At 69.8% G+C, this 115,044-nt stretch carries 99 protein-coding genes and 3 tRNA genes; 37 read left to right on the forward strand and 65 right to left on the reverse strand.

All coding sequences use genetic code 11. From position 1 onward, the window contains the following. Positions 1–224: 224 nt before the first annotated feature. The 6 genes from IG98_RS0118495 to IG98_RS0118520 form a co-directional block, all read right to left on the reverse strand. A complete protein-coding gene (locus IG98_RS0118495; protein ID WP_030913425.1) occupies positions 225–1,058 on the reverse strand; it encodes an MOSC domain-containing protein in 834 nt (277 codons plus the stop codon). Positions 1,059–1,241: 183 nt separating this feature from the next. After that, positions 1,242–2,174: a carbohydrate ABC transporter permease gene (locus IG98_RS0118500; RefSeq protein WP_051752407.1), complete on the reverse strand. Its 933-nt coding sequence runs from the start codon at positions 2,172–2,174 to the stop codon at positions 1,242–1,244. 151 nt (positions 2,175–2,325) lie between these two features. Further along, positions 2,326–3,213 (reverse strand): carbohydrate ABC transporter permease, encoded by an 888-nt coding sequence (locus tag IG98_RS0118505; protein WP_030913431.1) that lies wholly within the window; start codon positions 3,211–3,213, stop codon positions 2,326–2,328. Between the two features lie 63 nt (positions 3,214–3,276). After that, positions 3,277–4,569: an ABC transporter substrate-binding protein gene (locus tag IG98_RS0118510; RefSeq protein WP_211264020.1), complete on the reverse strand. Its 1,293-nt coding sequence runs from the start codon at positions 4,567–4,569 to the stop codon at positions 3,277–3,279. 407 nt (positions 4,570–4,976) lie between these two features. Then, positions 4,977–5,753: an AMP-binding protein gene (locus tag IG98_RS47015; protein ID WP_030913436.1), complete on the reverse strand. Its 777-nt coding sequence runs from the start codon at positions 5,751–5,753 to the stop codon at positions 4,977–4,979. 726 nt (positions 5,754–6,479) lie between these two features. Further along, on the reverse strand, positions 6,480–8,873 hold the full coding sequence (locus tag IG98_RS0118520) for an ATP-binding protein (RefSeq protein WP_157594402.1): 2,394 nt from the start codon (positions 8,871–8,873) through the stop codon (positions 6,480–6,482). Positions 8,874–9,294: 421 nt separating this feature from the next. Here IG98_RS0118520 and IG98_RS0118530 point away from each other — a divergent pair, with 421 nt between their 5' ends. Both IG98_RS0118530 and IG98_RS0118535 read left to right on the forward strand, forming a co-directional pair. Then, entirely contained in the window at positions 9,295–10,371 is a 1,077-nt protein-coding gene (locus tag IG98_RS0118530; protein ID WP_030913440.1) for an RNA-guided endonuclease InsQ/TnpB family protein, read from the forward strand. Between the two features lie 80 nt (positions 10,372–10,451). Further along, positions 10,452–11,147, forward strand: a complete 696-nt coding sequence (locus tag IG98_RS0118535; RefSeq protein WP_425428059.1) for an ABC transporter ATP-binding protein — start codon at positions 10,452–10,454, stop codon at positions 11,145–11,147. Between the two features lie 44 nt (positions 11,148–11,191). On the opposite strand, the gene IG98_RS0118540 is transcribed toward IG98_RS0118535, so the two are convergent. Then, complete coding sequence (locus tag IG98_RS0118540) at positions 11,192–12,658, reverse strand: peptidoglycan D,D-transpeptidase FtsI family protein (RefSeq protein ID WP_051752412.1); 1,467 nt, start codon at positions 12,656–12,658, stop codon at positions 11,192–11,194. Between the two features lie 322 nt (positions 12,659–12,980). Further along, a complete protein-coding gene (locus tag IG98_RS0118545; protein ID WP_342666827.1) occupies positions 12,981–13,343 on the reverse strand; it encodes a MerR family transcriptional regulator in 363 nt (120 codons plus the stop codon). A 103-nt stretch (positions 13,344–13,446) separates the two neighbouring features. Here IG98_RS0118545 and IG98_RS0118550 point away from each other — a divergent pair, with 103 nt between their 5' ends. Further along, positions 13,447–14,385, forward strand: coding sequence for an aldo/keto reductase (locus IG98_RS0118550; protein WP_030913449.1), 939 nt, complete (start codon positions 13,447–13,449; stop codon positions 14,383–14,385). Positions 14,386–14,502: 117 nt separating this feature from the next. On the opposite strand, the gene IG98_RS0118555 is transcribed toward IG98_RS0118550, so the two are convergent. Further along, positions 14,503–15,159, reverse strand: a complete 657-nt coding sequence (locus IG98_RS0118555) for a TetR/AcrR family transcriptional regulator (RefSeq protein ID WP_030913451.1) — start codon at positions 15,157–15,159, stop codon at positions 14,503–14,505. A gap of 69 nt (positions 15,160–15,228) precedes the next feature. Here IG98_RS0118555 and IG98_RS0118560 point away from each other — a divergent pair, with 69 nt between their 5' ends. Then, positions 15,229–16,530: a GH1 family beta-glucosidase gene (locus IG98_RS0118560; RefSeq protein WP_030913453.1), complete on the forward strand. Its 1,302-nt coding sequence runs from the start codon at positions 15,229–15,231 to the stop codon at positions 16,528–16,530. A gap of 340 nt (positions 16,531–16,870) precedes the next feature. Further along, on the forward strand, positions 16,871–17,701 hold the full coding sequence (erm, locus tag IG98_RS0118565; RefSeq protein WP_030913456.1) for an ErmE/ErmH/ErmO/ErmR family 23S rRNA (adenine(2058)-N(6))-methyltransferase: 831 nt from the start codon (positions 16,871–16,873) through the stop codon (positions 17,699–17,701). Positions 17,702–17,747: 46 nt separating this feature from the next. Here the strand turns inward: erm and IG98_RS0118570 are convergent, their stop codons facing one another. Beyond that, the gene (locus tag IG98_RS0118570; protein ID WP_211264021.1) at positions 17,748–18,569 is read right to left on the reverse strand and encodes a helix-turn-helix transcriptional regulator; all 822 of its coding nucleotides are present in this window, start codon (positions 18,567–18,569) and stop codon (positions 17,748–17,750) included. Between the two features lie 118 nt (positions 18,570–18,687). On the opposite strand from IG98_RS0118570, the gene IG98_RS0118575 reads away from it, so the two are divergent. Genes IG98_RS0118575 through IG98_RS0118595 form a run of 5 tightly spaced genes read left to right on the forward strand, consistent with a single transcriptional unit; the run spans position 18,688 to position 23,269 of the window. Further along, positions 18,688–19,689: an ABC transporter substrate-binding protein gene (locus IG98_RS0118575; RefSeq protein WP_030913460.1), complete on the forward strand. Its 1,002-nt coding sequence runs from the start codon at positions 18,688–18,690 to the stop codon at positions 19,687–19,689. Further along, positions 19,686–20,501, forward strand: a complete 816-nt coding sequence (locus tag IG98_RS0118580; RefSeq protein WP_030913462.1) for a siderophore-interacting protein — start codon at positions 19,686–19,688, stop codon at positions 20,499–20,501. Before IG98_RS0118575 ends, IG98_RS0118580 begins: the two co-directional genes overlap by 4 nt. Beyond that, complete coding sequence (locus IG98_RS52570) at positions 20,491–21,480, forward strand: FecCD family ABC transporter permease (protein ID WP_030913464.1); 990 nt, start codon at positions 20,491–20,493, stop codon at positions 21,478–21,480. Before IG98_RS0118580 ends, IG98_RS52570 begins: the two co-directional genes overlap by 11 nt. After that, complete coding sequence (locus tag IG98_RS0118590; RefSeq protein ID WP_211264023.1) at positions 21,477–22,508, forward strand: FecCD family ABC transporter permease; 1,032 nt, start codon at positions 21,477–21,479, stop codon at positions 22,506–22,508. The genes IG98_RS52570 and IG98_RS0118590 overlap by 4 nt, the downstream gene beginning before the upstream one ends. Next, a complete protein-coding gene (locus IG98_RS0118595; protein WP_030913467.1) occupies positions 22,493–23,269 on the forward strand; it encodes an ABC transporter ATP-binding protein in 777 nt (258 codons plus the stop codon). The genes IG98_RS0118590 and IG98_RS0118595 overlap by 16 nt, the downstream gene beginning before the upstream one ends. A 50-nt stretch (positions 23,270–23,319) precedes the next feature. Here IG98_RS0118595 and IG98_RS0118600 read toward each other — a convergent pair whose 3' ends face one another. Genes IG98_RS0118600 through IG98_RS54870 form a run of 3 tightly spaced genes read right to left on the reverse strand, consistent with a single transcriptional unit; the run spans position 23,320 to position 25,334 of the window. Beyond that, positions 23,320–24,441 carry a beta-propeller domain-containing protein gene (locus tag IG98_RS0118600; protein ID WP_030913469.1) on the reverse strand — a complete coding sequence of 374 codons (1,122 nt, stop codon included), beginning with the start codon at positions 24,439–24,441 and terminating at the stop codon, positions 23,320–23,322. Then, entirely contained in the window at positions 24,438–24,977 is a 540-nt protein-coding gene (locus IG98_RS0118605) for a sigma-70 family RNA polymerase sigma factor (protein WP_084195469.1), read from the reverse strand. Before IG98_RS0118605 ends, IG98_RS0118600 begins: the two co-directional genes overlap by 4 nt. Positions 24,978–24,980: 3 nt before the next feature. Beyond that, positions 24,981–25,334 carry a hypothetical protein gene (locus IG98_RS54870; protein ID WP_425428060.1) on the reverse strand — a complete coding sequence of 118 codons (354 nt, stop codon included), beginning with the start codon at positions 25,332–25,334 and terminating at the stop codon, positions 24,981–24,983. A gap of 935 nt (positions 25,335–26,269) precedes the next feature. On the opposite strand from IG98_RS54870, the gene IG98_RS0118615 reads away from it, so the two are divergent. The 3 genes from IG98_RS0118615 to IG98_RS0118625 all read left to right on the forward strand — a co-directional run bounded on the left by IG98_RS0118615 (position 26,270) and on the right by IG98_RS0118625 (position 34,074). After that, positions 26,270–28,471 carry a DNRLRE domain-containing protein gene (locus tag IG98_RS0118615; RefSeq protein WP_030913474.1) on the forward strand — a complete coding sequence of 734 codons (2,202 nt, stop codon included), beginning with the start codon at positions 26,270–26,272 and terminating at the stop codon, positions 28,469–28,471. Between the two features lie 121 nt (positions 28,472–28,592). After that, positions 28,593–32,558, forward strand: a complete 3,966-nt coding sequence (locus IG98_RS0118620; protein ID WP_169750141.1) for a NucA/NucB deoxyribonuclease domain-containing protein — start codon at positions 28,593–28,595, stop codon at positions 32,556–32,558. Positions 32,559–33,012: 454 nt separating this feature from the next. Then, complete coding sequence (locus tag IG98_RS0118625; protein ID WP_030913478.1) at positions 33,013–34,074, forward strand: DUF6461 domain-containing protein; 1,062 nt, start codon at positions 33,013–33,015, stop codon at positions 34,072–34,074. Between the two features lie 214 nt (positions 34,075–34,288). On the opposite strand, the gene IG98_RS0118630 is transcribed toward IG98_RS0118625, so the two are convergent. The 3 genes from IG98_RS0118630 to IG98_RS45030 all read right to left on the reverse strand — a co-directional run bounded on the left by IG98_RS0118630 (position 34,289) and on the right by IG98_RS45030 (position 37,003). Continuing rightward, a complete protein-coding gene (locus IG98_RS0118630) occupies positions 34,289–35,023 on the reverse strand; it encodes a hypothetical protein (protein WP_030913480.1) in 735 nt (244 codons plus the stop codon). A 181-nt stretch (positions 35,024–35,204) separates the two neighbouring features. Continuing rightward, the gene (locus IG98_RS0118635; RefSeq protein WP_030913482.1) at positions 35,205–35,846 is read right to left on the reverse strand and encodes a response regulator; all 642 of its coding nucleotides are present in this window, start codon (positions 35,844–35,846) and stop codon (positions 35,205–35,207) included. Then, the gene (locus IG98_RS45030; protein ID WP_051752416.1) at positions 35,843–37,003 is read right to left on the reverse strand and encodes a sensor histidine kinase; all 1,161 of its coding nucleotides are present in this window, start codon (positions 37,001–37,003) and stop codon (positions 35,843–35,845) included. The genes IG98_RS0118635 and IG98_RS45030 overlap by 4 nt, the downstream gene beginning before the upstream one ends. Before the next feature lie 130 nt (positions 37,004–37,133). Between IG98_RS45030 and IG98_RS50605 the strand changes: the two genes are divergently transcribed. Beyond that, positions 37,134–37,301 carry a hypothetical protein gene (locus IG98_RS50605; protein ID WP_157594404.1) on the forward strand — a complete coding sequence of 56 codons (168 nt, stop codon included), beginning with the start codon at positions 37,134–37,136 and terminating at the stop codon, positions 37,299–37,301. A 5-nt stretch (positions 37,302–37,306) separates the two neighbouring features. Here IG98_RS50605 and IG98_RS0118650 read toward each other — a convergent pair whose 3' ends face one another. After that, on the reverse strand, positions 37,307–38,176 hold the full coding sequence (locus IG98_RS0118650) for an NAD-dependent epimerase/dehydratase family protein (RefSeq protein ID WP_245651632.1): 870 nt from the start codon (positions 38,174–38,176) through the stop codon (positions 37,307–37,309). Between IG98_RS0118650 and IG98_RS53375 the strand changes: the two genes are divergently transcribed. After that, positions 38,066–38,296 (forward strand): hypothetical protein, encoded by a 231-nt coding sequence (locus IG98_RS53375; RefSeq protein WP_245651636.1) that lies wholly within the window; start codon positions 38,066–38,068, stop codon positions 38,294–38,296. The two genes, IG98_RS0118650 and IG98_RS53375, sit on opposite strands and share 111 nt — an antisense overlap. An 87-nt stretch (positions 38,297–38,383) precedes the next feature. Here IG98_RS53375 and IG98_RS0118655 read toward each other — a convergent pair whose 3' ends face one another. Then, complete coding sequence (locus IG98_RS0118655) at positions 38,384–38,593, reverse strand: hypothetical protein (RefSeq protein WP_030913487.1); 210 nt, start codon at positions 38,591–38,593, stop codon at positions 38,384–38,386. 41 nt (positions 38,594–38,634) lie between these two features. Continuing rightward, on the reverse strand, positions 38,635–39,264 hold the full coding sequence (locus IG98_RS0118660; protein WP_030913489.1) for a hypothetical protein: 630 nt from the start codon (positions 39,262–39,264) through the stop codon (positions 38,635–38,637). 364 nt (positions 39,265–39,628) lie between these two features. On the opposite strand from IG98_RS0118660, the gene IG98_RS0118665 reads away from it, so the two are divergent. Further along, positions 39,629–39,991, forward strand: coding sequence for a nuclear transport factor 2 family protein (locus IG98_RS0118665; RefSeq protein WP_030913491.1), 363 nt, complete (start codon positions 39,629–39,631; stop codon positions 39,989–39,991). A 63-nt stretch (positions 39,992–40,054) separates the two neighbouring features. Here IG98_RS0118665 and IG98_RS0118670 read toward each other — a convergent pair whose 3' ends face one another. Next, complete coding sequence (locus IG98_RS0118670) at positions 40,055–40,582, reverse strand: hypothetical protein (protein ID WP_211264024.1); 528 nt, start codon at positions 40,580–40,582, stop codon at positions 40,055–40,057. 565 nt (positions 40,583–41,147) lie between these two features. Here IG98_RS0118670 and IG98_RS0118675 point away from each other — a divergent pair. Further along, complete coding sequence (locus IG98_RS0118675; protein WP_051752499.1) at positions 41,148–41,753, forward strand: DUF1707 SHOCT-like domain-containing protein; 606 nt, start codon at positions 41,148–41,150, stop codon at positions 41,751–41,753. Positions 41,754–41,932: 179 nt separating this feature from the next. On the opposite strand, the gene IG98_RS0118680 is transcribed toward IG98_RS0118675, so the two are convergent. After that, entirely contained in the window at positions 41,933–43,417 is a 1,485-nt protein-coding gene (locus IG98_RS0118680; RefSeq protein ID WP_245651619.1) for an MDR family MFS transporter, read from the reverse strand. A gap of 9 nt (positions 43,418–43,426) precedes the next feature. On the opposite strand from IG98_RS0118680, the gene IG98_RS0118685 reads away from it, so the two are divergent. Further along, positions 43,427–44,224, forward strand: a complete 798-nt coding sequence (locus IG98_RS0118685) for a serine hydrolase domain-containing protein (RefSeq protein WP_157594405.1) — start codon at positions 43,427–43,429, stop codon at positions 44,222–44,224. Between the two features lie 426 nt (positions 44,225–44,650). On the opposite strand, the gene prfH is transcribed toward IG98_RS0118685, so the two are convergent. Together prfH and IG98_RS0118695 are read right to left on the reverse strand one after the other, a co-directional pair. Next, positions 44,651–45,310, reverse strand: coding sequence for a peptide chain release factor H (prfH, locus tag IG98_RS0118690; protein ID WP_030913501.1), 660 nt, complete (start codon positions 45,308–45,310; stop codon positions 44,651–44,653). Beyond that, entirely contained in the window at positions 45,307–46,497 is a 1,191-nt protein-coding gene (locus IG98_RS0118695) for an RNA ligase RtcB family protein (RefSeq protein ID WP_030913503.1), read from the reverse strand. The genes prfH and IG98_RS0118695 overlap by 4 nt, the downstream gene beginning before the upstream one ends. Before the next feature lie 356 nt (positions 46,498–46,853). Between IG98_RS0118695 and IG98_RS0118700 the strand changes: the two genes are divergently transcribed. Next, on the forward strand, positions 46,854–47,708 hold the full coding sequence (locus IG98_RS0118700; protein ID WP_030913505.1) for a hypothetical protein: 855 nt from the start codon (positions 46,854–46,856) through the stop codon (positions 47,706–47,708). 184 nt (positions 47,709–47,892) lie between these two features. Here the strand turns inward: IG98_RS0118700 and IG98_RS0118705 are convergent, their stop codons facing one another. Further along, positions 47,893–48,804, reverse strand: coding sequence for a coiled-coil domain-containing protein (locus IG98_RS0118705; protein ID WP_030913507.1), 912 nt, complete (start codon positions 48,802–48,804; stop codon positions 47,893–47,895). Positions 48,805–49,174: 370 nt separating this feature from the next. On the opposite strand from IG98_RS0118705, the gene IG98_RS0118710 reads away from it, so the two are divergent. Beyond that, complete coding sequence (locus tag IG98_RS0118710; RefSeq protein WP_030913508.1) at positions 49,175–50,608, forward strand: aldehyde dehydrogenase; 1,434 nt, start codon at positions 49,175–49,177, stop codon at positions 50,606–50,608. A gap of 176 nt (positions 50,609–50,784) precedes the next feature. Here IG98_RS0118710 and IG98_RS0118715 read toward each other — a convergent pair whose 3' ends face one another. Genes IG98_RS0118715 through IG98_RS0118725 form a run of 3 tightly spaced genes read right to left on the reverse strand, consistent with a single transcriptional unit; the run spans position 50,785 to position 54,789 of the window. Further along, positions 50,785–51,921, reverse strand: coding sequence for an acetate kinase (locus IG98_RS0118715; protein ID WP_030913510.1), 1,137 nt, complete (start codon positions 51,919–51,921; stop codon positions 50,785–50,787). After that, complete coding sequence (pta, locus tag IG98_RS0118720; RefSeq protein WP_030913513.1) at positions 51,918–53,963, reverse strand: phosphate acetyltransferase; 2,046 nt, start codon at positions 53,961–53,963, stop codon at positions 51,918–51,920. Before pta ends, IG98_RS0118715 begins: the two co-directional genes overlap by 4 nt. Positions 53,964–53,991: 28 nt before the next feature. Continuing rightward, positions 53,992–54,789 (reverse strand): alpha/beta hydrolase, encoded by a 798-nt coding sequence (locus tag IG98_RS0118725; RefSeq protein WP_245651620.1) that lies wholly within the window; start codon positions 54,787–54,789, stop codon positions 53,992–53,994. A gap of 173 nt (positions 54,790–54,962) precedes the next feature. Between IG98_RS0118725 and typA the strand changes: the two genes are divergently transcribed. Next, entirely contained in the window at positions 54,963–56,816 is a 1,854-nt protein-coding gene (typA, locus tag IG98_RS0118730) for a translational GTPase TypA (RefSeq protein ID WP_030913517.1), read from the forward strand. 66 nt (positions 56,817–56,882) lie between these two features. Here typA and IG98_RS0118735 read toward each other — a convergent pair whose 3' ends face one another. Continuing rightward, on the reverse strand, positions 56,883–59,537 hold the full coding sequence (locus IG98_RS0118735; protein WP_030913519.1) for a helix-turn-helix transcriptional regulator: 2,655 nt from the start codon (positions 59,535–59,537) through the stop codon (positions 56,883–56,885). Between the two features lie 226 nt (positions 59,538–59,763). Here IG98_RS0118735 and IG98_RS0118740 point away from each other — a divergent pair, with 226 nt between their 5' ends. Continuing rightward, positions 59,764–62,598 (forward strand): LuxR C-terminal-related transcriptional regulator, encoded by a 2,835-nt coding sequence (locus IG98_RS0118740; RefSeq protein WP_030913521.1) that lies wholly within the window; start codon positions 59,764–59,766, stop codon positions 62,596–62,598. 157 nt (positions 62,599–62,755) lie between these two features. On the opposite strand, the gene IG98_RS0118745 is transcribed toward IG98_RS0118740, so the two are convergent. The 5 genes from IG98_RS0118745 to IG98_RS47025 all read right to left on the reverse strand — a co-directional run bounded on the left by IG98_RS0118745 (position 62,756) and on the right by IG98_RS47025 (position 69,149). After that, positions 62,756–63,736: a TolB family protein gene (locus IG98_RS0118745; protein WP_030913523.1), complete on the reverse strand. Its 981-nt coding sequence runs from the start codon at positions 63,734–63,736 to the stop codon at positions 62,756–62,758. Then, the gene (locus IG98_RS0118750; protein ID WP_030913525.1) at positions 63,733–64,950 is read right to left on the reverse strand and encodes an MFS transporter; all 1,218 of its coding nucleotides are present in this window, start codon (positions 64,948–64,950) and stop codon (positions 63,733–63,735) included. Before IG98_RS0118750 ends, IG98_RS0118745 begins: the two co-directional genes overlap by 4 nt. Before the next feature lie 90 nt (positions 64,951–65,040). After that, a complete protein-coding gene (locus IG98_RS0118755) occupies positions 65,041–66,396 on the reverse strand; it encodes a discoidin domain-containing protein (protein ID WP_169750142.1) in 1,356 nt (451 codons plus the stop codon). 110 nt (positions 66,397–66,506) lie between these two features. Beyond that, positions 66,507–67,838 carry a discoidin domain-containing protein gene (locus IG98_RS47020; protein ID WP_084195475.1) on the reverse strand — a complete coding sequence of 444 codons (1,332 nt, stop codon included), beginning with the start codon at positions 67,836–67,838 and terminating at the stop codon, positions 66,507–66,509. A gap of 93 nt (positions 67,839–67,931) precedes the next feature. Continuing rightward, entirely contained in the window at positions 67,932–69,149 is a 1,218-nt protein-coding gene (locus IG98_RS47025; RefSeq protein WP_051752424.1) for a heparin lyase I family protein, read from the reverse strand. Positions 69,150–69,428: 279 nt separating this feature from the next. On the opposite strand from IG98_RS47025, the gene IG98_RS0118770 reads away from it, so the two are divergent. Then, complete coding sequence (locus tag IG98_RS0118770; RefSeq protein WP_051752426.1) at positions 69,429–70,049, forward strand: superoxide dismutase family protein; 621 nt, start codon at positions 69,429–69,431, stop codon at positions 70,047–70,049. Between the two features lie 241 nt (positions 70,050–70,290). Here the strand turns inward: IG98_RS0118770 and IG98_RS0118780 are convergent, their stop codons facing one another. Together IG98_RS0118780 and IG98_RS0118785 are read right to left on the reverse strand one after the other, a co-directional pair. Then, positions 70,291–71,439 (reverse strand): sensor histidine kinase, encoded by a 1,149-nt coding sequence (locus tag IG98_RS0118780; protein WP_211264026.1) that lies wholly within the window; start codon positions 71,437–71,439, stop codon positions 70,291–70,293. Between the two features lie 55 nt (positions 71,440–71,494). Beyond that, entirely contained in the window at positions 71,495–72,151 is a 657-nt protein-coding gene (locus IG98_RS0118785; protein ID WP_030913532.1) for a response regulator transcription factor, read from the reverse strand. A gap of 153 nt (positions 72,152–72,304) precedes the next feature. On the opposite strand from IG98_RS0118785, the gene IG98_RS0118790 reads away from it, so the two are divergent. Next, entirely contained in the window at positions 72,305–73,720 is a 1,416-nt protein-coding gene (locus tag IG98_RS0118790; RefSeq protein ID WP_063766240.1) for a phospholipid carrier-dependent glycosyltransferase, read from the forward strand. A gap of 144 nt (positions 73,721–73,864) precedes the next feature. Here the strand turns inward: IG98_RS0118790 and IG98_RS0118795 are convergent, their stop codons facing one another. Further along, positions 73,865–74,878 carry a polysaccharide deacetylase family protein gene (locus IG98_RS0118795; RefSeq protein ID WP_245651621.1) on the reverse strand — a complete coding sequence of 338 codons (1,014 nt, stop codon included), beginning with the start codon at positions 74,876–74,878 and terminating at the stop codon, positions 73,865–73,867. 163 nt (positions 74,879–75,041) lie between these two features. Next, positions 75,042–75,617, reverse strand: coding sequence for a helix-turn-helix domain-containing protein (locus IG98_RS0118800; RefSeq protein ID WP_030913538.1), 576 nt, complete (start codon positions 75,615–75,617; stop codon positions 75,042–75,044). A gap of 85 nt (positions 75,618–75,702) precedes the next feature. Between IG98_RS0118800 and IG98_RS0118805 the strand changes: the two genes are divergently transcribed. Continuing rightward, positions 75,703–76,539 (forward strand): EamA family transporter, encoded by an 837-nt coding sequence (locus IG98_RS0118805; RefSeq protein ID WP_030913540.1) that lies wholly within the window; start codon positions 75,703–75,705, stop codon positions 76,537–76,539. Positions 76,540–76,689: 150 nt separating this feature from the next. On the opposite strand, the gene IG98_RS0118810 is transcribed toward IG98_RS0118805, so the two are convergent. Then, on the reverse strand, positions 76,690–77,289 hold the full coding sequence (locus tag IG98_RS0118810; protein ID WP_037970749.1) for a sigma-70 family RNA polymerase sigma factor: 600 nt from the start codon (positions 77,287–77,289) through the stop codon (positions 76,690–76,692). A gap of 636 nt (positions 77,290–77,925) precedes the next feature. After that, the gene (locus IG98_RS0118815; protein WP_030913544.1) at positions 77,926–78,942 is read right to left on the reverse strand and encodes an ABC transporter substrate-binding protein; all 1,017 of its coding nucleotides are present in this window, start codon (positions 78,940–78,942) and stop codon (positions 77,926–77,928) included. 101 nt (positions 78,943–79,043) lie between these two features. Between IG98_RS0118815 and IG98_RS0118820 the strand changes: the two genes are divergently transcribed. The 3 genes from IG98_RS0118820 to IG98_RS0118830 are packed head-to-tail and all read left to right on the forward strand — an operon-like array spanning position 79,044 to position 81,963. After that, positions 79,044–80,096, forward strand: coding sequence for a FecCD family ABC transporter permease (locus IG98_RS0118820; RefSeq protein ID WP_157594407.1), 1,053 nt, complete (start codon positions 79,044–79,046; stop codon positions 80,094–80,096). After that, entirely contained in the window at positions 80,093–81,172 is a 1,080-nt protein-coding gene (locus tag IG98_RS0118825; protein WP_030913548.1) for a FecCD family ABC transporter permease, read from the forward strand. The genes IG98_RS0118820 and IG98_RS0118825 overlap by 4 nt, the downstream gene beginning before the upstream one ends. Beyond that, the gene (locus tag IG98_RS0118830) at positions 81,169–81,963 is read left to right on the forward strand and encodes an ABC transporter ATP-binding protein (RefSeq protein ID WP_037970750.1); all 795 of its coding nucleotides are present in this window, start codon (positions 81,169–81,171) and stop codon (positions 81,961–81,963) included. Before IG98_RS0118825 ends, IG98_RS0118830 begins: the two co-directional genes overlap by 4 nt. 80 nt (positions 81,964–82,043) lie before the next feature. Here IG98_RS0118830 and ftsY read toward each other — a convergent pair whose 3' ends face one another. After that, a complete protein-coding gene (gene ftsY, locus IG98_RS0118835; protein WP_030913551.1) occupies positions 82,044–83,225 on the reverse strand; it encodes a signal recognition particle-docking protein FtsY in 1,182 nt (393 codons plus the stop codon). A gap of 232 nt (positions 83,226–83,457) precedes the next feature. Continuing rightward, on the reverse strand, positions 83,458–87,144 hold the full coding sequence (gene smc / locus IG98_RS0118840) for a chromosome segregation protein SMC (protein WP_030913554.1): 3,687 nt from the start codon (positions 87,142–87,144) through the stop codon (positions 83,458–83,460). A 163-nt stretch (positions 87,145–87,307) separates the two neighbouring features. Here smc and IG98_RS0118845 point away from each other — a divergent pair, with 163 nt between their 5' ends. Further along, positions 87,308–88,102 (forward strand): alpha/beta hydrolase-fold protein, encoded by a 795-nt coding sequence (locus tag IG98_RS0118845; protein ID WP_169750144.1) that lies wholly within the window; start codon positions 87,308–87,310, stop codon positions 88,100–88,102. A gap of 89 nt (positions 88,103–88,191) precedes the next feature. On the opposite strand, the gene IG98_RS48800 is transcribed toward IG98_RS0118845, so the two are convergent. The 10 genes from IG98_RS48800 to IG98_RS0118900 form a co-directional block, all read right to left on the reverse strand. Beyond that, positions 88,192–88,386 carry a hypothetical protein gene (locus IG98_RS48800; RefSeq protein WP_084195478.1) on the reverse strand — a complete coding sequence of 65 codons (195 nt, stop codon included), beginning with the start codon at positions 88,384–88,386 and terminating at the stop codon, positions 88,192–88,194. Between the two features lie 191 nt (positions 88,387–88,577). Beyond that, a complete protein-coding gene (locus tag IG98_RS0118855) occupies positions 88,578–88,853 on the reverse strand; it encodes an acylphosphatase (protein WP_030913560.1) in 276 nt (91 codons plus the stop codon). Further along, positions 88,850–89,716, reverse strand: coding sequence for a bifunctional DNA-formamidopyrimidine glycosylase/DNA-(apurinic or apyrimidinic site) lyase (gene mutM / locus IG98_RS0118860; protein ID WP_030913561.1), 867 nt, complete (start codon positions 89,714–89,716; stop codon positions 88,850–88,852). The genes IG98_RS0118855 and mutM overlap by 4 nt, the downstream gene beginning before the upstream one ends. 22 nt (positions 89,717–89,738) lie before the next feature. After that, on the reverse strand, positions 89,739–90,413 hold the full coding sequence (rnc, locus tag IG98_RS0118865) for a ribonuclease III (protein WP_051752506.1): 675 nt from the start codon (positions 90,411–90,413) through the stop codon (positions 89,739–89,741). A gap of 268 nt (positions 90,414–90,681) precedes the next feature. Continuing rightward, positions 90,682–90,861, reverse strand: a complete 180-nt coding sequence (gene rpmF / locus IG98_RS0118870) for a 50S ribosomal protein L32 (protein WP_012894381.1) — start codon at positions 90,859–90,861, stop codon at positions 90,682–90,684. A 1-nt stretch (position 90,862) separates the two neighbouring features. Next, positions 90,863–91,417 (reverse strand): YceD family protein, encoded by a 555-nt coding sequence (locus IG98_RS0118875; RefSeq protein WP_030913568.1) that lies wholly within the window; start codon positions 91,415–91,417, stop codon positions 90,863–90,865. A gap of 66 nt (positions 91,418–91,483) precedes the next feature. Beyond that, positions 91,484–91,960 carry a pantetheine-phosphate adenylyltransferase gene (gene coaD, locus IG98_RS0118880; protein WP_030913570.1) on the reverse strand — a complete coding sequence of 159 codons (477 nt, stop codon included), beginning with the start codon at positions 91,958–91,960 and terminating at the stop codon, positions 91,484–91,486. A 16-nt stretch (positions 91,961–91,976) separates the two neighbouring features. Continuing rightward, a complete protein-coding gene (rsmD, locus tag IG98_RS0118885; RefSeq protein ID WP_030913572.1) occupies positions 91,977–92,555 on the reverse strand; it encodes a 16S rRNA (guanine(966)-N(2))-methyltransferase RsmD in 579 nt (192 codons plus the stop codon). A gap of 463 nt (positions 92,556–93,018) precedes the next feature. Then, positions 93,019–95,190 carry an ATP-dependent DNA helicase RecG gene (recG, locus tag IG98_RS0118895; protein ID WP_030913576.1) on the reverse strand — a complete coding sequence of 724 codons (2,172 nt, stop codon included), beginning with the start codon at positions 95,188–95,190 and terminating at the stop codon, positions 93,019–93,021. Positions 95,191–95,325: 135 nt separating this feature from the next. Then, positions 95,326–96,903: a DAK2 domain-containing protein gene (locus tag IG98_RS0118900; protein WP_030913578.1), complete on the reverse strand. Its 1,578-nt coding sequence runs from the start codon at positions 96,901–96,903 to the stop codon at positions 95,326–95,328. 339 nt (positions 96,904–97,242) lie between these two features. Between IG98_RS0118900 and rpmB the strand changes: the two genes are divergently transcribed. Beyond that, on the forward strand, positions 97,243–97,428 hold the full coding sequence (gene rpmB, locus IG98_RS0118905) for a 50S ribosomal protein L28 (RefSeq protein ID WP_012894387.1): 186 nt from the start codon (positions 97,243–97,245) through the stop codon (positions 97,426–97,428). Positions 97,429–97,564: 136 nt separating this feature from the next. Here rpmB and thiD read toward each other — a convergent pair whose 3' ends face one another. The 3 genes from thiD to IG98_RS0118920 all read right to left on the reverse strand — a co-directional run bounded on the left by thiD (position 97,565) and on the right by IG98_RS0118920 (position 100,648). After that, positions 97,565–98,365, reverse strand: a complete 801-nt coding sequence (gene thiD / locus IG98_RS0118910) for a bifunctional hydroxymethylpyrimidine kinase/phosphomethylpyrimidine kinase (RefSeq protein WP_030913580.1) — start codon at positions 98,363–98,365, stop codon at positions 97,565–97,567. A gap of 204 nt (positions 98,366–98,569) precedes the next feature. Further along, positions 98,570–99,466 carry a hypothetical protein gene (locus IG98_RS0118915; RefSeq protein ID WP_030913582.1) on the reverse strand — a complete coding sequence of 299 codons (897 nt, stop codon included), beginning with the start codon at positions 99,464–99,466 and terminating at the stop codon, positions 98,570–98,572. Positions 99,467–99,691: 225 nt separating this feature from the next. Next, complete coding sequence (locus tag IG98_RS0118920; protein ID WP_030913584.1) at positions 99,692–100,648, reverse strand: thiamine-phosphate kinase; 957 nt, start codon at positions 100,646–100,648, stop codon at positions 99,692–99,694. A 51-nt stretch (positions 100,649–100,699) separates the two neighbouring features. Here IG98_RS0118920 and IG98_RS0118925 point away from each other — a divergent pair, with 51 nt between their 5' ends. Together IG98_RS0118925 and IG98_RS0118930 are read left to right on the forward strand one after the other, a co-directional pair. Then, the gene (locus tag IG98_RS0118925) at positions 100,700–100,933 is read left to right on the forward strand and encodes an Lrp/AsnC family transcriptional regulator (protein WP_030913587.1); all 234 of its coding nucleotides are present in this window, start codon (positions 100,700–100,702) and stop codon (positions 100,931–100,933) included. Positions 100,934–100,961: 28 nt separating this feature from the next. Then, on the forward strand, positions 100,962–101,408 hold the full coding sequence (locus IG98_RS0118930; RefSeq protein ID WP_030913590.1) for a DUF3515 family protein: 447 nt from the start codon (positions 100,962–100,964) through the stop codon (positions 101,406–101,408). Here IG98_RS0118930 and IG98_RS0118935 read toward each other — a convergent pair. From IG98_RS0118935 to IG98_RS0118950, 4 genes are all read right to left on the reverse strand, one after another. After that, the gene (locus tag IG98_RS0118935; RefSeq protein ID WP_030913591.1) at positions 101,391–102,500 is read right to left on the reverse strand and encodes a D-alanine--D-alanine ligase family protein; all 1,110 of its coding nucleotides are present in this window, start codon (positions 102,498–102,500) and stop codon (positions 101,391–101,393) included. The two genes, IG98_RS0118930 and IG98_RS0118935, sit on opposite strands and share 18 nt — an antisense overlap. Before the next feature lie 50 nt (positions 102,501–102,550). Beyond that, the gene (locus tag IG98_RS0118940; RefSeq protein WP_211264027.1) at positions 102,551–103,777 is read right to left on the reverse strand and encodes a trans-sulfuration enzyme family protein; all 1,227 of its coding nucleotides are present in this window, start codon (positions 103,775–103,777) and stop codon (positions 102,551–102,553) included. Between the two features lie 16 nt (positions 103,778–103,793). Continuing rightward, positions 103,794–104,804 (reverse strand): NAD(P)H-dependent glycerol-3-phosphate dehydrogenase, encoded by a 1,011-nt coding sequence (locus IG98_RS0118945; RefSeq protein WP_030913595.1) that lies wholly within the window; start codon positions 104,802–104,804, stop codon positions 103,794–103,796. 292 nt (positions 104,805–105,096) lie between these two features. After that, complete coding sequence (locus IG98_RS0118950) at positions 105,097–105,810, reverse strand: lysophospholipid acyltransferase family protein (protein WP_030913598.1); 714 nt, start codon at positions 105,808–105,810, stop codon at positions 105,097–105,099. 67 nt (positions 105,811–105,877) lie between these two features. Between IG98_RS0118950 and cofC the strand changes: the two genes are divergently transcribed. Both cofC and IG98_RS0118960 read left to right on the forward strand, forming a co-directional pair. Beyond that, a complete protein-coding gene (gene cofC / locus IG98_RS0118955) occupies positions 105,878–106,573 on the forward strand; it encodes a 2-phospho-L-lactate guanylyltransferase (RefSeq protein WP_051752429.1) in 696 nt (231 codons plus the stop codon). Positions 106,574–106,617: 44 nt separating this feature from the next. Further along, positions 106,618–106,824, forward strand: a complete 207-nt coding sequence (locus IG98_RS0118960) for a hypothetical protein (RefSeq protein WP_030913602.1) — start codon at positions 106,618–106,620, stop codon at positions 106,822–106,824. Between the two features lie 201 nt (positions 106,825–107,025). Here IG98_RS0118960 and IG98_RS0118965 read toward each other — a convergent pair whose 3' ends face one another. The 4 genes from IG98_RS0118965 to leuC form a co-directional block, all read right to left on the reverse strand. After that, a complete protein-coding gene (locus IG98_RS0118965; RefSeq protein ID WP_030913604.1) occupies positions 107,026–107,325 on the reverse strand; it encodes an HU family DNA-binding protein in 300 nt (99 codons plus the stop codon). 163 nt (positions 107,326–107,488) lie between these two features. Next, the gene (locus tag IG98_RS50610) at positions 107,489–107,743 is read right to left on the reverse strand and encodes an SCO5555 family protein (RefSeq protein ID WP_157594409.1); all 255 of its coding nucleotides are present in this window, start codon (positions 107,741–107,743) and stop codon (positions 107,489–107,491) included. After that, positions 107,722–108,309 (reverse strand): 3-isopropylmalate dehydratase small subunit, encoded by a 588-nt coding sequence (leuD, locus tag IG98_RS0118975; RefSeq protein WP_030913606.1) that lies wholly within the window; start codon positions 108,307–108,309, stop codon positions 107,722–107,724. Before leuD ends, IG98_RS50610 begins: the two co-directional genes overlap by 22 nt. 12 nt (positions 108,310–108,321) lie before the next feature. Then, positions 108,322–109,698, reverse strand: a complete 1,377-nt coding sequence (gene leuC, locus IG98_RS0118980) for a 3-isopropylmalate dehydratase large subunit (RefSeq protein WP_030913607.1) — start codon at positions 109,696–109,698, stop codon at positions 108,322–108,324. A 70-nt stretch (positions 109,699–109,768) separates the two neighbouring features. On the opposite strand from leuC, the gene IG98_RS0118985 reads away from it, so the two are divergent. Together IG98_RS0118985 and IG98_RS0118990 are read left to right on the forward strand one after the other, a co-directional pair. After that, entirely contained in the window at positions 109,769–110,485 is a 717-nt protein-coding gene (locus IG98_RS0118985; RefSeq protein ID WP_030913609.1) for an IclR family transcriptional regulator, read from the forward strand. Between the two features lie 79 nt (positions 110,486–110,564). Continuing rightward, positions 110,565–112,304, forward strand: coding sequence for a hypothetical protein (locus tag IG98_RS0118990; protein ID WP_030913612.1), 1,740 nt, complete (start codon positions 110,565–110,567; stop codon positions 112,302–112,304). Positions 112,305–112,576: 272 nt separating this feature from the next. Here the strand turns inward: IG98_RS0118990 and IG98_RS0118995 are convergent. The 3 genes from IG98_RS0118995 to IG98_RS0119005 all read right to left on the reverse strand — a co-directional run bounded on the left by IG98_RS0118995 (position 112,577) and on the right by IG98_RS0119005 (position 112,872). Next, positions 112,577–112,649, reverse strand: a tRNA-Glu gene (locus IG98_RS0118995). Positions 112,650–112,662: 13 nt separating this feature from the next. Beyond that, positions 112,663–112,738, reverse strand: a tRNA-Glu gene (locus IG98_RS0119000). A 62-nt stretch (positions 112,739–112,800) separates the two neighbouring features. Continuing rightward, positions 112,801–112,872 (reverse strand) — tRNA-Gln (locus tag IG98_RS0119005). A gap of 174 nt (positions 112,873–113,046) precedes the next feature. Here IG98_RS0119005 and IG98_RS0119010 point away from each other — a divergent pair. After that, the gene (locus tag IG98_RS0119010; RefSeq protein WP_084195479.1) at positions 113,047–115,026 is read left to right on the forward strand and encodes a M3 family metallopeptidase; all 1,980 of its coding nucleotides are present in this window, start codon (positions 113,047–113,049) and stop codon (positions 115,024–115,026) included. Positions 115,027–115,044 lie beyond the last annotated feature (18 nt).

The following is a 115,044-nucleotide window of genomic DNA, read 5'->3' on the forward strand; positions in this document are numbered from 1 at the left end:
ATCCCCCGCTTCTGTCTGAGTACCTCATACCTCCAGGCTGCCACCTGGGCAAACAGTGCGGACAAGCACCCCCGAGCAACCCGTGACGCCCAACTTTCTTCGTCAGTACCACTACCTCAACGAGGTCATATCGACGTCCTGACCGACCAGGTACCCGGCCTGCACTAGGCGCTGCGGCGCGCCGCCGACGAGGTCCTCACCCACATGATCTTGGACTGCGACGGCTACCGAAGTTCCGGCTCGTCCCAGGATTCGACGTTCACCTCGTCGCCCAGGGCGAGCTTGCCGGGGCGTACGACGGAGAGTTTCACGCCGAACGCGACGCCGCCCTCGGGGGCGCGGCGGTAGGTGGCCAGCGTGCGCAGCGGCTCCGGGCCCGCCCTGGTGCCGCTGTCCTGGTCGACCATCGTGACCGCGCATCGGATGGCGAGCTTGGCGTAACCGAGTTCGGTGTCGCCGACGAGCATCCGCCTGGCCCCGTCCTCCCGGTGCGGCTCCGTCCACCCGCCGATCACGATGTTGGGGCGGAACCGGGCCATCGGCAGCGGGGCGCCCCCGCCTTCGGTGAGCCGCCGGTTGAGCAGGGCGAGGGTGGCCTCGGAGATGAGATGCACCGGGCTGCTGTCCGCGTAGCCCGACGTGCCGGGTGTTCGGCCGTCGGTCACCCTGCGGTGTTCCGGCGGCACCCGCACGAGCCTGCTCGGCGTGCCCAACACCTCCGACAACCACTCGGCTGCGGCCCGCCCCTGGTCGATCCCCCGGTACGGCGTGCCGAACAGCTCCACATCGCGCCTGGCGGAGAGTAGGTCCACCTCGACGGTCAGCGCGTCGAAACCCGGCAGCCGGAGCGTGAGCGACTCCCCGTCCGCGCTGATCTCGGGACGGATGGCGGCAAGCCGCGGATCGCGCCGCTGGCTGCGGAACACGCCGTTGTCGCCGACCACCATGAACGTGCGGTCGTGTGCCAGGCCCGCCTCCGTCAGCAGCGCCTCGGTCATCGAGATACCGGCGCATCCTTTGACGGGATAGCAGACGAGATCGGTGACGACAGCGGTCATGTTGCCGTCCGGCACTGGATCAGACCTGGGACAAAGAGCATGAACTGCACGTTAGACACCGAACAACATCGCCACCAGAAAAAAAGGGTATATCTAACACAAAGTCGTCAGGTTGCGGGGCCCTCACCCGTTACGAGAGCCCCCCGCTACTCAGCGGTGCGCAGGCACGTGACGCCGCAGGGGTCAGCCCTTCAGGGCGCCGGCCATCAGGCCGCGCATGAAGAAGCGGCCGAGGAGGACGTAGATGATCATTGTGGGGATGGAGGCGAGCAGGGCCGCGGCCATCTGCTGGCTGTAGGGGACGGTCTGGGCTCCGGCGATGTTGTTGAGCATGACCGTGGTGGGCCAGCTCTGCGGGCCGGTCAGGAAGACGGCGAACAGGAAGTCGTTCCACATCGAGGTGAACTGCCAGATGATCACAACCGCGAAGGCGGGTCCCGAGACGGGCAGCACCACCGACCAGTAGGTCCGCAGCATCCCCGCGCCGTCCACCCTGGACGCCTCGATCAGCTCGTCGGGGATGGTGACGTAGTAGTTGCGGAAGATCAGGGTGCAGATCGGGATGCCGTAGACCACGTGCGCCAGCAGCAGCCCGGGGATCGCGCCGTAGAAGACACCCGGCACCCCGGTGACCGCCAGGGTGACCTCGTTGAGCTTCACCAGCAGCTGCACCAGCGGGATCATGACGCCCTGGTACGGGATGAACATGCCGAACAGGAACAGCGTGAACAGCACGTCGGAGCCGGGGAAGCGCCACTTCGACAGCACGTAGCCGTTCATCGAGCCGAGCACCGCCGAGATCAGCGAGCCGGGCACGGCCAGCAGCACGCTGTTCCAGATGCCGGGCGCGAGCTTCTCCCAGGCCACCCGCCACGGCTCGGCCGTCCACACCTCGGGCAGCGCCCAGGCCCGGCCGGGATCGGCCTCGGTCAGCGGCTTGAAGCTGGTGACCAGCAGCACGTAGATCGGGATCAGGAAGACGAGAAGGAAGGCGACCAGCAGTGTCAGCCGTACGCCGCGCGACAGCCGCGCCCGCCGCCTGGCCCGTCCGCCGGCGTCGCCGGTGGCTCCGCCCCGCACGGGGGCGGCGGGGGGACCGGTCACGGTGGTCGTCATATGCGTCGCTCCCCACGAGGGGTCCGGGGCGGACAGGAGATGGCGTTCCCAGGATCTCCGCCCCGCGCGGGGACGGTGAAGGCACCGTTCACAGTGATCGTCATCGCGTGCCTCCGGCGAGGGGGAACCGGACACGGCTCCGAGAAGGAGGTCATGAGCTCCGCTCCCTGCGGAGGGTCCAGACGAGGTAGGGGATGACGAAGACGCTGACCGCGAGCACGATGTACGACGCGATGGTGGCGCCCTTGGCCGGGTCATGGGAGTCGAAGACCGCGACCCACATGAAGACGGCGGGCACATCGGTGATGATCTGCTTGCCGGAGACCGCGACGATCAGGTCGAAGACCTTGAGCGAGATGTGGCCGAGGATGATCAGTGCGGAGAGGGTGACCGGACGGAGCATCGGCAGCACGATGTGCCGGTAGACCTGCCACTCGCCGCACCCGTCGACCCGGGCCGCCTCCCGGAGGTCCTCGGGGACCCCCCGGAACCCCGCCAGGAACAGCGCCATGACATATCCCGACATTTGCCATATCGCCGGGATGGCCATGGCGGCCATCCCCCAGTCGGGATCGCGGAACCACTGCCACTGCAGGAACTCCAGCCCGAGGCTGTCGAACAGCCGGTTCAGCCCGACCGCCCGCTCGCCCTGACCGGAGTTCATCAGCCAGCGCCAGACCACCCCGGTCGCCACGAAGGAGATCGCCATCGGGAACAGGTAGACCGCCCGGAAGGTCCCCTCGCCCCTGATCCCCTTCTCCATCAGGAACGCCAGCAGCCAGCCGAGCAGCAGCGCCCCGAACACGAAGACCACGGTGAAGACGATGGCGTGGTTGACCGAGATGCCCCAGCGCTTCTGGTCCCAGAGGGTGAAGAAGTTCTCCAGGCCGACGAAACTGCCCTCGGACACCTCGTCGTGCTTGTCGGTCATCGCCAACTGGAAGTTCCAGCCGAGCATGCCGTAGACGAAGACCGCGATCGCGATGATCGACGGTGTGACCAGCAGCAGCCCCGGCAGCCATCTGCGTACCCGTGTCACGGACACCCCTTCCGCGAGGTACGGCCCGCGCCTTCGCGGGCCGTACCGAAGATCATCCGAAGATCACTGCCCGGAGTTCTTGGCGGCCTCGGCCAGCGCCTTCTGCAGCGCGGCCACGTCCTTGTCGCCGTGGAACAGGCCGACCGCCTCGTTGATCGCGACGCGCCAGGCGTCGTTCACGACCACGCCGTGCTGGATGGAGCCGGCGAGCTTGTTGCCGCCCCAGTCCTTCAGCGCGTCCGCGAGGTAGTCGGTGTAGAGGGCGGTGTCGGCGTCCTTGCGGGCCGGGATGGAGCCCTTCTTCGGATTGAAGGCGTCCTGGCCCTCCTTGCTCGCGGCCACCTTCAGCCAGGCCACCGCCCCGTCGCGGTTCGGCGCGCCCTTGGGCAGGGTGAAGCTGTCGGAGAGCCACATGAACGTGCCGCCGGTGCCCGGCGAGGGCGCCCAGTCGAAGTCGGTCTTGGAGGTCTTGCCCAGGCCACCGTCCGGCGGGTTGTGGAAGTAGCCGTACGCCCAGTCGCCCATGATGTTGAACGCGGCCTCACCGTCGGCCACCTGCTTGGCCGCGGGCTGCCAGTCGTCGGCCGGGTCACCGGCGTAGGACAGGATCGTCTTGAAGTCGTCGAGCGCCTTGGTCATCGCCGGACCCGACCAGTCGGAGCCCGCGGTCCAGAGCTGGTTATAGGCGTCGGTGCCGAGCGAGCCGAGCAGCACGCTCTCCAGCAGATGGACCATGGTCCACTCCGAGCCGATCGAGAGCGGGATCTTGCCCTTCTGCTTGACCTTCTCCAGCGCGGCGACGAAGTCGGGGATCGTCTTCGGCACCTCGGTGACGCCCGCCTCCTTCAGCACCGCCGGGTTGAACCACATCACGTTGGAGCGGTGGATGTTGACCGGCACCGAGTAGACCTGGCCCTCGACGCTGATCTGGTCGATCAGCTGCTGGGGGAAGACGTCCTTCAGCTTGAGCTCGTCGTAGAGGAAGTTGAGCGGTTCGAGCTGCCCGGCCTTGATGTAGCCCTGGAGTTCGGCGCCCGCGTGCCCCTGGAAGGTGTCCGGCGGGGTCTGGGCCTGCAGCTTGGTGGTCAGCAGGGCTCTTGCCTTGTCCCCGGACCCGCCCGCCACGGCCGCGTCGAAGAACTCAAGCCCGGCGTTCTGCTTCTCGAAGATCTCCTTCATGGCCTTCAGGCCGTCGGCCTCGCCAGGTCCCGTCCACCAGGAGAAGACCTCGACCTTCTTCTTCGCGTCGGCCTGCGGGCTCTGCGTGGCGCCGTCACCGCCGCCGTCACCACAGGCGGTCAGGGCGAGCAGGCCCGCCACGGTGACCGCGACGGCTGCCATCCACTGTCGTCGCACAGCTCTCCGTCCCTTCGGGGTTTGGGGTGCACAAAACCCCCGAAATATGACAACGTTGTCAGTACGGCAATCAAGCCACCTCACACCGAGCGCCGTCAAGGTCGTGCGTATAACAGCTCAATATCCCGGGATATGAGCACCGATGACAGTGAACCGGTCGGACGCACACCGGTGCGGAGCCCCGGCACACCGAATGGACCGAACGGGAAATGACACCCTAGGAGAGAACAAAGCGGTCAGGTTTGGCATCGAATGGCGGCCCATTATTTGGGGGATCCGGCACGTTGGTGGCGTGCTGAATCACCCAGATCAAGGGGAGCCCGGGTTCGGATCCGTACCACCCGACCCGGTCCTGACGCTCGATACCGCCGCGGGAAGAGTGAGCCCGTAAGGGCCGGCCGGCGGGCTCAGACGCGCTGGACCGCGCCGTCGGAGAGCGCGACGACGGTGACGCCGAAGTCATGGATGGTCGCCGCCAGGTCCTCGGACGACAGGCCCGGGGCCACGACGACCAGGGAGCCGCGCATCAACGCCAGCCCGATCAGGGTGGTCAGGGCCAGGCTGCACCTCAGTGGCCAGGTCACCAGGAGGACGTCGGACTTCCCCAGCTCGGCGCCCCTGTCGAGCAGGCTCATCCTTGTGATCAGGTCCTGGTGGGTGAGCACCCCTCCGTCCTCGATCAGCAGGGCGGGCTGCACCGCGGGGTCGAGGAAGGGCAGCGGGACGGGCTCCAGGAGCAGCAGGTCGGCGAAGTCGACGGTGTCGCGGGCCTGGCCGAAGGCGATCACCTGCCGGACCCGCGAATCCTCCACGGCCCGCAACGAGGCGTCCGCCAGGCGCGGAGTGGTGATGAGCAGCCGTGCCTCCCACTCGGCCAGCAGGTCGGCCATCTCCGTACACCCCGAGGTGATCGGCGCCGCCACCCCTCCGGCCGCGATGACCGTGTGCACCGCCAATGTCTGGGCCACCGCGCTGTCCACGTGGATTCCGGCCACCTGACGCCGCCGTGCCCCCCGCCGCACCAGGCCCGAGGCTCCTCGGGTCACCTCCGCGGCCAGCCTGCGGTAGCCGTACACCATCCCGGCGCCGAGGTCGATCAGTGCCGGCCGATCACCTCGCCCGTGCGCGTAGCCGAACACCGCCTCGGTGAGTGTGCAGCTGGTGGACGGCGAGGTGGGTCTCATTCCGATGAGGGTAGGGGCGGCCTGTCCACAGGGGCATCAACAGATGTATGTAGATGGCTGTGTATTCGGCCCCCTGCCGTCCTCCCATGTCTTGAAAGCCGGCGATTCCAGCACCGGAGCTGCCGGTCGGGGCTGCCGGTTCGCGATTCACCGGCCGGACGATCCCGAAGCCTCCCCGTGCGAACACCGGCGTGCTCCGCCGCGTTCATGAACATGCCCCACTTCGTTCCGCGCCCGCACAACAAGCGAGAAACGAGCGGCGCTCCCCCCAGAAGGAAGGGGCATCCGCCCCAGATGTCCAGTGATCCCCCCGATCCACAGTCCTCCGAAATCAGGCTCCCAAAGCAGCGCCCCGAGCAGTCCCCCACTACGGAAGGCGGGCTCGAGCCCTGCGCGACTCGAGCCCGCTGCCGCGTGCGGCCCTTGGCTCCGGCCCCCACCCCTCCGAGGGGACCTCGCCGTCTACCGGGACACGCGACGTCCGCGGCGTGCTCGACCGAGACGCCCGGGATGGTGTGGACCTGCCGTTCCGGACCGGAGCTGTGACCGGCACGGTGCGGAAGGCTGGACGTCATCGGTCGAACACCAGGAAAACGTACGGCCAGCGGCGGTCCCGGCACATACTCCGGACTGGGTATCCCGAGATGTATCTTCACACCCGCACATGTGTAGCCCGGGTGTGTAGAGCCCGAGCGGTCGACCCGGTGACCGCTCCCCGCCCGCGTATCAGGAACGATTCTGCTCGACGACCCAGGTGGCGACCTGCGTACGTGACGAGAAGCCGAGCTTGGCCAGGATGTTGGCGACGTGTCTGGCCGCGGTGGCGGGACTGATCACCAGCTCGTCGGCGATGGCCCTGTTGCTCATTCCCCTGGCGATCAGTTCGGCGATCTCCGCCTCCCTGCAGGTGAGCGTGGTCAGCGGGGCGACGACCGGAGGCCTGCCGAGCAGTACCGGCGTCTCGCACGGCTCGTCGAGCTGAAGTGCGTAGCGGACCGCCTGATCCTGGGACATCTCCTGGCCGTGCGCCCACAGCTGGGCGACCAGCGCGTCACCGAGGCGTACCCGGGCGGGCTGGAGCAGTTCCTCCATCCGTGCCCCGAACCCGGGTGGCAGCACGGCGCCGCTCATCGCGCTCCTGATGGCGGCGGAGGCTCCGGCCAGGCGCACCGCCCTGCGGTCGTCCTCCTCGGCGAGGGCGAGCTGGGCGAGCGTCTCGATCCGGCGGGCCACGCCGAGCCGCTGGCCGGTCCCGATACAGAGCCGCAGACTCTCGATCAGCCTGGCCCGCGCGGTGACGAGGTCTCCCTGGGCCAGGGCGATCCGGCCGAGACCTGACAGGCAGGTGATGGACTGCCAGTGGGCGGTGATGTCCTGGAGCATGTCGAGGGCGCGCTCGTAGTGGGCGCGGGCCTCCGCCAGGTCACCGCGGAGCCAGGCGACCTGGGCCAGACCGATGAGGGCCACCGGCGCGGCCCAGTGATTGTCCAGCTCGTGGGCAATGGCCAGCGCGGCCTCGAAGGAGCGCTGCGACTCCTTCGCCCTGCCCTCCGACAGTGCGAAAGTGCCCTCCATGGAGCGAATGACCGTTTCGTGCCATGGGTCGTCGACGGTGTGCACGGCCTCCAGCGCCTCGTCCAGCAGGGACCTGGCCCGCTCCGGGCGGCGCTGGTAGATCGCCACCCAGGCGAGGATGGCCAGCGCGCCGCTGAGCGGCCCGGGCAGACCCGTCTCGCGGCACAGCTCGACCGCCGCGGTGCAGGCGATCTGCGCGGTGTCCGGATCGCCCTGCCCGAAGGCCACCTGCCCGCGCAGCGCGAGGGCGTCGCCGCGCACGTACGGCGCCAGTTCCTCGGGGGCGGCGTCGAGCAGGCGGTCCAGCCACTTGTCGGTCGGGGTGAACCTCCCCCCGGCGATGATCGGCCAGCGGAGCAGCACCAGGAGGCGGAGCGCGCTCTCCGGATCGCTCGCGGCCTCGACCGACCAGCGCACCGCCGCCCAGACGTTGGCCTGGAGCTCGTCCAGCATGACCAGCATCGGGCAGATCTCGGCCCAGGTGGGCCGGGGCCGCCGGACTATCGTCTGGTGTATCCGGGCGGCGAGCTCGATCATGTGATCGCGGTGCAGCCGCCGGAACTCGGGTTCCTCACCGGAGGCTTCGAGCTGCTCCGCGGCGTACTCGCGGATCGTCTCCAGCATGCGGTAGCGCGTCTCGCCCGCGACCTCGGCGTCGGCCAGGACCAGCGACTTGTCGACCAGGTCGCAGAGCACCCTCAGAACGTCCTCGGCCCACAGGGCGTTGCCCGCGCAGACCTGCTCGGCCATGTCGAGCGTCCAGCCACCGGTGAAGACCGCCAGCCGCCGCAGCAGGATCCGCTCGGGCTCGTTGAGCAACTGATAGCTCCAGTCGACCGTCGCCCTGAGCGTCCGCTGCCTGGCCGGAGCCGTTCTGTCGCCCGCCGACAGCAGCCGGAACCGGTCCCGGATCCTGGCGTTGATCTGCTCCACGGTCAGTACCCTGCACAGGGCGGCGGCGAGCTCGATGGCGAGCGGCATCCCGTCGAGCGCCTCGCAGAGCCCGGCGATGTCCGCCGCGTTCTGCTCGGTCATGGCGAAGCCCCGCGAGGCGGCTGTGGCGCGGTCGACGAAGAGTCGCACCGCCTCGCTGGCGCCGGCGTCGTGGCCCTCGCCCCTGGGCAGGCTGAGCGGCGGCACCCGCCACACGGTCTCCCCTGCCACCCGCAGGGGCTCGCGGCTGGTGGTGAGCACGCGGACGTCCGGGCAGACGGTGAGCACGGCGCGGCAGAACCTGGCGGACTCCTCGATGAGCGACTCGCAGTTGTCCATGACCAGCAGCAGCCGCCGTTCGCCGAGCGCGTCGATCAGGGTGTCGGCCAGCGCGCGGGACGGCTCGGCCTTGACCCCGAGCACGGCGGCCACCCGGGGCTCGATCAGGTCGCCCGGCACCGCGTCGGCCAGCTCGACCAGCCAGACACCGCCCGGGAACTCCTCCGCCAGCTGAGTCGCGACCCGGATCGCCAGCCTGCTCTTGCCGATGCCGCCCGCCCCGCAGAGGGTCACCACCCGGGCGACGCCCAGTAGGTCTGCGAGTTCTTCCACATCGGCTTCACGCCCCACGAAGCCGTTGGGTTCGAGAGGCAGGTTGCCTCCGGTGAGGGAAGCGTGTGCGGTTTCCTGGGTCATCGGCTCTTAAAGAGGTCGAGGGTAGAACCGTCACAGAAAGTGTGACATCAATTACCGAACCATGCCCAGTCTTAGACCATTTCCGGCCCGCGGATCATCCCGCCCCCTGCCGCGACCGCTCACATCTCCTCGCATGCGGACACTGTCACTCCGCGTACGAGGAGCCGCCGACCGTAACCGGCCATCCGATGGCCATCGCCGGCGCGGCGGAATGCGAACCGGCCGCCAAGGTGCGCTCGTTCATCGGAATTGCAGTGTGGAGGCCCCGTCGTTCACGGCGGGGAGGAAACACAGGAAAACGGTGCCGCCTGATAGCGGTGAGTGACAGGATCGGTACGTGCTGGTGACGGAGATGCTGAAACTCGCCCCCTCCCTCGAACAGGGGCAGGCTCTGCTGGCGACGATGCGTGCGTGTAACACCGCCGCGACCAGGGCCGCCGAGGTCGCGTTCGCCCACCGCATCGCGAACAAGATCGCCCTGCAAAAGCTCGTCTACACCGACCTGCGCCACGAGTTCGGGCTGTCGGCGCAGATGGCTGTTCGCTCCATCGCCAAGGCCTGCGGTGCCTACAAACGCGACAAGACCATCAAACCGGCCTTCCGGGAGTTGGGGGCGGTCGCCTACGACCAGCGCATCCTCACCTGGAAGGGGCGGGATGCGGTCAGCCTCCTCACCCTGAGCGGCCGGGTCGTCATACCCGTTCTCTACCGGGGCCGGTGGCTGGACAGCGAGGGGGCGACGTTGCGGGGACAGGCGGATCTCGTCTACCTCGACGGGGTGTTCTTCCTCGCCGTGGTCGTCGAGATCCCCGAACCACCACGGCAGGAGGAGCCGCAGCGGTGGCTAGGGGTGGATCTGGGCATCGTCAACCTCGCCACCGACTCCACCGGCGAGCCCTACAGTGGTAAGGAGGTGCGGGCGGTGCGACGGCGTAACGCCCGCCTGCGGGCCCGCCTCCAGGCCAAGAACACGAAATCCGCCAAGCGGTTGTTGAAGAGGCGCCGTCGCAAGGAGTCACGGTTCGCCCGGAACATCAACCACGTCATCTCCAAACAACTGGTCGGCAAGGCCAAAGACACTCGCTCCGGCATCGCCCTGGAAGACCTTCAGGGCATCCGAGAGCGGGTCACGGTTCGCAAGGCTCAGCGTGCCGACCTGCATTCCTGGGGTTTCCATCAGCTACGCACGTTCATGACGTACAAGGCCGCCCTGGCCGGGGTACCGGTGCGGCTGGTGGACCCGCGCAACACCTCCCGCACCTGCCCCGGCTGCGGCCATATCGACAAACGGAACCGTCCCACCCGGGATGACTTCCGGTGTGTTTCGTGCGGGCTCGCTGGCCCGGCGGATCACTTCGCGGCGATCAACATCGGTCGCCGGGCAGTGCGTCACGCTGCCGACGACGCGGCCTGAACCGTACCTGCCAGGTACGGCGAAGAGCTGCAAGCTCGGCCCCTTCCAGGGCCGAGAAGCTGACCTATCCGGGTTCCACCGTGCCCGCGCTCCAGGGACTCACGATGCGCATCGACAGGGGCGAGGTGATCGCCCTCGTCGGGGAGAACGGCTCGGGCAAGACCACGCTGGCCAAACTCCTGTCCGGACTGTACGAACCGGACGGCGGCCGGGTCAGCTGGGACGACACCGATCTGGCCGAGGTCGACCCCGACGAGCTGCGCCACCGCATCGCGGTCATCGCCCAGGACCACACCCGCTGGCCGCTGACCGCCCGCTACAACATCAGCATGGGCACCGACAAGGGGGAGCCCGCGCTCGTCGCGGCGGCCGAGGTCGCGGGCGCCGACCAGGTGGTCGCCGAGCTGCCGCACGGTTACAGCACCCTGCTCGACCGGCGTTTCAAGGACGGCCAGGAGCTGTCCGGCGGCCAGTGGCAGCGGATCGCGGTGGCCAGAGGCTTCCATCGGGACGCCCCGCTGCTGATCTGCGATGAGCCCACCGCGGCCCTGGACGCCCGTGCCGAGCACGCCCTGTTCGAACGCATCCGGCAGCACGCCGACGGTCGCACCGTCCTGCTGATCACCCACCGGCTGGCCAGCGTCCGCTACGCCGACCGGATCTACGTCCTGGACCACGGCAAGGTCGTCGAGCACGGCACCCACGACGAGCTCATGGGCCTCGACGGCCTGTACGCCGACCTCTACGGCCTCCAGGCCAGGGCCTACTCCGCCTAGCCTCCGTGGCGGCTCTGACCATGGGATCCGCCGCCCTCGGCGAGTTACTCCGCCTGACCGCCCAGAAACGCCGCCATGACGGCCCTGGCGATGGGAGCCGCCACCCGTCCCCCGGATCCGCCGCCCTCGACCAGGACCCCTACCGCGATCCGAGGGGAGAGCGCCGGGGCGAAGCCGGTGAAGAGCGCGTGGGACCTGCCCTTGGCGGCGTTCTCCGCGGTGCCGGTCTTGCCGGCCACCTTCACCCCCCGGATGGCCGCGGCGGAACCGGTACTCCCCTTCCCGGTGGCGGCGACCATCATCACGGTGAGCCGTTCGGCCTCCTGGGTGCCGAGCACCCGGCGATACGCCGACGGCTCGGTCTCGTCGATCATCGTGCCGTCGGCGAGACGTACGTCCTTCACGAGGTGGGGGCGCATCAGCGAGCCGTCGTTGGCCACCGCCGCCGCGATCATCGCGATCATGAGCGGGGTGGCCCGGACGTCGAACTGGCCGAGCGCCGACATCGCGGTCTGCGCGTCGTCCAGCACGGGAGGGTAGACGCTCCTGGCCACCGGCATGGGGACCTCCAGATCGTCCGTGTCGAACCCGAACGCCTCGGCCTGCTCTCGCAGCACGTCCTGGCCGAGGTCGACCCCGATCTTCGCGAAGGGGGTGTTGCACGAGAGCTTGAACGCCTGGAGCAGCGGCGGGTTGCCGTTGCCGCAGGTGTCGCCGCCGAAGTTGCGCAGGTAGGTGCTGGTGCCGGGGAGGCGCAGGGATGCCGGGGCGCTGACACGGGTGCCGAGGCCGTACCGCCCGGAGCGCAGCGCCGCCGCGCCGGTGACGACCTTGAAGGTGGATCCCGGCGGGTAGTTCCGCTGGATCGCCCGGTTCAGCAGCGGGTTCGCGGGGTCGCCCCGCAGCCGCTTGTCCACCCTGTCCAGCCTGGCCGCGTCGAAGCTCGCGTACAGGTTGGGGTCGTACGAGGGCAGCGAGACCATGGCCAGGATCGCACCGGTGCGGGGGGCGATCGCGACGACGGCGCCGGGTTTTCCGGTGGCGCGCAGCCCGTCGTAGGCGGCCCGCTGGGCGCCGCGATCGACGGTGAGCCGGAGCGTGGCGCCGCCGCGGGTGCCCCCGACCAGCCCGCGTACCTTCACCCGGGGGTCGCCTCCCGAGAGCAGGGCCTCCTCCGCCTGCTCGATGCCCGCGCCGCCGTGGAGCGAGAAGTGCCCGGTGATCGCCGCGTAGAGCGGGCCGTCCGGATAGAACCGCTGATACCGGTAGGTGGCGCTCCTGGCCTTCCGGCTGGTCGCGATGACCGTGCCGTCGTGGAGCAGGATCTGCCCCCTGGGGCTGTGAAAGCGAGCGATCATCGTCCGCTGGTTGCGCGGGTCCTCGTTGAGCCGCTCGGAGTCCAGCCCCTGGAGGTAGGTCACGTTGGCGAGGAGGGCGAACAGCATCCCGCCGCACATCAGGGCGACGTGCCGCAGCGGAATGTTGATCCGGCGTGCGCGCGGTGCGACCATGACCCCTCCCCGATACCGGTTTAACAGCCGGACCGAAAAGGGCACCTCGACCAGCGGCAAAGCCGCCGTACGGGTTCTAGCCGACCATAAGCCGCGAGAGTCCACGGCCGTGGTCACCGGGTTCGACAGCGGGGCCGCGGTTGGAGCAGCCGGGGAGCCGGCGTGCCAGGCCCTGTCCTGCGGATCTTTTGCCTACTGTGGTCGGTCAGGCGGCGCCTCGCCGCGTTGTCGTCGGTCACCGCAGCACGCTGCGGCTCCCTCCTCCGCCTTGCGAGACACCACCTGACCGATCCTTGTCACGGCAAGATCCACAGGACAGGACCTAGTCGACCACCGAGTGGTAATAAGCGATCTTGTTCCGGATCGCCACCTGCCGCTCGCGCAGGTTGTCGACCTGCTCCTGCACCCGCCGGTCGTGGGCTTCGAGCAGCGCGATCCGCTCGCGGACCGTGTGGTCGCCCGCCCTGGTCATCTCGGCGAAGCGGAGCATCTCCGCGATCGGCATCCCGGTGTCGCGCAGGCAGCGGATCATGCCGAGCCAGCCGACGTCCTTCTGGGTGAACCTGCGCTGTCCGGCCGCGTTGCGGTCGATCGACTCAAGCAGCCCGATCCGCTCGTAGTAGCGGAGCGTGTCGAGGCTGAAGCCGGTCTCCTCCACCACCTGTCCCGGTGTGTACACACTCACATCAGGCAGCATGCCACCTGGAGCCCACTCCAGGTCAAGCCCAAAAATCTCTGAACGAAACCCTCTTGACCTGGAGTCCACTCCAGCATTCAAGGTCGTCTCCATGACACACATTCCCCTCGCCCTGGGCACCATGTACTTCGGCACCCTCCTCGACGACAGGACCGCCTTCGCGATCCTCGACCGGTTCGTCGAGGCCGGCGGCGCCCTGCTGGACACCTCGAACAACTACGCGTTCTGGAAGGAGGGCGCCAGCGGCGACGAGAGCGAGCTGGCCCTCGGTCGCTGGCTGGCCGCCCGGGGCAACCGCGACCGGGTGGTGCTGAGCACCAAGTGCGGCGCCCGGCCGACCGTTCCCGGCGACCGGACCCTGGACTTCGCCGAGGGCCTGTCGGCCGCGACGATCGCCGCCGCCGCCGAGGGCAGCCTGCGGCGGCTGGGCACCGACCACGTCGACGTGTACTGGGCCCACATCGAGGACCGCTCCACCCCCCTGGAGGAGACCCTGGGCGCCTTCGCCGAGCTGGTCGGAGCGGGCAAGGTCGGTGAGATCGGCGCGAGCAACGTGCGGGCCTGGAGTCTGGAGCGCGCCCGCGCCACCTCTCGGGCCACCGGCGGGCCGCTCTACACCCATGTGCAGCTCCGCCACACCTACCTGCACCCCCGGTACGGGACGCGGCTGCCCGATGCGGGTCACATCCTGGTCGAGGACGACATGCTCGACTACCTGCGCACCGAGCCAGGTCTGACCCTGTGGGCGTACAACGCGCTCATGGCCGGCGCCTACACCCGCCCGGACCGGCCGATGCAGGACGCCTACGACCACCCGGGCACCACGCGCGGGCTCGCCGCGCTACGGGAGATCGCGGACGAGCTGGGCGCGACGGTCAACCAGGTGGTGCTGGCCTGGCTGACCGGCGGTGACGTCACGACGGTCCCGCTCGTCGGGGTGAGTTCGGTGGCCCAGCTGGAGGAGGTCCTGGGCGCCCTGGACGTCAAGCTCGACGGCGAGCACCGCGCCCGCCTGGACGCCGCCCGCTGAGGGACCCGTCGGAGGCCCGGGGGCCCGCCCGCGACCACGCCGTACCCCGCCGCGCGGACACCGGGTACCGCACCTCCCCCGACAGGAACGCCTGCCAACACGGGCGGGCGCCCGGGGTCATTCCTGCGGCAGGTGCGCCGACAGGTAGCGGCGGACCAGGTGCTTGCACTCGGCGATCAGCTCGGGGTCCCCGTCGGGCAGGGAGCGGAAGGCGAGTTTGAGCACCGCGTCGGCGGCCTCGACCGCGACGAAGAGCACCCGATCCAGCTCGGGGTCGATCGGGGCGCCGAGCAGCTCGACGGTGATCGTACGGAGCCGGTCGGCCACGATGACGTTGTTCTCCAGCGCGGCGTCGAGCATCCGTTCGGTCCCCTGGACCACGGGCCCGCCGGGTGCGGCGAGCACCTCCCCGAAGTCGACGACGGCGAATCCCGGCGTGGCCCGCTTCATCGCGACGAACTCGTCGATCGCGAGGTCGACCATCTCCGTCCAGTTGGAGAGCCGTACCTCCGCGAGCCTGGCCGTGATCCGGCCGAGGAACGCCTCCAGGTTACGCAGCGCCAGCGCCCGTACCAGCCCCTGTTTGTCGGGGAAGAACTGGTAGAAGGTGCCGATCGGCACCTCCGCGCGGCGCGCGACCTCCTTGGTGGTCAGCGCCTCGTAACCGACCTCGTCCAGCAGCCGCGCGCACTCGTCCAGCATGCGCTCGACCCGTTCCAGGCTGCGGCGCTGGGCGGGGCGGCGGCGAAGCGTTCCCCCGGAGACGTTCGTCATCTCCCCATCATCCCCCACGAGCAGGCCTGGGGGTTAACATGAGCCAGACTCATACATTTGGAGGCCGGAATGTTCCTGTGGGGTACGGCGACCGCGTCCTACCAGATCGAGGGCGCCGTCGCCGAGGACGGGCGGGGCGTCTCGATCTGGGATACCTTCACCCACGAGCCCGGCCGCGTCCGCGGCGGCGACACCGGCGACGTGGCCTGCGACCACTACCACCGCTGGGGTGAGGACGTCGAGCTGATGTCCGGCCTCGGCGTGAACTCCTACCGATTCTCCATCGCCTGGCCGCGCGTCCAGCCGGACGGCAAGGGCGCCATCAACCAGGCCGGCCTGGACTTCTACGACCGGCTGACCGACGCGCTCCGCGAGCGGGACATCGTCCCGGCGGCCACGCTGTTCCACTGGGATCTGCCGCAGCCCCTGGAGGACGAGGGCGGCTGGCTGAACCGCGACACCGCCTACCGCTTCGCCGAGTACGCCGCGGCGGTGGCCGACCGGCTCGCCGACCGGATCCCGATGTGGATCACCCTGAACGAGCCCTTCGTCCACATGGTCTTCGGCTACGCGCTGGGCGCCCACGCCCCCGGCAGGACCCTGGTCCTGGACGCGCTCCCCGCCGCCCACCACCAGTTGCTCGGGCACGGCCTGGCCGTGCGGGAGCTGCGGGCACGCGGCGCGGAACAGGTCCTGATCACCAACAACTGCACGCCGGTCTGGCCCGCCTCCGCCGACCCCGCCGACCTGGCCGCCGCCGACGCCTACGACATCCTGCACAACCGCCTGTTCAACGACCCGGTGCTGCTCGGTTCCTATCCCGACCTGTCGGCGTACGGGGTGAGCCTGGACTGTGTCCGGGACGGCGACCTGGAGCTGATCGGCGCCCCCCTCGACGGCATCGGTATCAACTACTACAACCCCACCCGGATCGCCGCGCCCACCGGTGAGGGCCTCCCCTTCGAGGACGCGGGCGTCACCGGCTACCCCACCACCGCCTTCGGCTGGCCCGTCGTCCCCGACGGCCTGCGCGAGCTGCTGGTCGGCCTCCGCGCCCGGTACGGCGACGCCCTCCCGCCGGTCTACGTCACCGAGAACGGCTGCTCCCAGCCCGACGAGCCGGCCCCTGACGGAACGGTCGACGACCAGGCCAGGATCGACTTCCTCGACGGCCACATCGGGGCCGTCGAGCAGGCGCGGGCGGAGGGGGTGGACGTGCGCGGCTACTACGTCTGGTCCCTGCTGGACAACTTCGAGTGGGCCGAGGGCTACAACCAGCGCTTCGGACTCGTCCACGTCGACTTCCCCACCGGGAAGCGCACCCCCAAGGCCTCCTACGCGTGGCTGCGCCGGCGGATCTCACAGAGCTGACGTCACGCCCTTCAGGCCCGACACACCCGCGTACGCCAGGAGCCGGCACCGGCGCCGGGGCGGTGGGATCCACCGTCCCGGCGCCGGTGCCGTGGCGGGCCGGTGGATGAGGGCAGGGGTGGAAAACCCGTTGCGAGCCGGTGAGAGGGGCCCGTAGCGTCCAGAGCCATGTGCATGTACTTCGCCAACCTTCTGGTCGGCTATGTGATCCGTCCTCGCGGCAGCCGGGCTCTGGCCCGCTAGGGACGCGTCGACCTTCACTCCGTTCCACACGCGTCCCCGATGCGCGCCCAGGGCTTTCCGAGACCTTTTTCACCTCGGACCCGAAAGGGCGACGGCTGTGGCGCACTCCTTCGCGCACGGAGACCATTCACACACCCAGGGAAAGGTAAGAAACGGCAACGGTCGCAGCGAACGCGACCGGGCCAGACGCACCCTCTCGCAGAACTTCCTCGTCGATCCGCACGCCGTCCGGCAGATGGCCGCCGCGGCCGGATCGCACGGGCTGCTCCTGGAGCCGGGCGCGGGCACCGGTGCTCTCACCCTCGCCCTCGCCGGGAGCTGCGCGAGGGTCGTGGCGTACGAGATCGACCCGCGGCATGCGGGCAGGCTCGCCGCCCGCACCCGCGGCGACGACGGAATCGAGGTGATCAGGGGTGACTTCCTGACCGCGCGGGCTCCGCGCGAACCGTTCGCGGTCGCCGGGAACATCCCGTACTCGATCACCTCCAGGATCGTCGACTGGTGCCTGCGCGCCCCCGCGCTCACCTCGGCGACCCTGCTCACCCAGCTGGAGTACGCGCGCAAGCGGTCCGGCGACTTCGGCCGCTGGAGCAGGCTGACCGTGCTGACCTGGCCGGGTCACTCCTGGGAACTGGCCGGCCGCGTCGGCCGGATGAGCTTCCGGCCGGTGCCCGCCGTCGACTCGGCGATCCTGCGGATCGAGCCGCGCGGTGTCCGGCTGCTGCCCGCGGAGCGGGACGCGGCCTGGCGCGAGTTCGTCGAGTACGGCTTCACCGGACTTGGCGGTTCACTGCACGCCTCGCTGCGGATGCGGTACGCGGCCCACCGGGTCGACGCCGCGTTCGCGGAGGCGCGGGTGGACCGCGACACGGTGGTGGCGTTCGTCCATCCCGACCGGTGGCTGACCCTCTTCGAGCTGCTCTGCTGACATCCCCGCACACCGCCCGGACCCGGGCGGTGTGCGGCCCTTTCGGTCAGGCCGAGTCGGCCTCGCGCAGGGCATAGCGGCCGGGCGTACATCCGTACTCCCTGGCGAAGGCCGTGATGAAGGCCGAGGGGGTCGCGTACCCGACGCGGTGGGCCACCTCGGCCACCGGCCGGCTCTCCAGCAGCACCCGCGAGGCACGCAGGCGCAGCTTGGTGCGCCACTGCGAGTAGGGCATGCCGAACTCGCGCACGAAGTCGCGTTGCAGCGTCTTGACGCTGACGTGCAACCGCTCGGCCCACTCCTCAAGGCGGACGGGGTCGCCCGGGTCGTGTGACAGCGCGCGGGCGACGGTCATCGCGAATCCGGTACCGGTGGCGTGGTGGCCGACGAAGTCACTGGTCGACGCGCCGAGTCCGGCCATGATGCGCTCGCGGGCGACGAGTGCCGCCTGCTCGTCGTACCCCGGGCGGGCGATCGCCTGGACGAGCCGGGCCGCCTCGTCGTCGATGGACACCGCGCCGGCCCGCAGCCCGCCGAGCGCCTCGGGCACCTGGCGCAGGCAGATCCGGTACACGGTCTGCCGGTCCGCCGCCCGCACCTCGTGGCTCACCGCGCGATGCGCCCAGAACGCCTCCCCCGCCCCCACGAACTGCGCGTCGGCCCCGTACCAGGTCGAGAGCACGCCGTCGGGCGACCAGTAGAGCTGGTGCAGGAAGTCCTGCCGGCTCTGGCCGAATTCGAGCACGGCCGCCGAACGGTACTTGAGCACGAGGACGCCGGTGAGCGTGCCCAGCCCGTAGCCGTACTCCTCGCACCAGAGCGGATCGGTCCCGAAGTGGCCGACATCCGTCACAGAGTGACTTCTCATCGACATTGGATGGCCCCCTCTCGACATCGGAAAAGTTTCGGTAAGGCTAACCTAAGTAATGTCTGACCATGAGGTCGGGCCACTTTCCCGCTCTGCAACAGCCTGAAGGAACACACCCATGTCCTCCCGACAGCCCAGGCGCCTGGCCGGCGCTCTGGCCCTTACCCTCGCCCTGGTCGCCGGCTGCGGTTCCACCGATTCCGGCGAGGAATCCGCCGCTGCGGCGCCCGAGACCCGCGTCTTCAGCGCCGACAACGGCGAGATCACGATCCCCGCCGACCCCAAGCGCGTCGTCGCGACCGGGTACGCGGTGCCGGCGCTCATCGAGGCCGACACCCCCCTGGTCGGCATCTCCGGCTGGAAACGCGGTCTGGCGATGATGACCGAGGAGGACCTCGCGACGTACAACGGGCTTGAGAAGATCGCGGGAGAGACGGCCGCCGAGACCAACTACGAGGCCGTCGCCAAGGCCAAGCCCGACCTGATCGTCATCGGCGTCCCGAAGCCGGTCCTCGGCGACATCGACATGAAGCGGCTGGAGTCCATCGCCCCGGTCGTGGCCATCGGCCCGACCGTCCCCTCCGCCTGGCGCGAGCTGTCGCGCCGCCAGTCCGACGCCGCGGGCCGCCTGGGCGGCTTCGAGACCGCCAAGGCGGCGTACGAGAAGAAGGCCGCCGAGCTCACCGAGAAGTACAGGGGCGTTCTGGACGGCGTGAAGTTCGGCCACGTCGGCGCCTACGGCGACATCGCCAAGGGAACGTTCCACCGTGAGTTCGCCGAGTCGTGGGGCACCAACATCGCCTCCGACATCGGCGTGACCTACTACGGCGAGGTCAAGAAGAAGGGCGGCGGCGCGCTCGACGTCAGCGAGCACCCCTCGATCGAGGAACTGCCGGAGAGTTTCGCCGAGGCCGACGCCATCACGTACACGCTGGAGAGTGACGGCTCGGTGAGCGAGCCGGTGCAGTACGTCCTCGACTCCAAGCTGTGGAAGAACCTGCCCGCGGTCAAGGCCGGCAAGGTCTTCCCGCTGCGTTACACCGAGGCTGCGACGTACGGCTCGGCCATCAAGACGCTGGACTCCATCGACGAGGCGCTCGCGCCGCTGCTCGGCCGATGAGCGTCGACCGTAGCGACCCGAGGGAGCGCGTCGCCGCCCACCACCGGTCCGGAACCGGCACCGCGCGTATCGGCTACCCGATCGGGGTCCGCACCGTCTCGGTGCTCGCGCGCCGGTACGTGACCCCGCGCCTGCTCCGGCTGACCGTCGGCGGCCCCGGGCTCGAAGGATTCCACACCTACCAGGCCGACGACCACATCAAGATCGTCTTCCCCGACCCGGACGGCACCCGCCGCGACCCGGTCGCCAACGACCACCTGGAGCTCGACTGGCCGAAGCCGTCGCCCACGACGCGCAAGTACACGGTACGGCGGTACGACGCCGAGGCCGGCGAGCTCGACCTGGACTTCGTGCTCCACGAGGGCGGGGTCGCGTCGGCGTGGGCGGTCACCGCCGAGGTGGGCGACGAGCTCACGATCGCCGGTCCGCCGGGGGCCAAGGCGTTCCCGCACAACTACGGCCACTACGTCTTCGCGGTCGACGCCACCGCGCTGCCCGCGGTCGCGCGCTGGCTGGAGGAGTCCCCGGCCGACCTCTCGGCCCAGGTGGTGATCGAGACCGACGACGCCGCCGAGCACGCCTACCCGCTCGCGGCACGCGAGGGACTGGAGGTCGTCTGGCTGGTCCGCGAGGGCACCCGCTCCTCGCTCGCGGAGACGGTGCGCTCGCTGGCCCTGCCCGAGGAGCGGACCTTCCTGTTCGCGGCCGGGGAGGCGGGTGACATCAAGCCGCTGCGCTCGTGGAGCGCGGGACGGCTGGACTCGCTGTTCACCGGATACTGGAAGCGCGGAGTTGCCGGGCTTGAGGACTGATCTACCGGCGCGGGCCGCGCTCCTCCTGGCGGCCCTCGCACTGCTCGCCGTGGTGGCGGTGGCCGGCGTGAGTGTCGGAACGCGCGCGATCGCGCCGGCCGAGATCTGGCGTGCCTTCGCCGACTACGCCGGCAGTGACGATCATCTGATCATCCGCGATGTCCGGGTGCCGCGCACGATCCTCGGCATCCTCGTCGGTGCCGCCCTCGGCGCCTCGGGCGCGCTGATCCAGACGCTGACCCGCAACCCGCTGGCCGAACCCGGCATCCTCGGGGTGACCGCCGGGGCCGGTTTCGCCATCAACCTGGGCGGCGCGCTCGGCCTCGCGGGGTCGCAGTCCGCGCAGCTGATGCTCGCGTTCGCCGGCTCCGTGCTCGCGGTGCTCCTGGTCTACTCCGTCGGCAGGACCTCCCCGCTCCGGCTCGTCCTGGCCGGTGTCGCCCTCAGCTCGGTACTCGCGGGCCTCTCGCTCGGCATGCGCCTGATGCTTCCCGACGTCTTCGACCGGTTCCGTTTCTGGTCCGTCGGGGCGCTGGCCGGCCGCGAGCAGATGTCGCACACCATCCCGCTGCTGGCGATCGGCATCGCCCTGGTCGCTGCCATGGCGGTGGCCAGGCCGCTGAACGCCATGGTCCTGGGCGAGCAGGTCGCCCACACGCTCGGCGGTCACACCGCACGGACCAAGCTCGCCGTCCTCGTACTCGTCACCCTGCTCGCCGGCGCCGCCACGGCCGTGGCCGGACCGATCACCTTCGTGGGGCTCATGATTCCGCACCTGGCCCGCAGGCTGGCCGCCGGCTCGATTCCATGGCTGATGGCCTACACGATGGTGCTCGGCCCGATCCTGCTGCTGGTCTCCGACATCGGATCGCGCGTGCTGCTGCCGACGGGCGAGGTCCCGGTGGCCGTCGTCACCGCCTTCCTCGGCGGCCCGGTGCTCATCTGGGCCGTACGGCGCTACGGGGCGGCGTCGCTGTGAACGCCGTCGTGCTGCGCGCGGGTTCCCGCTCGGTCAGGATCGAACGCCGGACGCTCCTGATATCGCTCTCGCTCGCCGGTGTCGCGCTGGCCCTGGCCTTCCTCGGCCTCAGCCACGGCCCCTCCTGGTCCGCGCCCTCGGAGGTGTTCGCCGCGCTCGCCGGGCACGGGGACTCGGCCCTGGTGATCCGGGAGTGGCGGCTGCCCCGGGTGGCCGCCGCGCTCGTCTTCGGCGCCGCCCTGGGGCTGGCCGGGGCGATCTTCCAGAACCTCACCCGCAACCCGCTCGGCAGCCCGGACATCATCGGCCTGGACGCGGGTGCCTATACCGGCGCGCTGGTCGCGATCACGCTGCTGAACGGGACCTCCGCGCAGCTCGCCACGAGTTCGGTGCTGGGCGGCCTGCTGACCGCGGCGGCCATCTACCTGCTCTCGCTGGACTCCGGGCTCAGCGGCCTGCGACTGGTCGTCATCGGGATCGCGATGAACGCCATCCTGACCGCGGTCAACTCCTGGATCGTGCTCCGTGCCGAGCTCGACGTCGCGATCGCCGCGACCGGGTGGAGCGCGGGCTCGCTGAACGGCGTCGACTGGGACGAGGTACGCCTGCCGTTCCTGGTCATCGGCGTGCTCGCGCTGCTGCTCGTCACGCTGTCGCAGGCGATGCACCAGGCCGCGCTCGGCGACGAGCTCGCCGTCACCTCGGGTGTGGGCCTGGGCCGCCTCCGGCTGCTGATCGTGCTGGTCGGCGTCGGCTGCACCGCCACCGTGACGGCGGTCGCCGGGCCGATCGTGTTCATCGCACTCGCCGCCCCCCAGATCGGCCGCCGCCTCGCCGGCGCGGCCGGGGTGCCCCTGGTACCCGCGGCGCTGACCGGCGCGGTACTGCTGACGGCCGCCGATCTCATCGCGCAACTGCTGCTGGCGCCGGTCGCGCTGCCGGTCGGTGTCGTGACGACCGCGATCGGCGGGTGCTATCTCATCTGGCTGCTCTTCAAGGAAGTGAGGCGACCGTGGCAGCGCGCCTGACCGCCCAGGACATCACCCTCGGCTACGGCGAGCGGGTGGTGTCGGAGCATGTGAACCTCGACGTGCCCGACGGCGCGTTCACCGCCATCGTCGGCGCCAACGCCTGCGGGAAGTCGACGCTGCTGCGTTCCTTCGTCCGGCTGCTCAGGCCCTCGGCCGGTACGGTCGGCTTCGACGGCCGCGACGTGAACGGCTACCGGCCCAAGGCCATCGCCAGACAGATCGGGTTCCTGCCCCAGGGCCTGGTCGCCCCGGAGAACATCGTGGTGCGACGGCTCGTCGCCCGGGGTCGCTACCCGCACCAGTCGATGCTGTCCACCTGGTCGGCCGAGAACGAGCGGGCCGTGCAGGAGGCCATGGCCGCGGCCGGCGTCGCGGAACTGGCCGAGCGGAGCGTCGAGGAGCTGTCCGGAGGCCAGCGCCAGCGCGTCTGGGTCGCGATGGTGCTGGCCCAGGAGACGCCCTACCTGCTGCTCGACGAGCCCACCACGTTCCTCGACATCACCCACCAGTACCAGCTGCTCAAGCTGTTCGCGCGGCTGCGCGACGAGGGGCGCACGATCATCGCGGTACTGCACGACATCAACCAGGCCTGCCGGTTCGCCGACCACGTGGTGGCGATGAAGGCCGGCCGCGTCGTCGCGGAGGGAGCCCCCGCCGACATCGTCGACGCCGAGCTCATCGAAGAGGTCTTCGACCTGCCCTGCGTCGTCGTCCCCGACCCGGTCACCGGCACCCCCATGGTGGTGCCGACCGCCTGACCTTCACCCGCCAGGCGGCCCGAACACGGAAACCGCGCGTCACCATGCCCCTACCAGGTGGTTTCCAGCCTTACGTCCTGCCCTTGCGGCAGTTCGGGCGTCTTGATCCGGGTCACCCGCTGACCGTCCAGCCGGGCAGGAGCCCCACCTCGGACGATACCGAGCAGCACCCGCCCCGACGCGTCGAACGCCACCGGTTTGAACCACTCCTGGGGAACCCACGCGCGCACTCGCCTACCGGTGGTCACGGAGAATTCGACCAGGGAGGGAGCCCTCACATTTCTCCCCCCTTCCTGGGTGACGAAGCTCGATCCGCCCGGCCTGGCGGCGAAGAAGGTCGTGTCGCCGTCGACCGGCTTGGCGGACAACAGGTCACGGCCCGCGGCGGAGGTGTCGAGCAGCATCGCCTCCTGGCCGAACGGCCGATCGTTGCCCTGCCAGGAGAACACCAGTGTGCGGGCGCCTCCCACCCAGGCCATCCGGTAGATGGAGCCGGATTTGGCCGTACGCCAGCGACGCACCTCGCCGGTCACGACATCCGCCACTCGCACCTCGCGCATCCGGTCGGTCCCCGGCTTGCTGACGCTGTACGCCAGCTTTCGCCCGTCCGGTGAGGCGGCCAGCACATCAAGCGTCTCGGTTCGCAGATCGGCGGGGAGCGACAGCGCGACCCGCTCACCGACCTCGCCGTCCGATGTCAGGGTGATCCGGTAGAACCGCAGCGGGGCGCCCTCCCGCTCTCTCCCGGCCATGAAGAAGGTACGGCCGTCACCGAGTCCGGCGACCTGGCTGTGGTCAAGCGCGGGCAACCACGCCGTACGTTCACCGGTCCTGCTGTCGTAGACGCCCAGCGGGCCTCGGGTCGAGCTGGTGTGCGTCGCGTTCTTGGTTGTGACCGTGGAGGAGGTCACCACGGCCGCGACATAGAACGGCGGCGCGGGGGCTGTCGCGGGCGCGAGCACCGGCGGTCGTCCGCTCTCCCCACTCCGTACGGTCACCCCGATTCCGGCCATTACGGCAACGGTCGCCACCGCGACCGCGAGCGGCAACGTCCACCTCCCCCACAGGAGGCGGCGCGGTCCGGGGAGAGGCGGGGGTGGACCATCGTCCCGCACGGTCCGCGCCCTGGCGGCCAGCGCGTCGCGCAGCCGGTCCTCGATGATCCTGCTCATGCGTTGCCTCCCAGCTCGCGGTGGAGTCTTGCCAGTGCCCTGGCGGTCGTGGACCGGACGGTGCTCGCCCTGACGCGCATGGTCCGGGCCGTCTCCGACTCGGACAGGTCCAGGTAGTAGCGGAGCACCAGAGCCTCTCGCTGCCGCTTCGGCAGCCTGCCCAGCGCGTCCAGCACCTCCCGGCGCGACTCCCCGAGCAGCACGTCCGTCTCCGACGAGTCGAGCGCCTCCTTGCCCCTCTCCGTCCAGCGCGACTCCACCATCCGTCGTCTGAGCACCGATCTGGAGCCGTTGAGCACACATGTTCTGACGTAGGCGAGCGTGAGGGTCTCAGGGCGGCGGCCGTGCAACCGGGCGAACACGTCCTGAACGATGTCCTCGGCTGTCTCCCGATCGCCGACGAGAAGTACCGCGAGCCGTATCAGGTCGAGCCTGTGGCTGCGGTAGAGGGCCGTCAGCAGAGCCTCAGCCGGGACCGCGGGCAGACCTCGCGCCTGGGACGCCCATTTCGCCGGCCGCGATATCTCAGCGTTCATACTCTAGGAACGCTTGCCCTCCCCGATCCGCTGCTTCCCGGGACCGCTCAGTTCGTCGGGCGCTTGGGCGTGATAGTCCGGTAGGTGTCGGTGACTGCTGAACACCTTCCTCGACTGGCACCGCGAGACCCTGGCCGTCAAGTGCGCGGTGCTCTTCCAGGAGCAGCTCCGCGAACGCTCCGCGCCGCCCTCGCCCCTGTCGCTGCTCGGCCTGGTCCGCCCCATGGCACAATAACTGCTGATCGCCGTGTCCAGCGCGTTGGCGTCCAGGTCGGCCAGGACCCGACGGAAAGTACGCTCGCTGGGCACGATGAACTGGCCGGCGAACGGATCACGGTAGGCGCCCAGCCGCTCCATCACTGCTTGCGAGGTCCGGGTGGCCCAAGCCCGCAGGCTGGGCCCCGCTCGGCTACAGCCGCCAACCGGCACATCAACGCTGATTCCACCACGACAGGATCAGCCGTCAGTTCGGCTTCCCGCAACGCCAGGTCGGTGAGCTGGTCAAGAAGGGGGACGCAGCAGGAGTTGGCCGGGGAAAATGGGGACACGCGCGCGACTCCTGCGGCGATCTTCGGATTTGAGACCTGAAAGATCAGCAGAAGTCGCGCTCTTTCATCTTCCATCTGGCCAAACGCTCAACGTCGCCATACCGCATCAGAACCCGGGAACGCCAGGGCCCTGCCACGTAGAGCAGCCCCATTTCAGATCACGGTGAGTGACTGCGATGGGTGAACTGGCCCCCGATGTAAGACGCCTGCGGTTCTTGTGGATCACGGCTGAAGAGTGAAGGGGCCACCGGGTCATCGAGCCCGCTGCGCCTACGGCTCCCATAACACCGTCAAGCAACGACTCCGATCACGCTGCGCAACCATCATACGAGCCGGAATCGAGCCATCCCCGCCTAAATTCGTAGAGCTGCCATGATTACGAGTGGCATTGACAAGTACAAATCATGGGACTTCGCGAGGCAGAGCACAACAATCGAAAATTGTGATTTATATCACATTGCAACGGCACCCCGAAGATCATATAGATGTTGCAACTATTCATTTATTCATGATTGGGCATGTGTGCGAAGTTTGAAAAGATCGCGCTCCCCCCTTGCTGTCGGCGGGAATGGTCGGCGATTGCTGGCAGGACTAACCACGACAACTGTGGTAGTTTCACTGTTCACCACCGTCGCCACGAGTCCCGCCACAGCCAATCCCGGACCATCGTCGGCATCGACGACCACGGCCGACCACCGCTCTGTCGAAACACTCAGAAAGCAAGCGAAAGAGCAAGGCAGAGACGTGGAGATCGAGGCTCTTCGAACCGAGACCTCCACTACGTACGCGACCAGTGACGGAAAATCTCTGAAAACCGAGTTCCACACCGATCCCATTCGGGTGAAGCGGAACGAAGAATGGCTTCCCGTTGATCCCACTCTCATCGTGGAGAACGGTATCGTCAAACCACGAACAACGGCCGTGGACCTTTCCCTCTCCAACGGAGGGGACACCCGCCTGCTGACGCTGGTGGGAGAGACAGCAAAAACCGGCGGCAGGCGACTGTCCACCGAGATTTCTTCGCCGACTAGGCTGCCCAAGCCGCGCCTGTCGGGAAACCAGGCCGAATATCAATCCGTCTATGGGCGTAACGTCGACCTGGTCGTCGTCTCGACCCCCGCGGGCTTCCATCAGGAAATCGTGATCAGGGAACGCCCGAAGGAGAAACTGAAGCTCCGCGTTCCGATAGAACTGCCCGCCGGCGTCAGTCTGCGTGAGAACGCCTCAGGCAAGACCCTGCTTCTCGCGGACAAAGGCAAGAAGCTGATCGCCGACATCTCCACGGTCCCGATGATGGACGCGGTGGCCTCCGATCTCAACAGCGGGCCGGAGGACGGCCAGGTGGGAAAGGCGACCACCTCGATCGAGAAGACCGCCACCGGAACCTCAGTGGTCATCACCCCCGACGCAGCCTTCCTCTCCGACCCCACGGTGACCTACCCGGTGACGATGACTGCCACCTCCTCCGAGTGGATCGGTTACAGCGGCACCCAGTACGTGGACGACACCTACATCAACAACGATGACTTCACCGAAGGCTGGATCAAGAGCGGGGAGCAGTCGCTCTGGGTGGGGAAGTCCAACAGCGGAACGAAAACCTGGCGCGCGTACATCAAGTTCAACATCCCGGAGGACTCACCGCTCTGGGGTGCGCAGGTGGACGACGCCAACCTCATTCTCTGGAACTACAAGTCCCATGACTGCGGGATGAACGTCGGATCCGGCATCATGGCCCGGCGGATCACCACTAACTGGTCTGTTTCCAGCCTGTCGTGGTCCAACCAGCCGTTCGTCACGACCTCCGATGAGAGCCCCAACTACGCCGGGTACAGTCCCGACTGCACCAACGGCTACATGGACTACGAGCACGAACTGATCCACAGTGTGGATACCATCACCCAGGCATGGGCCGACGGCGCGCCGAACTACGGATTCCAGCTCAATACCATCAACGGCTCCGACCTCCAGAATTGGCGCCGTTACCGTTCTTCGGAGAACTACTGTTGTCTCGGCGACGGTCCCAAGCTCGTGATCGGGTACCAGCCGGCCATACCAGAGGTGCTCGACGAGGTCGAGATCACCTATGAGCGCGACGGGTATCCCGACAGCAGTATCCCGACATACGAAGAAGCGTTGGAAAACCAGATAGAAACACGGAGCGTGGCTCCCCCGCCAACGCCGGTCTCATTCGAGGAGGCTGCGGCGAAGCAGGAAGCCGCGTTGAACGAGACATACTCGGTGGACACCGACGACCTGCCCAACGTGCCGATCGACGACACGTTCACCGATGACGCCCCTCCGCAGGTGACGGAGACGAGCCCTCTTGACGCGGCCGTGGACGTCGCGGTCGGCGCACAGGTGAGAGCCACTTTCGACGAGCCGGTGACAGGCGCACAGCTCTCACTGAAGGATCCCTCGAGCACGGCGGTGCAGGGCAGTGCGTCACTGGACGCGAGCGGCAAGGTCCTGACCTTCGCCCCGAGTCAGCCGCTTTCCGCCGGCACGAAGTACACCGTCGAAGTGAGCGGTGCCCAGGATGCCCTCCACAACACCATGGAAACCCACACGTGGTCCTTCACGACAGTTCCGAAACCGGTGGTCACGGCGTTGGATGTGTCTCCGGCGACGGTGGTCGATGGTGTGAAGGTGACGTCTTCGCTGTCTCCGGAACTGCTGGTGTGGGCGCAGGACAGGTCAAGGGACCGGGCAGATCTGGGCCGGGAGGTTCCCGCAGGCAAGTTGGCCGATGGCTGGAAGGCTCGTTGGCGGGCCCGTGTGGTCAGCGCGGGCGCTCTTACATCCGACTGGTCGGACTGGCAGCAGTTGCGGGTGGACCTTCCCAAGCCGGTGGTCACGGCGTTGGATGTGTCTCCGGCGACGGTGGTCGATGGTGTGAAGGTGACGTCTTCGCTGTCTCCGGAACTGCTGGTGTGGGCGCAGGACTGACCCGCAGATCGCCAACTTCGACGTCACACCCGCGACGGTGGTCGACGGAGTGCTGACGACCCGATCCGACCGGCCTCGACTGCATGTGTGGCCGGTGGATTCCGCTGGGCGGACCATGCGGGTGGAGTACCAGCTCAAGGACGACCCCGACCGCCGTGGCGAGGGAGCCTGGTCGGGCGCCGTCGATAACGTCTCCTCAGGAGAACGAGCCGGCATCGTCGTTCCCCCAAGCTGGGCGAACGACGACAAACAGGTGGTGTGGCGAGCTCGCGTCCTTGCCGGGAAGTCAGTCACGGCCTGGTCGGCATGGCAGACGCTTAAGATCGATGTTCCTTTCACCGGTGACGCGCCAGGCATCTGGACCCTTAAGGCGACTCCCGCCATGGACTCGCAGACGGTGGTCCTGTCCAAGACCCCTGAGCTGGTGGCGTATCCGTTCGCCGACGGCGCGGTCCGGGTCGAGTACGAGCTCGAACACCATCCTTCCGCCTCCGGGCAGGGAACCGGGCTGATCTGGTCCACCTCGGTTGAGATCTCCGAATGGGAAACCAAAGCGCTGGTCCCCGAAGACCTGTTAGCTGATAATTGGCAGACACGCTGGCGAGCCCGCCTGATAACCGGTGACGGCGCGCTGGGCTGGTCGGACTGGCGGGATATGACGGTCAACGCCCACGATCTGGTCATTGGCTGGCTTGACCAGACGCCGTCGGAGCAACTGGACGGCAGGGCGGTCACGACCACCACGACGCCAGAACTCTACGCCGAGGCGTTCGACCCCGCGGCCAACGACAGCCTTCGCATCGAGTACGAAGTCGAGCACGATCCCTTGGCCCCACCCGCCCAAGGCAGCGGGTCGATCTGGTCGACAACCGTCGACACACAGCTTCGGGACTCCTGGGGCTGGGCCGCGCCACAGGTTCCCGAGGGGAAGTTGGCCGACGGTTCCCTGATCCGATGGCGGGCAAGGGCGGTCACCTCCAGCGGAACCTCCCAGTGGTCGGTCTGGATGCCGGTGGAGGTCAACCTCTCCCGGCCGCTGTGCTGTTGGCGTGACGCGTGGCCGACGGGTGAGGACGCCGACAAGAACACCGATGTCCTGCTCGCCGCCGCTCCCAGGCTCTGGGCGAACTTCGTCGACCTGACGATGACCTCGACTGCGGTGGAGTTCCAGATCGAGCACGCCCCCTCCGCTCCCGAGGGGCAGGGCAGCGGGCTCATCTGGTCAACCTCCGTGGCGGCGACCTTGGACGGCGCGTACGGCGTGGCGGAGGCTAGCGTTCCCGCCGGCACACTCGCCGACAGATGGCTCATCCGATGGCGAACGCGCACCACGGGCAGCGGGGAGCCTTCGGCCTGGTCGTCGTGGCGCGCGGAGAAGATCAGCGTGACCGCTCCCGTCGTTGACAGGTTCGGGGTGACTCCCTCGACCTGGGACGACGAGACGACGGTCACTTTGTCACTGACGCCGGAACTGTACGTCGGGGTCTACGCGTGGACGCAGAACGGGACCCGTTCGGACCGGATCGAGTACCAGCTCGAACACGATCCCAAGGCGACGGCCCAGGGAAGCGGGCTCATCTGGTCGACCGTGCAGAACATCGCGGATCCCATCAGTGACGCTGTCCAACCGGTCGCCGTTCCCGCAGGTCTCCTTTCCGACGGCTGGCAGACCCGCTGGCGGGTGCGGCTAGGAGACGGCGACTGGAACTCGCCCTGGTCACCGTGGCAGGATCTCACGATCGACGTGAACAAACCTAAGGTCAAGGACCTCTATTTCACTCCGCAGGACAACGACGGAAACGCCTATACCTCCTACAGCACCGAACTTCGCGCCAATGTCACCGACCCCGACCACCGCAACTCGACCGTCGAGTACCAGCTCGAACATGATCCCTCCGCGCCCGAACGTCAGGGCAGGGGACTTATCTGGAGCGGCGCCGAGCAGGACGTGTGCTCGGGGTGCGGCAGCTCAGCTGCGGTGCCGGCGGGGACCCTGTCCCGCGGTTGGTCGGTTCGCTGGCGTGCCAGGGCCACCGCCGACGGCGTGGTCGGCAAGTGGTCCGCCTGGCAGGCGATGAAGACACAGGATCTACTGATCGACGACATGTCGGTGCGGTCTTCGCATGTGATCGACGGACGGATCGTGGCGAAGAATCTCACACCGCTGCTAGACGTCTTCATCTCCGGGTCCGACGACGGCGAGTTCACCGTTGAAGTCGAGATGGAACACGACCCGTCGGCTTCCCCCGCACAGGGGACGGGCAGAATCTGGTCCGCCAGCACCACAGTGCAGAACACGCGAGAGTTGGCAGACTTCGAGGTGCCCGGCGGCACGCTGGGTAACAACTGGGATGTTCGCTGGCGATCCCGCGCGGTGTCCGACACGGTCATCGGCGCCTGGTCTGAATGGCAGGCACTGCGCACACCGGAGCTGAAGATCAGTGACCTCTGGGTGTCTCCGTCGGTGGGGGACACCGAGGAGGTGACCTCGTCGGTCACTCCCATGCTCGGCGTGTATGTATCCGACGAATCGGGTCGCACCTTCACCATCGACTACGAGGTCGAGCACGACCCGTCCGCGCCGCAGAGCCAGGGCAGCGGCTCCATCTGGACCGCGCACGACGATGACGTCTGCACCGCCTGTGTCAGCTCCGTCCAGGTCCCCAACGGCGAACTGGCCGACGGCTGGCTGGTTCGCTGGCGAGCCCGGGCGAGCACGGGGACCGTCGTGGGGGCGTGGTCGGACTGGCAGTCATTGAAGGTCGACACTGCAGCTCAGAGCTCTTCCTTCGTGACCCCTCAGAATGTCTCCGCGGCGAAGGGCCCGGCGATGGTCGCCCAGGCGGCCCCGGCGAACTTCCCCTACGGCAGGCCTTTCCAGTTCAGCAACTGCTGGGCGGAGAAGAAGGCGAACAGCAAGAAAACCCATCCGCACGGATGGATCAAGAACGCGTACAACTGGTGCTCGGTCAGGACCGTGGGCAAGGTGCGCTACGTCAAGATCAAGATAAACACGCCGTGCGACTGCCAGGTCGAATGGAAGTCGAGAGGAAAGGTGGAGTTCCTCTTCAGCGTCATTGGTCATACCTTCGCCGGGGGGAAGCTGGGCGATTCGGATCAGGAGATCGACGCCGGCAACGGTGGTATCGACAGCAGGACCATAAAAATCTGGGCTCGGATCGACCAAATCAACCTCTATCAGGGTGAGTACATCTGGGACACGCCCACGCCCCTGTGGGAAGAGAACATCGACGAGATCAACCTTCAGATACCCGCGATCGGCTATCCGAGCCAGGAAGCGTGCACCCTCAAGGCCGGAGGACGGTCGAGCACCATCGCGGCGTGGAGATCAAATCCGCAGGAGTACTTCGAGTACAGGTCAGGAAAGGACAAGAGCTTTCAGTCCGTTCACAAGCTCGCCACCTGTTCTCTCCATCCCGTACTGAGCACCTCATGGGTGGGGCCGGGGCAGAACGGGCGGTACATCGAAACGAAGATGCTCGATGAACCCGTGCGTTGCGATACGTCGGAGGAGCTCACGACCTACTACGGTGGATGCGTCTTCGTTTCCGCGGTACCCACCTTCAACGTGCCGATGATTTACGAGTACGAGAACGGCATGCCGGTAATGAACGAATCATCGGATCTCATCCGTCGTGTCCTGGAGGACATGGAAGAGAAAAACGTCCCGTCCGAGACATTTCCCAAAAAGACAGACGAACCGAAGATCATCCCTGGAACGCCTGAAAGCGGCCCCCTGCATCGCATGACCAGTGAGAAATCGAAAAACAACAACCGCAACAAGTCGCGCTCGTACTGCGCGATAATGCTTGTAGAAACCGGAGAGCCTAAGCCGACCGACCGAGGCTATGACTGCGACGAGTTCCCCTTCGCATCGACATATGAGGGGTCATGGTTCGAAAACAGGCTGAACGTGGGAGTGGACTACATCTGGTGGAAGCACAACGAGTGGGTCGGGAGTAAGCTGGGTGGATTCTTCCAGACCTGGCGAGTGTTGGGATCCGACTACAATGGAGTTTTCAGGTCCTCTCCGTTCCAAAGATTCTACGTAAATATTCCGAACTGACATGTGATGAACTCGTGGCCCGCGACCATGTCGCGGGCCGCGAGTCCACCTCGATTCATCAAGGGCGACCGAGGTTCGCCTGGCGTGGTCGATTTCCCGTTTTGTCCCTCGGGTGAGGATGGCGGGCCTTCGCAACCGAGATCAGCACCACCCCGCGCTCCCAGAGCTTCGCTGGGCTTTTCCTTACTCAGGACGGTGATCAGCCCGGTGCGGTAGGCGCAGCCGCGCAGCAGTACGGTTCCAGCATGTCCGATGAGGTTCTTTCCGGTCGCGGACACCGACAGTTCGCACCTCCGGCCCATAGTATCGTTCACCAAAAAGGTGCATCCGATCCTGCGTGGATATGACTTCAGCAAACACATCCTTGCAGGCCAGATGCACCTTTTCTCATTCAACAACCCGACCCGGCCACCTTCGCTGAATAGCCGCGGTCCGTTTTGATACGGGAGACCTGATGTCGCGAGAGCTTCTCGGTCACTACCGAAACCTACTCCAGGAGCAGTGGCTGCTCAAGGAAAGGATGTGTGTCACCTGGACACGTGAAAGCCCGGTCCGCGAGGTTGCTCTTGGATACAGCGCAGACCTCGGTTCCACTGAGCCGAGAAGACTGTCCGAGGTCTCCGACGAAGCCGATGAGAAGCTGCAGAGGGATGACTTCCCGAATGGAGGCGTCATTCTGATCGGAACGCTGGGCGACTGGAGCGTCGTATTGGAGCCCAACGGCCTGCAGGGAGCCCGGCCGGAAGTGCTGCGAGGCCTGTCGCTGAACAGCGAGACGTTCTACGTCTACTGCGGTTCCGACATCTCCCTGCAGTTCGGATACTGGCGTGGAGGGGAGTCACGGGTCGAAATTCGCCCTGACGGTGCCGAAGGCCAGAGATGGGGGAAGGCGCTGCAGGACCTGGACGCCTCGATGGGAGGCCTTTCTTGGGCCGGGAAAGTGAACGAGTGGAAGGCAGCAGCCTTCGCTCTGGCGGAACGCGTCACGGGTGTCACTCTCGATCTCGACTGGCTGAGGCGGACTCACACCCGATATGCCATCACCCGGTACCTTCCAGACGACCTGGTCCCCTGGGAATACGAGAACCATCCAGTGGTCGGCGAACCTGATCTGGCTCCCATCCTGGCTGACCCTCCTGGACATCTCGAAGAGATAATCGCTCTTGCCTCGCGCACAGTTGTCGCCGCACTCGGCCTGCGCACGCCTGTCGTCGACGCGGTGCTCGGGGCTCTGCCCCTGAAGCAGGCAGGCGACTCCAAGCTCAGGGAAGAACTGTCCGCGTTCAAGCGTCAACTCAGCCGGGAACGTAAAGAACGAGGCCGAAGCATGAGCGTGCGTGAAGCCAGGTTGCTGGAGAAGCGGATCCTGGCGACGGATGTCCTGGCTGGTGCCTTGGATCCGAATCCAAGGCGGGCCGCAATGACCGTGACGCGGCTGGCATGCAAGATCCGAGCAGATGAGGATTCGATGGTTCTCCTGGAAGTACTCTACCGTTGCGCCGTTTTCAACCCGTGAACGTTCCCCGATGACGGCTCTATGGATTTAGACGGGGATGGCTTGGTTCCGGCTCGCGCAGGTGGTTGCGAAGCGTGATCGGAGTCGTTAATTGACGGTGTTGCGGAAGCCGTAGGCGCAGCGGGCTTGATGACCCGGCCCGGTGACCGGCACCCCCATGGTGGTGCCGACCGCCTGAGCCGTCGCGCGGCGCGGGGCCAAAGATCGGTCGCCGTCAGTTCCAGGGGTCCCAGAAAGCGTGGTCGACGATGTCCTGCGACGGTACGAGCTCGACCGGGCCGTCGCCGTACCTGACGGGCAGGACGGCCCGCAGCAGGGCCAGCAGTTCCTTGTAGGTGTGGTCCACCTCCGTGGGCCGCCACAGGACGTGCCCTCCGCTCAGCCGTACGACCGGCCGCTCCCCCTCCAGGGTCAGCTCCAACCGGAGCACGCCGTCCCCCGGGTGCTCCGGCAGCGCCGAGGTGAAGGCGGCGCGTACCGCGTCGAGCCCGCCCCTGCGGACCGCGGCCTCGGCCTGTTCGCGGCCGGCCAGCTCGGCGAGCGCGGCCAGGACCTGTTCCCACGGCGGTATCCGTGCCGGGGTCAGCGGGATCAGCCCCGCGCATTCGAGCGACCGTTCGTGCCGCGCCTCGGCGTAACGGTGGTCGTAGCTGGACTGGTGGACATACAGCGCGTTCTCCTCGACCTGGTACGTCGTCACGTACAGCTCGTCCTCCAGCGAGAACACCCGGGTGTCGTACACCCGGTCCACCGCTCCCGAGGCGTCCAGCGCGTAGTAGGTGCGAACGCCCACACCGCCCGGGTCGGCGGGCTCACCGCCGAAGATCTCATCGAGGCCGGGAGGACCCATGTCCCACGGTTCCGACGGCCCGGCGACCAGCGTCCGCCCGTCCCGCATCCGCCAGCCCAGGGCGAGCCCCGCCTGCCCGCCTTCAGGACGATCGACCATGACGCCACCTCCAGGTGATCGGCTCACAGGGTAACCGTCCCGTCAGGGGCGCCGCGGCACGCGGAAGTCGCTCCGGCGCCGGGAACCGGTCACGGCCGGAGAGCGCGGGGAGAGCAGGTGGAGGGACTCGGGGCCGCTCATCGGAGCGAACGCTCCCGGCAGAGGTCGATGACCTGCCCGTTCAGGCGTAGGGGACGACGAGGCCCGACTCGTAGGCGTGGACGATGGCCTGGGCGCGGTCGCGCAGGCCGAGTTTGGCCAGCAGCCGGGCGACGTGGGTCTTGACGGTGTGCTCGGTGACGACCAGCTCCCCGGCGATCTCGGCGTTGGACAGGCCTTTCGCGATCAGCCGCAGCACCTCCAGCTCGCGGGGGGTGAGGTCGGCGGGAGGGTGCGAGCGGGGCCGCTGCCTGGCGAACTCGGCGATCAGCCGCCTGGTCACCTGGGGAGCGAGCAACGCGTCCCCCCGCGCGATCACCCGGACCGACTCCACCAGATCCTTCGCCCTGACGTCCTTGAGCAGGAACCCGCTCGCCCCCGCGGAGAGCGCGTCGTACACATAGTCGTCCAGGTCGAAAGTGGTGATCATGAGGGCTCGGGTGGGCAGCTCGGCGACGATCCGGCGGACCGCCTCGATGCCGTTCAGCTCCGGCATCCTGATGTCCATCAGTGCCACGTCGGGCCGGGACTGCCTGGCCAGCCGTACCGCCTCGGCCCCGTCGGCGGCGGTGCCCACGACGGTGACGTCCGGCTGGGCGTTCAGCACCGCGGCGAAACCGTGCCTGACGCTCCTCTGGTCATCGGCGACCAGAACACTGATCACGCCGCCGCCTCCACCCGCGTCAGCGGAAGGCCCGCCTCGATGAGGAAACCACCCTCGGGCGCCGTACCGGTGTTGAGCCAGCCCCCCAGCATGACCACCCGCTCCCGCATCCCGACCAGGCCGTGGCCGCCCGCGTTCGGGGAAGGTCCGGGGCCGTCGTCGCTCACCCTGATGGCCAGCGTGTCCTGCAGGTAGGCGAGCTCGATGCGCACGTTCGCGTCCGGCGCGTGGGAGCGGGCGTTGGTCAGCGCCTCCTGCAGGATGCGGTACGCCGACAGGTCCACGGCCGCGGGCAGCGGGACGGCGTCGCCGATGATGTCGAGATCGACCGTCCCCCCTGCCTTGCGGTGCTCTTCCAGCAGTTCGGGTACGCGTGCCAGGCCCGGCTGTGGCGAGGTGCCGCCCGCCCCGCCGTCGGTGCGCAGCACGCCGAGCAGCCGCCGCATCTCCACCAGCGTCTCGCGGGCGGTGGTCGCGATCTGCTCGAAACCCTCACGCGCCGGATCACTGAGATCCTTGATCGTGTACGGGGCGGTCTCGGCCTCCACCGCGATCCTGGAGATGGAGTGCGCCACGATGTCGTGCATCTCCCGCGCGATCCGAGCCCGCTCGGCCATGGCGGCCTGCTCGCGCTGCGCGGTGATCATCTGCTCCACGCTCTCCTGGCGGACCTCCTTGACCTCACCTCGGGCGCGGGCGAGGTCGACCAGGAGCGCGATACCGCCGACACAGAACGCGATCATGGGCACCACGGTAAGGGCGAGTTCGCCCCTGCCTGTCAAGACCAGCGACAGGCCCAGCATGAACAGCCCGGCCAGGACCATCACGGTCACCCTCCAGGCCTGCGCCCGCGGCAGCGGTCTGAGCAGGGTGTAGAGGGCGAGGGCGGCGGACGTGGCGATCGCGAGGTTGGACAGGGGATTGACCCCGTTGAGGAGCAGCCCGACGCCGCCGACAAACGTCGCGACCAGCGCGGCGGGCGGGTTCACCCGGCGAAAGGCCAGCGGCAGAGTCGCCAGCAGGAGGAACGGCATCGACATTCCGCCGTCCCTCCAGGCCGACCCGACGGCCCAGAGCGCAAGACCGACCCCGACGGTCGCGTCGAGGACGGGGACCGGGCCGATCTTTCTTTCCAGTAGCAGGTTGCTCGAAGTCATGCCCAGAATTGTGCGGGCAGGTAAGGAGCGTCCACGTCACTCGAAGGAATGATGTTCCCCAGTTCCCTGAGCCACCGATCGGCATCCCCACCTGCAGGCACCCCGGACCCATGGAACGGACGAGGTAGGTATGAGTCTGCAGCCGTTCATGACGACGTACGCGGCCACGGTCGCGGGCTGGCCCACCTCGTCGCGGGAGGTCGCGATGTGGTGCGGACGGCAGGAGTTCCCGCTGCCGGCGCAGGCGGAGTGGAACGCCGCCCAGCCGGTCGACTACACCTGGCTACGGCACAGGTGAGGGAGTCAACTCCGCATCACCGCCCCGAGTGAACGAAGTTCCGCGTCGACACCGTGCATGGTCGGCCTCCAGCCGAGTCCTTGTTCGGCGGCAGCGCTGGACAGGCGCTGGGAGTACGTCAGGGCCTCTGCGAACGGCCCCATGACGGCGAGGGCGGTCTGCAGGGACAGTGAGGCGACGGCGCCGCCGGCGCCGAGTGCGGAACTCGCCCGCATGGCGAAGTCCCTGAAGGACAAGGATTCGCCGTTGGCCGCCAGATACAGGGCGCCGGCCGGCGCTGCCTGCAACGCGCGGGCACACAACGTCGCCAGGTCCTCGACATGTACGAAGGCGAGCAGGTTGTCGCCGGCACCGACGTAGTGCGTCCGCCCGGAGGTTTTGACCTCGGCGAGAAGAGATCTCGCGACGAAGCCGTCGGTGCGCCCGTACACCATGGGGGCGCGCACGACCACCGACCGGACACCGCTGTGGGAGGAGCGACGTATCTCGGCTTCGAGGTCGGAACGCCAGCGAAGAAAAGCCGGGGGGTTGTCAGGTGTGTCGACGTCGACCTCGACATCCGGACCGGTATCACCCGTACCCAGTGAGCCCGTCACATAGACGAACGCCTTTCCGCTGCCGGTCAGCCGGGCGAGCACCGCCCGAACGGCAGCGATGTCCATATCCCGGAACGCATCGGAATCGGGTGCCAGCCAGGCGAAGACCACCGCATCGGCCTCTCCGGCCCTGTCGACCCACTGCGAGAGGTCCCCGACCTCACCTCGATGCGCTTTCACGCCCTTCCGGCGAAGGGCGTCCGCCGCTTCAGACGATCTGGCGAGCCCGACGACCTCATGTTCCTGCTCGATGAGCTTGTCAGCGATCGCACCGCCGATATATCCGCTGGCACCGACAATGAAAACTTCCACACAGACCTCTTACGACAGAAGGGGCAATCCGGTGAATCCCAGGATCGGGCCGGCTATCGCCGCATCCCGGGCACGCCGAGCGGCTGAGAACCGCCATACGCGAAGCTAAACCTTGACGTTAACGTCAACGCAAGCCGGTGCGTCGCTCCGGCTTCGGCTCATCCGCATGGGCGGTCAAACCCGACATTCGCCCGTACCCTCACTGAGAAAACACAGTTCGCGACAGTGCTCCTGTTCCGGTGAGCGGGCCAGGACATGGCAGGGCGGCTCGATGATGCGCAGCGTACGGCCGTCCACGGCGAGCCGGCCAAAGGACAGGTCGGCGGCCATGTGCGACGGCAGGATGTTCAGGCCCCGCTCGTCCCAGACCAGGTCCTCCTCCAAGGTGACCTCTTCGATACGCCCGCCGTCGCCGGTGTAGTAGGTCAGGCGGCGGGCTCCAGGTCGCGGCCGAGCCGGGGGTAGTGCCGGGCCAGCACCGCGAAGCGGTCGTGGTCCAGCCAGCTCAGCGCCGCGATCAGGGAGAATTCCTCGGGCTGCAGCATCGTCCTCTCCGCGGCGTTGCGCACGAGACCGGGGAAGTGGTTCGGTGGGATCCACTCCATGCCGAAGACGGACGTGCCCTTGTTCAGCATCACCCCGGAGTCGGCGTCGCCCGCCCGGCAGGCGACCTGGCGTCCGTCGTCAAGGTCGAACACCTGGAGTTCGTGGCGGCGAGTGGACGCCCAACCTCTTGTGCAGACCGCCAGCCATCGGCCGTCCGGGGACAACGAGCCGGTGACGATCCAGCCGTCGACGGGGATTTCGAGCAAAGGGTCGGCGGTCAGGGTGGCGCATGCCTCCTCCACGGTTCCGGCCGGGGTCGCGGCGAGCAGGTCGAACAGGGGGCGTGCCGGGCCGTCCGGCCGCCACCGCTCATCGAACAGCGGCAGGACCCGGTCCGCCTCGACGAGGGGGACCCGCTGCTGGACCAGGTCCCACAGGTCCGCCCAGCGCCGCTCCTCCGCCGGCTTCGCCACCGTGTCCTGCCAACCACGTCGATCGGTTCCGGTCATGCGCCCCTCCTGGCTTCGTGATCAGGGTAGGGACGCGGGAAGGTACGAGGCGTCTGCCGGGCGGGGGATTTCGAGGGGCTGGTGCGCACTGGAAGGCACCGTTCTCCCTGCTTCCTGGCCCGACGGAGTCACCAGGATCCTCGTGGACCGCAGAACGCCCCGAGGGGCGAAAGCGGGGCTTTCCTTGATCCGAGTGATTCCGAATGGCCCCCGCGCCGGGCCCGGCCACGATGCCGCGTCACAGGTCCGGAGATCTTCGGCGAGCCTCGCGGCGATGGGATACCCACCTTGGCGATAGTTGCGCGTCGCCCCTCGCTCCGTATCGTCCCCATCAGTGATCCCGACTGCGCGAGGAAGGATCGGCATGACCGACGATGTGGTGCGACGCGTTTTCCAGACAGTCGACTCGTTCGACCCCGACGAGTTCGTGCGGTTGCTGGCCGAGGACGCCACGCTGGTGTTCGGCAACGCCGAGCCGATGACGGGACGTGCGGCCATCGCCGCCGGGCTGCGGGCGTTCTTCTCCACCATCGGCGGTCTGCGGCACCGGATCGTCAGGAACTGGCAGGTGGACGCCGACGTCATCGCCGAGACCGAGGTGACCTACCGGCGGCTCGACGGCAAGGATGCCAGCGTCGTGGCCGTGTCGATCTGGCGCACCCGCGACGACGGCCTGATCACGGACTACCGCATATTCGTCGACCTCGCCCCCGTCCACCTGGTCTAGTGTCCACACGCACTTCACCCCGACTCAACCAGGTGAGCCTCCGGCCCGCAGTGGGCAGTCCGGCTAGGCCGTCCGAGCTGTCATGGCGCGCCAGCCGAAGGGGGCGGCGCCGAACAGGAGCACCACCCCGGACAGCACACCGCTGACGAACGGCACCCAGGCGACCGCGGCCGTCGAGGCCAGAACAAGACCGGCGGCACCGAGCAGGGTGAGAACCACACCGGGTACGGCGATGCCCCAGTCCTTCCAGACAGGCGCCAACGCGATGAAGTGCACACCGACCACGAACGCCACCCAGGCCACATTGGCCTGCTCAGGACGCCCCCAGGCGGCGAGCACCCGGAGTCCGCCGAAGAGCAGGATCGCCTCGGCAGCGACGACGACCAGGTAACCACGGCCGAACATGTTCCGCCGTGGGCCCGCGACGGACCGTTCCTTCCGGACTGTGGCGAACCACATGGCGATGACACTCACGGCCCCCAGGCAGGCGGCCACCCGCAGGAAGTTCACGATCACGGCGTCCAGCGGGCTCTGCGCGTTGACAACGACGAAGACCGCGCCAAAGACCGCACCAACCATTAATCCAGTCATTCGTTGCATGACATCATTGAATTCCATACCGGATTCCGTCTGCGCTGGGGCTGGGGCGAGAACCAGGTACGCCTGGCACTACCGCGCCGCGCCCCGCGGATAGGCCAGCACCGGCCCCATTCGGACGGTTCCGATATCCACCTCGTCGTCGGTGCGGGTATGGGCCCACACGTACCGGTACGCGCCGCAGGGCAGCGCCCCGGCCGTTCCGGGCGCAGAGGGACGACGAAATCACTGACCCCGATCGTGTCTGGGTGCCCGCACACCGTCACGGGCAGGCACTCCTTCATCGCGTTGACCCTCGCCGTGGCCTCACGGCGGAGGTTGAGGTGATCTCCTCGGTGCTGCTGTCACATTCGGCGAGAACGCAGGACGGCACGCCGTACCTTCAGGGTGCGGATTCGCTTTTATACCGTCGGCTGACTCGGCCGGTTCGTTTCGTCGCCGCGGTAGGACGTGAAGGACCCGGCGTCCGGCCGGTATCACCGAGGCGGGGGTGAGCTGAACGTGACCGAACCCCGTGGCGAGTTCCCCATCAGGATGAATGAGAACTATCGTGACCAGCATGGAAAATCCCCCTGAGCGCAGGGACCCCCAGATGTCGCACCTGCGCGCCTCGGACAGCAACAGGGAGCAGATCAGCACCCTGCTCGGTGAAGCCCTGAGCACCGGTCAGCTGAGCCACGAGGAGTACTCCGAGCGCCTGGACAGGCTCTACCAGGCCAAGACCGTGGGGGAGCTCGAGGTCCTCACCCGCGACCTACAGGTCGACCGGCACCGTCCGGCCGCGAACCCGGTGTCCTACCTGCCGGGTGCGAGCTCCGCACCCGAGAACATCGTCGCCATCTTCGGCGGTGCCGATCGCAAGGGCCGCTGGCGGATGCGGCGGCGGACCAGAGCGCTGGCCGTCTTCGGCGGCCTGCGGTTCGACCTGACCGGCGCCGAGTTCGAGGCGAAGGAGGTCGAGATCACGATCAACGCGATCTTCGGTGGGGCCGAGATCATCGTGCCCGAGGGGGTGGAGGTGCGCTGCCACGGCGTCGGCATCTTCGGCGGCTTCGACGTGCATGGCAGCCCGGACGTCGACCCGTCGGCGCCAGTGGTCGTGGTGAGGGGCCTGGCGCTGTTCGGCGGAGTGAGCGGTAAGACCCGACGCCGGCGCGAGCGCTGAGCGACGCGACTGAGGCACTTCGAAGACGCCAGGACGTGATCACGTCCTGGAGCACCGCGATCGTCCGGCACACTTGCCGGCACCGGCGTTCGTAGCCGGTCCGAGATCGTCTGCCGGCGTCCACGGGGATCAGGCAGAGGGAAACCACGGCGCCCCGCTTCACCGCCGTCACGCCGGTTTCATCGGTCGGCTTCCTCGAACTCGCCGGAGCTGTCCGCTCGGGCCGGCAGGAGCAGGGCGGTGATGACCACGACCACGGACAACACCGCGCCGATGACGAAGGCCAGCCGCATGCCGTCGAGGTTGGCGAGCGCCTCCGTGGCTCCGGCGGATCTCAGGGTCTCGGCTCGCGCGCTCATCACGGTGATCACCAGCGCGGTGCCGATGGCCGCGGAGACCTGTTGCAGCGTGCTCAGGATCGAGCTGGCGTGGGAGTAGAGCGGCGGTGGAACCGCTCCGAGCCCGAGGGTGAACACCGGGGTGAAGGTCGCGGCCAGACTCACCATCAGCAGCGCGTGCAGACCGAGGAGCTGCCAGAACGGCATGGTCATCGTGACCTGGGTGAAGCCGGTGAGCGCGAGCGTGATCCCGATCGCGCCGGGGATGACCAGAACCCGGCCGCCGAACCGGTCGAACAGGCGGCCGACGGTCGGACCGAGCAGCCCCATCGCGAGGCTGCCCGGCATCACGAGGAGTCCGGTCTGCAGGGGGCTGAGCTCGCGGACGTTCTGCAGGTACAGCGGCAGCAAGATCATTGAGCCGAGCATCGCCATGAAGGCCACCGACATCAGGACCAGCGCGACCGTATAGGTGCGGTGGCGCAGGGTGCGCAGGTCCAGTAGCGGTACGCCGCGCTTCTGCAACGACAGCTGGCGGACGACGAAGACGGCGATGGCCACCAGGCCGAGCGCCACGATCGCGACGGCAACGCGGACGTCACCGCCCTCGAACCAGCTGAGCCCGTAGACCAGGCCGCCGAAGCCGACAGCGGCTGTCACCACACTCAACCAGTCAATGGTGCTGAACCGGGGCTCTCCGACGTTCTTGAGCTGCTTCAGGCCGCGCCATGTGATCACGGCGGCGATGGGGAGCACCACGGCGAACAGCAGCCGCCAGGACCCGAACTGGAGGATCACCCCCGAGACCGTCGGACCCATGGCGGGCGCGACCGAGATGGCCAGTGAGACGTTGCCCATCACCCGGCCCCGGTCCGTCTCGGGCACCACCTGCATCAGCGTGGTCATCAGCAGCGGCATCATCACAGCCGTCCCGGACGCCTGGATGATGCGAGCGCCCAGCAGCACCTCGAACGTCGGCGCGACGGCGGCCAACGCCGTGCCGAGCAGGAACAGGCCCATCGCGGTGCTGTACGCGCTGCGGGTGGACACCCGCTGCAGGAACCATCCGGTGATCGGGATGACAGCGGCCATGGTCAGCATGAAGGCGGTCGAGAGCCACTGTGCGGTCTGCTCGGTGATGCGCAGCGCCTCCATCAGCCGCGGGATCGCGTTGATCATGATCGTTTCGTTGAGGATGACCACGAACGTGGCGAGCACCAGCAACCGGATCACGGCCGGGGTGCGACCTGAAACGGCGGTCGCGGGCTTGGCGGGTGAGTCGAGCAGTGGGCTGGACACGGCACCTCGATCGGGGTTGTCGGACATGGCGTGGTCATGGCTGGCGCCCCAGCCTTGGGTCTCACAAGAAGTCGCGGTCATGCAAAGAATGGCCGACACCACCGACAAAACTCATCGCCCGTCCCCAGCATTCCGGCCAGTGATGCGAAATGTCACCCGGTTTTCACCGGCGGACGACGATCTCCAGATCGCCCGCGGAAGCCCCCGAATCGCTCCTCCTCGGCGAGGCGTCCGCCGGATCACCGGACGCCCATCTCCCAGGTGCTGCGCGAGCAGATTGCCGACCCGCCGGGCATCATCGAGGAGTTGTACTTCGGCGTGCCCGCCATCCGGCACGACCATCGCCCGACTGGAGGAGGGCGACCGGCCGCCCGGCCACGGGACTCGCTGTTCTTCACGGCCGCCCCCTCGATCCAGCCCAGCGCCGAGTCGGGCAACCGGCCCGACTACCTGGCGGCCGATGTGCCCTGCGCCGGCACGATGACCGCACGCGCCCTGGCCCGCGTGTACGCCGCTCTCATCGGAGAGATCGACGGCGTACGCCCGATCTCACCCGAGCGCACCGCCCGGATCTCCACGGTGATCGCCGTCGAGGCAGACCGGGTTCTCGGCGTACCCATCCCCAAAGGACTCGGCTACTTTCTGGGCCTGCGAGAGATGGGTGGCCACACCCGCGCGTTCGGCGGTAAGGGCAGTGGTGGCAGCATCGCCTTCGCCGACCCCGCACACGGCTTCTCCTTCGCCCTGACCCACAACCGAATGGCCGCGCCACTCATCGACCTCGCCGCACAGATCGCCGGTCACGTCCGCGACCCGCTCAAGATCAGCCTCTGACCGAACCCAAGCGAGCCGGACAGGGATGTCCCCATCGCTCTTCGGCCCCTGGAAGGGACAGCCGTAGACGTTCCAAAGTCCGGTGCGGGTGTCGAACTCGACCGGCGGGCCCGATCGGGAGATGTCGTACCGCTCGACGATGCCGGACATCGCCTCTCCTTGGTTGAAGTATCCCTCTGCTGATGTACATCAGGACGACTTCTCGCGGTACCCCTTCCAGCGCTCGGACATCTCATCCGATTCCTGCGGGACGAAGGACTTCCGGGTCTCCTCCAGCCGGCCGCGCCGACGGGCCGGTCGCCGCCGAGGATCGACTCCACTCTCGACGAGCTTCCTTGGGCTGTTCACGGCGCGGGGTACCGCGATCGTGCCGGCAGGTCCTCACCGCGCATCTCCTTCCGCGTTAGGGCATGGCCGGGTGGGCTGTCACGGTCGTCGGCGCGTCCGCTCCGGTGAAGCCAGGTCCTGCTTCGGCGTTTCCGGGCGTTCGATACGGGCGGGGTCGCCGCGTACGAGCTCATCGTGGACGCGCCGGCGGGCGGTGGTGAGGGCGCGCCCCGCCGTCTCGTCGCCGTCCTCGATGCGCTGTCGCAGCAGCCGCATGGCGATGCGGCGGTTGAGGCTGAACTGCCGTTCGGTGTCGACCACGACGACGATCCCCGAGGGCCGGTGGGTCGCCCGTACCGCCGTGCTGGCCTTGTTCCGATGTTGACCGCCGGGGCCGCCGGTGCGGCAGGCGACGATGTCGACGTCCGCCTCCGCGAACGTCGTGTGCGGGGTGTCGACCTGGCACGGTTGGGCGATGACGTACCAGTTCTTTCGGCCCGTGCCGGCCCGGTAGGGGCTGGGAGCCTGCCAGCACAGGGTTCCGGTCCACGAGGCGGCGAACGCCTCGGCGCCGGCTCCCGAGATCTGGATCAGGACCGATCGGTAGGTGTCGGGCCGGTCACCGGGAACGGTCTCGGCCCGATGGGTCTCCAGGTTCTGCCGGGTGGCGTCGGCTTCCAGGCGGCGCAGCAGCCGGGCCAGCGCCCAGGCGCACTCCTGCGGGCCACGCCCGGCCGACAGGAGCAGGTGGACGCTCACCGCGCGCCTCGCTTGCGGCGCTGGTCCCGCCGGGGCGTGGATCCGAGATCGGGCGTCTTGTAGGTGACCAGAGGGACCGTGGTGGCCACGGGCGTGGCCAGGTCATGGTCGACGAGGTCGGCGATCACCTGCTCGATGCGCTTGTAGGCCGTCGGCGCCTCCTCGAAGAGCAGCTGGCGGTCGCCGCACACCACCAGCGACCCCACCGGCGTGCGGCGCAACTCCTCGACCGTGTGCTTGACCCGGCCCCGGCGCAGGGCGTCCGCACGCGACATCTTGCGGCCCGCGCCGTGCGCGACGGAATGGTTGGCGTCCGGTCCGGCGTGGGCGGCCACGAGGTAGGAGGGGGTGCCTCGCGTACCGGCGATGAGCACGTCGCGGCCGTCCCCCGGCGCCGCCCCCTTGCGGTGCAGGTAGACCCCGTCGCGAACCTCGACCAGGTTGTGGCACTGGTCGACGAGCGGCTCGGTGGGCTCGGCCCCCAGGGCATGGGCGACCCGGGCGGCCATCAACCGCCGGTTGAGCGATCCCCAGCGTACGGCGTCGTCATGCATCGCCAGATAGGCGCCGGGATCAGGGGCGGGGCCCGCGCCACAGGCCGCGGTGTGCGCCCGCAGGATCCGTTCGCCCAGCCCTCGGGAACCGCTGTGGACGATGAGAACCAGGTCGCCGTCGGCGAGTCCGAGACGGCTCGCGTGGTCCGGCTCGAAGACGGTCTCGATCCGCGCCAGCTCGACGAAGTGATTGCCCCGGCCCACCGTCCCGAGGCCCTCGACGTGACCGGCGGGGATATCGCCCTTCACAACGGCCCAGGCCGGGTCGTCGGCATCCTGCTCGGGATCCAGCGCGCGATCGAGGTCGGGGAAGCGGGCGGCGAGCTTCTCGGGTACGGCGCGCTTGAGCTTCATGGGGAACACGGCGATGCCGCAACCGATGTCGGAGCCCACCAGGAACGGGTACAGCACGGTCGACGCCATGGCGGCGCCGATCGGGGCGCCCTTGCCGGGGTGCAGGTCTGGCATCGCGGCGACATGCGTCATGCCGTCGAGGGCGGCCACCTGCCGGCACTGCGCGAGGGCGTCGGACTCGATCCAGCTCGCGGGGGAGGCGAACACGGTGACGGTGGCCGCCCCTGTGGCCGCGGTGGACGGCGGCAGGGACTCCTGCCGGGAATGTTGCTGAGACAAAAAGGCTCTCTTCCCTTAAAGGGGTATGGGCTGACAGCATTGCGGGACGCGTCGGCGCCGTGGCATCTCGGAGTGGTGGGGTGCTGTCCGTCAGAGCGTCATGGACACCACGTTCCCCGAGCCCACCACACGAGGCAAGCGGTTTTCGGTCGTACGGGCCTGCACGCACCGCCATCTCATGACGTGTGCGTTGCCGCGGTCGACACGCTGTGGCGTGGTTGTGGCCGAATGGCAGCGCTCAGTGCCAGGAGGCGCTGAGCGATACGTGGTCCCGCGCACCGAGTCCGGGGTACGGGCAGGTCGAGCCGGTCTTACAAAGTGCCCTGTCGGTTCCGGGGACCCTCGATAATCTTCGGATGCTGCGATTACTCCTGATGCTCCTGATGTTGACTCTGCTCGTCAGCGGCGGCAACCTCCTCGTCGGACAGCTCACCTTCGATGACCACGCCGCCCGCGCCGTCTGGACCTGGCGGACCAGCGGCGCGGCGGAGATCTGGCGCAACGGCTTCGTCCCGACGGAGGAGCTGAGCAAGATGCCGCACGACGTGGAGGAGCAGATCTCGAGTGACGAGGAGTACGGCTTCGCCGTGGCCGGCCCGCTCCCCCCGACCCCGGACGAGGCGCGGATCCGCTGGGACGACGGTTCCAGCACGCAGGTCTCCGTGATCAGCGCCCGCCACGCGCTCATCGCACTGTCCCCCTATGAGGAGGAGGCCTCCAGCCAGGACGATCGGGCGTACAAGATGATCGCCGCCACCTTCACGACCATGCGCCTGCGGACCCTGCGCGGCATGGCCACCGTCCCGGCGTGGCGGATGTACTTCTCCAACCTGCCCGGCCCGATCGACCGCGTCGCAGTCGACCGGGCCACGCTCGGCACCGTCGAAGACGCCGTCGGTGACCACCTGTCCCCCGACGTCAGAGGCTTCGAGGTGCTCGACGAGCGCACGCTGCGGGTGAACTACGACTACGGCGTCTGTGACATCCGAAAGATGCCGACCATCCACCTGCGGGCCGACGAGCGACCCGACGTCGTGGTCCTCGGAATCGAGGTCCACGACCACGTCGGTAGCGGCCTGTGTGCGGGCGTCGGCGCATTCGGCAAGGGCGTCGTCCGGCTCGGGGAACCGCTGGGCGACCGGGTGGTGCTGGATGCGAAAAGCCGGCTCCCCGTCTGCCTCCATTGGCCGGCCCCCTGCCGCCTCGGGTGACCTACGGGCGCAACCGGGCAACCGCCCAGTCCATCACTCGATGAACTGATCGGGCTTAGGACCTACTCGTCCGCGTAGAGCTCCGCCGCGCAGATCTCTCCGGTTTGGGACCGGAACGGGAAGTCCGCAAAGTGCCCCGAGAGGGGCTTGCGACGAGATGACCGCAGTTCGGAGGCCTGGCGGCTCAGAACATCGAGATGTGCACGTGGTCGATGTGGTTGGCGGTGTTGCCGCCTCGGTTGGACATCATCCTCCAGCCGGCGCCGGTGCGGACGTCGTAGTACTTCTGCTGCCAGATGATGTACATGACCCCGTACTTGTTGCCGTTGTCGATGGCCCACTGGGCGAGGCGGTTGCCCCTCTCCATGGCGTCGGCGGTGGGGACGCGGCCACCGGTGCTCATCATGAAGTCGCAGGCCCGGCCGGTGCCGTGTTCGCCCGGGTCGCCGGGGCGCAGGCAGCCGTAGCCGTAGGGCATGGGGAAGGTCTGCAGCACGATGTTGCGCATGGTGACCGTGCGGGGGGTCAGGCCGCCGTTGCCCGAGGGGGTCTGGAAGCCGTACTTGGCCAGCAGCCCCTCGATCCTGACCCGCTGCCGCTTGAGGTCGGCGATGTCCTTCTTGAGCGCGACGATCTTCGCGTCGGCGGCCTTCTCCGCGGTCTTGGCCTTCTTGATGAGGTTCTTGACCCGGTTGAGCTGGGTGGCGCGGCGGCTGGCCAGGTAGGACATGGTGGCGGCCTGGCTGAGGGCCATGGTGGGGTCGCCCTGGAAGCTCAGCAGGCTGCCGTCGTCCAGGGCGCCGCCCATGTAGGCGGTCTGGGCGAAGCGCACGATGTCGGCCTCGGCGGCCGCCAGGGCACGCTTGAGGCTTTTGGCGCTGACGGTGGCCTTGCTGGCCTGGACCCGGGTCTCCTCCAGGCTCTGCACCTGGCCGCGGTAGTTCTTGTTGATCTCGGCCGCCTCTTTGGTCAGCCTCTTGAGCTCGGCCTCCGGACTGGGCTTGACCACTCGGAGCGGGGCCGCCCCCGCCACGGCCGGCGACAGGAGCAGCGCCGCGAGCAGGGCGGCCAGGATCGCCGAGCGAGTCGGTCTCACGCTTCGCTCACCTCCGGTGCCCCCTCATGGACGGAGCGAAACTATAGAAGACGATCTTGAAGCTCGCCACCGGAACGGAGGAACTCGCGCACCATTGACGAACCATCTGCCTATTTAGGGTGATTTGAGTAAACATTTCCTGTCGTGTCACTGGTTTAACCCTGATGAATCCTCGCACAGGGCGCCCCACCTCGCCCATCCGGCAGAGACTTCTGTCATCCTTGCCATCGGAGACAGAACATGATTCGGTCTCAAGCAGTGGTGGGGCTTGTGGCGCCCTTCCCCGCGGATGACACTGTCGGATAACACTGTCCAAGCAAGCATTCGCTCAAATTGTGACTCTGGCCCGCCCACCAGGAGGCAACACATCATGCGCCAGCACGACACGCTCTTCATCGGGGGCGACTGGGTGGCCCCCGCCGGGACCGGCACCATCGACGTCATCTCCCCGCACACCGAGGAGGTGGTCGGCCGGGTCCCCGACGGCACCGCCGCCGACATGGACCGGGCGGTGGCCGCCGCCCGGCAGGCGTTCGACCACGGCCCGTGGCCCCGGATGACGATGCCCGAGCGCGCCGCCGTCCTGTCCAGGCTCGCCGAGCTCTACGCGGCCCGCCAGGGCGAGATGGCCGAGATCATCACGCTGGAGATGGGCTCCCCGATCACCTTCTCCCAGATGGCCCAGGCCCCGCAGCCGCTCGGAATGCTCCAGTACTACGCCGAGCTCGGCAAGACCTTCCCCGTAGAGGAGGAGCGTCCGGGCACGTTCGGCTCCGTGACCGTACGCCGCGAGCCGGTCGGCGTGGTGGCCGCCGTGGTCCCGTGGAACGTCCCGCAGTTCGTCATCATGATCAAGCTGGCCCCCGCCCTCCTCGCGGGCTGCACGATCGTGGTCAAGCCCGCGCCGGAGACCCCGCTCGACGCCTACCCGCTGGCCGAGATGGTCAAGGAGGCCGGCATCCCCGACGGCGTCGTCAACATCGTCGCCGCCGGACGCGAGGCGGGCGAGCACCTGGTCTCCCACCCGGGCGTGGACAAGGTCGCCTTCACCGGTTCCACCGCCGCCGGGCGCCGCATCGCGGCGATCTGCGGCGAGCAGCTCAAGCGCTGCACGCTCGAACTGGGCGGCAAGTCCGCGGCGATCATCCTGGACGACTGCGACCTGCCCTCCGCGATGGGCTTCCTGTCGATCGCCTCGCTGATGAACAACGGCCAGGCCTGCATCGCCCAGACCCGCATTCTGGCCTCGCGTAACCGCTACGACGAGGTCGTGGACGCGGTCTCGACGATGGTGCGCGGCATGCCGGTCGGCGACCCGTCCGACCCGGCGACCGGTATCGGCCCGCTGGTCGCCAAGCGGCAGCAGGAACGGGTGGAGGGCTACATCAAGATCGGCATCGACGAGGGGGCCAAGGCCGTCGTCGGCGGCCTCGATCGCCCCCACGACCGCGGCTGGTACGTGGCCCCGACCGTCTTCGCCGGGGCGACCAACGAGATGCGCATCGCCCGTGAGGAGATCTTCGGCCCGGTCCTGGCGGTGATCCCGTACGAGGACGAGGCCGACGCGATCCGGATCGCCAACGACAGCGACTACGGCCTGGCCGGGACGGTGTGGACCGCCGACACCGAGCACGGCATGGACATCGCCCGCCAGGTGCGCGCCGGCACCTACGGCGTCAACCTCTACATGGTCGAGACCAGCTCGCCCTTCGGCGGTTTCAAGAGCAGCGGCCTCGGTCGCGAGCTGGGCCCCGAGGGACTGTCGTCCTTCCTGGAGTACAAGTCGATCGCCCGCCTGGGCTGATCCGGATCCTTCGGGGGGTGCCCGTAGGTCTTACGGGCACCCCCCCGGACGTACGGCCCAGCACGCCCCCGCGACGCTGGGCGACCGCCTGACCGTCCCACGGCCCGTCGAACGACGGTCCGTGTCCCCGGACGGCTCCCGGCGGATTTTGCACGTCCACCATGGGTAGACGTGCCCTATCCCCCGTTAGTTCGCGAAACCACCAGCAGAGTTTGCCTGGCGATCTCGAACTCCTCGTCCGTGGGGATCACCGCGACCCGCACACCGCCTCCGTCGGGGGAGATGATCGTGCCGCCCCGCACGTTGCGCGCCGGGTCCACGGTGATGCCGAGCGCCCCGAGACCGGCCAGCGACCGCTCCCTGACCAGCGCGGAGTTCTCTCCCACCCCTCCGGTGAAGGCGATGACGTCGACGGTGCCGAGGACCGCGTAGTAGGCGCCGACGTACTTGCGGAGCCGGTGGCAGTAGACCGACATGGCCAGCTCGGCGTCCGGGTCGCCCTCGCTCACCCGCTCCGCCACCGCGCGCAGGTCATTGTCACCGCAGAGGCCGAGCATCCCGCTGCGGCGGTTGAGCAGCACGTCGATCTCGTCGAGGGACATGCCTCCGGCACGCGCCAGATAGAGGACGATCGCCGGGTCCAGGTCGCCGCTGCGGGTGCCCATGACGAGGCCCTCCAGCGGGGTCATGCCCATGGACGTGTCCACGCACCGCCCCGCGGACACCGCCGAGGCGCTGGCCCCGTTGCCGAGGTGCAGGACGATCACGTTGGCCTCCGGCCGGTCCGTGAGGAGCGCGGCCTGGCGGGAGACATACGCGTGTGAGGTGCCGTGGAAGCCGTAGCGCCGCACGCCCAGCCGCTCGGCCACCGCCTTGTCGATCGCGTACGTCGAGGCGGCCAGGGGGATCGTCGCGTGGAAGGCGGTGTCGAAGACGGCCACCTGCGGCAGATCGGGGCGGAGCCGCCGCGCCACCTCGATCCCCGTCAGGTTGGCGGGGTTGTGCAGGGGGGCGAGCGGGATGAGTTCCTCGATCTTCCTGACCACCTCGTCGGTGATCAGTGTGGGCTCGGTGAAGGTCGTGCCGCCGTGCACCACCCGGTGCCCGATCGCGACCAGCTCGGGAGAGTCGATGCCCAGCCCTTCGGCGGCGAGCAGGTCGGCGACCACCTTCAGGGCCGCCCGGTGGTCGGGCACCGGGGAGCCGGGCTCGCCGATCCGCTCCACCACTCCCGAGGCCAGGTGTTCGGCGCCGCTCAGCAGCCGGTACTTCACCGAGGACGATCCGGAGTTGAGGACCAGTACCCGGCTCACAGCGTGACCTCCTGTGCCTGAATGGCGGTGATGGCGACGGTGCTCACGATGTCGTCGACCAGGGCGCCGCGCGACAGATCGTTGACCGGCCTGCGCAGTCCCTGCAGAACCGGCCCGATCGCGACGGCCCCGGCCGAGCGCTGCACCGCCTTGTAGGTGTTGTTGCCGGTGTTCAGGTCCGGGAAGATCAGCACGGTCGCCCGGCCCGCGACCCGCGACCCGGGCAGCTTGGCGGCGGCGACGCGGGCGTCCACCGCCGCGTCGTACTGGAGGGGCCCCTCGACCAGCAGGTCCGGCGCGCGCTCGGCGACCAGGGCGGCGGCGGCGCGGACCTTGTCGACGTCGGCGCCGCTGCCCGACTCGCCGGTGGAGTAGGACAGCATCGCGACCCTCGGCTCGATGCCGAAACTCTCCGCCGTACGGGCCGAGGAGATCGCGATGTCGGCGAGTTGCTCGGCGTCCGGGTCGGGGTTGATCGCGCAGTCGCCGTAGACGAGCACCCGGTCGGCCAGGCACATGAAGAACACCGAGGAGACGATCGAGGTGCCGGGGACCGTCCTGATGATCTGGAAGGCGGGCAGGATCGTCGCGGCCGTGGTGTGCGCGGCCCCGGAGACCATGCCGTGCACGAGGCCCCGGCGCAGCATCATCGTGCCGAAGAAGTTGACGTCGACGACCATGTCCATGGCCCGCTCGAAGGTGACGCCCTTGTGCGCCCGCAACCTGGCGTACTCCTGGGCGAACGACTCGCGCAGCGGCGAGGTCAGCGGGTCGACAACGGTCACCCCCGACAGGCCGAGGCCTAGGTCGGCGATCCGCCGCCGTACCACGTCCTCCCTGCCCAGCAGGGTGATGTCGACGATGCCGCGCCGCAGCAGGATGTCCGCCGCCCGCAGGATGCGGTCCTCCTCGCCCTCGGGCAGCACGATGTGCCGCCGGTCGGCCCGAGCCCGCTCCAGCAGGGTGTGCTCGAACATCATCGGGGTGACCCGCTTCGAGCGGGTCAGCTCGATCCGGTCGGCCAGGGCTGCGGCGTCCACGTGCGCGTCGAAGTGGCCCAGCGCCGTCTCGATCTTGCGGGGGTTGTCCGCGGTGAGCCGCCCCTCCAGGCCCGCCAGGACGGTCGCCACCTCGAAACTGCCCCCGTCGGCCGCGAGCACCGGCATGCTGGGCGCCAGACGGGCGGTGAGCGCCCGTACGGCCGCCGTGGGCCGCTCCCCCACGGTGAGCACGACCCCGGCCGGTCTCACCGTACCGGCCGCCTCGGCGGCCAGCGAGACCAGCAGCAGGTCCGCGCGGTCGCCCGGCGCGATCACCAACGCGCCGTCGGCCAGGTGCTCCAGGAACACCGGGAGCGTCGCACCGCCGAACACGAATCCGAACACGTCGCGGAGCAGGCTGTCCTCGTCGCCCTGGATCAGCTCCGCGTCCACCGCCCGCATGACCTGCCCGACGGTCGGCGCCGACAGCGACGGCTGCTCGGGGATGGCGTAGCAGGGGACCGGGAGCTCACAGTCGACGACCGTGCCCTCGGGCACCCGGTTGGCGATCACCGCGAGCACGGTGCAGCCCAGGTCGGAGAAGACCTGGTAGCCGGTGCGCATCTCGGCCGCGATCTCCTCGGCGGCGTCGCCGTGCGCGCCCACCACCACGATCACCGGGGCGCCGAACTCGGCGGCCAGGCGGGCGTTGAAACCCAGCTCGCGCGGCAGGTCGTCGGTGTCGAAGTAGCTGCCGAGCACCAGCAGCGCGTCACACTCCCGCTCCAGCGTGTGGAAGCGGGCGACCAGCCGGCCGACGAGCTCCTCGACGCCCCGCTCCGCGTAGATCTCCGCGGCCTCCTCGGCGCTCACCCCCGTCGCCGCGGCGGCGGGCCGGTACCTGCTCCTGAGCAGCTCCAGGATGCGGTCCTCGCCGTCCCCGGTGATCGGCCGGAACACCCCCGTGCGGCCGGCCCTCCGGGTGAGCAGCTCCATCAGGCCGAGCTCGACGATCTGCCTGCCGTCTCCCCGCCCGAGACCCGCCACGTAGATACTCCGCATGCGCCCCGTCCCCCGCTGTGACCAATTCTCAAGAGGAGTAAACACCCTCTGGCGGACCGAAACGGGCGACGGCCCACCCACCGATGCGGCGGACCAACTCCGGGGTGGCCGCCGACTCCGCGTGGCCGTACCCGGGCTCGACCCACAACTCCTTCGGCTCGCTCGCGTACCCGTAGATCTGGTACGCGTGGTCGAGGGGGAAGAACGGGTCCGCGTCCCCGTGCACGACGAGCAGCGGTGCCGGTGAGATCCGCGCGGCCGCCGCGTACGGCGCCAGCGGCAACGGGTCCCACACACCCCTCATGATCCGGGTGTTCTTGCCCAGCCGGGTGAACAGCCGCCCGACCGGCCTCTCGATCGCCCAGTGCACCTGGCGCATCGGCCGGGTCCCCCGGTAGTACCACCGCGCCGGCGCGCTCACCGACACCACCGCGTCCACCCCGCCGAGCACCCCCGCGTGCCGCAGGGCCACCGCCCCGCCCAGGGAGAACCCGACGGTCACCACTTTGCGGTAGCCGATCGCCCGCGCGTGCCGCACCGCCGCGTCCACGTCGAGGATCTCCAGGTCGCCCACCGTCGACAGTCCTCCCGAGCGGCCGTGCCCCCGGAAGTCGAACGCCACCACCCCGCCGAACCCGCTGAGCACGTGGGCGATGCGGCGGGTGGCGCGTTCCCGGTGCGATCCGGTGAAGCCGTGGGCCAGCACGATCCCGAGGTCGGCCGCCCCGCGCGGCGGGGTGTGCGCGGCATCGATCCGCAGCTTGTCCCGGGTCATCAGCATCACGGGGAACGACGGTGCGTACGGCATGGATCCGAGCTTAGGCATCGCCCCTCCGGCAACCGGTCGTGACCGGCCTCATCCGGCGGAAACAAGGGGCTCGGAGCGTGAATTGCCGCACTTCATCTGTCAGAGGCGTGAGAGCGATTGTCCGGATCAACTAAAATGGGAGGGCCGCAGGTTCCGCGGCCGCCTCCACGATCACAGAGTGAGACTCCATCATGCCTTTGAACAGCCGCGACGACCTGCGGAACATCGCGATCATCGCGCACGTCGACCACGGCAAGACCACTCTCGTGGATGCCATGCTCTGGCAGTCGGGCGCATTCCGCGTCAACCAGGACGTGGACGACCGTGTCATGGACTCCAACGACCTCGAACGCGAGAAGGGCATCACCATTCTCGCGAAGAACACGGCCGTCAAGCACGGCGGTATGACGCTCAACATCATCGACACCCCCGGCCACGCCGACTTCGGCGGCGAGGTCGAGCGAGGTCTGTCCATGGTCGACGGTGTGGTGCTGCTGGTCGACGCCTCCGAGGGCCCGCTGCCGCAGACCCGGTTCGTGCTGCGCAAGGCGTTCGCCGCCAAGATGCCGGTCATCCTGTGCATCAACAAGGTCGACCGTCCCGACGCCCGGATCAAGGAGGTCGTGGACGAGGTCTACGAGCTCTTCATCGACCTGGACGCCACCGAGGAGCAGATCGACTTCCCGATCGTCTACGCCTCGGCCAAGGCCGGTCGCGCCTCGCTCAACCGTCCCGAGGACGCCGCCATGCCGGACTCCGAGGACCTGGAGCCGCTGTTCGAGGTGATCAAGGACACCATCCCGGCGCCGACGTACGACCCGACGGCCCCGCTGCAGGCGCACGTCACCAACCTCGACGCCTCCTCCTACCTGGGCAGGATCGCGCTCTGCCGCGTCCACCAGGGCACCATCAGGAAGGGCCAGCAGGTCGCCTGGTGCCGCACCGACGGCACCATCCAGCGGGTGAAGATCACCGAGCTGCTGATGACCGACGCGCTGGAGCGCAAGCCCGCCGAGGAGGCGGGTCCCGGTGACATCATCGCGATCGCCGGCATCCCGGACATCATGATCGGCGAGACCCTCGCCGACCCCGAAGACCCGCGCCCGCTGCCGCTCATCACGGTCGACGAGCCCGCGATCTCCATGACCGTCGGCACCAACACCTCGCCGCTGGTCGGCAGGGTCAAGGGCTCCAAGGTCACCGCCCGCATGGTCAAGGACCGGCTGGAGAAGGAGCTCGTCGGCAACGTGTCGCTGCGCGTCCTGCCGACCGACCGCCCCGACGCCTGGGAGGTACAGGGCCGCGGCGAGCTGGCGCTGGCCATCCTGGTCGAGCAGATGCGCCGCGAGGGCTACGAGCTGACCGTCGGCAAGCCGCAGGTCGTCACCAAGCTCATCGACGGCAAGGTGCACGAGCCGGTCGAGCGGGTGACCATCGACTGCCCGGAGGACTACCTCGGGGCGATCACCCAGCTGCTGGCCGTCCGCAAGGGCCGCATGGAGCACATGACCAACCACGGCACCGGCTGGATCCGGATGGAGTTCGTGGTCCCGGCCCGCGGCCTGATCGGCTTCCGCACCGAGTTCCTGACCGAGACCCGCGGCACCGGCATCGTGAACCACGTGTTCGAGAACTACGAGCCGTGGTTCGGCGAGCTGCGCACCCGCAACAACGGCTCGCTGGTGGCCGACCGGCCGGGCCCGGTGACCCCGTTCGCCATGCTGAACCTGCAGGAGCGCGGCGTGCTGTTCGTCCAGCCGACCACCGAGGTCTACGAGGGCATGATCGTCGGTGAGAACTCGCGTTCCGACGACATGGATGTGAACATCACCAAGGAGAAGAAGCTCACCAACATGCGCTCCTCGACGAGCGACACGACGGAGACGCTGATCCCGCCGCGCCAGCTCTCGCTGGAGCAGGCGCTGGAGTTCATCCGCGAGGACGAGTGCGTGGAGATCACGCCGGAGAACGTGCGCATCCGCAAGGTCGTCCTCGACGCCTCGACCCGCGCCAGGACCACCGCCCGCGCCAAGCGCGCCAACTGATCGCCACCGGCCCTGTCCGGCCCACGTCACCACGCGGGCCGGACCTGGCCGGGGCCCGCGGCACCGTCATCCGCCGCCCTCCCGGTCCGGTGACAGCGGGAGTACGGCGCCGAGCTGCCGTCGGCTGTGGACGCCCAGCTTGTGGTAGGCCCTCCCCAGGAGGTTGGTCACGGTACGCACCGAGACGCCGAGGTTCGCGGCTATGGCGGAGTCGCTGAGCCCCGCCGCCGCCAGCTCGCACATCTCCCGCTCCCTGCTGGTCAGGGCCATAGCGCCACCGGAGGACGGGGGCCACGGGGGACGGTGGCCGTCGCAGCGTTCGACGAGGTCGTCGAGGCGCCGCCGCGCCGGGTGGCCGCCGCCGGGCGCCGCGCTCGCGGCCTCCAGGGCCAGTCCCAGATAGCCGAGCTCGGCGAACCGGTCGGCGATGCCGCGCAGCACCGCGTCGTCGCGCGCGGCCAGCGCCTCGGCGTGGTCGGCGAAGAGTTCGAAGAGCGGGCTGTCGCAGGCGCCCGCGGCCTCCCGAAGGCGGGCCGCGGCCCTGGACGACGGGCGGAGCCGGACGTGGTAGTAGGCGCACTCGACCCCGGTGGTGAGTCGCGAGTCGCGTAGGTAGCGGTCGGCGAGCCGGTTGGCGAGATCGGTGGCGTGGGCCAGCCTGCCGGAGTGGGCGAGCAACCGGATCCGGCTGAACTCCAGCCTGTCGCGCAGTCCCAGATCGCCGGGTATCAGCTCGCGGAGCCGGTCCAGCTCCTGGAACGCCTCCTGCGAGCGTCCGAGGGCGGCGACGCACACGGCGTACTCGCAGCCGATGAAGACCCGCATCGGAAACGGTACGTGCTCGTCGACCAGCGCTCGTGCCTCCCGCAACGGGGCGAGCGCCCGCCTCGGCGAGCCCGCCCACAGCCGGCAGTGACCCCGCACGTGTCCGACGATGGCGACTTCCGACGGCTCCGCGCGTCGTACGGCCTCCTCGTAGTAGGTGTCGACGAGGAGAAGCGCCTCGCGGAGCCTGCCCGCCAGGATGAGCGCGTGAACGTGACAGGCCGCGGCCGAGCCCCGCATGGCGGGCCACCGCGCCGGCAGTCTCAGCGGTCCCCGGTCGAAGTCCTCCGCCGCCCGCGCCGGCCTGCCGCGGAAGGTGAGCAGATAGGCCCGCAGGACCGTGGCGGCATCGGCGACCAGCGGGTTCAACGGGCCGCGAGCGGGGGTCGCGGGCGGCCCGGTCTCGGACGCCGGGGTGGCCCTGGTGAAGAGCGCGAGTCCGAGTTCGGCCACGCGGAGGTCGGCGGATCGCTCCGTGCCCGGATGGCGCGCCATCGTCTCGTGTGCCTCGCCGGGCCGGCTGAGTCCCCAGAACAGGTTCAGCGAGCGCAGCGCCACCGTCTCGGCGGTGCCTCCCCCGTGGTCGGCCAGCAGGCGCTCGCCGTCCGCCGCCCGTCCCTGGGCGATCAGCGCCTGGCCTCGGAGGACCGCGCCCGGCGTGCCGGGGACGTGATGGGCGAGACTCTCGGCGAGCACGGGGTCGCCCGAGGCGAGCGCGCGCCCACCCGCCACGAGCGCCTGTGACGCCGGGACGTCGAGGTCGGCCTCCAGTCGCCAGAGCACCGCCGCCGGATCGCCGGGGTCGGGCACCCCCGCCTCGCCCGCGGCGGCCACCAGCTCCCGGTACCTCTGCCTTCGCCGCAGGGGTCCGATCCCGGCGAGCAGGGCCTGACGGTGAAGCGGATGGGACATGGTGACCTCGTCCGTCCCTCCGCGTGGGGTGAGGGTGATGACGGCCCGATGTGCCAGTTCCCCGACGATCGCGGGTCCGGCCAGGTGCTCGGCCGTCGCCCGGGGCAGGGAACCCGTCAGGGCGACGTATTCCAGCGCCTTCGTCTCCCCCGCACCGAGTGTGGCGAGGTCGGCCGCGACGAGCTCGTGCAGGCGGGGATGGCCGCCGGGGGACCCGCGCCAGGACCAGACCTCGCGCGATCGCGCGAGGTCCCCGGTTTCGAGGCCGATGCCGACGACGCGCCGGAGCAGCAGCGGGTTCCCGCGGGTGATCCGCCACAGCGCGTCGGCGGTGAGCCCGTCGACCGGCCCTTCCAGGACGTCGGTGAGCAGGCGGAGGACGACGGCACGGGAGAGGTTCGCCACGGGCAGTACGACCAGCGGTCCCCTGCCGCACACCCGGGCGAGGGGTCCGTCGAGAGGCGCCCCGGAGCGCGCGGTGAGAAGCAGCGTGACACCCCCGGTCCTGACGAGGTCGCCCACGACGGCGGCCGAGGCCGCGTCGAGCTGGTCGGCGTCGTCGATACCGAGCACGATCCACCGGGCCGGATCCCCACCCCCTTCCGAGGCCGCGTCGTGAACGCCCCTCGGAGCACTGTCGCGAGCACCGGCCAGCAGGCCGGAAACGACGGAAAGCCCGGAAGGGGAACCGGTGGAACCACCGGAGACGCGCAGGGCGGCGATCCCCACCCCGGAGATGCCCCGGGTGGCCTCGGTCGCGGCGCCCCGGATGATCAAGGCTCCCGTCGCGGCGGACAGATCGAGGACGAGGTCCGCGAGGCGGGTCTTGCCCACCCCTGGCTCACCGGTGAGGAGCACCCCCGATCCCGAGGACGTCGCCAGCACCGCGAGGATCTCGCGCACCTCCTCCTCCCGGCCGACCGTGGGCCATCCCCCGCCGGCGACGGGCCCAACGACGTCGATGGCTCCGGAATCGTCGATCATGACCTCCGGATGTCCGGGCTTGCTCCCATCTGGCTGACTCCCCGCCGATCGGCCCCGCACCGGTTCACTGCCCTCCGGCTGTCTCGCACTCGCGGTTCCCCGCGCCGACTCCAGGCGCCGGTGAGTTGGATTATTCATGGGCGTCCACGGATTCCAACTGATATTCCTCGCATAATCATGGGTAGAGGTGGATTCCTGATGAACTTCCGGCGTTGAGGGAGGTCATGTGCGTCCGCACGGCGACGCGCCGGAGGCGATGTCCCCTGACAGGCCCCATGACGGGCCCTGCGGCGAGCGCGGCGCCGGTGCCGGGGACCACCGCCCCGCCTGGCCCTTCGTCGGACGGACGGCCGAGACCCGGGCCGCCGTGGCCCGGCTCGGGCGGCAGGGCGAGCCGGGCGTGCTGCTCGTCGGCGAGGCCGGAGCCGGCAAATCCCGGCTGCTGGACCCGATCGTGCTCCGCTGCCGTGACGAGGGCATGCACGTCGTGGTGACGGCCGGTGCCGAGGCGTCGAGCGGCCTGCCGTTCGCGACGATGGCGGCCCTGCTGCCCGAACAGGTCCATCGGGACACGGCGAACGTCTTCGCCGCCGCCGCCGGCGCGCTGCGCGAGGCCGCGGGCGACCGTACGTGCGTCGTGGTCATCGACGACGTGCATCACCTCGATGAGGTGTCCGTCGCCCTGGTCCAGCATCTGGCCGCCACCGCGGGGGCGCGCGTCCTCGCCACGGCCAGGACCGGCTGCACGGACGCACCGGCCGTCGCGGCACTGCTGCGCCGTCCCTTCGTCCAGACGTCGGCGGTGGAACCGCTGGACCGCGCGACGGTCGGCGCCCTGCTCGGCGCGGCGCTGGACGGACCGGTCGACGGGCTGACCGTCGACCGGCTGTGGCGCGTCACGCGAGGCAACCCGCTGTTCCTCCGCCATCTCGTGGAGGCCTGCCTGACCTCGGGAACCTTGCGCCGGGTCAGCGAGATGTGGCGGTGGAAGGGGCGGATACCGTCCCAGCACCGGCTGCGCGACCTGGTCGCGGGCCTGCTCGGCGGCCTCACCGGTGACGAGGCCCGTGCGCTGTCGTATGTGGCGCACGCCGAGCCGGTGTCGCTCGACGTGATCGAGGCGCTCGTGGACACGTCCGTACTGGTGGAGCTGGAACAGCGCGCGCTGATCGCGGTCGAGCGGGTACGCCGCGACCTCGTGGTCCGGCTGGGGCACCCGCTGTACGGCGAGACCGTCCGGGCCCGATCCGGCGAGGACGAGCGCCGGGGCGTCTATCGCACGCTCGCCCGCGCGGTGGTCCACGGCCGGGCGCCCGTGGACCAGGCGCGGCTGCGAGCGGTGACGTGGCGGCTGGCCGCGGGCGACCCGGTGCCCGACGACCAGGTGGTGGGCGCCGCCTCCGACGCGCTGACACGCTGCGACGCCCCGCTGGCCGAACGGCTGGCACGCCACGCCGGCACCACTGCGGGCGCGGACGTGCTGGCGCGGGCCCTGGTCGCCCAGGACAAGGCGACCGAGGCGGAGTACCTGCTGGGCAGGCGCATGTCCGGCGGGACCGGTTCCCCGGACGAACTCGCCAAGGTGGCGGCGTTGCGCGCGCTCAACCTGTTCTGGAACCTGCGCCGCCCCGCCGAGGCGGCGGAGATCGTCCGGCAGGCCCGTGCCGCGGGTCCCCTGGACGGAGAGGCCACCGCCGAGCTGGCCGTCGCCGAGCTGGCACTGGTCGCCTTCGGCAACGGCGCGACGGGGCTCGTCTCCGAACTGGTCCCGGCCGACCTGGCCCAGCTGTTCGCCGGGGTGCGGGACGGCGTGATCGCGAGTGTCTGCGGCCCGCTCCAGGCGTATCTGAACATCTACCTCGGCCGGCCCTCGCAGGTGGCCGACGGTTACGCGGCGGGGCGGCGGGGCGCCCCTCGGGTGTGGGGCGCGATGGGTGCCGCCACGGCGGCCTGCCACGTGCAGGCCCTCGCCCTGGCGGGCCGGCTCGACGAGGCGTTCGCCGTGGCCCGCTCCGGCTACCGGGCGGCCGTCGAGCAGGAGGCCTCGGCCGAGGCCGCGCTGCTCACCTTCGAGCTGGGCATCTGCGAGGTGTGGGCGGGACGGCCGAGCCGGGCGCTGCCCCACTTCCGGGAGGCCCGCACGCTCCTCGACCGCAACGTGCCCTTTCCGATCCAGATCTACGTCTTCGCCGAACACGCCGCCTGCCTGGCCGCGGTGGGCCGGTTCGCCGAGGGACGCCGGACGCTGGAGGAGATCACTCGGCGGCTGCCCGCCACGTCGAACCTGCACAGCCACCTGGACCTGGCGAGGCTTCGCGTCGACGCTCTGGCCGACGGGAACCGGGCGGAAAGCGGGGTCGGCGGAGAAACGGAGACCGAGGCGGACCGGGCGAAGGTCGCGGAGGCCGGGGCCTCGCTGGGCATGCGTTACCGGTCGGCGGGGTGGTTCACCAAGGCGGTCGAGGCGTTCTACCACTCGGTACGGCTGCGCCCCTCGCGCGCCGTCGCGGAGGCCCTGCACGAGGTCGTCACCCGCTGCGACAGCGAGCTGTTCACCCTGTTCGACCGGCACGGCCGGGCGGCCGCCGACGGGGACGTCGACGGCCTGATCTCAGTGGCGGACGAGCTGGCGGAGCGCGGGTACAACAGCCTGGCCAGGGAAGCCCTGTCGACCGCGACCGACTTCGCCGCCCGGCGGGGCGCGGACCGCCTGGCGGCCCGGTTACGGATCCAGGGACGTGGCCTGGCCCAGCTGTGCGAGGGGTACGGGCCGCCGTGGGCGGTGCGGGCCGAGCCGCAGGCGGCGCTGAGCGAGCGCGAGCGCGAGACGTGCGAACTCGCGGCGGGCGGCATGACCAACGACACCATCGCCGAGCACCTCGGCCTGTCCAGGCGGACGGTCGCCAACCACCTGCAACGCGCCTACGGCAAGCTCGGCGTCCGTGGCCGGGAGGACCTGGCCGAGGCCCTCGGCCTGCCCCGACCGGTACCGCCGGTGGGCCTGACCTGGCTCTCACCGGATCCAGCGGGCGACGGAGCCGGCCCGGGCCGGCTCCCCTGACAGGACCGGCCACCCCCTCCTCGGACGACCCCCACGACGGGACCGGCAGCAGCGGCCCCTGACAGAGGAGGCCGGGGCGGGTGCCGTGACGGAACCCGGCCGCGGCCTCTGTGGCGGGGGCCGGCCCCGGGCGGCCCCCGTGGCGGGACCGGGCGGGTCAGCCCAGCGGGGCGGGGGACTCCGCGTCGGGGACCAGCAGGCGCGCGCGGCCCCCGCCGTCCGCGGGAACGGCCCAGACGTCGGAGTGCCGCGCGCCCCTCTTCACGCCGTACATCACCGTGCGGTCGTCGAGCCAGGCGGGCTGGTCGTCGACGGCGCGCGTCTCGGCCAGCGGGGTCTCGGACATGGTCGCCAGGTCCAGGACGGCAGGCCGCCACGTCCCGCCTGGCTGAGGTTTCTTGAAGGCCAGCCGGGTGCCGTCCGGCGACAGCGAGGGACACTCCACGTTCTGGCGGAGGGTCCGCACGCGCCGCGCCGCGAAGTCGCCCTCAACGAGGTACGTCCGGCCGCCGGTCGACATGGTGGCGTAGAAGCGGTTGTCGTCCGCGGCGAACGTGACGCCCCAGAAGTTCACGTCGGCGGCCTCGTACGGACGGCCGTCACGGGTGACGGCGAAGGTCTCCAGGGTGCCGGCCACGTCCCCGGTACGGGTGTCGAGGATTCCCGAGCGGGTGGAGAACGCACCGGCGTCGCTGTAGGAGTCGCCCTGGACGAACACGGTCCACGACACCATCCGCCCGCTCGCCGACACCCTGGCGCGGCTGGGCACCCCGGCGAACGGGCTGGACCAGGTCTTCCGCAGGCGCGTGTCGAACAGCACGGTCTCGTAGGAGCCCGGCGCGTCCGCCTCCTCGCGCAGGCAGACACCGGTGCCGCCCGCCGCGTACACGCGGACGCAGGCCAGGGCCAGGACGTCGCGCCGGCCCCGGCCCGCGACGACGAGCCTGCCGTACTCCGGCCCCTCGGCGGTGCTGCGCGCCAGCACGCCGGGCCCGGCCGGCAGGCCGGTGACGGGCGGGGCGGCGAACGGTGTCGTGGGCACGTCCGGCCGCGCGGCGCCGGACAGCAGCGCGACCCCGACCGCCACCGCCGCCAGGACGACGGTGGCCAGGATCGCGACGGCGACGCGGGCCCTCATCGCAGCCACCGCCCGCACAGCGGAAGCGCGAGCGCGACGGCCCCCGCGGCGGCCCAGCAGGCCGGGGCCGGTCCCCACATCTGCCACACCGCGCCGAAGGCCGCCGAGGAGACCAGGTAGGCCAGCGCCTGCCCGGTCTGCACGACCGCCATCCCGCTGGTCCGCCACCGTTCGGGCACGACAGGCCCGGCGCACGCCATCAGTACCCCGTCCGTCGTGGCGTAGAAGGTTCCGTAGAGCAGCAGGACCAGCGGGACGGACCCGCCTCCCGTCGCGAGGAGCACGTACACGCCGAGCAGGGCCCCGCATCCGGCCATCACCGTCGTGCCGCGGCCCACCCGGTCTGCGAGCCAGCCCATCGGCGTCGCCAGCAGCAGGTAGGCCAGGTTCGTCCCCACCGCCAGCAGGGGGAACCACATGATCGACAGATCCTCGCGGCGCTGCAGGATCAGATAGACGAACCCGTCACCGATCGTGACCAGGCCGAGGAGCACGGCGGCCGACCAGACCCGCCGCATCCCCGGGGCCCGGAGCGGCTCCTGCGGTGAGGTCCGGGCCCGCCGCTCAGCGAGCGGAGCCGGCTCGCGCCGGTCCCGGACGAACAGCGTCAGCAGCAGCACGCCGAGGGTCGCGGCGCAGAAGCTCGCCACGAACACCGCCGAGAACGCCTGGCCGGAGCCCGCCAGGGCCAGCACCCCGAGCGCGGCCAGCGGCCCGAGAAAGGCTCCCACCGCGTCCATCGTGCGGTGGAGCCCGAAGGCCCGCCCCAGCATGGGTTCCGGAGCAGACAGGGTGATCAGCGCGTCGCGCGGCGGGGTGCGCAGCCCCTTGCCGATCCGGTCGGCCGCCAGCGCGCCGCCGATCCCCGCCACGGACGGCCCCGCCGCGAGCAGGCCGAGCCTGGCCAGGGCCGACAGGCCGTACCCGAAACCGGCGACCGCCTTGCGTAGACGCCACCTGTCGGCCGCGTAACCGCCGGCGAGCCTGAACACCGCGGTCATGCCGGCGTGGAGTCCGTCGAGCACGCCGTACTGGACCATGCCGAGGTGCAGCCCCAGCACGAGATAGGCGGGCAACACGGCGGTCACCATCTCGGCGGAGACATCCGTCACCAGGCTGACCAGGCCCAGTGCGAGCACGTTGCCCGACAGCAGGCGACGGACCGGGCCGCCCTCCCGCGCCACCGGCGCGGACCTGACGGTTGACAGGTACACGTGGAACCGCCTCCTCTGCGAGCGGTGGAGCGGTGACCGGGCCGGTCACCCGCGGGTACCGACGAGTGGGGACATGAGGCGAAGACCCGGTCAGTTGCAGGAGACCGGGCCCCCGCTGTCGAGGACCGCGCCGTCGTACCGCACGAACTGCCACGAGTAGCCGCCGGCGGCCAGGGTGAGCTTGAGCACCCCGTTCGCCAGCAGGCGCTTCTCGCTGTTGGCCCGGATCGTGCCGAAGGGGCTCGTCGACGCGCCCCCGGTGCCGACGATGAACTGCCGGATCCCCGACGAGGAGGGCTCGGCGGTCGGCTTCTGTTTCGCGAACCGCTCGTAGTCGTGGTCGTGACCGCTGAGCACCAGGTCCGCGCGGACGCCGTACAGGACGTCCCAGAACGGCCTCATGTTGGGGAAGTCGCCATGCGAGGAGCCGGAGCTGAAGAGCGGGCGGTGCCAGTAGGCCAGCACGCAGGGTTTGGTGTTGCGGGCGAGGTCGTTCTGGAGCCAGGTGACCTGCTCGCTGCCCGCGGTCCGGCTCGTCTCGGAGTTGAGCGAAACGATGTGCCAGTTGCCCAGGTCGAAGCTGTACCAGCTCTTCCCCTCGGGTTTGGCCGCCGCGCCGAAGTATCCGAAGTAGCCCGCCGCTCCGTCGCCGAGCCCGTACTCGTGGTTGCCGGGCGTCGGCTTGGTCCTCGCCTTGAGCCGGCCCCAGGTCGGCGCGTAGTAGCGGGTGAACTCGTCATAGGTGCCGTTCTCGTACTGGTTGTCGCCCAGGGTCAGCACGGCGGCGGGGTCGATGGCGAGGACCCTGTCGGAGGTGCGCGTGTGCGCGCATCCGCTGCCCTCGCAGGTGGTGACCAGGTCACCCGCCGCCACGACCACCTGCTCGCCGCCCTGGCCCCCGTCGGGGCCGAGCGCGGCGGTCTCACTGACGCTGGCCCAGGAGCCCTCCAGGCTCTGCCAGAAGGAGATCCGTACGTAACGGGCGCTGACCGGCGCGGCGTACGGGTAGCTCTCGAAGCCCGCGGTGCTCCCGGAGCTGCGGCCGGCCCAGACCTTGGTGTAGGCCGCGCCGTCCGGCGAGGTGTAGATGTCGAAGTCGTTCCACCGCAGGTCGCCTCGGTGCCAGGCGATCTTCAGACCGCACATGGTGCGCGCCTGACCCAGGTCGAGCACCAGGTTCGCGCCGAACCCCTCCCCCGACCACCTGGTGGAGGTGTCGCCGTCGACCGCCTGCCGCGGCGGGTTCACCGGCTCCCAGGTGCTGGCCGTCACGCCGGAGACCGGCTGGGCGGTGGTACACCCGGGAATGGCCGGGACGACGTCGGAGGGGACGGCGACGGCTTGGCCTCGGGCTTGCTCGTCGGCCTGCGCGGTGCCTCCGGCGCCGAGTGCCGACAGCAGCAGGAGCGCGCAGAGCGCCGCCCGCACGGGTTTTCTTCGTGACATGTGTGATCTCCCTGTCGGCAGTGGAGGCCGCCCGGACATCGGGTCGCGGAACACCGGCCGAGGTCCGGAAGGCGCGGACGTGACGGATCGAAGAGCACAAACCCGAGGGGTCAGGACGCGCCGACGGCGGTGGCCTCGGCGATACTGGCCCAGCCGTTGCCCGCGGAGCTGTTCCACCACGAGATGCGGACGAACCGGGCCTGGTGCCGCGGGAAACGGTACGGTTCCGCGTTGAGAGTGGTGCCCGAACTGCGCCCTTCCGCCACCTTGGTGTAGGTCACGTTGTCCGGCGAGGTGTAGACGGTGTAGTCGTTCCACCGTTTGTCGCCCTGGTACCAGGCGACGTCGACCCCGCACACCGGCCGTGAGGCGCCCAGATCGAGCACCAGGTTCGCCCCCTTCCCCTCACCGGACCAGCGCGTCGCCGGCTTCCCGTCGATCGCGTTCTCAGGTGGATTGGCCGCCTCCCAGGTGCTGGCGGTGGCACCGGCGGGGGTGAGTCTCACCGGGCAGGGTTCCGCCTGGCCGACGGGGTCGATCTCCCGGACGCTGAGCCTGCTCACATCGACCCTGGTGGCGTCGTCCCAGCGGAACGCCGCCTTCGGGCCGCCCCAGGTCACCTTCTCGGTACGGGTGCCGCCGCAGGGGTTGTTCGTGTCGATGGACCATCCACCGGTGTCGTCACGGGAGGTGACGCGGGTCCAGGTGTCGTTCCCCGCCCGGTCGAGGTACGCCTCCACCCGCACGCCGCCGGGGATGTCGTACATGACGACCTTGAAGCCGACCGTCTTGCCTTTGATCGAGGCACCGCCACCGGTGTAGGTGCCGTTCGCGTATCCGTCGCCCTGGCGGTGGTAGATCTCCTTCTCGACCTTGACGGCCCCGTCGGCGTAGCGCAGGTCCGCCTTGTAGGCGGTACCCCAGCACGCGTCGGGAGTCTGGCCGCTGCCGGTGTGCCGGGCGCCGCGGGCGTACCAGGTGAAGGCGTCTCCGTCATCGGTGCCGCTGACGTAGCGGACATATCCGGTTATCTCCACGTTCCGCCAGTCGTTGCGGTCGTGCATGAAGCCCCGCGAGCGCAGGTCGGGCTGGCGCCAGACGAGGTCGTCCTCGTGCTCGTCCTGGTTGTAGCTGGTCGTGGAGACACCGATCCGGGTGGCGGTGTTCCACACGGTGAAGGTGCCGTCCGAGTTGGGCACCAGGGTCGCCCCGTCGAGGCGGGGGTCGGAGGCGGGGGTCTTCGACAGGTGCCAGACCTGCCCCCCGGCCTTGGTCGGATAGATCATGGTCACACCGTCGACAGGGTCGGGGCCGACCGACGGCGCCAGGGCCGGGTCCGGGGTGGGGGCCGGAGTGGGGGCACCGGTGGCGAACCCGGTGGTGAGCAGGGTGCCGGCCGCGGCCAGCGCGATCATCGGGGAAAGGGGGCGGGGTCGTCGCATCGGGAGTCGCCTCTCCGTGGGGGGAATTCACCGGGGGAGCCCCCGTGCCGCGCGACGGCGATACGGGGGCGGTGGGATCGCGTGGGACACCGCTCAGGAGCCGAGGACGGCCGCTTCGGTGATGCTCGCCCAGTCGTTCTGCGGGTTCTGCCAGAAGGAGATCTTCACGTACCTGGCGTCACGCGGACCGTTCGTGAACAGCCTCTGCTCAAGCCCGGTCGTCGTGCCCGAGCTCCGGCCCTCCCACACCTTGGTGTAGGTCATGTTGTCCAGCGAGGTGTAGACGGTGTAGTCGTTCCACCGTTTGTCGCCCAGATGCCAGGCGACCCGGGTGCCGCACAGCCGGCGCACCGAGCTCAGTTCCAGGAACAGCGAGGCGCCGAAGCCCTGCCCCGACCAGCGGGTGGACAGGTTGCCGTCGATGGCCTGGGCCGGTGGGTTGATCGGCTCGAAGGTGGTCGCGGACGCGGCCGCTATCGGGAGGGGGGCCGTGCCGCAGTCCGTGCCGCCACCGGCCGGTTTCACATCCTCATAGCCGGCCCGCTCGTCGCCCAGCCGCAGCGCGTCGTAGAACATGACCCGCTGGGTGGTGGTGGACTGCGACTGGGCCTTGTTCCAGTCCCACTTGTAGATGCCGAACTTGAAGTACGGCGAGTACGGGCCTCCCGCGTGCGTGGCGCCGGTATACGGCGGCAGGGCCACCTGCCCGTCGCGCCACACCTCCAGTACTCCCTTGTCGTCGGTGCGCCACTTGACGTGGAAGACCCAGTCGGTCCACCTGTCGGTGGCGTAGGGGCCGAGGTCGATGATGTTCCCCCGGAAGTCGATCTTCCAACGCCCCTCGTCGGTGAGCAGCGCCAGCGGCGGCGAGCCGCCCGGGCAGTTGCTCTCGTCGCACTGGTGCCACTGGCTCACGATCTCGGCCGAGGCGTCGTAGGCCCAGCTGGTGGGCAGGTTGATGCTGAAGCCGTACCACCGCTCGGCGTTGACGGGCTGCCTGTTGCCCTGGCTGATCTCGGCGCGCTTGCCATTGGAGATCACAGGGTCGCTCTTGTCGAGCTGGAAGCGCGCCGCGTAGGAGCCGTCCCGCACCGGGCTGGTCACGGTGGTGGCACCGTGACTGCTCGACCACTGCTTGATGAAGCCGGGCGGCGGGGCTCCCGGTATGGTCCGGTCGGCGGCGTTCTCCCAGTTCAGGGTCTTGAAGACGCCCGCGGGATCGGCGCTCGCCGACTGCGCGGACAGCGTCGAGCCCCCGAGCGCCATCGCCAGCGCCGCCGCGGTCAGTGCCGCGGCTCTCTTCCAGATCACTGTCATCAGCTCCCCAGTGGCAACCCGTGCCCTCGCCACTCCGGCGCGGGCCGCGCGCTTGCCGGTATCCGTTGAGCACAGCGTTCCGGAGCGCTCCGTGGCGGTCATGAGTAGGCGATGCTCAATGCTCGACGACCGGGTGTCAGGGGCTCCGGTAAGGCCGAAACCGCGGGAGCGCGGCGTGGTGACGCGGGCGCCCGTCCCTCCTGGGATATGAACCTGTGCTGGGGCCGCTCCCCTCCACAGCGGGGAGCCCGGAAACCGTACGGGGGATCTCTCATGTTTCGCAGGACCTGTCTCGTCCTGGCCATCGCACTCGGCACGCCGGTGGCCGGCACCGGCGCGAACGCTCAGGCGACCTCAGACGTACCGCGTCGGCCCTGGCCGTCGGCCGAGGCCGTCATCAAGGACACCGCCGGAAAGAACGTCGGTTTTCTGAGCGTCGACCACAGGCTGTACAACAAGTCCAGGCTCACGGTCACCGTCAGCGGCCTGAAGGCCGGCTATCACGGCTTCCACATCCACACCAGGGGCGTCTGCGATCCCAAGGCGGTCGACCCGGTCACCGGCAGCCCCTTCTCCAGCGCGGGCGCGCACTTCACCATCCACCCGGCCACGCACGGCGGGCACTCCGGCGACCTGCCCAACCTCCTCGTCGCCGAGGACGGCACCGGTGAGACCACGGTCGTGACCGACCGCTTCCGGGTGGGCCAGCTCTTCGACTCCGACGGCAGTTCCATCGTCATCCACACGCTGCCCGACAACCACGCCAACATCCCCGACCGCTACCGTCCCGCCGATCCCGGCGACCCGGCCGGCGGCGGTGGCCCGGACGTGGAGACCCTCAAGGCCGGGGACTCCGGCGGGCGCGTCGCCTGCGGCGTGATCACCAGGAACTAGGACCTGCTGCCCGCCGCGTTGCCGTCGGTCGCGGGTCCAGCGGCTTCCAACCGCCCTCCAAGAGCGGCCGGGCAGGATTTCCCCATGGAAGGGGGGATCATCGCCATGCAGATCATGACCGGCCGGATGCGCCTGGCCCTGCTGCTCGCGTGGGTGGCCTTCGCCGTGCTTCTACTACTGCTCACCTGAGAACACACCCGGTACGGCCTCCGCCCGGGGGGACGGAGCCGTACCGGATCCGTCAGGGGCTCTCGTACGGCAACTCGACGGTGATCGTCAGGCCGCCCTCCTCCCTGGAGGCGGCGATCACGACACCGCCGTGCGCCTCGGCGACGACCCGGACAATCGACAGTCCCAGACCGCTGCCGCGCTCGGAGCGCAGCCGGTCACCGTGCAGCCGCCGGAACGGCTCGAAGATGGTCTCGATCTCGTAGGGCGGGACGGGCAGCCCGGTGTTGGCCACCACCAGTTCCACCCGGTCGGCGCGCTGCCGGGTGGACACCCACACCTGGCCGCCGCTGTGGTTGTGCCGGATCCCGTTCTCCACGAGGTTCTGCACGAGCCTCTCGACCAGCACCGGCTCACCGGCGGTCGGTGCGGAGTCCAGCAGCCGGTGGATGGCCACCTCACGCTCCTCGGCCTCCTTGCCCGCCAGGTCGAGCACGTGCTCGACCACGTCCGTCAGGTCGAAGGGACGGCGGTCCAGAACGGCCTGCTCGCCCTCGGCGAGGGCGAGCAGGCCGTCGATCAGCCGCTCGTGGCGGGTGTTGACCAGCAGCAAGGACTCGCCGAGCCGCTTGACGTCCTCTGTCGCGTCGGGCCGTCTGACCGCCACGTCCACCAGGGTGCGGTTGATGGTGAGCGGGGTGCGCAGCTCGTGGGAGGCGTTGGCGACGAAGCGCCTCTGGCCGTCGAAGGAACGGGCCAGCCGGGCCAGGATGACGTCGACGATGTCGGCGAGCTCCTTGACCTCGTCGTCCGGCCCTTCGTGGGCGATGCGCCCGGCGAGGTCATGGCCCTGGGCGATGCGTCGAGCACTCACGGTCACCCCCCTGACGGGGTGCAGTGCCCAGCCGGCGGCCCGCCAGCCGAGCGCCGCCGCGCCCCAGGCGCCGACGAGGAGGGCGATGCCTCCCACAGTGATCACGTTCTTGGACGCGTCGACCTGGTAGATGCGCCTGACCTGCGCGACCCGCTGTTCCGCCACCCTGTACGAGAGGTCCTCGGGTAAGAAGACGACGTTGGAGACCCGGATGTAGTCGGGATGCCGCAGCCCGTCGCGGGGGTCCAGGTTCTGCCATACGACGAAGGTGACCACGGCGAGCAGCAGGAGTCCGGCGAGGAGAAACACCACACCGCAGGCCAGCGCCAATCTGAGGCGAACACTCATCCTCATCACATCTCCTTCAGCGTGGAGGCCCCCGGCTCCAGCCGTGGGGGGAATATCAGGAAATGCGGTACCCGACGCCCGTGACGGTATCGATGACCGGGGGATCGCCGAGCTTGCGGCGCAGCTTCATCATCGTGGTCCGCACGGTGTTGGTGAACGGGTCGGTGTGCTCGTCCCACACCTTCTCCAGCAGCGTCTCGCTGGAGACCACCGCCCCGTCGGCGCGCAGCAGCTCGGCCAGCACGCCGAACTCCTTGCGGGCGAGCGGCACGTAGCGGCCGTCGCGGAACACCTGCCGGTGCGCCCGGTCCAGGCTGATGCCGGCCCGCACCAGCAGCGGCGGGTCGGCGGGGCGCACCCGGCGGCCCAGCGCGTGGACGCGGGCCGTCAGCTCCTCGAAGGCGAACGGCTTGGGCAGGTAGTCGTCGGCCCCCAGGGCCAGTCCCGCCACCCGGCAGCGCACGTCACCCGCCGCGGTGAGCATGATGATCCGCACCAGGCCGCCCTCGGCGACCACGGCCCGGCACACGTCGTCGCCGTGCAGGCCCGGCAGGTCCCGGTCCAGGACGAGCACGTCGTAGTCGTGGATCCGCAGCCGTTCCAGCGCCGCCTCCCCGTCGTAGGCGACGTCGACCGCGAGCGCCTCCCCGCGCAGCCCCTCCGCGATCGAGTCGGCGAGCATCCTCTCGTCCTCGACCACCAACACCCGCACAGCGCGCCTCCCCCTGGCTCCGAGTCGCGCCAGCGTGCCACAGGCGGCATAACGCGGGCATAACCGGATTCGGTGACGTCAAGGTTATCGATCACTCGCTGGACTGCTCCCACCGCGCCGGGAACCCCCGGCCCCGGAACGGGGGAACCATCCATGCTCGCCTCACCCGGCGGCGTCACGACCATGCCCACCGCGCCCGACCGGAGCGGGCCGCGCGACCGGCTCCTCGGCGGTCACCTGCCGTTCACCGTCGTGATCGCGCTGGCGGCGGGGCTCCGCGTCCTCGTCATGCTCGGCTACGACACCGCCCAGCTCTACTGGTACGACTCCTTCACCTACCTCAACACCGCGGTCCATCTGGAGCCCTCCGGCGCGTTCCATCCGGCCGGATACCCCCTCCTGCTCCGGCTGCTGCTGCCCTTCCACAGCGTCCAGCTCATCGCGGGCCTGCAGCACCTGATGGGGCTGGGCACGGCCCTGATGATCTATCTGCTGCTGCGCCGCCATTCGCTTCCCGGGTGGGGGGCGGCCCTGGCCACCCTGCCCATCCTGTTCAACCCCGCGTTCCTGCGGCTGGAACACGCCGTACTCTCCGACACCCAGGTCATCTTCCTCGTCACCGCCGCCCTGACGGTGCTCATGTGGCGGGAGCGCCCTTCGGCGCGGGCGGTCGCGGCCACGGGCCTGCTGCTGGCGCTGGCCGGGCTCACCCGCACGGTCGCGGTGCCGCTGCTCGGCCTGGTCCTGCTCCACCTGCTCCTGCGGCGGGCCGGCCGGCAGCGGGTGGTCGCGCTGGTCGTCGCCGGGACGCTGCCGCTCGCCGCCTACGCGGGCTGGTACCAGCAGCATCACGGGCGGTTCGCGCTCAGCGGCTCCGACGGGGTGGCGCTGTGGGCGCGCACGATGACGTTCGCCGACTGCTCGGTGATCAGACCACCGGCCCGGGAGGCGGTGCTCTGCCCGAACGGCACGGTGGTCGACGCCGCGTCCGAGTACGTCTGGGCCGCCGGCGCCTCGCTCAACAGGTTGCCGGGAGGCCGGTTCGCCCACAACGACCTGGCCAGGTCCTTCGCGCTGCGGGCCATCGCCGCGCAGCCGCTCGACTACCTCCGCGAGGTCGTCCGCGACACCTCGCTCACCTTCGCGGCCACCCCGGTGCGCCATCCCCTGCGAGTCTCCCCCGCCCTGACGTTCCCCGTCGGTTCCTGGCCGCTGCCCGCCTTCCCGCTGATCGACCAGGTACGCCGGGAGTACGACGGCGGCATCAGGGGGATGTCGTCGGTCGAGCCCTACGGGAGCCTGCTGGGCGCCTACTCCTACCCCGGGGTCCTGCACGGCCCGCTGTTCGGCGCGCTCCTGTTGCTGGGCGGGATCGGAGCCGTCGGGCGGCGGCGGCCGGCCCTGCTGCCGTGGGCGGCGGCCGTCTTCCTGCTCGTCGCCCCGATCGCCGCACTGGACTTCGACCACCGCTATGTGCTGCCGTCGATCCCGATGGCCTGCCTCGCCGCGGCCCTCGCCGCGGCGGGTCTCAGCCACCGAGTTCGTGCCCGCGTCGCGGCAGGGCGGTGAACGCCTCACGCTCGCCGAGCCGGCACCGGACCACCAGCAGTTCGTCAGTCACCCTGCCTCCCTAACCCGCACAGTCGGGAAAGGGGCGCGGGAGGTTCACGCTCCGCCGGACCTCCCCCGGTACGGGGGCCGACTCGGAAGATCTCAGAAACCGCTGCCGACGGGGTACTTCCTGCCCGACACCAGGCGCCTCCCGTACAGCTCGGAGAGCGTCACCAGCCGGTAGCCCCTGGCGGCGAAGTGGCGCAGCAGCCGCGGAACGGCCTGGACGGTGGAGAGATGGATGTCGTGCATCAGCACGATGGAGCCCGGTGTCGCCTCGGCCGCGCGACGGGCGACGATCGAGGAGTCCCTGTCGCGCCAGTCGAGCGTGTCGACATCCCACAGGATCTGGGCGAGCCCCAGGTGGCGGCTCTCCGCGGCGACCCGGGCATCGGTCGCCCCGTACGGCGGGCGCATGAGGTCCATCGTCACCCCCGTCGCGCGCTTGACGATCCACTGGGTACGGTTCAGCTGCTCCCTGATACCGGCCTCCGACAGTCCGGGCAGCTCCGGGTGGCTCCAGCTGTGGTTGCCCAGCTCGTGCCCCTCGGCCACCATCCTGCGAAGGATCCGCTCGCCGTCCCCGGGCACCATCTGCCCGACGACGAAGAAGGTCGCCCTGCCCCGGTACCTGGCGAGCATGTCGAGCAGGGCACCGGTGTAGGTCCCCGGACCGTCGTCGAAGGTCAGTGCCACGCATCTGACCCGCTCGCAGTTGATCCTGCGTGCCGGACGCGGAGCGGGGAAGTTTCCCACCGGCCAGTCCGGCCGGGCCTCGGCCTTCCTCGCACCCGCCGTCCCCGAGGCGGTCGCCGAGGGTGTGCCGGCGACGGGGGCACCGGCGGGGGCGGCGGGGGTGGTACGCCCCGGGGGGCCGGTCGGCCCGGCGGGCACGATGGGCACGATGGGGGCGGTCGGTTCGTTCGGCCCGATCGGCGTGGCCTGCCCGGTGGGCGCGATGGTCGCGGTAGGGGGCGTGCCTGTCGTGGTGATCGGAGAAGCGCACCCAGCCGCCGCGAGCAGCAGGGCCATCGACAGCATCCGTACCCGCATGCTTCCCCCCGAAAGCAACGCGAGGACGGCGAGCGGCCCCGGCCGCGTCCCCCGCAAGGTCATGGCCGGGTCTTCCCCAGGATGGGACATAGACCGCCGATTGGCCCGTACCGACGCGCCACTTCGACGCCACATCGAATGAGATGCGTACCCGGGGGCGACGTCTCATCCGATGAGACCAGTTAGAGCCTTAAAAGGGCTCCTTCCAGCGGACATCTCATATCGGTCAGCGATCCGGCGTCTCACGGGGCTCGGTCACGACCATCATGAAACGCAGCGGGACGTCCCCCTCGTTGGCGTACCGGTGCGGGCGGTCGGCGTTGAACACGACCGCGTCCCCCTCCTCGGCGATGTGGCTTTTGCCGTACACCGAGAGGGTGAGCCGCCCCTCCAGTACGGTCAGCATCTCGCGCGTGCCCGGTGGGTGGGCGTCGCCGTCGTGGTGGTCGCCGGGGGCCAGCCGCCAGTCCCACAGCTCCAGGATGGCGGGGGCGTCGGTGCCGACCAGCAGGCGCGCGGTGCTGGAGTCACCGTGCGGGAAGGTGACCACGTCCGTGCTGTGGACGATCCGGACCACGGGCGTGTCGGAGACCTCCACCATCCGCGCGACGGTCACCCCGAGCGCGTCGGCGATGCGGGTGAGCGTGGTGATGCTCGGATTGGTCCTGCCCTGCTCGACCTGGACCAGCATGCCCCGGCTCACCCCGGAGCGCGCGGCGAGCTCGTCGAGGGTCATCTGCCGGTGCGCCCGCTGGGCCCGTACGTTGTTGGCGACCGCGGCGGTGATCGTCTCTGGGTCCATAAGTTCAGTCTAGTTAACTCGTTTTGCACTCCATTGCACTCCATATATTGTACTAAGAGTACATTCTATTGAACTGGGGTGACGCGTGACCGCTGTGGTGCTGGCAACGGCCTGCGCGATGGTTTACGGCACCGCGGACTTCCTGGGCGGCATGGCCACCCGCCGGTCGCGGGTGCTCGCCGTGGTGGTTCTCTCCCAGACGGCGGGGCTGGCCGTGGCCGTGGCGCTGCTGCCGATCCTGCCGGGGAGCCCCGACCTCGTGACGCTGGCCTGGGGCGCGGCCTCCGGACTCTGCGGCGCGGCAGCGGTGGTGCTGTTCTACCGGGCACTGGCCACCGGTGTGATGTCGGTGGTGGCGCCGATCACCGCGACCGTCTCGGCGGTGCTGCCCGTGCTGTTCGGACTGGCCATCGGGGAGCGCCCCCAGCCGATGGCGCTGGTGGGCGTGGTCCTCGCGCTGCTGGCGGTGCTGCTGGTGAGCCGTGACTCCTCCGGCGGGAAAAGCGGCGGCGGGTACGGCCCGATCCTGGCCTCGCTCGCCGCGGGCGCGGGTTTCGGCGGCTTCTTCATCCTGCTCGCCCAGGCCCCGGCGGAAGGCGGCGTGTGGCCTCTGGTCGGGGCGCGCCTGGCCTCGGTCGCCCTCATCGCCCTGCTGGCCCTGGCCACCGGCCGCACCCTGCGCCCCGGGCCGGGCACGCTGCGCGTCATCATCGCGGCCGGAGTACTCGACATGGTCGCCAACGTGCTCTTCATGCTCGCCCAGCAGCGCGGGCTGCTGAGCCTCGTCGGCGTCCTGGTCTCGCTCTACCCGGCGAGCACGCTGCTGCTGGCCCGTCAGGTGCTGGGGGAACGGCTCAACACCGTGCAGACCGTGGGCATCGGCTTCACGCTCGCCGCGGTCGCATTGATCGCATCCGGCTGACCCGTCCGCCCTGTCAACGACTCAGACCGGCAGGGCCTCTTCGACGGACGAGCGATGGACCCCGCCCCACCGCGAGAGACGACTCAGAACGGCAGGGCCTCTTCGACGGACGAGCCCGATGGACCCGTCCGCCCCACCGCGAGAAACGACTCAGACCGGCTGGACCTGTTCGATGGACGAGCGGAGTCCGCCCTCCTCCCGGGCGTAGCCCTCCAGCATGGTGCGGAGCTGACGGCGACCCCGGTGAAGACGGGACATGACCGTGCCGATGGGGGTGCCCATCCGTTCGGCGATCTCCTTGTAGGCGAAGCCCTCGACGTCGGCCAGGTAGACGGCGACCCGGAAATCCTCGGGCAGGGCACGCAGGGCGTTCATGACCGCACTGTCCGGCAGCTGCTCCAGCGCCTCGGTCTCGGCGGACTTGAGACCGCTGGACGTGTGGGACTCGGCGGCGGCGAGCTGCCAGTCCTCGATCTCCTCGGCGGCCGAGAGCTTGGGCGAGCGCTGCTTCTTGCGGTAGTCGTTGATGAAGTTGTTGGTCAGGATGCGGTGCAGCCACGCCTTGAGGTTGGTGCCCTCGCGGAACTGGTGGTACGAGGTGAACGCCTTGGTGACGGTCTCCTGGACCAGGTCCTCCGCGTCGGCGGTGTTGCGGGTCAGGCGCATCGCGGACGCGTAGAGCTGGCTGGTGACCGGCACGACATCTCGTTCGAACCAGTCCTGGCGTTGCTCTTCCGTCATCGTGATCATTGGATCCCCCTCGTGCTTTTCCCCCCGCCACCGCCCGGCAAGACTGCGCTCCACCCTTTCTGACGGCGTAGCCGATGCTCGCAGGCACCCCGTAAGGGGGCCGTTAAAAGCCCTGCGCGATCGGGAGACTGCTCGCTGACTGCGCCAACGGCGGGTACGACACGCCCTACAGCCGAACAAGTATCAATATCGTAACATCGTTCTCCAGATTCAGTCGAAGGTGTGTCTATCATCACATAACCCCAGGTAGCAACAACTTTCGGGTTAGGAAAGATGTCAACCGCCACGTCCCCCGGACCCGTCACCGAGTCCGGGCCCGCGCCCGCAGAAGTTCCGAGAGCCATCTCCACGTCTCCCCGCTTCCCACGCGTTGAGGAATTAATCACCACCTGGAAGACGGCCCGGCACCCCCGGCGGTTCACCACCCGCTTCCCCTGGCGGACACGGCTCGTACCGTGGTCGCATCCGAGTATGTGAGTACGGGTACCCGAAATCGATCAGTGTTCAGGAAGACCCCGCTCGGGGCCGCGCTCCCGTCACGGACCGGCCGCGACGGGCAGGGACCGGCACGGCTCGTCGGCCCCGCGCCGGTCCTGGCATCGGAAGGCGGGACAGGCGGCCCGACCTCCCTGCCGGTCAGCCGGCCCGGGCCGGGTCGACCTCGAAGATCTTGGCGAGGTCGTCGAGGATGGCGTGCGCGCCCTGGATGCCGACGGCGCTCATCCAGACGGTGTCGCCGACGTCGTGCTTGGCGCCCTTGAGCTTGCCCCAGAGCGGGTTGGCCTCGAACTTCTCCTTGACCGGCCCGACCGCCGGGTCCTGGTAGGCCGCGACGAAGATGTGGTCGGCGTCGAGCTGGGAGATGTTCTCCTGGCTGATCGGAACCATGATCGTGTCGGTCACGGTCGGCTGGTCCTCGGGGCGCGGGAAGCCGACGTCCTTGAGCACCAGGCCCGAGTAGGAGTTCTCCACATACAGCCGGACCGTCGGCTCACCCGCGAAGCGGGCGACGGAGACGGTGGGCAGCTTGCCCTCCTTGGCCTTGATGGACTCGCCGATCTTGCCGGCGCGGTCCTGGTATTCCTTGATCTTCTGCTCGGCGAGGTCCTCCTTGCCCAGAGCCTGGCCCACGAGCTGGAGGTTCTCCTTCCAGATGGCCCCGGTGGTCTCGCTGAACACCGTCGGCGCGATCTGCGACAGCTTGTCGTACAGCGCCTCGTGGCGGACCTTGGCCGAGACGATCAGGTCGGGCTTGAGCGCGAGGATCCGCTCCAGGCTGGGCTGTTCCAGGGTCCCGACCGGGGTGGCCTCCTTGGCGTGGCCGAGGACCGGGGTCAGGTAGTCGGGGAGCTCCCCTTCGATACCCCGGTAACTGGTGAAACCGACGACCTCGGTCTCCAGGGTCAGCACCGCGTCGACGAAGCTCTGGTCGAGGGCCACGACCCGCTTGGGCTGGGCGGGGATCGTCGCCTCCCCCATGACGTGTTTCACGGTCCTGGGAAAGGCCGCCGTGTCGCTCGCCGCGGGAGCCGCAGGGGCCGCGGACGCGCCGGAGGCGCCGGTGGTCTCCGGGGTGCTCGACCCACAGGCGGCGAGACCTGCGGACAGCACAACTCCCGCCACCCCGACGGCCAGAGCGCGCAATGCTCTCATGATTCCTGGATCTCCTCACAAAATTAGGCAAGCCTTATTTAGCTTAGCTATACCTAAGCTGGCATACTCAGCCTCGATCACGCAAAAAAAGGGGAGGTCAGGTGATCAATGCGTTGTCCGTCCCACGGGCCGCCCCGCCCGGCACCGTCCGGAGAATCCACCGCCGCCGCCTCCTCGTGCTGGGCGGGCTGCTCGCGCTCCTGGCGTCGGCGGTCACGCTGAGCCTCGCGTTCGGGGCCAAACCGATCCCGCCGGCCGACGTCTGGCACGCGCTCATCGGCCCCACGGGTACCGAGAACGACATCATCGTCCGGTCCCTGCGCATCCCCAGAACCGCCATCGGCGTCATGGCCGGGATCGCCCTCGGTGTCGCGGGCGCCCTCATGCAGGGCCACACCCGCAACCCGCTGGCCGACCCGGGACTGCTCGGCGTCACCCAGGGCGCGGCCTTCGCCATGGTCCTCAGCATCGTGGTCCTGGGGGTCGGCAGCCCGTACGGCTACATCTGGTTCGGCCTCGCCGGAGCCCTCGTCGCCAGCGCCGGGGTGTTCGCCCTCGGCATGGCCGGCGGCCGGGGCGGTCCCACGCCGGTGACCCTGGCCCTCGCGGGCACCGCCGTCAGCGCCTTCCTCTACGGGCTCACCTCGGCGCTGGTGCTGCTGGACGAGCAGGCCATGGACACCTTCCGCTTCTGGCAGCTGGGGTCGATAGCGGCCAGGGGCGCGGACGTGGCCTGGCAGGTGCTCCCCTTCGTCGCCGTCGGCCTGATCGTGGCCCTGGTCAACGCGCCCGGCCTCAACGCGCTCTCCCTGGGCGAGGACGTCGCCCGCGCGCTCGGCCAGAACGTCGCCCTGACCCGCGCCGTCGGCATCGCCGCCATCACCCTGCTCAGCGGCGCCTCCGTGGCGGTCTGCGGCGCGCTGGCCTTCGTCGGCCTGATCGTCCCGCACCTCACCCGGCCGCTCTCCGGCCCCGACCACCGCTGGCTGCTGCCGTACTCCGGCCTGGCGGGCGCCTCGGCCCTGCTGCTCGCCGACGTCATCGGCCGCGTGGTGGCCCATCCCGGCGAGCTGGAGGTGGGTGTGGTCCTCGCCCTCGCGGGCGCGCCGTTCTTCATAGCCCTGGTACGGCGCAGAAGGCCGGTGCGGCTGTGACCTCCACCGCGCCCCCGTACCTCGCGCGCAGGCGGGCGCTGCGCATCGGTCCCGCCTCCTGGCTGCTCCGGCCGCGCTCCCTCGCCGCCGCACTGGTCCTGCTGGGCACAACGGTGCTGCTCATGGCGCTCAGCATGCGCCTCGGCGACATCCCGATGAGCGTCTCCGAGGTCCTCCGCGCCATCACCGGCGACGGGCCCGACCATTTCGTCGTCATGCAGCTCCGGCTTCCCCGCGCGCTGACCGGCGCCGGAGTCGGCGCCGCGCTCGCCCTGTCCGGGGCGATCGTCCAGGCGATCGCCCGCAACCCGCTGGCCAGCCCGGACATCCTGGGCGTCACCACCGGCGCCAGCGTGACCGTGGTCGCGGTCATCGTGGCGGCGGGAAACACCTGGGGCGGCGTGAGCGGCGTCCTCGCCGAGGCGGGCGTCCCCGCGGCGGCCCTGCTCGGTGGCCTGATCGGCGCGCTGACCGTCTACCTGCTGGCCTGGCGCAAAGGCATGGACGGCTACCGGCTGGTCCTGGTCGGCATCGGCGTCTCGGCGATCTGCACCAACCTCAAGTTCTGGCTGCTGACCGTCGGCGACGTCAACGACAGCAGCCGGGCCATGGTCTGGATCAGCGGCTCGCTGAACGGCCGGGGCTGGGAGCACGTGATCCCGGTCGCGATCGCGCTGGCCGTGCTCCTCCCACCGGCGCTGCTCGGCACCGCCTCACTCGGCGCGCTGCGCTTCGGCGACGACACCGTGACCGGCCTGGGGGTCCGGATGCACCTCACCAGGGGGCTGATGATCCTCGCGGCCGTACTTCTCGCGGCGACGGCGACCGCCTCCGCCGGGCCGATCGCGTTCGTCGCCCTGGCCGCACCGCAGATCGCGCTGCGGCTGGCCGGGGTGGCGCAGCCCCCGCTGGTCGTCTCGGCCCTGGCCGGCGCGGTCCTCACCGTCGGCGCGGACCTGATCGCCAGGACCGCGTTCAGCCCCGTCGAACTGCCGGTGGGCGTGGTCACCGGAGTCGTCGGCGCCCCCTACCTGATCTATCTCCTCATCCGTGTGCGCAGGAAGGCCCGTACGTGAGACTCCAGGCCGTTGACCTCAAGCTGGGGTACGGGGACCGCGTCGTCGTCGACGGTCTCGATCTCGGGATCGAGGCCGGGACGGTGACCGCCGTCATCGGGCCGAACGGGTGCGGCAAGTCCACCCTGCTGCGCGCCATGGGGCGGCTGCTCAAGCCGTCGGGCGGCGAGGTGCTGCTGGACGGCAAGCGCATCGACAGGATGCCCAGCAGGGAGGTCGCCAGGATCCTGGGCGTGCTGCCCCAGTCCCCCTCGGCACCCGAGGGGCTGACCGTCGCCGACCTGGTCTCCAGGGGACGGCACCCGCACCAGACCTGGTACCGGCAGTGGTCGTCCGACGACGAGTCCGCGGTCGGCGCGGCCCTGGCCATGACCGGCCTGCTCGACCTGGGCGACCGCCCGCTGGACGAGCTGTCAGGCGGGCAGCGGCAGCGGGCCTGGATCTCCATGGCCCTCGCCCAGGGCACCGACCTGCTGCTGCTCGACGAGCCGACGACCTTCCTCGACCTCGCCCACCAGATCGAGGTGCTGGAGCTGGTGCGCAGGCTCCACGGCGAGCTGGGCCGCACCGTGGTGATGGTCCTGCACGACCTGAATCTCGCCGCCCGCTACGCCGACCGCCTGGTGGCCATGCGCGACGGCAGGGTCGTCGCCGCCGGTCCCCCGTCCGAGGTGCTCACCGAGGCCCTGCTGGCGGAGGTCTTCGAGCTGGACGCCAAGATCATCGAGGACCCGGTGGCGGGCACGCCGCTGGTCGTCCCCATCGCCACCCGGTCCCACGCCCCGCGCTGAGGAGCGTGTCCACCAGGACCCCGCGATCGAACCGGGCCACGCCGGTCGGCCTCTCCCGAGACCGACCGGCCCGGCGGGACTCACCCCCCGAGGAGTGTGTCCACGAAGACCTCGGGATCGAACGGGGCAAGGTCGTCGGGACCCTCGCCGAGGCCGACCAGCTTGACCGGGACGCCCAGCTCGCGCTGGACGGAGATGATGATGCCGCCCTTGGCGGTGCCGTCGAGCTTGGTCAGGGCGATGCCGGTGATGTTGACCACCTCGGCGAACACCTGGGCCTGACGCATGCCGTTCTGGCCCGTGGTGGCGTCGAGGACGAGCAGGACCTCGTCGACGGTGGCCTTCTTCTCGATGACGCGCTTGACCTTGCCGAGCTCGTCCATCAGGCCGGTCTTGGTGTGCAACCGCCCGGCGGTGTCGACGATCACCACATCGGCCTTCTCGCTGATGCCCTCGGCGACGGCGTCGAAGGCCACCGAGGCGGGGTCGCCGCCCTCCGGGCCACGTACCACCGCGGCTCCGACCCGGTCTCCCCAGGTCTGCAGCTGGTCGGCGGCGGCGGCACGGAAGGTGTCGGCGGCGCCCAGCACAACCTTGCCGCCGTCGCCGATGAGGACGCGCGCCAGCTTGCCCGTGGTGGTGGTCTTGCCGGTGCCGTTGACCCCGACCACGAGCACCACCGCGGGACGCTCACCGTGCGGCTTGACGTGCAGCGTACGGTCCATGTCGGTGCCGATCTGGGTGAGCAGCTGCTCCCTGAGCAGGGCGCGTGCCTCCTCGGGGGTCCGGCTGCCCAGCACCTTCACCCGGGTACGCAGCTCGTCGACCATCGCCCGGGTCGGCGCCACGCCGACGTCCGCGGTGATCAGGGTCTCCTCGATCTCGTCCCAGGCGTCGTCGTCGAGACGGTCACGGGAGAGCAGTTCCAGGAGCCCCTTACCCAGGGTGCTCTGCGACCGGGCCAGCCGGGCGCGGAGCCGCACCATCCGGCCGGCGGACGGCGGCGGGATCTCGATCTCCGGGATGACGACGACCTCGGGCTCGACCGGCCTGGCCGGCGGCGGCACGGTGGTCGTCGCCTCGTCGTCCATGACCGCGCCCTTGCCGGGGGCCCGCGTCTCCTCGGGGACCGGCGGCGCCTCGGGCGCCTCGACCCGCGGCGGCGCGCTGGTGCCCCCCCTCCTGAACAGCAGGAGCATGCCGCCGGCCGCCAGCAGGGCGACGACGACGATGATCGCGATTATGCCGAGATAGGCTTCCACAAGACCACAGTTTTCCAGACGCCCCGGGATGCTCCGACCTCAAGGGGTCCGGATGGGTTCGCGGTTCCTCACCGTCGGTCACCACCTCGCCGCGCGGACCGTCCAGAACCGTCCACGAAAACCCGGCTTAGAACACCGGAACGGGCTCGCGGCCGCCCGGCCCTCCGGAACCCCGGGCAGGCTCACGACCGCCCGGTCCCGCACCGTCCGGTCTCTCCGGAGCCCCGGAGGTTCAGGCGGACTCGTTCTCCCTCAGGCGCTGGCTGATGACCTGGGTGACGCCGTCCCCACGCATCGACACGCCGTACAGCGCGTCGGCGATCTCCATGGTGCGCTTCTGGTGGGTGATGATGATGATCTGCGAGGTCTGCCGGAGTTCCTCGAAGAGGGTGAGCAGGCGCTGGGTGTTGGTGTCGTCCAGCGCGGCCTCGACCTCGTCCATCACGTAGAACGGCGAGGGCCGTGCCTTGAAGATGGACACGAGGAACGCCACCGCGGTCAGCGACCGCTCGCCACCGGACAGCAGCGACAGCCGCTTGACCTTCTTGCCCGGTGGCCGGGCCTCGACCTCGACACCGGTGGTCAGCATGTCCTCCGGATCGGTGAGCAGCAGCCTGCCCTCACCACCGGGGAACACTCGCGTGAAGATCGTCTCGAACTCGCGGGCCACGTCCGCGAAGGCGGCGCCGAAGACCTGTTCGACCCGCTCGTCGACCTCCTTGACCACGAGCAGCAGGTCGCGGCGGGTCTTCTTGAGGTCTTCCAGCTGCGAGGTGAGAAACGAGTGCCGCTCCTCAAGAGCCGCGAACTCCTCAAGCGCGAGCGGGTTGACCTTGCCGAGCTGGGCCATCTGCCGGTCGGCCACCCTGGCCCGTTTGAGCTGCTCCTCGCGGTCGTAGGGGACGGGCTCGCCGTCCACCGTCGGGACCGGCTCGCCGGGGCCGTACTCGGCGATGAGGGTGTCCGCCTCGACGCCGTACTCCTCCACCGCCCGCTCCTGGAGCTGCTCCAGCCGGAGCCGCTGCTCGGTGCGGGCCACCTCGCTGCCGTGTGCCCGGTTGACCAGCTTGTCCAGCTCACCGGTGAGCTCGCGGACCCGGATCCTGACCGCCTTGAGCGAGGCGTCGACCTGCCCGCGGGCCCGCTCCGCCTCGTCGCGCTCTCCCGCGGCGGCGGCCAGGGATGCCTCCAGCGTGCGCAGCGCCAGCTCCGCGCCCCTGACGACCGCCTGGGCCACCCGAGCCTGCTCGCGCCGCCGTTCCCTGCGCTCGGCCGCCCTGGACCTCTCCTCGCGCTCACGCTCCGCGGCGCGCGTCAGCTCCTCCGCCCTGCCGTCGATGCCCCTGACCCGCTCCTCCGCCGTCCGTACCGTGAGGCGGGCCTCCATCTCGTCCTGCCTGGCCGTCGCGCAGATCTCGGCGAGTTCGTCCCGCAGGTCGGTGCTGGGCTCACTCTCCAGTTCCTCGGCACCCACGGCCGCGGCGAGCCGCTCCTCCAGCTCGGCGAGACCGGCCGCGTCACGGTCCCGCGCCTCCTCGGCGGCCCGTACGCCCGCTGCCAGGCGCTCGTACTCGTCCCGGGCCGCCCTGGCGGCGGCGTCCAGCTGGGCGAGCCGCCTGGCCACCGCGGCGACCTTCTGGTCCGCGTCGCGCTGCCTCGCCCTGACCTGGTCCAGTGCGGCCTGTGCCGCGTTGACCCCGGCCTGCGTGTTCTGCACTCCCGTCTGTGCCTCGGCGACCCGCGCCTGGGCGTCCTCGACCGCGAGCTGCGCCTCCCCCTCGGCCTCCGCGCTCTCCTCCAGCTCCGTCGCCGCGAGCTCGGCGGCGACCCTGGCCTCGGCCAGGTCGGCGGTCGCCTCGTCGAGCGCGGCCCGCATCTGAATGGCGGAGGTGGCGCCCGCCGAACCGCCGCCGGCGGCGGCGTGAGCCCCCAGGAGGTCGCCGGAGCGGGTGACGGCCCGCAGCCCGGGATACTGCTCGACCGTCTTCCTCGCGGTCGCGAGGTCGTCCACGACCAGCACGTCCGCCAGCAGGTGAGTGGCGGCGGCCCGCAGCTCGGTGGAGACCGTGACCAGGTCGATCGCCCACTCCGCGCCCGCCTGCGGCACCTGACCCGGCGGGGCCGCCGCCTCACCTGCGGCGATGACGAGGCCGGCCTGGCCGCCGTCGCGCCCCCGGAGGAACTCGATGGCGTCGGCCGCGCTCTGCAGCGACTCGACGGCGACTGCCTCGGCGGCGGCCCCGAGCACGGCGGCGACGGCCACCTCGGCACCGGGCCGCACCGACAACATGGTCGCCACCGGCCCGAGCACCCCGGCCAGGTCGGCGGCGAGCAGCGCGGCGCCGCCGTCGGCACCACCGGCCAGGCCCATCTCCAGCGCCTCGAACCTGGCCTCCAGCGCGGCCACCTGGCGCTGCGCCTGCTGGTCGGCCTTGCGGGCCGCGGCGAGGGCGGCCCTGGCGGCGCCGAGCGCGGCGTTCGGGCCCGCGACGGCCGCCTTGGCCTCCTCTACCCCGGCCCTGGCCGACTCGACGGACTCCCTGGCCTGCTCGACCGTCTCCAGGGCGATCTCCAGCTCCTCGGCGAGGGCCGGATCGGCGGTCGGCTCGGCCATCTCCTGGTTGTCGTGCTCGGCGCGGGCCTCCTCGGCGCGCTGTTCGGCCTCTTCCAGCGAGCGCCGCAGCCGGCCGATCTCCTCCTCGGCGGCCCCCGCCCGGCTGCGCGCCGCCCCGACCTGCCCCCTGAGCCTGGCCAGGCCCTCGCGCCGGTCGGCGGCGGCCCTGGCCTCCGTGGCCAGCCGCCGCTCCTCGGCGGCGAGTGCGGCCTCGGTCTCGGTACGCCTGGCCACGGTTTCCGCGAGCGACTCCCGCTCCCCCTCAAGCAGCTCGACCAGGACCCGCTCCTGCTCGCGGACCTCCTCGGCCTCACGTTCGAAGTCCTCCGGGTCGCGTCCCCGCCGCTCCACCGCGGTGTCGGTGGCGTGCCGGTGCCGCTCGGCGGCGAGTCCCGCCAGGCCCCTGAGACGCTCGCGGAGGGAGGAGAGCCGGAAGAACGTCTCCTGCGCGGCGGCCAGGCGCGGCTGGGCCTCGGCCTCGGTGGCCTCCAGCTCGGCCTCGGCGGCCTGGCCCTGCTCCAGCTCGGTCTCCACCGCGGTACGGCGGGCGAGGACCGCCGCCTCGTCGGCCATCTCCCGTTCCAGGGTGGTCCGCAGGGTGAGCACGTCGTCGGCGAGCAGCCGGAGCCTGGCGTCGCGGAGGTCCGCCTGGATGACGGCGGCCTTGCGGGCGATCTCGGCCTGACGGCCCAGCGGTTTGAGCTGGCGGCGCAGCTCGGTGGTGAGGTCCTGTACCCGGGTCATGTTGGCCTGCATCGCGTCGAGCTTCCGCAGCGCCTTCTCCTTGCGCTTGCGGTGCTTCAGGACGCCCGCGGCCTCCTCGATGAACGCCCGGCGCTCCTCCGGTCCCGCGTGCAGCACCTGGTCGAGCTGGCCCTGGCCGACGATGACGTGCATCTCGCGGCCGATGCCGGAGTCGGACAGCAGCTCCTGGATGTCGAGCAGGCGGCAGGTGTCGCCGTTGATGGCGTACTCGCTCTGACCGGCCCTGAACATCAGGCGGCTGATCGTCACCTCGGTGTAGTCGATCGGGAGCATGCCGTCGGTGTTGTCGATGGTCAGCGTGACCTCGGCGCGGCCCAGCGGTGCCCGCGAGGAGGTGCCGGCGAAGATGACGTCCTCCATCTTGCCGCCGCGCAACGACTTGGCGCTGTGCTCCCCCATGACCCAGGCCAGGGCGTCGACCACGTTGGACTTGCCGGATCCGTTGGGACCGACGACCGCGGTGATGCCCGGCTCGAAGCGGAGCGTGGTGGCCGAGGCGAAGGACTTGAAACCGCGCAGGGTAAGGGTCTTGAGATACAAAGAGAGCCCCCATTCACGGTGTGGCCGCGCCGGCCCGCGTGTCACGCGCCGCGCCCCGGGCGCCGATGAACGCGTCTTCCCCTGTCAGCCCACGGCTTCGCCAACGCGGGAAGACTACCGTTCTTCACCCGCACCCGCCCGCACACCGCCTATGGTGCCCTGCATGAACGCGGAACGCGGTGCTGGCGGAGCTCCGTCACGCCCATCGAGCGGCAGGGGTCATCTCGGGCGGCGTGCCTTCCTGGTGGGCGGCGGGCTGGCCGCGCTGGGCCTCGGCGGCGCCGCGCTGGCGGCCGGCCCGGACGGCATCAGGGGGGCGTACGCCCAGATCGTCTGCGGCGCGGTCCCCGTGCCCCCGGTGACGTCTCCTGGAACGCTCCAGCGTAGCCGGGTCGACCGGCGCCGGGTCATCGTCGGAATGCCTCCGGGGGCGACGGACGGGCTGCCTGTGGTGATCATGCTTCACGGGGCCGCTGGTGACGCGCGCACGCCGTTCGACGTCTACGCGATCGACCGCTACCTGGCAGCCGGGGGCGGGCGCTTCGCGCTGGCCTCCATCGACGACTGGCCCTCCGCCGACATCCCGGGAACCCTGCTGCCCTACCTGAGCATGAACGGGATGGACACCGCGAAGATCGGGCTGATGGGCTGGTCGGCGGGCGGCGCGGGGGCGCTGAGGCTGGCCGCGGAGCTGGGACCCGCACAGGTGGGGGCGGTGGTCGCGGCGTCGCCGGCGGTGAGCGCGGCGCAGGCACCGCTGCGCGAACTCGTGAACATCCCGGTCTGGCTGGGGTGTGGGGAGCGCGACGCGTGGGCACGGCAGACCCAGACCATGCTGAAAGCCCTGAAGGCACTGGGTGCCACTGCCGAGGGAGGGATCAGCGAAGGATGCCAGGACACGGCCTACCGCCGCAGGGTGTTACCCGAGCAGCTGGCCTTCCTCGCACGACATATATGACATATAGGACATATGGGACGTAAATAATAAATGTGACAAGGGACGCCCCGGTGAGGCGTCCCCGGACAGTGTGTTCCGCCCCGACCCCGTTAGGTGAGAGCCGGCTCGCGATCCTGCAGACGGTTGAACTCCTCGTCGCGGGCACTCGCCGCGAGTTCGTCGTTCTGGGCCTGGAGCCGGGTGAGCTCTCCCTCGAGATCACGGATGCGCTGCTGGAGACGACGCATTTCCGAGACCATACGAGGGTCGGGACCGCCGACGTGGCCTAGTAGAGCCTTCGCCATAGTAAAGGGTCCTCCACGCTGAGTGACCAGACTGGTTCGCGCACTTCTTTGCCGCGGGAGGGGTGCGCGTGGTTCTTTGTCAAGAGTCGCACCGGTGAGGGAGACGGTCAAGCTGAACGCTCCGAATGGATGCACCAGTAGGCACTCTCGACAGTCAACTATACCGTATTTTGGGCGGTTTGGGAAAGTGGTCAGCGCTCGACAAAACCCTCGAGAATGCCTTTGAACTCGCTCCAACGTTCGACGACCCCGTCCACCCTGCCGGGCGTCTCACCGCCCCTGAGCAGCTCAAGCAGCATCGCGCAGGACTTCTCAGGCCCCTGCGCGACCACCTCCACCCGGCCGTCGGCCGTGTTGCGCGCCCAGCCGACCAGGCCGAGCTCCAGTGCCCTGGACCGCGTCCACCAGCGGAAACCCACACCCTGCACGTGACCCCTGACCCAGGCGGTCAGCCGCACGTCCGTCACGCCGCGGCCCTCCTCGGCCTGGGCTGGCAGCGAGGACAGCTGTAGGAGGAGCGGTTCATGAACGACTCGCGAACGATCGGGGCACCGCACCGCGGGCAGGGCTCGTCGCGCCTGCCGTAGACCGCCAGGGAACGGTCGAAGTAACCGCTCTCACCATTGACATTCACGTAAAGACTGTCGAAGGATGTGCCGCCCTCGGCCAGTGCGGCGGACATCACCGCCCTGGCCGCGCCCAGCAACTCGTCGATCTTCGGCTTGGTCAGCGTTCCGGTGGGCCGGGTGCCGTGCAACCCGGCCCGCCAGAGAGCCTCGTCGGCGTAGATGTTGCCGACACCGCTGATCAGCGACTGGTCCAGCAGTGCGCGCTTGACCTCGGTCTGCCGGGCACGCAGCCGGCGGGCGAACGCCTCGTCGTCGAAATGCCCCTCGAACGGGTCGGCCGCGATGTGCGCGATCGGCTCGGGCACCACCCGGCCGCCGGCCCGGGTCATGGCGGTCACCAGCACGTGGCCGAAGGTCCGCTGGTCGACGAAGCGCAGCTCCGGGCCACCGTCGGTGAAGCCGATCCGGACCCGCAGGTGCTTCTCCGGTGCCGTGTCCGGCTCCACGACCAGCAGCTGACCGCTCATCCCGAGGTGCGCCAGGATGGCGTCGGGGCCGTCCAGCGGCAGCCAGAGGTACTTACCCCTGCGCTCCGCCGCACCGACGGTGCGGCCCTTCAACCGGGTGGAGAACTCCTCCGCTCCGGGCAGGTGCCGTCTGATCGCCCTCGGGTGGAGCACCTCGGCGTGGGCGACGACCCTGCCGGAAACCCACCGCTCCAGGCCACGGCGTACCACCTCGACCTCGGGCAGTTCGGGCATGCACCCCTCCTTGGGCGACGGGTCAGCCGGCTTCGCGTCTGTCGCGGTCCTGGCGGATCCTGTTCCAGGCCGCCTCCGCGGCCTGCTGCTCGGCTTCCTTCTTCGAGCGGCCGGATCCCGAACCGTACCCCTCTCCGCCGACGCGAACGACCGCGGTGAAGGACTTGGCGTGGTCGGGGCCGCTCTCCTCAACATGGTATTCGGGCACGCCGAGCGACTCGGAGGCGGTGAGCTCCTGCAGGGAGGTCTTCCAGTCGAGCCCGGCGCCGAGCGAGGCGGAGCGGGTGATGAGGGGATCGAAGAGCAGGTGGACGACACGGAACGCCTCGTCCAGCCCCCTGTTCACGTAGATCGCGCCGATGAGCGCCTCAAGGGTGTCCGCGAGGATCGAGGACTTGTCGCGCCCCCCGGTACCCTCCTCACCCCGGCCGAGCCGCAGGAAACGGCCGAGGCCCAGCGAGCGGGCCACGTCGGCGAGGGCGCGCATGTTCACCACCGCGGCCCTGAGCTTGGCCAGCTGCCCCTCGGGCAGGTCGGGGTGGTTGCGGTAGAGGGTGTCGGTGACGACCAGGCCCAGCACCGAGTCGCCCAGGAACTCCAGGCGTTCGTTGGTCGGCAGGCCGCCGTTCTCGTACGCGTAGGAGCGGTGCGTCAGCGCACGCTCCAGGATGGCGACGTCCAGACGCACCGACAGCAGGCGCTCAAGCTCGTCCTTGACGAACTCGACGGCGACCGGTTTGACACTCGTACCCACGACTTCTCCTCGCACGCTCTCTCGTCGAAATGTGCGATGGCGAAGAAACGAGAGATGCCCGAAGACGTGGTGGGCGCCGGGAGGGCACGCGTTCTACCGCGAACCCCGGCGTCCACCACAACCGCGGGCGGACCGCCATCGCAGGGTGGGCGGACGATGACGCCGACCGGGCCGGAAAGGACCCGGCCGGCATCCGTCTGTCAGACTGCGATCAGGCGGAGGGCTCGATCACCTGACGGCGGTTGTAGGTGCCGCAGGTCGGGCACGCCACGTGCGGACGCTTCGGCGAGCGGCACTGGGGGCAGCTCACGAGCGAAACCGCGGCGGCCTTCCACTGCGACCTGCGGGAGCGAGTGTTGCTCCGCGACATCTTGCGCTTGGGGACAGCCACGTCAGCTCTCCTGATCGTTGTTATGTTCCGGAATCAGACCTTGCAGCTTCGCCCAGCGGGCGTCGACCACCTCGTGGCCGTGGTCAGGCTCGGCATCTGCCAGCCTGACCCCGCACTGCACGCAGAGTCCGGTGCAGTCCTCACCGCAGACCGGGCTCAACGGCAGTGTGAGCACCACCGCGTCGCGAAACGCGGGTTCGAGGTCGAGAAGTTCACCGGCGAGAAGCGAGTCACCCTCGGCAGCATCCTCTGCCGAGTAGAAGAACAGCTCCTGGAAGCCCACCTCGGCTTGCGAGATGACCGGCTCCAGGCAGCGTGCGCACTCCCCCCGCAGCGGGGTTTGCGCAGTGCCCGTGACGAGCACACCCTCCATGACCGCCTCAAGCCGGATGTCCAGCTCGACTTCGGCGTCCTTGGGAACGCCGATCATGTCGACGCCGATGTCCGCCGGTGCCGGGAGAACGAGGTCCATCCGCCGCATCGACCCTGGTCGTCGCCCCAGGTCATGGGTCGAGATCACCCATGGGGCTCGGGGGTCAAGGTTGGGATGAGTCATTTCACTCTCATTAGGCATGGCGCATCATCGCCATCGTGCAAGGCCGAAACAAGAGAATAGCAGGGACTAGCCCCTGAGCCGTTCGACCAGGAGTTCCTGGACAAGATCGGGAACTAGCCCGGCCACGCTCCCACCATACTTGACGATCTCCTTGATGCGGCTGGAGGACAGGAAGGAGACCTCGGGCCCGGTGGCCATGAACAGGGTCTCCACCCCGGACATCCGGTAGTTGAGCTGCGCCATCTGGAGCTCGTAGTCGAAGTCGCTGATCGCGCGCAGGCCCTTCACGATGGCGGGGATCTCCTGCTGCCTGCAGTAGTCGACCAGGAGGCCGTGGAACTTGTCCACGCGGACGTTCCCGTACTCCTTGGTGACCGTCTGGAGAGTCTGGATACGTTCGTCCACCGTGAAGAGGCTCTTCTTCTCGATGTTGATCAGTACGGCCACGACGACCTCGTCGTACTGCCGGGAAGCCCGGCCGATGATGTCCAGATGACCGTTCGTGACGGGATCGAAGGATCCCGGACAGACAACGCGACGCAAGGTGGACTCCCTGCTCTTAAGGATTCCCGGCGGCGCGACCGTACCAAACGGCCGCTTCACCGTAACGACGGACCCTCTCCTCTTCGTACCCCACCGGCCAGCGGAGGTCCCCTCCCCGGCTCTCCCTTTCCACCGCGACGAGCGCGTCCTCGGCCAGCCAGCCTCGGTCGCGCAGCAGTTCGAGCACCGTCCCCACCTCCTCGTCGCCCAGCGCGTACGGCGGGTCGGCGAGGACGAGGTGGTACGGCTCCCCGGTGTCCCCGACACCCCTGGCCAGCAGCCGCTCGACCCTGTCGGCGGCGACCTCGACCCCGGACAGCCCCAGCGCGGTGACGTTCTGCCTGATCGTCCGGATCGCCCTGGCGTCCGACTCCACCAGGAGCACCCGGGCGGCCCCCCGGGAGAGCGCCTCAAGCCCGAGCGCGCCCGAGCCCGCGTAGAGGTCGAGCACCCGGCACCCCTCCAGCGGGCCGATCAGCGACCCCACCGTGGAGAAGATCCCCTCCCTGGCCCTGTCGCTCGTGGGGCGGGTCCCCCGCCCCGGCGGCACTGCCAGCCGCCGTCCCCCTGCGCTTCCCGCGATGACTCGGCTCACCCGGACATCCTCTCAGTGCCGCCGCCCGATGCCGTCGGCCACCGCCCGTCCCCGTCCCCGTCACCGGTTCCGACACCGGTCCCCGGAGGCACCCAGGTCCGCCGGACGCAGCACGGCGTGTCGCGACGCATCACATAACCGCAGGTCAAAAGGGTCCTGCTAGGTGATCTAGGTCAAGAGTGGGCAAGGAGTGGCGACGAAAGCGTAAGGGTCGTTCCGTCAGGTGCCGGTCCCTTGCATGATGATTCCTGCGGCCTCCAAGTGACCCAGGGGGAGGCCGACCGGCGTGATCGTGAGCCCTTCCGCACGCCGGTGCTCTCGGCACCTGACCCGGGAGTGGGCCCAGGCGGGGACGGCATTCGGGGGGAGGCCGTCCCCGCAGTTGGGCCCGGCGCATCCGCCGGCCAGGGCCGCGAGACCCCGCGGGGCCACCGCCCCGACGGGCATCGCCTCCGCCGGTCGTTCAGGTCTTCTCCAGGTACTCGGCGCGCTCGTCCGCCAGGAGCCTGTCGATCTCCGCGCGGAGCACGGGGTGCCCCGCCAGTTCGGGGTCGGCCTCCAGCATCGCCTCGGCGTCCAGGCGCGCGGCGTGGATGACGTCCTCGTCGCGGAGGAGCCTGAGCATCTTCAGCGACGACCTGCGCCCCGACTGGGCCACCCCGAGCACATCACCCTCCCTGCGCTGTTCCAGGTCGACACGGGACAGCTCAAAGCCGTCCAGGGTGGCCGCCACGGCGTCGAGCCGCGCCCTGGCGGGCGTGCCGCTGGGGGAGTCGGTCACCAGCAGGCAGAGACCGGGCAGCCCGCCGCGGCCGACCCGGCCGCGGAGCTGGTGGAGCTGCGAGACGCCGAACCTGTCGGCGTCCATGATGACCATGACCGAGGAGTTGGGGACGTCCACGCCGACCTCGATGACCGTGGTCGCCACCAGCACGTCGATCTCTCCCCTGGTGAACGCCTTCATCACCGCGTCCTTCTCCTCGGGAGGGAGCTTGCCGTGGAGCACCTCCGTGCGGAGCCCCAGCAGCGGCCCCCGCGAGAGCGTCTCGGCCACGTCGAGCACCGCCAGCGGCGGCCTGCGCTCGTCGTCGGTCTTCGACATGTCGCCCTCGTCGCCCTCCAGGTCGCCGATGCGCGGGCACACGACGTAGGCCTGGCGGCCCAGCCCGATCTCCTCGCGCAGCCGGGTCCAGGCGCGGTCGAGGAAGTGCGGCTTCTCCGCGGCGGGAACCACGTGCGTGGTGATCGGGGCACGCCCGGAGGGCAGCTGGGAGAGCGTGGAGACCGTGAGGTCGCCGAATACCGTCATGGCGACCGTGCGGGGGATGGGGGTGGCGGTCATGACCAGCACGTGCGGGCGACCGTCCCCGGCCTTCTCGCGAAGCGCGTCGCGCTGCTCGACGCCGAACCTGTGCTGCTCGTCGACCACGACCAGGCCGAGATCGGCGAACTGGACCCGTTCCTGCAGGACCGCGTGGGTGCCGACGACGATGCCCGCCGTGCCCGAGGCCGCGTCGAGCATGGCCGAGCGGCGGGCCGCGGCGCCCAGCGAGCCGGTCAGCAGGGCGACCGCGGTGCCGCCGAACATGCCACCGGTGGCCAGGTCGCCGAGCATGGCCGAGATCGACCGGTGATGCTGCTGGGCGAGCACCTCGGTGGGCGCCAGCAGCACGGCCTGCCCCCCGGCGTCGACCACCTGGAGCATCGCGCGCAGCGCGACGACGGTCTTGCCCGCCCCGACCTCGCCCTGGAGCAGCCGGTGCATGGGGTGGGCCATGGCCAGATCGGCCGCGACCTCCTCGCCCACCTCGCGCTGCCCCTCGGTCAGCTCGAACGGCAGCCGCTTGTCGAAGTCGGCGAGCAGCCCGTCGGGGATCGCGGGCCTGGGGGTGGCGGGCCAGGAGGCCGCGGCCATCCGGCGCTGCAACAGCACCGCCTGAAGCAGGAACGCCTCGTCGAACCTGAGCCGCTTGCGCGCCCTGGCCACGTCGGCGTGGTCGCGCGGCCGGTGGACGGCCAGCAGCGCGTCCGACAGACCTGGGAGCCGGTGCCGGGCGCGCAACTCCTCGGGAAGCGGGTCGTCGAGCTCGCCCATCGTGTCGAGGACGACACCCAGCGCCCTGCGGATGGCCCAGGGCGTCACGTCCTTGCCCGCCGGGTAGATCGGCACGAGCGCGGCGGCGAACTCCTCGGCCCCCGCCTCGCTCTCCTCGATCATCTCGAACTCGGGGTGGGAGAGCTGCCACTTGCGCTTCTCGCCCTGGCCGAAGGCGCCGACCTTCCCGGCGAACATGCCGCGACTGCCCGGCCGCAGCCGCGTCTCCGCGATGTGGGACGCCTTCCCGAAGAACGACAGGTAGATCTTGCTGCGGCGGGCGTCGACGACCTCGACCTCCAGCCAGGTGCCGCCCTTGTTCCGCATCGGCCTGCGCATCGCCCTGGTGACCTCGCCCACCACCGTGACGTGCTCGTCGACCCGCAGGTCGTCGAGGTCGGTCAGCTCACCCCGCTCGGCGTAGCGCCGCGGATAGTGCCGCAACAGGTCGCCTACGGTGCGCAGGTCGAGAACGCTCTCCAGCAACTTGGCGGTTTTGGGGTCCAGCGCCTTCGCCAGCGGCTCGTCGAAGCTCGTCACCCCAGCTTTCTACCGTGTGCGGGAGACAGAAATCGCCCGGCCCGGCCCACGGAACGGTTCACGCGCGTCGCCCGCGAACGTCACCGGCAGGCGCGCCTGACGCCGGGCCTCGCGACGCCCTCGTCCGGCACCGGCTCATTCGACGCCGATGAGCAGCGGGTAGCCGCCCTGGCCGCCCTCGTACAGCACCACCTCGATGTCCGGCCTGGTCTCGGCCAGATGGTCCAGCACCGCGCGGGCGAGCCCCTCGGGGGCGTTGACGCCCTCCAGGACGGTCACCAGCTCGCTGCTGGAGGACACCATGCGGCCCACGACCTCCAGGGCGGTGGCTCCGAGATCCCTGCCGATCAGCGCGGCGTCCCCGTCGACCACCCCCAGGACGTCACCGGGCCCGGCCAGGCCCGCGCTCGTCATGACCTCGCGGTCGGCCACCCAGACGTGCCCGTGGCGGGTGTGCGCGGCGGCCTCGGTCATGGCCACCACGTCGTCGTCGAAGCGGCGCAGCGGATCGTGCACGGCCAGCGCCGACAGGCCCTGCACCGAGGCCCTGGTCGGGAGTACGCCGACCACCAGGCCCTCCTCCCTGGCCACCTCCGCGGCGGCGGCGGCGACCTCACGCGTCCCGCTGTCGTTGGGCAGGACCACGACCTCCGAGCCGGCCTCGCGGATGGCGGCGAGCACCGCCGCCAGCGGCGGGCTGGAGCCCGGCTCGCGGCGGACGACCACGGCCCCCGACTCCTCGAACAGCGCGGCCAGCGCGGGTCCCGCCGCCACGGCCACCACTCCCCTGCCCCGCGCGGCCGGGTGGGTCCTGCCCGCGCCGACCAGATACGTCACCCTGATCCGGTGGGGCCGCCCCAGCCGGACCGCCGCCTCGATCGCCGCGCCCGCATCGTCCACGTGGACGTGCACGTTCCACAGGTCGTCCCCACCCACGATCACCAGCGACTCACCGAGCGCGTCGAGTTCCGCACGGAGCGCCGCGACCTGTGCCGCTCCGGCCTCCAGGAGGTACATGACCTCGTAGCCGGGCCCGTCCGCGCTCTCCCCCGCGACCTCCGCGCCGATCCGGTGGGCCGGGGCGGGGATGTCCACCCGCTCGGTGTAGGAGTCGGTGACGATCGCGGCGAGGCTCTCCAGAATGATCGCCCACCCCGCGCCGCCCGCGTCGACCACCCCGTTGCGGGCCAGCACGTCGAGCTGCCCGGAGGTACGGCGGAGCGCGGAGCGCGCCTCCTCGGCCGCCCTTCTCGCGATCGAGACGAGATCTCCCCGGCCGTCGCGCACCGCCGCGGCCACCGCGGCCAGGACGCTCAGGATCGTGCCCTCGACCGGTCTGGCCACCGCGGCACGGGCCAGTTCGGCGGCTCTGACCAGGCCACGGCAGAGGTCAGTGCCACGCCCCTCGGCCTCCCTGAACACCTCGGCGAGGCCGCGTAGCGCCTGGCTGACGATCACCCCGGAGTTGCCCCGCGCGCCGAGCAGCGCTCCCTGCGCGAGCGCCTGCCAGGTGGCCGCCGTCCCCGCGTCGGCGGGCAGCCCGTCGAGCGCCTCGGCCGCGGAGAGCATGGTCAGGTGCAGGTTGGTACCGGTGTCGCCGTCGGGCACCGGGAAGACGTTGAGCGCGTCGATCTCCTCGCGTGCCTTCCCCAGCGTCTCCGCGGCCAGCCGCGACCACCTCCGCACCGAGGGCGGGTCGAGAACCTGCAGCATTCCTGCCCTCCTGCTCCTGCTCACCGGTCTTCCCTGACAGGTTCCGGCCCCGCGACCGGCACACCCTCCCCGTCCGCACAGCCCGTTCGGCCCCGATCTCACCGGCCGATCTCACCGGCCGATCGCCGCCCGCCGGGCGCGACCCGCCATGGCGTGTCCCAGGATGCGCTACGGTTGCCTCCGGAGATTATCCCCGTTCGACCGTTCACGGCGGCTCACGTTCGCCTGTAGGGCCGAACATCGGGTATCCTCGTGTGGCCAGCCGGTCGTCCCGGCATGCCCGATGACCGCCCGCCAGTGCGGCGGATCGAGCCTCTCGACTGATCTAAGGAGCGAACCGTGGCTTCCGTCTGCGACGTTTGCGCTAAGAAGCCGACCTTCGGCAACAACGTCTCCCACTCGCACCGCCGCACCCGCCGCCGCTGGAACCCGAACATCCAGCCCGTGCGCGCAGTGGTGAACGGCACGCCGAAGCGGCTGAACGTTTGCACCTCCTGCATCAAGGCCGGCAAGGTCACCCGCTAGTCGGACTTCCGCGAAGCCCGCCGCCCCTCGACGGGGTGGCGGGCTTCGCCGTTCCCAACGGGTTTCACCGCCCGAGGCGGGCCGGCTCCGCCTCGGGCGGTACGGCTCTGCCGCGTTCGAAGTGGGTTTTCCGCGTTCAGCGGGCGCGCAGGCGCCAGGCGTGGTCCACCGGGCCGATGCCGGCCCCCAGGGGGAAGCCGTGCTCGATCGCGCCGGTGACGTACGCCTTCGCCTTCTCCACAGCGACGGGGACGTCCTCGCCGAGGGCCAGGTAGGAGGCTATCGCGGAGGCCAGGGTGCAGCCCGTGCCGTGGGTGTGCCGGTTGTCGTGGCGCTCCGCGGTGAAGCGGAACTCGCGCGTGCCGTCGGTCAGCAGATCGACGGGAGCCCCTGGAAGGTGGCCGCCCTTGATGAGCGCCCACTCGGGCCCGAGTGCCAGGACCGCGTCGGCGGCCCGGCGCAGGTCTGCTTCGTCGGTGACCTTCACTCCGGTGAGCTGGAGAACCTCCCACAGGTTGGGGGTGACCACCGTGGCCGTGCGCAGCAGGCTCGACCTGACCGTCTCCACGGCCTCCGGGGCGAGGAGCGTGTCACCGTGCTTGGAGACTCCCACCGGATCCACCACGACGGGCACATCCAGCCCTGCCAGCACCTCGGCGACCGTCTCCACCAGTACGGGCGAGGCGAGCATGCCGGTCTTGACCGCCTGGGCACCGATGTCACCGAGCACCGAGTCGAGCTGGGCGCGGACCGCCTCCGGGGGAAGCTCCCAGTAGCCCTGTACGCCCACCGAGTTCTGTGCGGTCACCGCGGCGATCACGCTCATGCCGTGGACGCCGAGGGCCAGCATGGTCTTCAGGTCGGCCTGGATGCCCGCACCGCCTCCGGAGTCGGAACCGGCGACGGTCAGCACGCGAGGGGGAGCCAGAACGGTCATGCCCCCATCCAACCAGCCCCACGCCGACCGGCTGAGCACACCCCGTCCACTCCCCGCCACACCTTGGCCGCGTAGAGCCGCGGTGGCACCGACTTGGGCGACCGAGGGCCGACCGGACCACAGACCCGAACCACTGGCCGGAAGCACTGGCCGGAAGCACTGGCCGGATCGGGCGACGGCGCCGGCCCGGTCTGGGACGCCGGGTCAGACGACGGCGCACTCTCCCCTGTCGCTCTGACAGGTCTCCGGAATCCCCGCGTCACCGCTCGCGGTGAAGACGACGACGAGTTCCTCGCCCGCCTCCAGAACCTCCGGCGAGTCGATCACCAGGTTGTCGTCGAGTTGCTCCCAGTCGGCTCCGCTCACCGCGGAGACCGTCCCGTCGACCGGCACGCTCACCTTCAGGTTCTCGACGCTCTCGTCCGCGGCGACCACGAGCCTGACCGTGTACGACTGTGCCCTGCTCCTCACGAGGGCGGCACCTACCATGATCATGGCGCCCCCCGCGGCGGGCGCGGGGGCCTCGAAGGTGTCGGTGGGCACGGGGGCGGGCGCCGTGGTGCTCGAGGACTGCGCGGGAGCGGGTGTTCGGTGGTCACCGACGATGAGGGGCTCGGAGGTGGACGTGGGCTCCGGTTCGCCGGTGGGCGAGGGTTCGTCGGAGGCCCGGGGCGCGCGGGTGGCCTTCCTCGTCGCGGTGGGCTTGGGGGTGGAGGTGACCCCGCCTCCCCTGTGGGTGGAGGTGGGAGTCGGGACGGGCGTGGCCTCCGCCGTCTCGTCGCCCGCCTCCTCGGGCTCGTCGGCCGGTACCGGATCCTCGATGGGCTCGGTCCCATCGGCGGGGTCGGGCCGCGGTTCCGGCTGGTTCGACACCGCCGTGGCGCAACCGGCGGGCGGGCAGTCGGCGGAACTCTCGGAGCCGGTCAGCGCCCGGATCCCGAACACGGTCCCGCCGAGCACCACCGCCACCGCGGCGACGATCAGCAGGGTCATCCTGGTCCGTCCGCCGGACCTCTCCTCGTCCTCGGGCCACGTGACGGACGGTTCGGACTCCGAGGTCCACCCCGAACCCAGGAAACCCGTCTGGGGCTCGGTGACCATCGACTCCTCGGGACGGAGCCGGCGCCCGATCGGCTCGTCCCGGTAATCGGGTGCCGGATCGGGCTCCGGCCGGCGTTTCCCCCGGTCCGGGGAAGCCGCTTCCCCGTTTCCACCATGGCGGCCCATATCGCCCCTTTCTCGGAGGGAATCTCGACCGCCCAACTTCATACCAGTTCAATAACCGTTTGTCGCAATTTTCGCAGATGTAACAACGAGTGGTAAAGGTCACTCCCGGAAGTGGTCCCAGCCTCCACGGTCCAGCAGCAGGCCTTTGACCTGCACTCCCTCACCCTCGATGACATGACCCACCACACTCCAGCCCTCCGGGAGCCGTACCCGGTCCGGGAAGGTCGCGGCGAGGGCGTGGTCGTCACCGCCGGAGAGCACCCACTCCAGCGGATCCGTGCCGAGCAGCCGGGCCGCCTCCCGCATCACCGGCGGGATGTCGAACGCCTCCGGGTCGAGCACGAGCGCGGTTCCGGCCGCGGCCGCCACGTGGCCGAGATCCTGGAGCAGGCCGTCGCTCACGTCGAGCATGGCGGTGGCCCCCAGCGCGGCGGCCTCGGGACCGCGCGGATAGGGAGGGCACGGGCGGCGGTGGGCGTCGATCAGTTCCACCGGCCCGGCCAGGCCCGCACGGAGCAGCGCGAGGCCCGCGGCGGCGTGTCCGAGGCGGCCCGCGACCGCGACCACGTCACCAGGCCGGGCCCCCGACCTGGTGACCGGCGCCCGGCCGCCGAGGTCGCCCAGGGCGGTGACGGCGATCACGACGAGGTCGCAGCGGGTGATGTCGCCGCCCACCACGCTGGCGCCGACGAGGTCGCACTCGTCGCGGAAGCCGTCCGTGAGATCGTCCAGCCAGCCGGTGGCGGCGTCGGCGGGCAGCCCGAGGCCGACCACGAGGCCGGTGGGGTCTGCTCCCATCGCCACGACGTCCGAGAGATTCTGCGCCGCGGCCTTGCGCCCGATGTCGTAGCCACTGGACCAATCACGGCGGAAGTGCCTACCCTCGATTAACAGGTCAGTCGTCACGACGACCCGCCCATCAGGAGCGCTCACCACCGCGGCGTCGTCTCCGGGACCGAGCAATACGGTCCCTCCCTGCGGCAAGCGTCCGGCAATACGTGCAACAACTCCGAATTCGCCGAGATCTCCGACTGTGATGACACACCTCCCGTTCATCACAGGGTACGGTGGCCCTTCGGCACTGATCCAATCGCCCCGGAGGTCGTTGTGGTGCAGGCCTACATCCTTATTCAGACCGAGGTCGGCAAGGCCGCGAACGTGGCTTCGGAGATCTCCGGCATCCCTGGTGTCACCCAGGCCGAGGACGTCACCGGACCCTACGACGTGATAGTGCGGGCGGAGGCCCGCAACGTCGATGAGCTGGGAAAGCTCGTGGTGGCGCAGATTCAGGGTGTGGAGGGGATCACGCGTACACTGACGTGTCCCATCGTCCACATCTGAGTTCGCAGCCGACCGTCGGGAACGTGACATGCCACTGCGGTTCATCCGCCTGGCGGGGTGCGCCTGCGCCCTGCTGATCCTGGCGGGCTGCGGCGGCGCCGTCCGGGTCGAGCCGCCCGTCCCCGAGGGGCCCGCCGCCGCCGCGTGCCAGGCGCTCGCCGAGCGGCTCCCGCGGAGACTCGACGGTGCGGACAGGGTCGAGTCCACCCCCGCCTCCCCCTACGTCGCCGTGTGGGGGCAGGGCCGCATCGCCCTGCGCTGCGGGGTGCCGCGGCCGGTGACGATGTCGCCCACCGACCAGGTGCCCGAGATCAACGAAGTGGCGTGGTACGCCGACCCGGCCCGACCGACGCTGTTCACGTCGGTCGGCAGGGCGGCCTACGTCGAGGTGACGGTCGCGCGGGAGCACACCCCGCAGAGCGTGCTGGTCGATCTCGCGGCACCGATCAGGGCGGCGCTACCGCAGACCGGGTGAGCGGCGCAGCGCGAGCTGGATCAGCCGGTCGACCAGCTCCGCGTAGGGCACCCCGGTGGCGGCCCAGAGCTGCGGTGCGACCGACATCGCGGTGAAGCCGGGCATGGTGTTGATCTCGTTGACGATCAGCCGCCCGTCGGTGGTGTAGAAGAAGTCGACCCGCGACAGGCCCTCGCAGCCCAGCGCCTCGAAGGCGCGCACGGCCATCGCCCGCAGTTGCTCGGCCGTCTCCTCGGGGATGTCGGCGGGCACCGACAGGGACATGTCATCCCCGATGTACTTGGCCTCGAAGTCGAAGAACTCGTGGTCTCCGTGAACCAGCACCTCACCGGGCAGGCTGGCCCGGGGCGCCTCGTCGCCCGGCGACTCCAGCACGGCGCACTCGATCTCGCGGCCGGTGATCGCGGCCTCGACCAGCACCTTGGGATCGTGCTCGCGGGCGAACTCGATGGCCCGCTCAAGCTCCTCCAGGTCGGCGGCCCTGGAGATGCCCTGGCTGGACCCGGCGCGGGCGGGCTTGACGAAGACCGGCCAGCCGAGCTCCTGGACCTCCTTGAGCACCCGGCCGCGGTCGGTCCGCCAGTCGCGGTCGCGGATCGCGACATACGGCCCGACGGGCAGGCCCGAGGCGGCGAGGACCATCTTCATGTACGCCTTGTCCATGCCGACGGAGCTGGCCAGCACCCCGGAGCCGACATAGCGGACCCCGGCCATCTCCAGCAGCCCCTGGATGGTGCCGTCCTCGGCGAAGGGGCCGTGCATCACCGGGAAGACGACGTCGACGTGGCCGAGCTCGACGGGAATGCTGCCGGGGTCGTACGCCACCAGTGAGCCGTCACCGGATGTCAACGCCAGCGTCGCACTCGCCGCGTCGACGGCGGGAAACTCGCCGCCCTCGATCCCGTATCGCTGCTCCCCGGAGGCGAGCACCCACCTGCCGTCCTGGGCGATCCCGATCGGGACCACCTCGTACTTGGACCTGTCGATGGCCTCCAGCACGCTTCCCGCTCCGAGAATGGAGACGGCGTGCTCGGAATTACGACCGCCGAAGACGACGGCGACCCTCGGTAGAGGTTCGTGCTGCTCACTCATGATGCTCGAATCTACCCCCTGTTAGGGGGCAATCCGGCTGTTAGACGCGCCTATCTACTCGATGCGGGTAGTGAGTCGAGTGCCTTGGTCACGTCCATGATGAGATCTTCCGCGTCCTCAAGCCCGATGGAGAACCGGACGGCCGCCTCGTCGAGCCCCGTCGCCTCGCCGAGCCGCCGGGGGGTGGTCGAGGCCACGTGCGCGGCCTTGGTGTGGATTCCTCCGGCGGAGGGGGCGATCGAGGCGAGCCTGAGGGCGTCGGCCAGGGCCACGCCGGCGTCGTAGCCACCGCGCGGAGTGATCGTCACGCAGGCGCCGTACCTGGTGCCCTCGGGCCCCGAGTCGAACAGGTGCCTGGCGAGCTGGTGTCCGGGGTGTCCCGGCAACCCCGGGTAGTCGACCCGGCGCACGGCGGGGTGCTTGGCCACGGCCGCGGCGAAGACCATCGCGGTGGAGCACATCCGGCGGACCCGCAGCGGCAGGGTCGCGAGCCCCCGGCGGAGCAGGAAGGCGTCGTCGGGGGAGAGCGTGCCCCCGGTGTCGATCCTGACCTCGCGCAGCTGGGCGATCAGGCCGGGACGGCCCACCGCGACGCCTCCGGCGCAGTCGTCGTGGCCGCCGAGGTACGTGGTCGCGGAGTGGATCACCAGGTCGGCGCCGTGTTCCAGGGGACGGCACACGATCGGGGTGGCGAAGGTGGAGTCGACCACCAGCAGCGCCCCCGCGGCGCGGGCGATCCGGTAGAGGCCGCGGATGTCGGAGACCGCCATGGTCGGGTTGGAGAGGGTCTCCGCATAGATGATCTTTGTGTTGGGCCTGATCGCCGCCTGCACCCCGGCCAGGTCGCCATAGCCGACGAAGTCCGCGCTGACCCCGAACCTGGACAGCACATTGGTGATCAGCGAGTGGGTCCCGCCGTACAGCGGGGTGGGTGCCACCAGGTGCGCGCCCGCGCGCAGGAACGTCATCAGGACGGCGTTGACGGCGGCCATCCCCGAGGCGAACGCCTGCCCGGCCACGTCCTCGGGCGCCGCGGCCCCCTCCAGAGAGGCCACCGCCGAGGCGAACGCGGCGGTGGTGGGGTTGTCGATCCGGCCGTAGACGTGACCGGCCCCCTTCTCCTCCAACACCTCGGCGTACTCGGCGGAGTCGCCGAAGCCCCAGGCGGAGCTGCGCCATACGGGAAGGCCGAGGGGTCTCTGCGGGGGCGGCTCGGGAGCCGGCAGGTGCACCGACCGGGTGTTCTCTCCCCTGCGCCTGCGCATCCGTCTGTTCATGGGCCACACCGTGTCTTCACAGGCCGTACCGTTCCGGCTTGGGAGTCCGCGACATCAGGAGCACCGCGGCCTCGCTGGGAGGCATTGCGTCATGGACGACGGCCACCACCACTTCGGTGATCGGCATCTCCACGTCGTGCTTTCTGGCCAGTTCGAGCACCGACTCGCAGGATTTGACCCCCTCGGCGGTCTGTTTCGTGGCGGCGATGACCTCGGCCAGGGTCATGCCCCGCCCCAGATTCTCCCCGAAAGTGCGGTTCCGCGACAATGGGGAGGTACAGGTCGCCACCAGATCACCCATGCCCGCCAGCCCCGCGAAGGTGTGCGGGTCCGCGCCGAGTACCGTGCCCAGCCTGGAGATCTCGGCCAGCCCGCGCGTCATCAGCATCGCCCCGACGTTGTCGCCCAGCCCCATCCCCGCCGAGATGCCGACCGCCAGGGCGATCACGTTCTTGACGGCCCCGCCGAGTTCGACCCCCACGACATCGGGGTTGGTGTAGGGGCGGAACCAGGGCGGCAGGTAACAGGCCTCCTGAAGGCGCTCCATCGCCCGCTCGTCGGTGCAGGCGACCACGGTGGCGGCGGGCTGGCCCCGGACGATCTCCCCGGCCAGGTTGGGCCCCGACACCACCGCGACCCGTTCCTGGGGCACCCCGGCGACCTCGCAGATCACCTCGCTCATCCGCTTGGTGGTGCCCAGCTCGATGCCCTTCATCAGGCTGACCAGCACCGCCTCCGGCGGCAGGTACGGCTTCCAGCGGGTCAGGTTCTCCCTCAGGGTCTGGGAGGGCACCGCGAGCACCACGAAGTCGGCGCCGTCGAGAGCCTCGGCCGGGTCGGTCGTGGCGCGCAGCGTCTCGGGCAGCACCGCGCCCGGCAGGTAGACGGGGTTCTCGTGCCGCCGATCGATCGCCTCGACGACCTCCGCACTGCGCCCCCACAGGATCGTCCGGGTGCCCGCCCCCGCGAGGATCATGCTGAAGGTCGTCCCCCACGAACCCGTGCCGAATACAGCCGCCTTGGTCATCGGTTCTCCTTGGGCGTGGAAACCTCCGCCTCAGGGCGGGGGAGAAAACGCGGCGCGATGCCGTACGGTTCGGTGCCGTGTCCGGCGATGGCGATAACCGGGCCACTGCGAGTGTGACCGGCTAGGTCCTCACCGCCGGGCTGGCGGAGAGGTGAAACGCCTGTGGAGCTGGTGTAGGACCTCAAGGGATTTCTCCTGGCGGGCGACCGGCGGTGAATCAGGAACTCTCACGGGCGACCGTGGGAATCCCCTCCCTTCGGGGAGGGGAGGATGTCAACACCGTACGCCGAAGTCAGTTGTCGGAAGGTCGCCTGAACGGCGCCTTGGGCGCCTTCTCCCCGCGGAGTTCGGCCAGCTGGGCCGTGATCGCCGACATGATCTCGGTCGTCGCGGAGCGCAGCACGTCGGCCTGGAGCGGCTGTCCCCGGTACTTCGACAGGTCGACCGGCGGCCCGGTCAGCACGCGGAAGGTCTTGCGTGGCAGCAGGCGGGGCCTTTTGGCACCGTACGGCAGGATCTCCTGGGCTCCCCAGTGCGCGACGGGGATCACCGGCGCGCCGGTCTCCAGCGCCAGCCTGGCCGCGCCGGTCTTGCCCTCCATCGGCCAGAAGTCCGGGTCGCGGGTGCAGGTGCCCTCCGGATAGAACATCACGCACGCCCCCGCGGCGAACCGGCGCCGCGACTCCTCCAGCGAGCGTCCCGCGTCAGAACTCCCCCGGTAGACGGGAATGACCTGGAGCGCCCTCAGCAGGGGACCGAGCAACGGCACCGAGAAGAGACCCGCCTTGGCCAGAATCACCGGCCAGCGGCCGTTGTTGTAGAGGAAGTGCGAGATGAGGATCGGATCCAGCCACGACAGGTGGTTGGTCGCCACGATGACCCCGCCCGTCCTGGGCAACCGGTCGCTGCGACGCCAGTCCTTCTTGACCAGGAGCCACGAGATCGGCTTGACGATCGCGACGGCGAAGGCGACCCAGAATCGCGAGGGCCAGCCGGAGCGTCTCATGGGCTCCTCCGTATGAGCGGTTTGCGCACCAAGTCTCCCGGTTGGCTCCCCGGGATGTCGAGACGGGATGCTTAACGCTATGCCTGCTCAGGAAAGTTCCGCCTGGACCCTTGTCGTCCCGGTCAAAACGCTGGTCGCCGCCAAGACCCGCCTGTCCGCGGCGGCGGGCCCGCACCGGGCCGCGCTGGCCGTGGCGATCGCCTGCGACACCGTCGAGGCGGCGCTGAGATGCGCGCTCGTCACGCGGGTGGTCGTGGTGACGGGTGACCCGGTGGCCGCCGAGGCACTCGGCGGGGTCGGCGCGCACGTGATCGGCGACCCCGAGGCGGGGCTGAACGCCGCCCTGCGACACGGCGCCCTGGAAGCGGTACGGCTGGCGCCCGGCGACGCCGTCGGCGCCCTCCAGGCCGACCTCCCCGCCCTCCGCCCCGCGGAGCTGGCCCGCGTGCTGACCGCCGCCGCGGAGTTCGACCAGATGTTCCTGCCCGACGCCTCCGAGGTCGGCACGACCTTCTACGGCGTAAGGCCCGGCACGCCGTTCACGCCGGGGTTCGGCGGCGAGTCGCGGGACCGGCACCTGCGGCGCGGCGCCAAGGAGCTCTGTGTGGCGAAAGTGGAGTCGGTCCGCCATGACGTGGACACCCCGGACGACCTGCGCCGGGCGCTGGTCCTGGGCGTCGGCCCCCGCACGCTGGCCATGGCGGAAAGGATCTCGGTGTCCGGCGGCTCTTCGCGGCCGGAGGAACGCGACGGGGACCGATAGCCCCGGTTCGGGCGGGATTCCCGTCCGGGGGCTACCCTGGGCGTGTGCAGGCGACGGTGCGGAGCTTCGAGGAGGCGACCCGGTCGGGGTCGGTCTTCCTGGACGACGGGACCGAGATCCCGTTCGGCGCGGCGGCGTTCGACGCGGGGCCGCTCCGGCTGCTCAGGGCGGGTCAGCGGGTCAACATCGTCATGACCGGCGACGACGTCTCCTACATCACCCTCTCGACTTTCCCGGTACCCGGCCGGTGAGGTGGCCGGGAAATCGGCTTCCCTGACGGTCCGGGCCGAAATCATCTCCGCGGCGCCCCGCCGACGGCTCCGGTGAACGTGGCCGAACACCGCACAGGACACTTTCGACGGCTCCGGACGGGGATCCCGATCCGGCGGCACCGGTCGGAAAGCCGGACGCCCGGGCTCCCGCTTCGGGAGTCCGGGCGCCTGCGCCGAGACCTATTTCTTCTTCGACGCCTTCTTGCCGCCGTTGTTGACGAGTTCCTTGAAGTCGGAACCGGGCCGGAATTTCGGCCCCCAACTCTCGGCGACGTGGATCTCGGCACCCGTCGAAGGGTTGCGGGCGGTGCGGGCCGGCTTGTGCACCATCTCAAAGGCACCGAACCCCGTGATCGAGACCTTGTCACCACTCGCGACCGTGGTCTGGATCGTGTCGAGCACCGCGTTCACGGCTTCGGTGGCCGTCTTCTTGTCGCCCACCCGATCCGCGATGGCGTCGACGAGTTCCTTTTTGTTCATAAGGTTGCTCCCCCTGCTTACCGATGTCCGGGAGTGGGTCACGGGGCAGAAAACCCGTCTCACCCGATTTGTCACGGCGAGGGGTCTCATCACAGATCTCTCATCAACGATCACGATGAGAAACCCCCTGCTCGCTTGAAATTAGGGGACGGAGCCGTATGACTCAATCACCTTCCGCAATGTTTCCAGTGCTCGGCGTATCTGAAACCAAGACATCAATACTGAGAAGGAACAAATCAAGACGCCCTGTGGCGTGATCGAGGTCACGCTTGGCCATATCGCAGATGGCCAGCAGGCGCCTGGTGAGACGTTTTCTCTCCTCGACGGAGACAGGCAGGGACCGGACGCGGCGGTGCGCCTCGCGCAACCGCCACGCCAGCTCGTCCTCTGAACTCGTCAGACGGTCGTCGGCAGCCATGGCTGCCGACCATTCTCGTATGTCCCGATGGCGTCGGCGTTGCGCAGGGTCAGCCCGATGTCGTCCAGCCCCTCCATCAGCCGCCAGCGCGTGTAGTCGTCGATCTCGAAGGCGGCGGCCTCCGCGCCCCAGCGGACCTGGCGTTCCGCCAGGTCAACGGCGATCTCAAGGGTCGGGTCCGCCTCGACCCCAGCCTGCAGCGCCTCGACGATCTCGCCCGGCAGGACGACCGGGAGCAGGCCCATCTTGGTGGAATTATTACGGAAGATGTCTCCGAAACGGGCCGCGATCACGACGCGGAAGCCGTACTGCTGCAGGGCCCAGACCGCGTGCTCGCGGGAGGAGCCGGTGCCGAAGTCGGGGCCGGCCAGCAGGATCGTGGCGCCCTCGTGAACGGGGTTGTTCAGGACGAAGCCGGGGTCCTCGCGCCAGGCGGAGAACAGACCGTTCTCGAACCCGGTCCTGCTGACCTGCTTGAGCCAGACGGCGGGGATGATCTGGTCGGTGTCCACGTTGCTGCGGCGCAGCGGCACGGCCCGGCCGGTGTGGGTGACGAACGCTTCCATCGCGAGGACTCCTTACAGGTCGGCGGGCGCGGTGAGTTTGCCGGTGACGGCGGTCGCGGCGGCGACCTGCGGGGACACCAGGTGGGTACGGCCACCCTTGCCCTGCCGCCCCTCGAAGTTGCGGTTGGAGGTCGAGGCGCTGCGCTCGCCGGGGGCGAGGGTGTCGGGGTTCATCCCCAGGCACATGGAACAGCCGGCCTCGCGCCATTCGGCGCCCGCGGCCTTGAAGACCTCGTGCAGCCCCTCCTGCTCGGCCTGGAGCTTGACCAGCATCGAGCCGGGCACGATCAGCGTGCGCGTGACGACCTGGCGCCCGCGCAGCACCTCGGCCGCGGCGCGCAGGTCCTCCAGCCTGCCGTTGGTGCAGGAGCCCACGAAGACCGTGTCGACCTTGACCTCGCGGAGCGGAGTGCCCGCGGTCAGGCCCATGTACTCCAGGGCACGCGCGGCGGCGGCCGGGTCGGCGGTGTCCTCGGGACGGGGCACGGACGTGCCCAGAGGGGCGCCCTGGCCCGGGTTGGTGCCCCAGGTGACGAACGGAGTCAGCGTCGTGGCGTCGATCTCCACGGCGGTGTCGAAGACCGCGTCCTCGTCGCTGACCAGCGACCTCCAGTACTCGACCGCGGCGTCCCAGTCGGCGCCGGACGGCGCGTGGGGACGGCCCTTGAGATATTCGAAGGTGGTCTCGTCCGGGGCGATCATGCCCGCCCGGGCACCCGCCTCGATGGACATGTTGCAGACCGTCATCCGGCCCTCCATGGAGAGCTTGCGGATGGCCTCGCCCCGGTACTCGACGATGTAGCCCTGGCCGCCGCCGGTGCCGATCCTGGCGATGATCGCCAGGATCAGGTCCTTGGCGGTGACGCCGGGGGGCAGTTCACCGGAGACCTCGATGGCCATGGTCTTCGGCCGGTAGGCGGGCAGCGTCTGGGTGGCCAGCACGTGCTCCACCTCGGAGGTGCCGATGCCGAACGCGATGCCGCCGAAGGCACCGTGGGTGGAGGTGTGAGAATCACCACACACGATCGTCATGCCGGGCTGGGTCAGGCCGAACTGCGGGCCGATGATGTGGACCACGCCCTGCCCCGCGTCACCCATCGGGTGCAGCCGGACGCCGAACTCCGCGCAGTTCTTGCGCAACGTCTCCACCTGCACCCGCGACACCGGGTCGTTGATGGGGCCGAGCACAGTCGGGACGTTGTGGTCCTCGGTGGCGATGGTGAGGTCGGGCCGCCTGACGGGGCGACCCGCCATGCGCAGGCCGTCGAACGCCTGCGGGCTCGTGACCTCGTGAATGAGGTGCAGGTCGATGTAGAGCAGGTCGGGCTCTCCCTCCGCACGTCGTACGACGTGCTGCTCCCAGACCTTCTCCGCGAGCGTGCGGCCCATGTCGCCTCCTTGCGATCGGCTATCCCGCACCCACTTGCTTTCTCATATGTCGAGACGGCAGTATCGGTGTATGGACAACTCTAGCGGAGTCGGCGTACTGGACAAGGCCGTCCTCGTGCTCAACGCCCTTGAAGCCGGCCCGGCATCCCTCGCCCAGCTCGTCCACGCCACCGGCCTGGCCCGTCCCACCGCCCACCGGCTGGCCGTCGCCCTGGAGCACCACCGCATCGTCTCCCGCGACACCCAGGGCCGTTTCGTCCTGGGCCCCCGCCTGTCCGAGCTGTCCACCGCAGCCGGCGAGGACAGGCTGCTGGCCGTCGCCTCACCGGTTCTCACCCAGCTGAGGGACCTGACCGGGGAGAGCGCGCAGCTCTACCGACGCCAGGGCGACGAGCGGGTCTGCGTGGCCGCCGCCGAGCGTGCCAGCGGGCTGCGTGACACCGTACCGGTCGGCTCGGCCCTGCCGATGCTCGCGGGGTCCGCGGCGCAGATCCTGCTCGCCTGGGAGGAGCCCGACCGCCTGCACCGGGGCCTGCGCGGGGCCAAGTTCACCGCGGCCACACTCGCGAGCGTGCGGCGCAGGGGCTGGGCGCACAGCGTCGGCGAGCGCGAGCAGGGCGTGGCCAGCGTCTCGGCGCCGATCAGGGGCGCGGGCGGCAAGGTGGTCGCCGCGGTGTCGGTCTCCGGCCCGATCGAGCGTCTGACCCGCACCCCCGGCAGGCTGCACGCCGCCCCCGTGGTCACCGCCGCCGAGCGGATCACCGAGTCGATGCGCCGCGCCAACTGACCTCCGCGGCGGCTGACATCGAGCGACCTGTGGGCGATATGAGGAGGCGAGCACCCCTGCGGCCCCCTAGGCTGGGCAGGTGACAGATCGCATCGAGGCAGCCGCGGCTGAACTGCGTCCCCTGCTCCAGAACTTCATCCTGTGGGCGCGTGAGAACGCGCCCGGCAGCGATTCCAACCTGGTCGGCTCTGTCGCGCTGTGGCACCGGCTGATCGCCTCCGACGACGTCGGCCGGTGGAAGCAGTCCGACCTGCGCACGGTTCTCCTCGATCGGATGCCCCAGGTCATCGAGGACCCGGACGCCGCCGCCGACGGCATGGTGCCCGCGGTCCGCGCCTATCTGACCTTCCTGTCGGAGTCGGACCGCCTGGCCAAGGGCTCCGCCCCGCTGGGGGACCTGCTCGCCGAACTCGACCGCCTTGAGGACGACTTCGTCGACGCCATGGAGGATCTCGTCGTCGAGGAGGATGAGGACGACGAGTACGACGAGGAGGAGTCCGAGGGGCTCGGTGACTTCGAGCCGTTCGCCGACGAGCTCTCCGAGCTGCCGACGATCAGGCTCCGCCCGGACTCCGAGCTGGCCGAGGCCACCCGCAGGACACCTCTGATCTCCAAGGCCCGCGACCTCGCGATCTGGGTCGGCTCGGAGCGCCGGGTGGGCGAGACGAGCCTGCTCGACGACACCGAGATCACCGAGGCCCTGGCCGTCCTCGGCATCCCGGTTCCCGAGAAGGGCGACAAGTCGCTGGCCGACTCCGTCCCCGCGCTCTGGAACATCTGGAACCTCGCGATCGACCTCGACTTCCTCCAGCCCGAGGGGGAGGACACGGTCAGCATCGACGCCGACACCGCGGAGTGGCCCTTCGAGGAGGACGACGACGCCCTCGACGCGTGGATGGCCGGTCTGCACTCCATCGACTACGGCGACCCGGAGCTGGCGGACGAGGAGGCCACGATCGCCCTGTCCGGGCTGACCAGGGCGCTGCTGGTCCGGGTGCTGCTGGCGACCGGTTCCAAGCCGCTGGCCAAGCTCCGCACCGAGCTGGCCGAGGCCGCCGCCGAGTACGACGACCTGGGCGCGGAGGCCTGGGCCGCCGCCACCGCGCAGTACGGCGACCCGCTCAACCCGGTGCTCGACTGGCTGGCCGGGTACGGCATGGTCGAAGTCGAGCACGACCAGGTGCGGCTGACCGCGCTCGGCATGGAGGGCGTGGTCCACCTCGTGGACGAGGCCGACATCGAGCTGGACGCCCGGCCCGCCATCGACGCGATGACGGCCCTGGACCTGCTCTCCTTCGGCTCCGAGCTGCCCGAGGAGGAGGCGGACGCCGAGTTCGAGGCCTGGATGGAGCTGCGCGCCCCCGAGCAGGCCGCCAGGGACCTGCTGGAGGCCGCGGCCGAGGACGACGCGAACGCGCTGATCCGGGTCCAGGCGGCCAGCATGGTCGGCTCGCTCGGCGAGGTGGCCGTCCCCGCCTGGCGGGAGGCCCTCGACGAGCCGTCCCTGCGCCCGTACGCGGCCACCCACCTGGCCCAGCTGGGCGTCGAGGACGCTCCCCAGCCCACCCAGGCCGACACCCACTGGCTGATCCTCGACATGCTGACCATCTCCGCCGGCCTGGGCCGTCCCGAGTTCGTCAGCAGCCTGGACGACATCGGCAACGTGCCGAACCTGGTCAGTCTGCTCGAAGTGATCTGGAAGGTGCCACACCCGCACCTGGAGGAGCTGCTGGAGGCGATCGGCAAGGCGCATCCGGACAAGCAGGTGGGCAAGGCCGCAAAGCGCGCCCTGTTCAAGGCCCGCTCGGGGCAGAACTAGGAACGGAACCAGAAAGGGACGGGGCGGCGCCCCGTCCCTTTCTGATTCTTTCCGGTTCCGCCATGGCGGAGAGCGTTCAGGCGCCACCTGGCCGTACATCGGGTGACGGCCGAGGGTTTCTTCTCGATCAGGCATGCGTCCGGGGTGCCCGATCATCCGGACGCGGCACCGAGCGATTAGACGATCTGAGAGATCCACGCCGGGCGGGCTTAATCCGCCCCTGAAATGACAAAAACCCCCGGGAACCGTTGCTCCCGGGGGTTTCGCACTTGTAGCCCCGACCGGATTCGAACCGGCGCTACCGCCTTGAGAGGGCGGCGTCCTAGGCCACTAGACGACGGAGCCTTGCGAGAGACAGTGGTAGTCCCGACCGGATTCGAACCGGCGCTACCGCCTTGAGAGGGCGGCGTCCTGGGCCACTAGACGACGGGACCCTACACACTGTCATCAGATTCGGTGGGAGCCGAATCTGCGGCATCTTCCTGAGAAGATGCAGCTGGGGTACCAGGACTCGAACCTAGAACAACTGAACCAGAATCAGCCGTGTTGCCAATTACACCATACCCCACCGCACCGGACTCCCTTGCGGGACTCGCTGGCGCCTCCGAAAGAATAGCCCAGGTTGGGGGTCAAGACCAAAACGATTGCCGGCGGCCGAATCGCGGTATCCCCGGGCTGCCGCAACGAAGGTCGGTTGTGTAACCCTGCTGAGAGATCCGTCCACCCGAGAGGAGTTCCAGCCTTGGCCGAGAACCCGTTCTTCGAACCCAGCACGCTGCCGTACGGGCTGCCGCCGTTCGCCCTGATCAGGGAGGAGCACTATCTTCCCGCCTTCGAACGTGGCATGGCCGACCAGCTGCGCGAGGTGCGGGAGATCGCCGACAACCCGGAGCCCGCGACGTTCGGCAACACGATCGAGGCCCTGGAGCGCTCGGGCCGGATTCTCAAGCGGACCGTGACCGTCTTCAGCAGCATCTCCGCCTCCGACACGACCGACGGCATCCGGGAGATCGAGACCCAGATCTCCCCCAGGCTGACCCAGCACACCGACTCCATCCTCCTGGACCGCGCCCTGTACGCCCGGATCAAACAGGTGGCCACCGACGACCCCGAGGAGGCGTGGCTGCTGCAGAAGTACCGCGTCGACTTCGTCAGGGCCGGCGCGGACCTGTCCGAGGACGACCAGGATCGCCTCAGGGCGCTCAACGAGGAACTGACCAGACTCGCCACGACCTTCTCCCAGAACCTGCTCACGGCCTCCACGGCCTCCGCGCTGGTCGTCGAGGACGTCAAGCTGCTGGACGGGCTCGCCGAGAGCACGATCAAGGCGATCGAGAAGGACGGCAGGTACGTCCTGCCGCTGTTCAACTACACCAACCAGCCCGCGCTGGCCGAGCTGACCGACCGGGAGACCCGCAGGAGGCTGTACGAGCTGTCCATCGGCCGGGCGCCGGAGAACTTCGAGCTGGCGGCCAGGATGGCGGCGCTCCGCGCCGAGCGGGCGGCCCTGCTCGGCTTTCCCAACCACGCCGCCTACTCCGTCGCCGACCAGACCGCCAAGACCACCGACGCCGTCGAGGAGATGCTCGGCAAGCTGGTGGGCCCCGCGGTGGCCAACGTCCGCCGGGAGGCCGAGGCGCTGAGCGAGCAGGCCGGCTTCCCCCTGGAGCCGTGGGACTGGTCCTTCTACGCCGAGCGGGTGCGCAAGGCCCGCTACGACTTCGACGCCGCCGACCTTCGCCCCTACTTCGAGCTGGACCGGGTGCTGCGGGACGGTCTCTTCCACGCCGCCGGCGAGCTGTACGGGATCACCTTCGCCGACCGGGACGACCTGGCCGGGTACCACCCGGACGTCCGGGTCTTCGAGGTGTCCGACGCGGACGGCTCACCGCTCGGCCTGTTCCTGTTCGACCCGTACGCCCGGCCGACCAAGCGCGGCGGCGCCTGGATGAACAACCTGGTCACCCAGTCGCACCTGTTCGGCGAGCTGCCCGTGGTGATGAACAACCTCAACATCACCAAACCCTCCGAGGGTCCGACGCTCCTGACGTTCGAGGAGGTCAACACCGCCTTCCACGAGTTCGGCCACGCCCTGCACGGCCTCTTCTCCGACGTGCGCTTCCCCCGGGTCTCCGGCACCGACGTGCCGCGCGACTTCGTGGAGTACCCCTCGCAGGTCAACGAGATGTGGGCCACCTGGCCCTCGATCCTCGCCAACTTCGCCAGACACCACGAGACCGGCGAGCCGGTGCCCGCGGAGCTCCTGGAGAAGATGAGGGCCGCGGAGAAGTTCAACCAGGGCTTCGCCACCGTCGAGTATCTCGCGGCGGCCCTGCTGGACTGGGCCTGGCACAAGCCGGCCGCAGGCGAGATCGTCGGGGACGCCGAGGCGTTCGAGAACGCGGCCCTGGAGCGCGCCGGGATCGCCTACGACCTGGTCCGCCCCCGCTATCGGACCAACTACTTCGCGCACATCTTCGTCAGCGGGGTGGGCGGCTACAGCGCCGGCTACTACTCCTACATCTGGAGCGAGGTGCTGGACGCCGAGAGCGTCGACTGGTTCGAGGAGAACGGCGGCCTGACACGGGGCAACGGTGACCACTTCCGCTCCACCCTGCTGTCGGTCGGCGGCTCGCGGGACGTGATGGACGCCTTCCGCGACTTCCGTGGCCGCGACCCGCGCATCGAGCCCCTGCTGAAGCGCCGCGGCCTGGAGGCGTAGCCCTTCGTGCACCGTCCG

The organism is Streptosporangium amethystogenes (assembly GCF_000721075.1).
GTDB classification, from domain to species: Bacteria; Actinomycetota; Actinomycetes; order Streptosporangiales; family Streptosporangiaceae; genus Streptosporangium; species Streptosporangium amethystogenes.

What these genes read in the sequence shown, in the direction of transcription:
- IG98_RS0118495 (WP_030913425.1), bottom strand. Translation starts at nt 1,058, where the DNA reads ATGACCGCTGTCGTCACCGATCTCGTCTGCTATCCCGTCAAAGGATGC.
- IG98_RS0118500 (WP_051752407.1), bottom strand. Translation starts at nt 2,174, where the DNA reads ATGACGACCACCGTGACCGGTCCCCCCGCCGCCCCCGTGCGGGGCGGA.
- IG98_RS47015 (WP_030913436.1), bottom strand. Translation starts at nt 5,753, where the DNA reads ATGAGACCCACCTCGCCGTCCACCAGCTGCACACTCACCGAGGCGGTG.
- IG98_RS0118540 (WP_051752412.1), bottom strand. Translation starts at nt 12,658, where the DNA reads ATGGTCGCACCGCGCGCACGCCGGATCAACATTCCGCTGCGGCACGTC.
- IG98_RS0118550 (WP_030913449.1), top strand. Translation starts at nt 13,447, where the DNA reads ATGACACACATTCCCCTCGCCCTGGGCACCATGTACTTCGGCACCCTC.
- IG98_RS0118555 (WP_030913451.1), bottom strand. Translation starts at nt 15,159, where the DNA reads ATGACGAACGTCTCCGGGGGAACGCTTCGCCGCCGCCCCGCCCAGCGC.
- IG98_RS0118560 (WP_030913453.1), top strand. Translation starts at nt 15,229, where the DNA reads ATGTTCCTGTGGGGTACGGCGACCGCGTCCTACCAGATCGAGGGCGCC.
- IG98_RS0118570 (WP_211264021.1), bottom strand. Translation starts at nt 18,569, where the DNA reads ATGAGAAGTCACTCTGTGACGGATGTCGGCCACTTCGGGACCGATCCG.
- IG98_RS0118575 (WP_030913460.1), top strand. Translation starts at nt 18,688, where the DNA reads ATGTCCTCCCGACAGCCCAGGCGCCTGGCCGGCGCTCTGGCCCTTACC.
- IG98_RS0118580 (WP_030913462.1), top strand. Translation starts at nt 19,686, where the DNA reads ATGAGCGTCGACCGTAGCGACCCGAGGGAGCGCGTCGCCGCCCACCAC.
- IG98_RS0118600 (WP_030913469.1), bottom strand. Translation starts at nt 24,441, where the DNA reads ATGAGCAGGATCATCGAGGACCGGCTGCGCGACGCGCTGGCCGCCAGG.
- IG98_RS0118605 (WP_084195469.1), bottom strand. Translation starts at nt 24,977, where the DNA reads ATGAACGCTGAGATATCGCGGCCGGCGAAATGGGCGTCCCAGGCGCGA.
- IG98_RS54870 (WP_425428060.1), bottom strand. Translation starts at nt 25,334, where the DNA reads ATGGAGCGGCTGGGCGCCTACCGTGATCCGTTCGCCGGCCAGTTCATC.
- IG98_RS0118625 (WP_030913478.1), top strand. Translation starts at nt 33,013, where the DNA reads ATGTCGCGAGAGCTTCTCGGTCACTACCGAAACCTACTCCAGGAGCAG.
- IG98_RS0118630 (WP_030913480.1), bottom strand. Translation starts at nt 35,023, where the DNA reads ATGGTCGATCGTCCTGAAGGCGGGCAGGCGGGGCTCGCCCTGGGCTGG.
- IG98_RS45030 (WP_051752416.1), bottom strand. Translation starts at nt 37,003, where the DNA reads ATGACTTCGAGCAACCTGCTACTGGAAAGAAAGATCGGCCCGGTCCCC.
- IG98_RS50605 (WP_157594404.1), top strand. Translation starts at nt 37,134, where the DNA reads ATGAGTCTGCAGCCGTTCATGACGACGTACGCGGCCACGGTCGCGGGC.
- IG98_RS53375 (WP_245651636.1), top strand. Translation starts at nt 38,066, where the DNA reads ATGCGCTTTCACGCCCTTCCGGCGAAGGGCGTCCGCCGCTTCAGACGA.
- IG98_RS0118660 (WP_030913489.1), bottom strand. Translation starts at nt 39,264, where the DNA reads ATGACCGGAACCGATCGACGTGGTTGGCAGGACACGGTGGCGAAGCCG.
- IG98_RS0118665 (WP_030913491.1), top strand. Translation starts at nt 39,629, where the DNA reads ATGACCGACGATGTGGTGCGACGCGTTTTCCAGACAGTCGACTCGTTC.
- IG98_RS0118670 (WP_211264024.1), bottom strand. Translation starts at nt 40,582, where the DNA reads ATGACTGGATTAATGGTTGGTGCGGTCTTTGGCGCGGTCTTCGTCGTT.
- IG98_RS0118675 (WP_051752499.1), top strand. Translation starts at nt 41,148, where the DNA reads ATGGAAAATCCCCCTGAGCGCAGGGACCCCCAGATGTCGCACCTGCGC.
- IG98_RS0118680 (WP_245651619.1), bottom strand. Translation starts at nt 43,417, where the DNA reads ATGTCCGACAACCCCGATCGAGGTGCCGTGTCCAGCCCACTGCTCGAC.
- IG98_RS0118685 (WP_157594405.1), top strand. Translation starts at nt 43,427, where the DNA reads ATGGCTGGCGCCCCAGCCTTGGGTCTCACAAGAAGTCGCGGTCATGCA.
- IG98_RS0118700 (WP_030913505.1), top strand. Translation starts at nt 46,854, where the DNA reads ATGCTGCGATTACTCCTGATGCTCCTGATGTTGACTCTGCTCGTCAGC.
- IG98_RS0118710 (WP_030913508.1), top strand. Translation starts at nt 49,175, where the DNA reads ATGCGCCAGCACGACACGCTCTTCATCGGGGGCGACTGGGTGGCCCCC.
- pta (WP_030913513.1), bottom strand. Translation starts at nt 53,963, where the DNA reads ATGCGGAGTATCTACGTGGCGGGTCTCGGGCGGGGAGACGGCAGGCAG.
- IG98_RS0118725 (WP_245651620.1), bottom strand. Translation starts at nt 54,789, where the DNA reads ATGCCTAAGCTCGGATCCATGCCGTACGCACCGTCGTTCCCCGTGATG.
- typA (WP_030913517.1), top strand. Translation starts at nt 54,963, where the DNA reads ATGCCTTTGAACAGCCGCGACGACCTGCGGAACATCGCGATCATCGCG.
- IG98_RS0118735 (WP_030913519.1), bottom strand. Translation starts at nt 59,537, where the DNA reads ATGATCGACGATTCCGGAGCCATCGACGTCGTTGGGCCCGTCGCCGGC.
- IG98_RS0118745 (WP_030913523.1), bottom strand. Translation starts at nt 63,736, where the DNA reads ATGAGGGCCCGCGTCGCCGTCGCGATCCTGGCCACCGTCGTCCTGGCG.
- IG98_RS0118755 (WP_169750142.1), bottom strand. Translation starts at nt 66,396, where the DNA reads ATGTCACGAAGAAAACCCGTGCGGGCGGCGCTCTGCGCGCTCCTGCTG.
- IG98_RS47020 (WP_084195475.1), bottom strand. Translation starts at nt 67,838, where the DNA reads ATGCGACGACCCCGCCCCCTTTCCCCGATGATCGCGCTGGCCGCGGCC.
- IG98_RS0118770 (WP_051752426.1), top strand. Translation starts at nt 69,429, where the DNA reads ATGTTTCGCAGGACCTGTCTCGTCCTGGCCATCGCACTCGGCACGCCG.
- IG98_RS0118780 (WP_211264026.1), bottom strand. Translation starts at nt 71,439, where the DNA reads ATGAGTGTTCGCCTCAGATTGGCGCTGGCCTGCGGTGTGGTGTTTCTC.
- IG98_RS0118790 (WP_063766240.1), top strand. Translation starts at nt 72,305, where the DNA reads ATGCTCGCCTCACCCGGCGGCGTCACGACCATGCCCACCGCGCCCGAC.
- IG98_RS0118795 (WP_245651621.1), bottom strand. Translation starts at nt 74,878, where the DNA reads ATGACCTTGCGGGGGACGCGGCCGGGGCCGCTCGCCGTCCTCGCGTTG.
- IG98_RS0118800 (WP_030913538.1), bottom strand. Translation starts at nt 75,617, where the DNA reads ATGGACCCAGAGACGATCACCGCCGCGGTCGCCAACAACGTACGGGCC.
- IG98_RS0118810 (WP_037970749.1), bottom strand. Translation starts at nt 77,289, where the DNA reads ATGATCACGATGACGGAAGAGCAACGCCAGGACTGGTTCGAACGAGAT.
- IG98_RS0118815 (WP_030913544.1), bottom strand. Translation starts at nt 78,942, where the DNA reads ATGAGAGCATTGCGCGCTCTGGCCGTCGGGGTGGCGGGAGTTGTGCTG.
- IG98_RS0118845 (WP_169750144.1), top strand. Translation starts at nt 87,308, where the DNA reads ATGAACGCGGAACGCGGTGCTGGCGGAGCTCCGTCACGCCCATCGAGC.
- IG98_RS48800 (WP_084195478.1), bottom strand. Translation starts at nt 88,386, where the DNA reads ATGGCGAAGGCTCTACTAGGCCACGTCGGCGGTCCCGACCCTCGTATG.
- mutM (WP_030913561.1), bottom strand. Translation starts at nt 89,716, where the DNA reads ATGCCCGAACTGCCCGAGGTCGAGGTGGTACGCCGTGGCCTGGAGCGG.
- IG98_RS0118875 (WP_030913568.1), bottom strand. Translation starts at nt 91,417, where the DNA reads ATGACTCATCCCAACCTTGACCCCCGAGCCCCATGGGTGATCTCGACC.
- IG98_RS0118900 (WP_030913578.1), bottom strand. Translation starts at nt 96,903, where the DNA reads ATGCTGCAGGTTCTCGACCCGCCCTCGGTGCGGAGGTGGTCGCGGCTG.
- thiD (WP_030913580.1), bottom strand. Translation starts at nt 98,365, where the DNA reads ATGACCGTTCTGGCTCCCCCTCGCGTGCTGACCGTCGCCGGTTCCGAC.
- IG98_RS0118915 (WP_030913582.1), bottom strand. Translation starts at nt 99,466, where the DNA reads ATGGTCACCGAGCCCCAGACGGGTTTCCTGGGTTCGGGGTGGACCTCG.
- IG98_RS0118920 (WP_030913584.1), bottom strand. Translation starts at nt 100,648, where the DNA reads ATGAACGGGAGGTGTGTCATCACAGTCGGAGATCTCGGCGAATTCGGA.
- IG98_RS0118930 (WP_030913590.1), top strand. Translation starts at nt 100,962, where the DNA reads ATGCCACTGCGGTTCATCCGCCTGGCGGGGTGCGCCTGCGCCCTGCTG.
- IG98_RS0118935 (WP_030913591.1), bottom strand. Translation starts at nt 102,500, where the DNA reads ATGAGTGAGCAGCACGAACCTCTACCGAGGGTCGCCGTCGTCTTCGGC.
- IG98_RS0118940 (WP_211264027.1), bottom strand. Translation starts at nt 103,777, where the DNA reads ATGAACAGACGGATGCGCAGGCGCAGGGGAGAGAACACCCGGTCGGTG.
- IG98_RS0118945 (WP_030913595.1), bottom strand. Translation starts at nt 104,804, where the DNA reads ATGACCAAGGCGGCTGTATTCGGCACGGGTTCGTGGGGGACGACCTTC.
- IG98_RS0118950 (WP_030913598.1), bottom strand. Translation starts at nt 105,810, where the DNA reads ATGAGACGCTCCGGCTGGCCCTCGCGATTCTGGGTCGCCTTCGCCGTC.
- cofC (WP_051752429.1), top strand. Translation starts at nt 105,878, where the DNA reads ATGCTTAACGCTATGCCTGCTCAGGAAAGTTCCGCCTGGACCCTTGTC.
- IG98_RS0118965 (WP_030913604.1), bottom strand. Translation starts at nt 107,325, where the DNA reads ATGAACAAAAAGGAACTCGTCGACGCCATCGCGGATCGGGTGGGCGAC.
- IG98_RS50610 (WP_157594409.1), bottom strand. Translation starts at nt 107,743, where the DNA reads ATGGCTGCCGACGACCGTCTGACGAGTTCAGAGGACGAGCTGGCGTGG.
- leuD (WP_030913606.1), bottom strand. Translation starts at nt 108,309, where the DNA reads ATGGAAGCGTTCGTCACCCACACCGGCCGGGCCGTGCCGCTGCGCCGC.
- leuC (WP_030913607.1), bottom strand. Translation starts at nt 109,698, where the DNA reads ATGGGCCGCACGCTCGCGGAGAAGGTCTGGGAGCAGCACGTCGTACGA.
- IG98_RS0118985 (WP_030913609.1), top strand. Translation starts at nt 109,769, where the DNA reads ATGGACAACTCTAGCGGAGTCGGCGTACTGGACAAGGCCGTCCTCGTG.